Origin of the sequence: Erythrobacter sp. NFXS35, from assembly GCF_040148725.1 — a bacterium.
GTDB lineage: Bacteria > Pseudomonadota > Alphaproteobacteria > Sphingomonadales > Sphingomonadaceae > Erythrobacter.
Genome location: NZ_JAGDEB010000004.1, coordinates 1 through 93,935, shown reverse-complemented (window position 1 = coordinate 93,935; position 93,935 = coordinate 1). Strand labels below are relative to the sequence as shown.

At 62.5% G+C, this 93,935-nt stretch carries 90 protein-coding genes; 43 read left to right on the top strand and 47 right to left on the bottom strand.

Translation table 11 applies throughout. The annotated features are described in order from the left end of the window. Positions 1-524: 524 nt before the first annotated feature. From J3454_RS15550 to J3454_RS15540, 3 genes are all read right to left on the bottom strand, one after another. On the bottom strand, positions 525-1,562 hold the full coding sequence (locus tag J3454_RS15550; protein WP_349514692.1) for an IS110 family RNA-guided transposase: 1,038 nt from the start codon (positions 1,560-1,562) through the stop codon (positions 525-527). A gap of 195 nt (positions 1,563-1,757) precedes the next feature. Then, entirely contained in the window at positions 1,758-2,147 is a 390-nt protein-coding gene (locus tag J3454_RS15545; protein WP_349514691.1) for a type II toxin-antitoxin system VapC family toxin, read from the bottom strand. Next, a complete protein-coding gene (locus tag J3454_RS15540; RefSeq protein ID WP_349514690.1) occupies positions 2,140-2,388 on the bottom strand; it encodes an AbrB/MazE/SpoVT family DNA-binding domain-containing protein in 249 nt (82 codons plus the stop codon). The genes J3454_RS15545 and J3454_RS15540 overlap by 8 nt, the downstream gene beginning before the upstream one ends. Before the next feature lie 232 nt (positions 2,389-2,620). Here J3454_RS15540 and J3454_RS15535 point away from each other — a divergent pair, with 232 nt between their 5' ends. Next, entirely contained in the window at positions 2,621-3,007 is a 387-nt protein-coding gene (locus J3454_RS15535; protein ID WP_349514689.1) for a recombinase family protein, read from the top strand. On the opposite strand, the gene J3454_RS15530 is transcribed toward J3454_RS15535, so the two are convergent. Together J3454_RS15530 and J3454_RS15525 are read right to left on the bottom strand one after the other, a co-directional pair. Further along, positions 2,957-4,083 (bottom strand): IS3 family transposase gene (locus J3454_RS15530; protein ID WP_502878617.1). Its coding sequence is split into 2 segments (ribosomal slippage): positions 2,957-3,843 and positions 3,843-4,083, totalling 1,128 coding nucleotides; the frame shifts between segments, so codons are not numbered across the junction. The genes J3454_RS15535 and J3454_RS15530 overlap by 51 nt on opposite strands. A gap of 32 nt (positions 4,084-4,115) precedes the next feature. Next, positions 4,116-4,298, bottom strand: coding sequence for a hypothetical protein (locus tag J3454_RS15525; RefSeq protein WP_349514687.1), 183 nt, complete (start codon positions 4,296-4,298; stop codon positions 4,116-4,118). A 299-nt stretch (positions 4,299-4,597) separates the two neighbouring features. Between J3454_RS15525 and J3454_RS15520 the strand changes: the two genes are divergently transcribed. Beyond that, on the top strand, positions 4,598-5,764 hold the full coding sequence (locus J3454_RS15520; protein WP_349514686.1) for an L-lactate dehydrogenase: 1,167 nt from the start codon (positions 4,598-4,600) through the stop codon (positions 5,762-5,764). 117 nt (positions 5,765-5,881) lie between these two features. On the opposite strand, the gene J3454_RS15515 is transcribed toward J3454_RS15520, so the two are convergent. After that, entirely contained in the window at positions 5,882-7,117 is a 1,236-nt protein-coding gene (locus J3454_RS15515) for an MFS transporter (RefSeq protein WP_349514685.1), read from the bottom strand. 189 nt (positions 7,118-7,306) lie between these two features. On the opposite strand from J3454_RS15515, the gene J3454_RS15510 reads away from it, so the two are divergent. The 4 genes from J3454_RS15510 (at position 7,307) to J3454_RS15495 (ending at position 11,368) form a co-directional block, all read left to right on the top strand. Beyond that, positions 7,307-8,053 (top strand): SDR family oxidoreductase, encoded by a 747-nt coding sequence (locus J3454_RS15510; protein ID WP_349514684.1) that lies wholly within the window; start codon positions 7,307-7,309, stop codon positions 8,051-8,053. A gap of 62 nt (positions 8,054-8,115) precedes the next feature. Further along, positions 8,116-8,820 carry a GntR family transcriptional regulator gene (locus J3454_RS15505; RefSeq protein ID WP_349514683.1) on the top strand — a complete coding sequence of 235 codons (705 nt, stop codon included), beginning with the start codon at positions 8,116-8,118 and terminating at the stop codon, positions 8,818-8,820. Between the two features lie 86 nt (positions 8,821-8,906). After that, positions 8,907-9,842, top strand: a complete 936-nt coding sequence (kce, locus tag J3454_RS15500; RefSeq protein ID WP_349514682.1) for a 3,5-dioxohexanoate:acetyl-CoA acetone transferase — start codon at positions 8,907-8,909, stop codon at positions 9,840-9,842. 83 nt (positions 9,843-9,925) lie between these two features. Then, entirely contained in the window at positions 9,926-11,368 is a 1,443-nt protein-coding gene (locus tag J3454_RS15495; RefSeq protein WP_349514681.1) for an APC family permease, read from the top strand. Here J3454_RS15495 and J3454_RS15490 read toward each other — a convergent pair. After that, positions 11,355-14,513, bottom strand: coding sequence for an amidohydrolase family protein (locus J3454_RS15490; protein ID WP_349514680.1), 3,159 nt, complete (start codon positions 14,511-14,513; stop codon positions 11,355-11,357). The two genes, J3454_RS15495 and J3454_RS15490, sit on opposite strands and share 14 nt — an antisense overlap. Between J3454_RS15490 and J3454_RS15485 the strand changes: the two genes are divergently transcribed. After that, complete coding sequence (locus tag J3454_RS15485) at positions 14,496-14,804, top strand: hypothetical protein (protein ID WP_349514679.1); 309 nt, start codon at positions 14,496-14,498, stop codon at positions 14,802-14,804. The two genes, J3454_RS15490 and J3454_RS15485, sit on opposite strands and share 18 nt — an antisense overlap. Here the strand turns inward: J3454_RS15485 and J3454_RS15480 are convergent. Continuing rightward, complete coding sequence (locus tag J3454_RS15480) at positions 14,784-17,084, bottom strand: penicillin acylase family protein (RefSeq protein ID WP_349514678.1); 2,301 nt, start codon at positions 17,082-17,084, stop codon at positions 14,784-14,786. The two genes, J3454_RS15485 and J3454_RS15480, sit on opposite strands and share 21 nt — an antisense overlap. A 206-nt stretch (positions 17,085-17,290) precedes the next feature. On the opposite strand from J3454_RS15480, the gene J3454_RS15475 reads away from it, so the two are divergent. The 3 genes from J3454_RS15475 (at position 17,291) to J3454_RS15465 (ending at position 22,709) form a co-directional block, all read left to right on the top strand. Further along, a complete protein-coding gene (locus J3454_RS15475; protein WP_349514677.1) occupies positions 17,291-19,666 on the top strand; it encodes a TonB-dependent receptor in 2,376 nt (791 codons plus the stop codon). Between the two features lie 536 nt (positions 19,667-20,202). Further along, positions 20,203-21,471 carry an amidohydrolase family protein gene (locus tag J3454_RS15470; protein ID WP_349514676.1) on the top strand — a complete coding sequence of 423 codons (1,269 nt, stop codon included), beginning with the start codon at positions 20,203-20,205 and terminating at the stop codon, positions 21,469-21,471. Positions 21,472-21,476: 5 nt separating this feature from the next. Next, the gene (locus J3454_RS15465) at positions 21,477-22,709 is read left to right on the top strand and encodes an amidohydrolase family protein (RefSeq protein ID WP_349514675.1); all 1,233 of its coding nucleotides are present in this window, start codon (positions 21,477-21,479) and stop codon (positions 22,707-22,709) included. 714 nt (positions 22,710-23,423) lie between these two features. Here J3454_RS15465 and J3454_RS15460 read toward each other — a convergent pair. From J3454_RS15460 to J3454_RS15390, 15 genes are all read right to left on the bottom strand, one after another. Continuing rightward, entirely contained in the window at positions 23,424-24,077 is a 654-nt protein-coding gene (locus tag J3454_RS15460) for a recombinase family protein (protein WP_349514674.1), read from the bottom strand. Between the two features lie 405 nt (positions 24,078-24,482). Then, complete coding sequence (locus tag J3454_RS15455) at positions 24,483-24,668, bottom strand: hypothetical protein (RefSeq protein WP_349514694.1); 186 nt, start codon at positions 24,666-24,668, stop codon at positions 24,483-24,485. Positions 24,669-24,670: 2 nt separating this feature from the next. After that, positions 24,671-25,807, bottom strand: coding sequence for a Fic family protein (locus J3454_RS15450; RefSeq protein ID WP_349514673.1), 1,137 nt, complete (start codon positions 25,805-25,807; stop codon positions 24,671-24,673). A gap of 191 nt (positions 25,808-25,998) precedes the next feature. After that, complete coding sequence (locus J3454_RS15445) at positions 25,999-26,193, bottom strand: recombinase family protein (RefSeq protein WP_502878616.1); 195 nt, start codon at positions 26,191-26,193, stop codon at positions 25,999-26,001. A gap of 384 nt (positions 26,194-26,577) precedes the next feature. After that, positions 26,578-27,141 carry a DNA N-6-adenine-methyltransferase gene (locus J3454_RS15440; RefSeq protein ID WP_349514672.1) on the bottom strand — a complete coding sequence of 188 codons (564 nt, stop codon included), beginning with the start codon at positions 27,139-27,141 and terminating at the stop codon, positions 26,578-26,580. After that, positions 27,138-27,614, bottom strand: coding sequence for a hypothetical protein (locus J3454_RS15435; protein ID WP_349514671.1), 477 nt, complete (start codon positions 27,612-27,614; stop codon positions 27,138-27,140). The genes J3454_RS15440 and J3454_RS15435 overlap by 4 nt, the downstream gene beginning before the upstream one ends. A gap of 204 nt (positions 27,615-27,818) precedes the next feature. Next, a complete protein-coding gene (locus J3454_RS15430; RefSeq protein WP_349514670.1) occupies positions 27,819-28,616 on the bottom strand; it encodes a hypothetical protein in 798 nt (265 codons plus the stop codon). Next, positions 28,606-29,367, bottom strand: coding sequence for a hypothetical protein (locus J3454_RS15425; protein ID WP_349514669.1), 762 nt, complete (start codon positions 29,365-29,367; stop codon positions 28,606-28,608). The genes J3454_RS15430 and J3454_RS15425 overlap by 11 nt, the downstream gene beginning before the upstream one ends. 222 nt (positions 29,368-29,589) lie before the next feature. Next, positions 29,590-30,468 (bottom strand): hypothetical protein, encoded by an 879-nt coding sequence (locus J3454_RS15420; RefSeq protein ID WP_349514668.1) that lies wholly within the window; start codon positions 30,466-30,468, stop codon positions 29,590-29,592. A gap of 84 nt (positions 30,469-30,552) precedes the next feature. Next, positions 30,553-31,605, bottom strand: coding sequence for a 3'-5' exonuclease (locus J3454_RS15415; RefSeq protein WP_349514667.1), 1,053 nt, complete (start codon positions 31,603-31,605; stop codon positions 30,553-30,555). 202 nt (positions 31,606-31,807) lie between these two features. Next, a complete protein-coding gene (locus tag J3454_RS15410) occupies positions 31,808-32,572 on the bottom strand; it encodes a hypothetical protein (RefSeq protein WP_349514666.1) in 765 nt (254 codons plus the stop codon). 139 nt (positions 32,573-32,711) lie between these two features. Continuing rightward, positions 32,712-35,372 carry a relaxase/mobilization nuclease domain-containing protein gene (locus J3454_RS15405; protein ID WP_349514665.1) on the bottom strand — a complete coding sequence of 887 codons (2,661 nt, stop codon included), beginning with the start codon at positions 35,370-35,372 and terminating at the stop codon, positions 32,712-32,714. Beyond that, positions 35,369-35,809 carry a hypothetical protein gene (locus J3454_RS15400; RefSeq protein ID WP_349514664.1) on the bottom strand — a complete coding sequence of 147 codons (441 nt, stop codon included), beginning with the start codon at positions 35,807-35,809 and terminating at the stop codon, positions 35,369-35,371. The genes J3454_RS15405 and J3454_RS15400 overlap by 4 nt, the downstream gene beginning before the upstream one ends. A 135-nt stretch (positions 35,810-35,944) precedes the next feature. Continuing rightward, on the bottom strand, positions 35,945-36,964 hold the full coding sequence (locus J3454_RS15395; RefSeq protein ID WP_349514663.1) for a sensor histidine kinase: 1,020 nt from the start codon (positions 36,962-36,964) through the stop codon (positions 35,945-35,947). Between the two features lie 326 nt (positions 36,965-37,290). Further along, positions 37,291-38,124, bottom strand: a complete 834-nt coding sequence (locus tag J3454_RS15390; protein ID WP_349514662.1) for a hypothetical protein — start codon at positions 38,122-38,124, stop codon at positions 37,291-37,293. A gap of 250 nt (positions 38,125-38,374) precedes the next feature. On the opposite strand from J3454_RS15390, the gene J3454_RS15385 reads away from it, so the two are divergent. Then, the gene (locus J3454_RS15385) at positions 38,375-38,920 is read left to right on the top strand and encodes a hypothetical protein (protein ID WP_349514661.1); all 546 of its coding nucleotides are present in this window, start codon (positions 38,375-38,377) and stop codon (positions 38,918-38,920) included. Here the strand turns inward: J3454_RS15385 and J3454_RS15380 are convergent. Beyond that, positions 38,907-39,371 carry a cysteine peptidase family C39 domain-containing protein gene (locus tag J3454_RS15380; protein ID WP_349514660.1) on the bottom strand — a complete coding sequence of 155 codons (465 nt, stop codon included), beginning with the start codon at positions 39,369-39,371 and terminating at the stop codon, positions 38,907-38,909. The genes J3454_RS15385 and J3454_RS15380 overlap by 14 nt on opposite strands. 216 nt (positions 39,372-39,587) lie before the next feature. Between J3454_RS15380 and J3454_RS15375 the strand changes: the two genes are divergently transcribed. Next, positions 39,588-40,196 (top strand): helix-turn-helix transcriptional regulator, encoded by a 609-nt coding sequence (locus J3454_RS15375; RefSeq protein ID WP_349514659.1) that lies wholly within the window; start codon positions 39,588-39,590, stop codon positions 40,194-40,196. 471 nt (positions 40,197-40,667) lie between these two features. Here the strand turns inward: J3454_RS15375 and J3454_RS15370 are convergent, their stop codons facing one another. Next, positions 40,668-42,011 carry an APC family permease gene (locus tag J3454_RS15370; RefSeq protein WP_349514658.1) on the bottom strand — a complete coding sequence of 448 codons (1,344 nt, stop codon included), beginning with the start codon at positions 42,009-42,011 and terminating at the stop codon, positions 40,668-40,670. A gap of 329 nt (positions 42,012-42,340) precedes the next feature. On the opposite strand from J3454_RS15370, the gene J3454_RS15365 reads away from it, so the two are divergent. Continuing rightward, positions 42,341-42,511: a hypothetical protein gene (locus J3454_RS15365; protein ID WP_349514657.1), complete on the top strand. Its 171-nt coding sequence runs from the start codon at positions 42,341-42,343 to the stop codon at positions 42,509-42,511. 297 nt (positions 42,512-42,808) lie between these two features. Here J3454_RS15365 and J3454_RS15360 read toward each other — a convergent pair whose 3' ends face one another. Beyond that, a complete protein-coding gene (locus J3454_RS15360; protein ID WP_349514656.1) occupies positions 42,809-42,976 on the bottom strand; it encodes a hypothetical protein in 168 nt (55 codons plus the stop codon). 67 nt (positions 42,977-43,043) lie between these two features. On the opposite strand from J3454_RS15360, the gene J3454_RS15355 reads away from it, so the two are divergent. The 9 genes from J3454_RS15355 (at position 43,044) to J3454_RS15315 (ending at position 55,054) form a co-directional block, all read left to right on the top strand. Beyond that, complete coding sequence (locus J3454_RS15355; RefSeq protein ID WP_349514655.1) at positions 43,044-45,425, top strand: xanthine dehydrogenase family protein molybdopterin-binding subunit; 2,382 nt, start codon at positions 43,044-43,046, stop codon at positions 45,423-45,425. A 15-nt stretch (positions 45,426-45,440) separates the two neighbouring features. Next, entirely contained in the window at positions 45,441-45,896 is a 456-nt protein-coding gene (locus J3454_RS15350) for a (2Fe-2S)-binding protein (protein ID WP_349514654.1), read from the top strand. A 196-nt stretch (positions 45,897-46,092) separates the two neighbouring features. Further along, positions 46,093-46,605, top strand: a complete 513-nt coding sequence (locus J3454_RS15345) for a transposase (protein WP_349514653.1) — start codon at positions 46,093-46,095, stop codon at positions 46,603-46,605. A 586-nt stretch (positions 46,606-47,191) separates the two neighbouring features. Beyond that, a complete protein-coding gene (locus tag J3454_RS15340) occupies positions 47,192-48,079 on the top strand; it encodes an efflux RND transporter periplasmic adaptor subunit (RefSeq protein WP_349514652.1) in 888 nt (295 codons plus the stop codon). Continuing rightward, on the top strand, positions 48,076-51,162 hold the full coding sequence (locus tag J3454_RS15335; RefSeq protein WP_349514651.1) for an efflux RND transporter permease subunit: 3,087 nt from the start codon (positions 48,076-48,078) through the stop codon (positions 51,160-51,162). Before J3454_RS15340 ends, J3454_RS15335 begins: the two co-directional genes overlap by 4 nt. Further along, on the top strand, positions 51,159-52,580 hold the full coding sequence (locus J3454_RS15330) for an efflux transporter outer membrane subunit (protein ID WP_349514650.1): 1,422 nt from the start codon (positions 51,159-51,161) through the stop codon (positions 52,578-52,580). Before J3454_RS15335 ends, J3454_RS15330 begins: the two co-directional genes overlap by 4 nt. A 20-nt stretch (positions 52,581-52,600) precedes the next feature. Then, complete coding sequence (locus J3454_RS15325; RefSeq protein WP_349514649.1) at positions 52,601-53,419, top strand: MipA/OmpV family protein; 819 nt, start codon at positions 52,601-52,603, stop codon at positions 53,417-53,419. A 34-nt stretch (positions 53,420-53,453) separates the two neighbouring features. Then, positions 53,454-54,236, top strand: coding sequence for an SDR family NAD(P)-dependent oxidoreductase (locus J3454_RS15320; protein WP_349514648.1), 783 nt, complete (start codon positions 53,454-53,456; stop codon positions 54,234-54,236). After that, positions 54,233-55,054: a hypothetical protein gene (locus J3454_RS15315; RefSeq protein WP_349514647.1), complete on the top strand. Its 822-nt coding sequence runs from the start codon at positions 54,233-54,235 to the stop codon at positions 55,052-55,054. Before J3454_RS15320 ends, J3454_RS15315 begins: the two co-directional genes overlap by 4 nt. A gap of 141 nt (positions 55,055-55,195) precedes the next feature. On the opposite strand, the gene J3454_RS15310 is transcribed toward J3454_RS15315, so the two are convergent. Then, positions 55,196-55,717 (bottom strand): hypothetical protein, encoded by a 522-nt coding sequence (locus tag J3454_RS15310; protein ID WP_349514646.1) that lies wholly within the window; start codon positions 55,715-55,717, stop codon positions 55,196-55,198. A 113-nt stretch (positions 55,718-55,830) separates the two neighbouring features. On the opposite strand from J3454_RS15310, the gene J3454_RS15305 reads away from it, so the two are divergent. Further along, positions 55,831-57,447 (top strand): alpha-amylase family glycosyl hydrolase, encoded by a 1,617-nt coding sequence (locus J3454_RS15305; RefSeq protein WP_349514645.1) that lies wholly within the window; start codon positions 55,831-55,833, stop codon positions 57,445-57,447. After that, positions 57,444-59,135, top strand: coding sequence for an alpha-amylase family protein (locus J3454_RS15300; protein ID WP_349514644.1), 1,692 nt, complete (start codon positions 57,444-57,446; stop codon positions 59,133-59,135). Before J3454_RS15305 ends, J3454_RS15300 begins: the two co-directional genes overlap by 4 nt. Positions 59,136-59,145: 10 nt before the next feature. Here the strand turns inward: J3454_RS15300 and J3454_RS15295 are convergent, their stop codons facing one another. Further along, a complete protein-coding gene (locus J3454_RS15295) occupies positions 59,146-59,961 on the bottom strand; it encodes a glucose 1-dehydrogenase (RefSeq protein WP_349514643.1) in 816 nt (271 codons plus the stop codon). Beyond that, positions 59,954-60,331 carry a sensory rhodopsin transducer gene (locus tag J3454_RS15290; protein ID WP_349514642.1) on the bottom strand — a complete coding sequence of 126 codons (378 nt, stop codon included), beginning with the start codon at positions 60,329-60,331 and terminating at the stop codon, positions 59,954-59,956. The genes J3454_RS15295 and J3454_RS15290 overlap by 8 nt, the downstream gene beginning before the upstream one ends. A 99-nt stretch (positions 60,332-60,430) precedes the next feature. Here J3454_RS15290 and J3454_RS15285 point away from each other — a divergent pair, with 99 nt between their 5' ends. Together J3454_RS15285 and J3454_RS15280 are read left to right on the top strand one after the other, a co-directional pair. Next, the gene (locus tag J3454_RS15285) at positions 60,431-62,926 is read left to right on the top strand and encodes an NAD-dependent epimerase/dehydratase family protein (protein WP_349514641.1); all 2,496 of its coding nucleotides are present in this window, start codon (positions 60,431-60,433) and stop codon (positions 62,924-62,926) included. A gap of 6 nt (positions 62,927-62,932) precedes the next feature. Next, a complete protein-coding gene (locus J3454_RS15280) occupies positions 62,933-63,967 on the top strand; it encodes a sodium:calcium antiporter (protein ID WP_349514640.1) in 1,035 nt (344 codons plus the stop codon). A gap of 19 nt (positions 63,968-63,986) precedes the next feature. Here the strand turns inward: J3454_RS15280 and J3454_RS15275 are convergent, their stop codons facing one another. The 5 genes from J3454_RS15275 to J3454_RS15255 all read right to left on the bottom strand — a co-directional run bounded on the left by J3454_RS15275 (position 63,987) and on the right by J3454_RS15255 (position 67,864). Continuing rightward, the gene (locus J3454_RS15275; protein WP_349514639.1) at positions 63,987-64,592 is read right to left on the bottom strand and encodes a hypothetical protein; all 606 of its coding nucleotides are present in this window, start codon (positions 64,590-64,592) and stop codon (positions 63,987-63,989) included. A gap of 5 nt (positions 64,593-64,597) precedes the next feature. Beyond that, complete coding sequence (locus J3454_RS15270; protein ID WP_349514638.1) at positions 64,598-65,953, bottom strand: sensor histidine kinase; 1,356 nt, start codon at positions 65,951-65,953, stop codon at positions 64,598-64,600. Beyond that, positions 65,950-66,630: a response regulator transcription factor gene (locus J3454_RS15265; RefSeq protein WP_349514637.1), complete on the bottom strand. Its 681-nt coding sequence runs from the start codon at positions 66,628-66,630 to the stop codon at positions 65,950-65,952. Before J3454_RS15265 ends, J3454_RS15270 begins: the two co-directional genes overlap by 4 nt. A 116-nt stretch (positions 66,631-66,746) precedes the next feature. Then, on the bottom strand, positions 66,747-67,637 hold the full coding sequence (locus J3454_RS15260) for an SH3 domain-containing protein (RefSeq protein WP_349514636.1): 891 nt from the start codon (positions 67,635-67,637) through the stop codon (positions 66,747-66,749). 104 nt (positions 67,638-67,741) lie between these two features. Further along, positions 67,742-67,864, bottom strand: a complete 123-nt coding sequence (locus J3454_RS15255) for a hypothetical protein (protein WP_349514635.1) — start codon at positions 67,862-67,864, stop codon at positions 67,742-67,744. Between the two features lie 208 nt (positions 67,865-68,072). Here J3454_RS15255 and J3454_RS15250 point away from each other — a divergent pair, with 208 nt between their 5' ends. After that, positions 68,073-68,483 (top strand): hypothetical protein, encoded by a 411-nt coding sequence (locus tag J3454_RS15250; RefSeq protein ID WP_349514634.1) that lies wholly within the window; start codon positions 68,073-68,075, stop codon positions 68,481-68,483. Here J3454_RS15250 and J3454_RS15245 read toward each other — a convergent pair. The 3 genes from J3454_RS15245 to J3454_RS15235 form a co-directional block, all read right to left on the bottom strand. Further along, on the bottom strand, positions 68,456-69,019 hold the full coding sequence (locus J3454_RS15245; protein WP_349514633.1) for a Smr/MutS family protein: 564 nt from the start codon (positions 69,017-69,019) through the stop codon (positions 68,456-68,458). The genes J3454_RS15250 and J3454_RS15245 overlap by 28 nt on opposite strands. After that, complete coding sequence (gene mltA, locus J3454_RS15240) at positions 69,016-70,230, bottom strand: murein transglycosylase A (protein ID WP_349514632.1); 1,215 nt, start codon at positions 70,228-70,230, stop codon at positions 69,016-69,018. Before mltA ends, J3454_RS15245 begins: the two co-directional genes overlap by 4 nt. A 66-nt stretch (positions 70,231-70,296) precedes the next feature. After that, positions 70,297-70,926, bottom strand: coding sequence for a Tim44/TimA family putative adaptor protein (locus J3454_RS15235; protein WP_502878618.1), 630 nt, complete (start codon positions 70,924-70,926; stop codon positions 70,297-70,299). A 281-nt stretch (positions 70,927-71,207) separates the two neighbouring features. Here J3454_RS15235 and secB point away from each other — a divergent pair, with 281 nt between their 5' ends. From secB to J3454_RS15215, 4 genes are all read left to right on the top strand, one after another. Beyond that, positions 71,208-71,759 (top strand): protein-export chaperone SecB, encoded by a 552-nt coding sequence (secB, locus tag J3454_RS15230; protein WP_349514631.1) that lies wholly within the window; start codon positions 71,208-71,210, stop codon positions 71,757-71,759. Between the two features lie 28 nt (positions 71,760-71,787). Beyond that, the gene (gene murJ / locus J3454_RS15225) at positions 71,788-73,368 is read left to right on the top strand and encodes a murein biosynthesis integral membrane protein MurJ (RefSeq protein ID WP_349514630.1); all 1,581 of its coding nucleotides are present in this window, start codon (positions 71,788-71,790) and stop codon (positions 73,366-73,368) included. A 4-nt stretch (positions 73,369-73,372) separates the two neighbouring features. Beyond that, positions 73,373-74,428 (top strand): tryptophan--tRNA ligase, encoded by a 1,056-nt coding sequence (trpS, locus tag J3454_RS15220; protein ID WP_349514629.1) that lies wholly within the window; start codon positions 73,373-73,375, stop codon positions 74,426-74,428. Between the two features lie 132 nt (positions 74,429-74,560). Beyond that, positions 74,561-75,241: a DUF4136 domain-containing protein gene (locus J3454_RS15215; RefSeq protein ID WP_349514628.1), complete on the top strand. Its 681-nt coding sequence runs from the start codon at positions 74,561-74,563 to the stop codon at positions 75,239-75,241. A gap of 91 nt (positions 75,242-75,332) precedes the next feature. On the opposite strand, the gene dut is transcribed toward J3454_RS15215, so the two are convergent. From dut to J3454_RS15195, 4 genes are all read right to left on the bottom strand, one after another. Next, a complete protein-coding gene (gene dut / locus J3454_RS15210) occupies positions 75,333-75,791 on the bottom strand; it encodes a dUTP diphosphatase (RefSeq protein ID WP_349514627.1) in 459 nt (152 codons plus the stop codon). After that, positions 75,788-77,455: a bifunctional phosphopantothenoylcysteine decarboxylase/phosphopantothenate synthase gene (locus J3454_RS15205; protein WP_349514626.1), complete on the bottom strand. Its 1,668-nt coding sequence runs from the start codon at positions 77,453-77,455 to the stop codon at positions 75,788-75,790. Before J3454_RS15205 ends, dut begins: the two co-directional genes overlap by 4 nt. Before the next feature lie 193 nt (positions 77,456-77,648). Next, complete coding sequence (ubiB, locus tag J3454_RS15200) at positions 77,649-79,205, bottom strand: 2-polyprenylphenol 6-hydroxylase (protein WP_349514625.1); 1,557 nt, start codon at positions 79,203-79,205, stop codon at positions 77,649-77,651. Between the two features lie 4 nt (positions 79,206-79,209). Continuing rightward, positions 79,210-79,965 (bottom strand): class I SAM-dependent methyltransferase, encoded by a 756-nt coding sequence (locus J3454_RS15195; RefSeq protein ID WP_349514624.1) that lies wholly within the window; start codon positions 79,963-79,965, stop codon positions 79,210-79,212. Positions 79,966-80,022: 57 nt separating this feature from the next. Between J3454_RS15195 and mutM the strand changes: the two genes are divergently transcribed. The 7 genes from mutM (at position 80,023) to J3454_RS15160 (ending at position 85,821) form a co-directional block, all read left to right on the top strand. Continuing rightward, positions 80,023-80,838 carry a bifunctional DNA-formamidopyrimidine glycosylase/DNA-(apurinic or apyrimidinic site) lyase gene (mutM, locus tag J3454_RS15190; protein WP_349514623.1) on the top strand — a complete coding sequence of 272 codons (816 nt, stop codon included), beginning with the start codon at positions 80,023-80,025 and terminating at the stop codon, positions 80,836-80,838. 152 nt (positions 80,839-80,990) lie between these two features. Then, positions 80,991-81,251: a 30S ribosomal protein S20 gene (gene rpsT / locus J3454_RS15185; protein WP_349514622.1), complete on the top strand. Its 261-nt coding sequence runs from the start codon at positions 80,991-80,993 to the stop codon at positions 81,249-81,251. Between the two features lie 513 nt (positions 81,252-81,764). Next, positions 81,765-83,168: a chromosomal replication initiator protein DnaA gene (gene dnaA, locus J3454_RS15180; protein ID WP_349514621.1), complete on the top strand. Its 1,404-nt coding sequence runs from the start codon at positions 81,765-81,767 to the stop codon at positions 83,166-83,168. Positions 83,169-83,370: 202 nt separating this feature from the next. Next, positions 83,371-83,799, top strand: coding sequence for a DUF983 domain-containing protein (locus J3454_RS15175; RefSeq protein ID WP_349514620.1), 429 nt, complete (start codon positions 83,371-83,373; stop codon positions 83,797-83,799). Further along, a complete protein-coding gene (locus J3454_RS15170; protein ID WP_349514619.1) occupies positions 83,796-84,572 on the top strand; it encodes a HesA/MoeB/ThiF family protein in 777 nt (258 codons plus the stop codon). Before J3454_RS15175 ends, J3454_RS15170 begins: the two co-directional genes overlap by 4 nt. Positions 84,573-84,683: 111 nt before the next feature. After that, positions 84,684-84,965: a hypothetical protein gene (locus tag J3454_RS15165; RefSeq protein ID WP_349514618.1), complete on the top strand. Its 282-nt coding sequence runs from the start codon at positions 84,684-84,686 to the stop codon at positions 84,963-84,965. 199 nt (positions 84,966-85,164) lie between these two features. Continuing rightward, complete coding sequence (locus J3454_RS15160) at positions 85,165-85,821, top strand: hypothetical protein (protein WP_349514617.1); 657 nt, start codon at positions 85,165-85,167, stop codon at positions 85,819-85,821. A gap of 13 nt (positions 85,822-85,834) precedes the next feature. Here the strand turns inward: J3454_RS15160 and J3454_RS15155 are convergent, their stop codons facing one another. Further along, entirely contained in the window at positions 85,835-86,539 is a 705-nt protein-coding gene (locus J3454_RS15155; protein WP_349514616.1) for an NAD-dependent deacylase, read from the bottom strand. Positions 86,540-86,573: 34 nt separating this feature from the next. Between J3454_RS15155 and dapB the strand changes: the two genes are divergently transcribed. The 4 genes from dapB (at position 86,574) to J3454_RS15135 (ending at position 89,016) form a co-directional block, all read left to right on the top strand. Next, complete coding sequence (gene dapB / locus J3454_RS15150) at positions 86,574-87,308, top strand: 4-hydroxy-tetrahydrodipicolinate reductase (protein WP_349514615.1); 735 nt, start codon at positions 86,574-86,576, stop codon at positions 87,306-87,308. A gap of 10 nt (positions 87,309-87,318) precedes the next feature. After that, positions 87,319-87,981 carry an endonuclease III gene (nth, locus tag J3454_RS15145; RefSeq protein ID WP_349514614.1) on the top strand — a complete coding sequence of 221 codons (663 nt, stop codon included), beginning with the start codon at positions 87,319-87,321 and terminating at the stop codon, positions 87,979-87,981. A 49-nt stretch (positions 87,982-88,030) separates the two neighbouring features. Beyond that, on the top strand, positions 88,031-88,438 hold the full coding sequence (locus tag J3454_RS15140) for a hypothetical protein (protein WP_349514613.1): 408 nt from the start codon (positions 88,031-88,033) through the stop codon (positions 88,436-88,438). 146 nt (positions 88,439-88,584) lie between these two features. Continuing rightward, positions 88,585-89,016, top strand: a complete 432-nt coding sequence (locus tag J3454_RS15135) for a hypothetical protein (protein ID WP_349514612.1) — start codon at positions 88,585-88,587, stop codon at positions 89,014-89,016. Positions 89,017-89,029: 13 nt separating this feature from the next. Here the strand turns inward: J3454_RS15135 and J3454_RS15130 are convergent, their stop codons facing one another. The 4 genes from J3454_RS15130 to J3454_RS15115 are packed head-to-tail and all read right to left on the bottom strand — an operon-like array spanning position 89,030 to position 93,016. Next, on the bottom strand, positions 89,030-90,265 hold the full coding sequence (locus J3454_RS15130; protein WP_349514611.1) for a dicarboxylate/amino acid:cation symporter: 1,236 nt from the start codon (positions 90,263-90,265) through the stop codon (positions 89,030-89,032). 1 nt (position 90,266) lies between these two features. Continuing rightward, positions 90,267-91,415: a succinyl-diaminopimelate desuccinylase gene (dapE, locus tag J3454_RS15125; RefSeq protein ID WP_349514610.1), complete on the bottom strand. Its 1,149-nt coding sequence runs from the start codon at positions 91,413-91,415 to the stop codon at positions 90,267-90,269. A gap of 57 nt (positions 91,416-91,472) precedes the next feature. Further along, positions 91,473-92,357, bottom strand: a complete 885-nt coding sequence (locus J3454_RS15120) for a S1/P1 nuclease (protein WP_349514609.1) — start codon at positions 92,355-92,357, stop codon at positions 91,473-91,475. Continuing rightward, positions 92,354-93,016: a glutathione S-transferase family protein gene (locus J3454_RS15115; protein ID WP_349514608.1), complete on the bottom strand. Its 663-nt coding sequence runs from the start codon at positions 93,014-93,016 to the stop codon at positions 92,354-92,356. The genes J3454_RS15120 and J3454_RS15115 overlap by 4 nt, the downstream gene beginning before the upstream one ends. A gap of 260 nt (positions 93,017-93,276) precedes the next feature. Here J3454_RS15115 and J3454_RS15110 point away from each other — a divergent pair, with 260 nt between their 5' ends. Next, positions 93,277-93,696 carry a VOC family protein gene (locus tag J3454_RS15110; protein WP_349514607.1) on the top strand — a complete coding sequence of 140 codons (420 nt, stop codon included), beginning with the start codon at positions 93,277-93,279 and terminating at the stop codon, positions 93,694-93,696. A 37-nt stretch (positions 93,697-93,733) separates the two neighbouring features. On the opposite strand, the gene J3454_RS15105 is transcribed toward J3454_RS15110, so the two are convergent. Continuing rightward, positions 93,734-93,935, bottom strand: a 202-nt coding sequence (locus J3454_RS15105; protein WP_349514606.1) for a hypothetical protein, incomplete at its 5' end; no start/stop codon positions are given.

The following is a 93,935-nucleotide window of genomic DNA, read 5'->3' as shown; positions in this document are numbered from 1 at the left end:
GTGTGTCTTCTCCAGCGACACGTCCAGGCCAGCAAAGTAATCCATGATCTGCCTCCTCTTCTACGCCAGAGCTGAATATATCAGTCTCCATCGAAGAGCCGCCAGACCATTACCCCATGTTGAAAAAGTCGGAGGGCGAAATGTTCGTGCGCGAGGGTGCGGGAATATTATGCAATTTCCATCGCCTTTGAATCAACTATGCTCACGCAAAGTATTCAAAGTTCGATTGTTTCGCGACGTTCTGAGGCGCCGCGTTTTTCAACACAATCCATCTGTGGACGCCCCGAAAGATGCAAGAGTAAAATCGGGTATTGGCGGTAGTCGGATGCTGCCATCTGTCCGGCCTGTTAGCGCGGCGCTGTGCCGCTGGCCCGTATGGGAGTTCGCGAACCGGATCCACATCACCCACTCGTGCTCTGAGGTACTGTGGAAAGGTCTGGTTTTCCGGCTCCGTCTCGCCGACTGTGGTGCCATACCCTCCTTCGGTCTCTTACCTCTACCGACGACCTCTGGTCCGCCTCAGCTTACGCTGCTGCCGCGACCGGAGCCCTGTAATCCTCACCCTTCGTCAGGACCGCCCAGATGATCCGGGCGGTCTTGTTCGCCAGCGCGACCGTGACCAGCATGCGCGGCTTTCTGGCCAGCATCTGCTCGAGCCATGAGCCGCGCGGGGCGCCGCGCTTGCTGGCCTGCCGAACGACGGCACTGCTGCCGATGATCAGCAGCCGTCGCAGCGTGCGCTCGCCCATCTTCGAGATCGAGCCGAACCTCTCCTTGCCACCGGTCGAGTGCTGCCGCGGCGTAAGCCCGAGCCATGCTGCAAAGTCGCGCCCCCTCGCAAAGCCCTCCGCCGGTGGTGCCAGGGCGAGCAGCGCGGTTGCCGCGATCGGCCCGATGCCGGGGATGGTCATCAGCCGCCGGGCAGCCTCATCTTCCCGTGCGCGCCTTGCGATCTCCTTGTCGAGCAGCTTGATCTGCTCGTTCAGCTGCTCGAGCTGACCGGTCATCACCAGGAACATCGATCGCGCTGCTTCAGGCAAGGATCCCCCGATCTCCTCGTCTTCCTCGAGCAGGCTCGCCAGCACGCTGATGTGCGAGGGCCCCTTGGGCGCTACCCACCCGAACTCGGTCAGATGACCGCGGATCGCGTTGATGAGCTGGGTGCGCTGGCGCACCAGCAGATCGCGCGTGCGGAACACCATCCCGGCAGCCTGCTGCACTTCGGTCTTGATCGCCGCATAGCGCATGCTCGGGCGCTGGGCTGCCTCGCAGATCGCCTCGGCATCGACCGCATCGTTCTTGTTCCGCTTCACGAACGGCTTCACGTAAGCCGGCGGGATCAACTTCACCTCATGCCCCAGCGAGGCGATCTCGCGGGCCCAGTGATGCGCCCCGCCGCAGGCCTCGAGCGCGACGACACACCGCGGCTGCGCTGCAAAGAACTCCAGCAGCTTCGCGCGGGTCAGCCGCCGGCTGAACACCATCTGCCCGCGCGCATCCGCGCCGTGCGCATGAAAAACAGTCTTCGCAATATCCAACCCGATCGTGCTAACCTCTGCCATGGACGCCTCCTTCTAGTGGTGCAAAACACCTCCACTATGGCACATAGATGCCGTCGGGGGGCGTCCACCCCATCACCCACATTCGGTCATGAGCGCGGTTGCTGCGCGATCCCGAAAGCTCCATGGCAGCTTCTGGGAGAACCAGACGTTAATTCTGGCGGGCGCGAACGACCGGGTGTGGGTCAACAGCGGAACTTAGCGAAGAACTTCGACGGCGGTATCAAGCTCGAGTTTACCCCATGCCCGATCGGTGGTCACTGCAACTGCATTGCAGGACTCAGCTGCGCTAAGGCACGCTCGATCCCCCAACGACAACCCGATGCTTCGCGTTGCCGTACGCAACAGTCCGGCACGCACTGCCTGACTCTGATCGAACGCGAGCACGTCGAAATTGAGCTCTTCAAGACTGGAAGTGATGACCTCATAGGGCACGCCGCCTTCTTGGAGTTTGGCAACAACCTCAGAAAGGTTCACGGCGCTGATCTGGCTGGCAGCAAGCCGCTCTCGGATCTGATCGCCGCCGTCCTCCCCGAGCATCATCGCGAGCACGGCCGAAGCATCCAGCATGTAGCGCTTATCACTCATTTTCGGCGGCAGTCCGGCGCTCAGCTATCAATTCGTCGGATAAGCTGCGACTTGGGTCGACATACTTGCGCAACTTTGCCTGAACGCGGGTCACAGCATCGCGATAGGGCCGCACGTGGATTTCTCCATCGACCACTTCGAGCAAGACTGTATCGCCATCGGACAGAGAAAGCGCACGCCGGATCTCCACCGGCAATTGCAGCCTTCCCCCTGAAACAAGTTTTCCCCGCTGTACGTTCATGAGGCACTTTCTGTATAGCTCGCTGACAAATACACTCTTCCAGACCCTGTATCAAGCGCTAGCCTATACATCAGAAATGAGAGAGGCTCGTGCGACCGCTGCGGATCGCTCACCGGACACTTTTACGGGACCAGAGGTCAGACCCCCCTGCCCTCCGCAAATCCGGCTTGCGGCCTCTCTCATTAAGGTGGTACACTTTATTTTCTCACACAGGGGCCTTATCCGTTACAAAATGACCGACACTCTCATCGGATATGCCCGCTGCTCGACCGACAAGCAGGATCTCACCGCCCAGCGCCGCGCGCTGATCGAGCTCGGCGTGCCCGAAGACCGCATCTACACCGACCACGGCCTGACCGGCCGCAACCGCGACCGCCCCGGCCTCGCCCAGGCTCTGGCTGCGGTCCGCGCCGGCGAGACTCTGGTGGTGCCCAAGCTGGATCGCCTTGCCCGGTCGGTGCCGGACGCGCGTGCGATCGCCGACGATCTGGAGAAGCGAGGCGTAAGTCTAGCGCTCGGCAAGCAGGTCTATGGACTTGTAACGGTTTTGTGCCGGTCGCCTATCTCACTATGCCACCTTGGCTTCGAATGCGAGCGGGCTGATGCCGCCCAGATATGAATGGCGCCTGCGGGTGTTGTAGAACCCGTTGATGTATTGGAAGATGGCAGCTTCAGCCTGACGCCTGGTTGGCCATTTCTGCCGCCAGATCAGTTCTGCCTTCAGGGATTTGAAGAACGTCTCGACCGCGGAGTTGTCATAGCAATTGCCTTTGCCGCTCATTGATGGACGCAGGCCATGGGCCTGCAGCTTCTTCTGATAGTCGTAGGAGCAATATTGGCTGCCGCGATCCGAGTGGAAAAGGCAGTCTGGCGGTGGATTACGCAGCCGCACCGCCATATCGAGTGCACGGATCGCCAGATCCTTCTTCATTCTGTCGCTGACGGCCCAGCCCACCACCCGGCGGCTATGCAGATCAAGGATGACAGCCAGGTAGAGCCAGCCTTCCAACGTCCAGATATAGGTGATGTCGCCGGCCCACTTCTGGTTGGGCGCAGCGGCAACAAAATCCCCGTCGAGCCAGTTGGCCGCGACACCCAGACGGTGGTTGCTGTCGGTGGTGACCTTGTGTCTGCGGGTGCGGACCGGCTTTATCCCGTTGATCTTCATCAGCCGTCCGACCCGGCGCTCGCCGACAGCGAGGCCTGCCTCTTTGAGTTCCATTGTCATGCGAGGACGACCATAGCTGCCCAGGCTCAGGCTATACTGCTCCCGGATATGGGCCAGCACTGCCATGTCCGTGCGGGAACGCTGGCTGACTGGTCGCGTGCGCCACGAGCGATAACCACGCGTGCTGACCTGCATCACACGGCAGAGCATCTCGACCGGCCAGACGTGACGCCAGCTCTCCACGAATGCAAACCTCACGGCCGCTGGCTCGCGAAGAACTGCGTGGCCTTTTTTAGGATGTCCCTCTCCTCCTTGAGCACGCGGTTCTCAAGGCGAAGCCGTTCGTTCTCGCGGGCCAGATCTGCCTGCGGCGCTGACGCCAGATCAGTTGGCCGATACTGTGCCAGCCATTTACCCAGCGTCGATTTACCAATGCCCAAATCCTGGGCCACACGCTCACGCGATAGCCCACTGGTCAGCGCAATCCGCACCGCCTCCTGCTTGAACTCTTCGGAATGCTTCATCATCTCGTCGGTCTCCTGTTGCGAGCTCTAAACGCTCAGGTGACCGGCGCAAAACCGTTACAAGTCCACTTGGCGCCGTCGCTATAGCCGAGCCCGCGGGTCAAGAGCGGCCGGAAACGTTCAAACTCTACCGTGCCTGACAAAGCCTCAAGCGGATCTCCGTCCTTGCTCAGCCGCTCCAGGTGCTCCGCCAGCGAAAACAGGCTGCGTGGGTGCATCAAAACTCTCCGTCCAATGCACCGAGTGAATCACAGGACGTGCCTCAAAGCGAGGGGTTTTTGCGGGTGTCCATCTACTCAAGAGTTGGAGCCTCCGGCAATCCCGGGGCGGTTCATCGTGCTGGACGGCCTGCCCCCAAGCAAACCGTATCAAGGCAACAAAAACGCTCGCATCTCCTAGTGTTTGTATGCACTGTGCCTACAGATGGCAGGGGGTGCCGTGAGGGCGCCCGAAGCAATTTTTCACCACGGCCAACAAGGGGCGTGCGAGGGCGTAAGGGACCGACGGGGGCGACAAGATGACTAAACCACTGGCTCTCGTTGACGCCAGCCACGACGATTTCCGAAGACGCGCAGAGCGCCGCCTACCCCGCGTGCTGTTCGACTACATAGATGGCGGCGCGGGTACAGAAAGAACACTCACTCGCAATACCGAAGACTGGCAAGATTTGCTTTTGCACCAGAGAGTGTTGGTCGACGCATCTGGGCTAGATTGCTCGATCGAGTTGTTCGGCGAAAAGCTCGCCATGCCGCTCGCATTGGCCCCCATTGGCATGGGCGGCATCGTCGCGCGCCGGGGGGAGATACAGGCAAAGCGGGCGGCTGATGCTGCAGATGTTCCATTTTGCCTTTCGACTGTCAGCATATGCTCGATCGAGGAAATCTCTGCTGTTCCAGGCAGGTCATCATGGTTCCAACTTTACATGCTCAAGGACCGAGGGATCGTGGCGGAGCTTCTCGAACGAGCCTGGGAGCAAGGCGTGCGCACCCTTGTATTCACCGTTGATCTTGCCATGACCGGCACACGTTTTCGTGATATCCGTAACGGAATGTCCGGCGGACTGAAACTGTGGGGAAGATTGCGGTCAGGAGCTTTCGATTATGCGCTGCACCCAGGCTGGTTGTGGGATGTCGGGCTCAACGGCGGGCCGCACACCTTCGGCAACATCGCCCGATATGTCTCCGGACCGCGCAATCCGCTCGATTTCGTTTCCTGGCTTGGCCAACAGTTCGACAACTCGGTGACATGGAAGGACATTGAATGGCTGCGCAACGCATGGAAGGGCAATCTTGTCCTCAAGGGTATCCTTGACGAAAGGGATGCGCAATTGGCTGTAGGAATAGGTGCCGACGGGATCATTGTCTCAAACCATGGCGGCCGCCAACTCGACGGCGCAGCCTCCACGGCAAGAAAACTGCCGCACATTGCAGATCATGTAGGGAGCAAAACCATCGTCCTGGTCGATGGTGGAATCCGAACAGGCCAAGACCTGTTCTGCGCCCTTGCGCTCGGCGCCAAGGCTGTGTTGGTTGGTCGACCTTGGGCCATGGCACTGGCCGCGGCGGGAGAACGCGGCGTTGACCGGATGCTTTCGTCCATGAAACAGGACTTGCGGACAACAATGGCCCTTACCGGAATTTCCAAGGTCGACGACATAGGTCGTAGTTCTCTGCTAGTGGATTGATATACTTTATCCTCCTTGTTGCGGCTCGCCTCGAGCCGAAAAAGTAACGCCGGCCGATCTCGGCAGCTGGAAGACGTCGAGACCTGCGAGATTGTTGAACGGTAGGGCAAAAATCGATTAGTGCTGCTTGAGTAGGAATAATGCACACACGAGCGCCAGAATTGCCGTCGGGATAATCCCGAGCAGCACTGCATTCGGGCCGTATCCCGCTGCAAGTATGGCTGTCGCGGCTGCGGGTCCGGCAACCGATCCCATGCGGCCGATCGACACCGCGCTGCCCACTCCCAATCCGCGAATACGGACCTCATAAATGTCGGCCGCGAGCCCATAGAGGAGGAATTGTGCCCCCAGCACGAAAACTCCGATCAAGCCACCGGCGATGAACACGGGAAGAGGCGCATTGCCAATCAACGCAAGGCCACCTGTAGACACGATCAGGCCGATGTATGTGAAGAGATACGTACGAAAGGCCCCCAGACGATGGAGAACAAAAGCAAGCAGAGCAGCGCCCAACGCCCCGAAAAAATTGAAGCACAGAGCAACGATGATCGCCTGCTTCTTGTCAAAGCCGCGTTCGATCAAAAGCGTGGGTAGCCAGTTCAAAACCAGGTAGATAATGCCCAGCGTTAGGCAAAATCCCAGCCATAGCAGTATGGTCTTGGTCCGATAATCCTCCTGGAACAGAGATGCGAAACCGGGGTTGGTAAGCGCAGTTTGGCTATCGGCGACCACTGGCGAATCTCCGCGCAAAAAAACCTGCATCAAGAGCGCAACCGCGAGAGGCATTATCCCCCCGACAATAAAAACTTCACGCCATCCGTGCAGTGCGCCGCTGGCGATCAAAGCACTGATCAGGGCACCGCCCATCGGCATACCGGCAGACATGATTATCACCCTGCGCGAACGGGTACGCGCTGGCCCACTTTCCGCAGCCAGCGCGATGAGGTTCGGCAAGGCGCCGCCAAGCCCAAGGCCAACTAGAAATCGCCAACCGAGAAATGTCTCAATACTGTTCGCCATCGCGTTGCACAGGCAAAACAGCCCAAAACTGGCCACCGACAAAACGAGCACAGGCTTTCGCCCCCATCGATCTGCTGCCCAGCCGCCAAGCATGGCTCCAATAAAGAGTCCAAGGGTATTCAGCGTAAAAGCGTAACCGGTTTGGGCAATCGACATATCCAGTTCTTTGGAAAAGAACGGGGCGGTTACGCTCGCTGCTTGAAGGTCAAATCCCTCGATTACCGCACCGACAGCGCATAGTAGCAAAGGCAACTTTGGTGCCGCTGCACTATCCTCAATCTTTGCTGCAATGCCCATGTTCGCCCGGGCTTCCAAATGCTGTTGCAAATCCATGAGTGGTGGGGCTCCTTCCATTGCTTGCACGGTGTTGGAGCCTACTTGGCCGCGTGCACCTGCAGAATCCAAGCTTGCGTCAGTTCTGATCTTTGATCAATAGAATACCTGAGCGACAGGCCGGACAATCGGCCAGGCCAGTTCAAGGATCCTACAGAGAAGCCTTTCCGGCGCGTTGGAGCATAACAGATGCAGGTACTAGTAACGGCGGGAGCCTCGGGCATTGGTCGCGCAATTGCAGAAAGATTTGCAGATTCGGGCGCAACGGTCCGCATCTGCGATGTGTCAGCGCAGGCCATCGCCCTGCTCGGCCGCGAACGGCCGGACATTGCAGCGACCCAGGCCGATGTCGCAGACCAAGACCAAGTCTCGGCTTTGTTCGAAGCAGTTGGGCCAAGCCTCGATGTGCTGGTCAACAATGCCGGAATCGGAGGCCCTCGCGGACCCGTCGAAGCAATCGACGACGCTGAATGGGAACGCACCATGGCAGTAAACGTCACCGGGGCGATGCGAGTCACCCGCCACGCCGTCCGCCTCATGAAAGCCGCGGGCAGCGGCGCGATAGTAAATATTTCGACCGCATCGGTGCGTACCGGGCTCCCTCAAAGAACAGCTTATGTGACGTCGAAGCAGGCGCTGATGGGCCTTACCGCAAACCTGGCCCGCGAACTTGGTCCCGACAACATCCGCTGCAACGCCATTTTGCCGGGGCTGATTGACAACCCGCGCGGCCGAAGTCTGGTTGAACAAGCCGCAGCAAGCCAAGGGCGCAGCGTGGCGGAAGTGGAGGCAGAGATGCTTCGCTTCATATCGATGCGCTGCTGGATCAACCCGACCGAAGTCGGCGACCTCGCCGTGTTCCTGGCATCGGACGCCGCGCGGCACATTACTGGCCAGTTCATCGCTGTTTGCGGTGGCGCCGAATGGGAGGGTTGAGCGCAACCCATGGACAGAGCCCTCAGGCTCAGCCTAAAAGCCGGGCAAAGTGGAGTCTGTGGATGACGATTGGTGCGCGCAAGAATCGGCTGACCCCGGTTCATCGCAACACGTTGAAAGAACAAAGTTATTCTGAACTGCGCCGTGCGCTGATCATGGGCCGATTCGAGCCTGGCGAGAATGTCACGGTCAAGCTGCTCGCGGAGCAACTCGGCTCGGGCATCATGCCGGTGCGCGAGGCGGTGCAGCGACTGGTCGCGGAAGGCGCGCTCGTTAACCTTCCCAGCGGCCGCGTATGCGTCCCCTCGTTGACGCGGGCGGAATTCGACGACATCGTAGAGATCCGGCTCCTGCTGGAGCCACATTGCTGCGGCAAGGCAGCCGCCGTGATGACCAGCGAAAGCCTCGCCGAAATTGCCAAGGCTCAAACCCGGCTGCGAAAAGCGAGCGCTGGTGAAAAATCCGAGGCAGTGTTGTGGGCGAACCATGAGTTCCACTTCACCATTTACCGACTTGGCAGCTCACCGCAGATGCTTGCGCAAATCGAGTCGGTATGGCTCTGCTTCGGCCCGATGATGCCCTACAGTCAGACGGACAGCGCCGGGGCGCCCGAGTATATCGAGGCCGAACTCAAGACCCAGGATGAACTGGTTGCAGCACTGGCCGCGCGAGACGCCGTGCGTTCAGCCCGGCTGATGTCGGAAATAATCGCGGGCACGGCCGATTGGTATCACAAGTCCTACCCGTTCGAGGAGGATGGCGGGTAATTTTGATCAAACATATTCGATCAATTTGTTGACTGCAGCCACTGTTTGAGTCACCCTTGTGCTTGTCCAGGTACAGGGAAATTAACATGCGCAAATCTCGCAAGACGATCATTACGTGCGCCGTTACCGGTTCGATCCACACCCCATCGATGTCCCCCCATCTGCCGATAACGCCGGATGACATTGCCTCGCAGTCGATCGCGGCTGTCGAAGCAGGCGCAGCGATCGTCCACTTGCACGCGCGCGACCCCCACGACGGGCGGCCAACTCCCGACCCAAAAGTGTTCGCTGAGTTTCTTCCTCGTATCAAGCAAGCCACCGACGCAGTACTGAACCTGACGACCGGCGGCGCCCCGGGCTTCACAATGGATGATCGACTCGCGGCGCCAGTCCAATTCCAGCCCGAGTTGACGTCGCTCAACATGGGTTCGATCAACTTCGGCGTGTTCGGTCTCGCGGCTCGTGACCAGCCGTGGAAGCATGCATGGGAACAGCCTTTTCTGGAAGGATCACATGCCGGTGCCCAGTCGAACACCTTTGCTCAGATAGAACGGGTGATCCGCGAGCTGCACGAAGGCTGCGGCACGCGGTTCGAATTCGAGTGCTATGATGTCGGCCACCTCTACACGCTCGCCCATTATGCTGACAAAGGCCTGCTGAAGCCGCCTTACTTTGTGCAGTGCATTTTCGGAATACTCGGCGGAATTGGCGCTGATATCGATCACCTGACGCATATGCGCAACACCGCAGACCGCCTGTTCGGAGATGATTACTACCTGTCCTGCTTCGCCACCGGTCGCCAGCAAATGCATTTCGTGACGACCTGTGCGTCAATGGGTGGCAACGTGCGCGTTGGTCTGGAAGACAGCCTCTATATCGGTCGGGGCGAACTGGCGACGAGCAACGCGCAGCAGGTCACCAAGATCAGATCAATCATCGAAACGCTGGGACTGGAGATCGCCAGCCCGGCAGAAGCACGCGAAATGCTGGCGTTGAAGGGCAGAGATAGCGTCGCCTTTTAGAAAACCTCACTTGAACCAGAACAGCCCCAAGTGGCGGCGAATGCAGAGGTGGAGAATGGGCGATTACGCGGCAGGTATTCGGGATGCATAATGCTCCGCGGCTCACGGGAAGCATCGGGCGCTTTCAGCTTTTCGCGCTCGGTTTTGGCTCGATCATCGGCTCGGCTTGGGTTGTGATCCTCAATCGCTGGCTGTTCGAAGCCGGCCCGTTTGGCGCTGTGCTTGGCTTTCTTGCCGGCGGCATCGCAGTTGTCGCGATAGGGTCCTGCTACGCCGAACTGACTGCGCGGGTCCCCAGGACCGGCGGCGACTTCACCTTCGCGCTTGCAGCTTTTGGTCCGAAACTGGCTTTTTTCGTTGGCTGGTTCGTTGCCTTGGGGTGGATATCGGTAACCGTATTCGAAGGCCTGGCTGTCGCCTGGGTCATCGAATTACTGTTCCCCGGCCTTCCCGACGTCGTACTTTATACAGTGCTCGACACCGCAGTGACGCGCAACCAATTGGCTATCGGTACAGCAGGCGCGGCCATGATTGCATGGGTCAATTACCGCGGCGGAACCTCATCGGCGCGGTTCCAGGGAGTGCTTACCTACGGTTTCCTGTTAATTGCGCTGGCACTGATCCTGTCGATGATGGTTTTCGGTGAGACCGCCCTGCTGCTCCCAGCCTTTCCGTCCATGCCCAGTGGTGCGCCTTGGTGGCAGGGCAGCCTTGCCATTTTCGCAAGCTGCGCATTCCTCCTCAACGGCTTTCAATCGATCGCACAGGCGGTCGAGGAACGCGCCAGCGGTGTTTCGCTGCGAACCGTCGCGCGCGTAATGATCGTATCGATCGCAGCGGCTGCGCTGTTCTATTGCCTGGCGGTCACAGCCGCATCAATGATGGAGCCATGGTCCGAACTGGCGACCGCGGACCTGGCGATGGTGCAGGCTGTGCGCGGCCTGCCAATGGGCGATACATTGGTGCGTATCCTGCTGCTGGTCCTGCTCGCCTCCTTGCTGAAAACGTGGAACGGCATCTTCTTTGTGGGCACGCGCATTCTTTTCGGGCTGGCGTCACGCGGTTTCCTGAGCCCGGCACTCACGCAACTGCACCCGCGCTTCGGCTCTCCGTACCGGATCATTTTGTTCATCGCCGCCATCAATATAACCGGCCTGTTGCTCGGTCGAGGCGCGGTGGGTCTGCTTGTCGATACCAGTGCGACCGCCGGCGTGATGAGCTTCGTCCTGTGCTGCGCAGCGGTGTTCGCACTGCGCCGCAAGCAGACCGCCGTGCCCGAATATGTCGTGCCCGGCGGCTATCTTGTCATTGGTTTCGCCCTGCTTGCGGCGGTAGCGATGGCCGCTTCAGCGTTGATCACCCCGCTTTTGCGCAGTGGTTTTCCGGTCGAGTATTTGATTCTGGGCAGTTGGGCCGTAATCGGCACGGTCACGCTCGTGCTCAGGCGTAACCTGTACCAGCGCACCGAAGCATCCGCAGCACCCGCCCCTGCGACAGGTGCTGCGGCCCCGCTCAGCGGGGCGTGACCGACTCCAAGGTGGCGGTCTCCAGCAGATCGCCTGCTTGCATCACATAGCGTATGCTCAGCGTATTTTGCACGTCTTCGAGCGGATCGGCATCAAGCACCAGGATATCGGCGATCTTCCCGACCGCCAGCGAGCCGAGTTCACGGTCCAGACCGATGAATTGCGCCGGGTGAAGGGTTGCTAGCCGCAGTGCCTCGATCGGAGTCATCGCTTCCGCGTAGCTCCAGATTTCCCAATGCGTGCCGAGACCAGGCTGCTCGCCATGCTCGCCCACGGTGCCGGTCCCGCCTGCGCGGACGATGTCGGCGAGACCTTCCGCAACTATCGGAAACGAGAATTCCCGTTTGGGCATGTGCGGCCGGAGCTGACTGTCCGCTTCCAGCCGCTGTGGATCAGCAAAGCGCTGGTGACGCGCGTCGCCGGCAAAATCGAAGCGCGTTCGCCAGTATTCCTTGGCCCCGTTGACGTGGCCTGCAACGCCCACGGTCGGGGAGTAATTAATCCCGGCCTTGCCGAAAAAGGTGCTTGCGTCGCCTGCAAGGGGGAGATCAAAAACGTTGTGTTCCCAACCTGTCTGGCCGTCGAGCGCCAAGCCCACATTCGCCAGAAGCGGCCCGCCTTCGCCAGTAAGGGTGACGGGCACTTCACGCGACGCCTGCGCCAGCCATTGCTGTTGCTCCCGCCGTGCCACACGGTAGTTCTTGATCGCGATGGCGCCAAAGTCCGTGCGGCGGCGCACCTCGAACCGGGCATCGTCGAGCGAATCAAGTTCGTTCCGGTCGCCGAACGTGGTTCCCTGTCCGATCACGATATCGGCGGTTGTGAAGATCCGCGGGCCGCGAACCATACCGCCTTCCACCGCCTGCGCCCAAGGAAAGGCCCACGATGCCGCAGTCGCCGGATCTACAATTGTCGTCACCCCGAATGCGAGATCCAGTGTGAATTCCGGCCGCTCCCACAGCACCTCGGGAAGCATCGGCAGGCGACCGAAGTGATGGGCGTGAACATCAATGAAACCTGGCAGGAGATATTTGCCGGCGACGTCCATCACCATGTCACCGGGTTCTTCTTGGCAGTCCCCCATGCAAGCGATCCTTGCGCCGGTTACCCGCAGGTCACCGGTCACAGGCAGAGAGCCCGGTTGCATAGTGATGAGCGTTCCGCCCTTGAACAGCACCGGTCGCTCTCCACTCTTGCGCGGGATGCGCAAGGTGATGGGAAGCACGCCGAGTTCGCTTTTGTCGGTGTCGTAACTCAGCAGCCTGTCGCTCGACACGAAGTCGATCACTGAATTGTTGCGCCAGCGGGGATACTCGCCGCCCTGTCCGGCACTAATTTCGGTAACGCCTTCCCGCGGCAGATTGGGATCAGCATCGAACACCGTCTGGGCCGAGAAGAGAGGCGCGCGGAGATCGGCAACGTAGGTCTTGCCCGCCGATGACCACACCACGCGTTGCCCGTCAGGCGACACAACCGGATAGTTCCAGGTCCGCTCAACGCCGACACGCGGTGCGAAGTTCAGGAGGGTGGTGGCGGTGCCATCAGGCGCGACTGAAATAACGCTGCTCACCGCCTCGATTGCGGACTGCGGCGGGAACGGATCCATTAGCCCTTGCAATCCCGCGGGATTGCGCTGTTCCTCGATCAGCACTGAACCATTTTCAGCGAAATAGGCGGGGCGCAGGCTGGAGATGTCGGCGATGAATTTTTCGGCCTGTGTCACAAGATCAGTAGAAATTACCGTCCACTTATCGAACAGGCTCCAAGCTTTCCGAGCGTCATAGCCCCGCGCATCCGGCTCGGGAAGGGCGCGCCTGACGGTTAGCAGGCGTTGCCCGTCACTGGACCACGCTGGATAGGCAAAGGTGCCGGGTGCGGTCGAGACCGCTACCGGGCGCCCACCGGAAGCGGGCATTCGCCATATTTGCCCGCCGTCCTGTGCTGACCATGTGACGAAAGCGATCTGACTGCCATCAGGCGAGAAGGTCGGCATCATCTGCTGCCCTTCGATGCCGCTCGCCATACCGTCTTCCAGCAGCGGTCGCACCTCGCCGTCGGTCGTGGTCATGACCCAGACACTGCCGAAAGCCTCGAATGCTGTGCGGTCACCGGTAGGCGATACTGTTGGCCACTGCAGGTATTTGGCAGCCACCGCTCTATCGTCAATCGTCCGGTTCCCGCGCGCCTGTTCAGACCCGACCCGCCTGACATGCGCGCTGAAGGGGATCGCCGTCTCGCGTCCGGAAGCAACGTCGATCCGGTGGATCTGTCCACGATAATTGGCAAACAGGGACTTTCCATCCGCCGACCATGAAAAGCCCGGATAGGCGCGGTAGGAATATTGCGCGTTCATTCGCGTTGCATCCTTGGCGGCCTCCGGGATCAACCGACGTTCCACGCCCGTTTCGAGGTTGCGCAAGAACAGGCTTGTGCGCGGGCCGAAGGTGTGGCCGCGATATTCGAACGTTTCGCCAGGCACTTCGCGCGCGAAAGCCAGCAGGCGTCCATCAGGTGAGGGCACGGGCGAGAGCGAGGGCGGCAAGGCACCGCCAGCAACCTCGGCATAGCCGGTAGCATCCAGCGTGGCCTGAAATTCGGGCGTAAGGCCGGTAAACTCGGTCCCATCGAGATTAAAAGTCCGGCCGGACGAAAACTCGTAGCGGAGCACCCGCCAGCCTGCGTTGAGCAGACCTTTACCCAAGTTGGTCGAGAAGGAAACGTTAAAGTACAGTGATGTACCGTCCGGCGAGAAAGCCGGCATTGTGTAGTGATCAGCCCTGCCAGCGAGGAGCTGAACCGGCGGCGATCCATCGAGAAACAGGCGCCACAATGTTTCGTTCTGGCGATGCCATGAACGGCCCGGCGTTTTGTAGGTGCGTACCGCGACCACGCTTTTGCCATCCGGCGCCCACACCGGCTCAGTAAAGCGCGTCTCCTTGTCCAGCAGCAGCGCTCGCGGCTTAGACCCATCGGCATTCATCACCCACACATTGTTTTGCCCGGACCGATCCGAAATGAACGCGATGTGTCGGCTATCGGGCGAATAGCGTGGGTGAAAGTTCAGTGCGACGCCCGATCCCTGCGTCATCGATTCCGCTTGGCCGCCTTCGACCGGAAGACGCCAGACGTGGCCGAGCAGGTCCATCACCAGCCAGCGGCCATCCGGAGAGGCATCGACGGAAACGTTGGTCGCCTCGGTCGTGGTGAATTCGATAAGGCGTGTCTCGCCTTTTGGCGTCATGAATTCGGTGCTGGCGCCCTCGCCCTGTTCTTCCAGATCGATTGGTGCGCGCAGGGCGGAAACATCCGCCACGCCAAAATCGTTGGCTCTGGCCGCGCCGGTCAGGCCTCCCAGCATGACCAGCGGAAGCGAAGCAGCCTGTACCGCGAAGCGCCATTTCTTCTTCATGATCGTTTACCTCGTGGTTTGCAGTGATAGCCGGGACTCGATGCTGGTGGACAGTTCGTCCCAATCGAACGGCACCGGCTTCAACGTCTGCATGGCGACCAATTCTTCGCTCTGGTCGTGCGCGTGCGGAGAAGCAGGATCATCGCTGATGCCGGGGTTCACGTATGTGTAGGAGCGGATGCCAGTCGGCGAGAGGAAATGGAGCTGCATGCGGCTTGACCCGGCATAAACGAATCGCTGCCAATCCGCGTTGGCTGCAGTAAAATCCGCAGCCAGCAGTGTAATGCCGCATGCAGTCGCATTGGCCCGGCAGTCAGGCGGGTAGCGCGGATCTTGGGGTGAAAACGGATCGGTCGCCCCGCCCGACATCGGCGCTGAACCCGCGCCGGTGGCGATCCGGAACTCCTCGCCATACCGCCGGGCAAAGCCGTTCGGCGCCTCGGCGAGGCGGGCGGCGGCCACGGTCAGCGCGGTTTGTGCCTTGCTAGCAAGTTGACTTGATAACCCGCCGCCGTCCAGAGCGGCGCGCAATTCCTCGACATCCGAAAGGACCAGTTCTTCGCGCAAGGCCTCGCGCCAGTAGATATATTTGAGCGCCGCCGTGGAACCCTTTTCCATCCGCCCGTCGAAGCTGAGCAGATCGCTGGTAAATGGGTCACTCGATGATACGGCCACGCGGCGCACGATCCGCAGCCATGCATCGGTACCAACCAATGCGGTGTCAAAGGCAAGCGCCCTTGCGTCAGCTTCTGAAAAGTTTGATTTCTGACCGATGGCCTCAAGGAACCTCATCGACCTGTTATTGCTCATACCGGCCGCAATGATGCCGTCGGCAAAATAATACTCCGGAAGCCCGGCTACTTCCGGATGCGGTTTTTCATCCATGAAGCGGGGATCGACATTGTTGTTTTGGAGATACCCCAACGTCGGCGATTTGATTGTCAGCATATCTTCGGCGCTATGCAGCCCACTCCAACGGAAGGCCGATGAATTGCCGGGAACCGGGCGGGTCCAGTCAAGCGCAGGATCGGAGCGCACGGGCGTCAGTCCGTTCCGCGCATACAGAATGTCGCCCTTGCTATCGGCAGCCAGCAGGTTTTGTGGGAAAAAGCCCCCGTCCCCCAGCGCAACGCGGAAATCATCGACCGTTTCTGCCTTCGCCAGCCGGTTGGCGATGTTGTGAAAGTCCGCCAGACGTTCGAGATACGGCGTACTGACGGCGTAAAGCACGCCATCCTTTTCGCCGACAATGGGGGACATGATCCCGTTGACCTCGGCATAGCGGAAGCGGAACTTGCGCGCAGCTTGGCCCAGCACGCTGATTTCGACCTCTTTGTTGATGATCGGTCGCGGCTCGCCATCGAACAGGTAGCTGTCTGCGTTTTCTTCTTCGACTGTGATCGCGTAGCAATCGGCCACGTCAGGTGATCCGGTGGTGACCGCCCAAGCCAGCTTTGCGTTGCGCCCGACGATCGGGAGCGGACCGTGCAGCAGGCCAGCATAGTTCAGGTCTCCCGCCTGGAGCCGAACCTCGTATGATGCCCGCCCATCCATGGGCCCGTGCGGGTCCGACAGCAGGATCGCGCCGCCGGTCGATGTCCGGGTCGGCATCAGGGCCCATTCGTTGGAGAAACCCTGCTCGTTCACGTCGGGCGGCTGAGCCGGACTAAAGAACTCCGCGCCTCCACGGCCGCAATCGCCAAGGCCGATGCCGCCTTGGTAGCCAAGCCACAGGTCGATCTGCGCCGAAGCGATAACATCGGCGAGGTCGATGTCCCGGGGACGCCAAGCAGGAACCGCCTCCGGATGGGCGGAAATATAGGCATCCACCCCGCGCAGCAGGGCCACGTAATTGGCCCGGACTTGTGGATCGAGCTTATCGATGAAGGCTGACGCTCGGCCTTTCAGGTCCCAAAGGCGCGCTTGGAAATCCAGTTCCACCAGCTTTTCCTGCATCGGTGCATCGGAGGGGAAGACCTGAGCGAGGAAAGCAGGAATAGAACCGGCTGGGATGGTGCTGGCAAGTTCCCCGCGGCCCCAAAGGATGCGGACAAAAAATCGCTCCGGTTGGTCCTGCAGCATTGCGTACCCGAGGCCGAAATAGCCATCAGCCTCGTCGGTGGCAAATATGCTTGGGACACCCCAGCGATCACGCACAATCTCAACCATTCCCTCGGAGATCGCCGGGCGCGCGTGCGGAGCCTCATCCGCCTTGCTCTGCGCTGCAGCAGAACCGCTTGCCGCCAGCCAGGACAACGCGAGAGCGGCCCCCTGGAGCGTTTTTCGGAACTGTTTCGAAAGTCTCATCTCGATTTCTCCAGCTGGCATTTCATCCAAGTCACGTCACTGACGTGAAATTTGCCAAAAATATACCTTAACCCACTGAATTACAGTGTTTGGCTATGAACCCGATGATCAGCGGAGCCAGCGTTCAAGCACGTAATCGAACCCTCTTGATGTTTGATCAAAGATCGTACATCAATAAGTCTGGTTTAATCGGGGGGAGGCTCCGCATGCAAGTCAAAAAACTTAAGATCGTCCGCAGCGTAATGCTGGCAACAGCGTCCGGTTTGGCGATGCCGGTGCTTCCTGCAGGTGCCGCCGCTCAGACGCAGCAGCAGTCGATGCCGCAGGCGAACACTGAGGTCACACCACAAAGCACTGACGACGGTGCGGCGAAAGAAATCATCGTGACTGCGCGCAAACGATCGGAAAGCCTTTCCGACGTGCCGATCTCGATTACAGCGCTCGACAATCGCGAACTGGTTCGTCAGGGCTCGCGCTCGATTGCCGATATTGGAAGGACGACTCCCGGGCTGGTGGTTGTGCCTTCGCCATTCGGGTCTGGCGGGACCCCCCTTATCCGCGGCGTTTCGTCGTTTGCGGGCGCGGCTACAGTCGGCATCTATCTTGATGATGTGCCACTGCAGTTCCGCCCCACGCCGTTCGCCGCCAATCCCGACCCGTTCTTGTTCGACATCGACCAGGTTGAGGTTCTGCGCGGGCCGCAAGGAACCCTCTATGGCGCAAGCTCGATGGGTGGAACGATCCGCTATGTCAGCAGGGGGCCGAGCTTTACTGAATTCACCGGCCAGGGCCGCGCCGAAGTCGCCTCGGTCGACGGCGGAGACATGAACTATGAAATCGCCGGCGCCATCGGCGGGCCGATTGTGGAAGACGTACTCGCCTTCAGGGTGTCGGCAGCCTACCGCCGCGAGGGCGGTTTCATCGAGCGCCGCAGTCGCACCACAAATCAAATCATCGAAGAGAACATCGACGATTCCGAAGTCTTCTCGGTGAACGCTACTCTTGCCTGGCGCCCCACCGAAAACCTCGAGATCAAGCCATCGCTGCTTTATCAGAGAGTCGAGACTGACGATTTTCCGCTTTTCATGCCTGCACTGCTAGGCCTCAGCCAGTTCAACACCTCGGAACAGCCGGCGACGGATTATTTCTACGTCCCGAGCCTAACGGTGAACTACGATTTCGGGTCCGCCAGCCTGACCTCGATTACGTCCTTTATGAAGAAACGCTCTGAAGGGCTCACCGATTACTCGACCTTGCAAGCCAACTTCATCATCGGGGCGGATTTCCTGCCCGGTTTCGAGGACCTTCCTTCAACAAGCCGCGCCACGCTCGACCAGAAGCACGTGACGCAGGAAATCCGTCTTGCGTCGACCTCCGATGGCCCCCTCTCCTGGATTGTCGGTGCCTTTTATCGCCGCACTGATGACACGTTCAATCAATTCGTCCGGGACGAAGCGATCGACCTGCTCTTCATCGAGCTTACCGGGGTGGATACAGAAACCCTGCTGGGCATACCGGTTCTTCCGAATCAAGGCGTGTTCCAGGGCGCAACGCGCACCATCGACGAACAATACGCTGCCTTCGGTGATCTCACCTATGCCATCACGCCGCAACTCAAGGCCAGCGTTGGCGTTCGTATCTCGCGCTCCAGCGTCGATTTCGACCGAACCACACAGGGACCGCTGAACGGCGGCGTCCAGACCATCCAAGGCACACAGTCAGACACACCAATCACTCCGAAATTCGGGCTGAGCTACCAATTCGACGACGGTCCGCTGCTTTATGCAACAGCAGAGCGTGGCTTCCGTCCTGGCGACGTCAATGCCCCCGTTCCAGCCGACAGGTGCGCGGCCGACCTCGCGGCTTTCGGCGGAATTGTTCCGGAGAATTTCGATTCCGACGCGTTGTGGAGCTACGAAGTCGGCGCCAAGGCCGATCTGTTTCAGCGCAAGCTGGCGGTGAACTTAGCCGTCTACCAGCTTGATTGGACTGACATACAACAGGAAATCGCCCTGCCCAATTGCGGCTTCGCATTCGTCGACAACCTCGGCACTGCCCGCAGTCGCGGGTTCGAATTCGAAATGCAGGCAAGGCCGTTTGAGTGGCTGACGCTGGGCGCACGAATTGGCTATGTTGACGCCCAACTCACATCGGACATCCTTGCCCCGCCTAATGCCGATACCGGCGAACAAGGGGTAATCTCGATTTCAGGCGACCCGCTGGTCGGCATTCCCGACTGGACAGCCGCACTTAATGGAGAAATTTCTTATCCGGTATCGGATAGATTGGAGTTCTACCTGCGCGGCGATTACCAGTACATCGGTTCTTCGGTACGGACGCAACCACCTGGGCGCCTCGGTCACAATCCGCTGGTGTTCATGGCCGACAGCTACGACCGTTCCTCGCTGCGTGCCGGATTGACGACAGATACCGGGCTGGATCTGGCCTTGTTCGTGGATAACCTGACAAACAATCAACCGGTGCTCCTGTCGACCAACGGGCTGTCCCCCATCACCGGAACACTCCGCCAGTCGACCTTGCGCCCGCGCACGATCGGCTTGCAGGTATCCCGACAGTTCTAGACGTTTGGCTCCAGCATGCGATGGAGCGGTTTCGACATCGTTATCGCTTAACGCATGACCAACGAGGATGGAGCGATCGTGCTCATAAATGGCTCGGCCTATGCCGCCTGTTCCGGTTTCGTAGTGGCAGCTTTGGCGTCCCGCATCGATGCCTAGGCGACATGGTCGATCCATTCGCCGTCTCCGGTACAGGAGGGTGAAGCGTGTGCCCGACCCTCGATCGCGGGTTCAGCGCTTCACGCAAATGTGCGGCTAGATCACTCGTAGCCAATCCGCAGACGACGGCAAACTGAAACACCTAGCTTACGTCCTTGGCGCTGCGGCGGCTTGACCTGAGCATGGCCTTTTCCGCAGCACGCTTCACCTCGCTGCGGTGAGGTCGCTTCAGAAAAGAGCCAAACGCTGTCAAGCACATAACATTCAACTGATCGTCTAGGAGACACTGAGTTTTGAGGCTAGAACACAACGAACATGGGGAGGTGCGCTTCGTGATCCATTCGAAGTCGGGATGCCGAATGCTTCAAGGCCTTGCGGCAATGTCCACTGCCGCTTTGGCACTGGCAGGCGGCCCGCTCGCCGCGCAGGATCGCACGATTGCCTTCACCGGCGCGCGGATCCTCACCATGGCAGGCGAGACGATCAACAACGGCACGCTGGTGATCCGAGATGGCCGAATCGTCGCGGTCGGCAGCAATGTCGCGGTTCCCGCCGATGCCGAGCGGCGGGCGATGGAAGGGCGGATCATCATGCCCGGCATCGTCGATACCCATTCGCATATCGGTCAGGTCGCAGGTGCGGACGGTTCCGGCCCGATCCAGCCCGAGGTACGGGCGCTGGATTCGGTCGATCCGCTCTCCTCGACCATCGCCAAGGCCCGCGCCGGCGGCGTGACGACCGCCAATGTCATGCCCGGTTCGGGCCACCTCATGAGCGGCCAGACCTATTACATGAAGCTGCGCGACGGAAAGACGGTCGAAGACATCGCCTTCGAATGGAAGGACGGCGGAGCCCTGGGCGGCATGAAGATGGCCAACGGCACGAACCCGATGGGCGGCAGCGGCTTCCCCGGCACGCGTGCGAAGTCGGCTTCCCTGGTGCGCGAGAACTTCGTTGCGGCCAAGGCCTATTGCGACGGCGACCGCAAGCAGCGCGATCTCGCCAAGGAAGCTTTGTGCGAGGTGCTTTCGGGCGATCGGCTGGTCCACTTTCATACCCACCGCGCCGACGACATCATGACGGTGCTCCGGCTGAAGCGCGAATTCGGCTTCGACGTGCTGATCCAGCACGGCACCGAGACATGGAAGGTGGCCGAGGAACTCGCCGAGGCGAATATCCCGGTGTCGAACATCACGCTCGACGCGCCTGGGGGCAAGCTCGAGACAGCGGATCTCAAGATGGACAATGCCGCGATCCTCGAACGCGCGGGCGTGCTGGTTTCGATCCATTCGGACGACCCGATCGTGGATTCGCGCATGATGCTGCGCGAGGCGGCGCTGGCGGTGCGCGGGGGAATGAGCCACGATGGTGCCCTGCGGGCACTGACGATCAACGGGGCGAAGCAGATGCGGCTGGATGCCCGCGTCGGCTCGCTTGAGGTCGGCAAGGATGCCGACTTCATCGTGCTCAATGGCGATCCGCTCTCGACTTATACCAATGTGCTCGAAACCTGGGTTGAAGGCGAAAAACTGTTCGACCGGAGCCGCCCGGAAGATCTGCTCATGGCGACCGGCGGCTATGGCGCGGGCAGCCCGATGGAGGCCTCGCACCACCACTGGGAAATTGCCGAGGCGGAGGGCGAACACTGATGCGCATGACCGGATATTGGCTCGTCGCCGCGAGCGCGCTTGCGCTGGCCCCGGCTGCCCACGCACAGGATATCGCCGTCAAGGGCGAGGAGATTCACACCATGGCCGGCCCGGTGATCCGGGATGGCGTGGTGGTGATCGACGACGGCAGGATTGTTGCGGTCGGTCCGGCGACGACCACCCCGATCCCGGAAGGCTTCACTGTAGTCGAAGCCAAGGTCGTCACTCCCGGACTGGTGGACGCCCGCACCGTGGTCGGCCTCGCAGGCTATCTCAACCAGCCGCACGATCAGGATCAGCTCGACGAGAGCGCACCGCTTCAGCCGCAGCTGCGCGCGATCGATGCCTATAATCCGCAGGAAGCGCTGGTGGCATGGCTGCGCGGCTTCGGCGTCACCACCATTCACACCGGCCACGGGCCGGGCGCGCTGATATCCGGCCAGACCATGATCGCGAAGACAGTCGGCAACACCGCCGATGCGGCGGTGATCGTGGAACAGGCGATGGTTGCAGCCAATCTCGGCCCTTCGGCTCTGGCCGAAAGCGGCAAGGCTCCCGGCACCCGCGCCAAGCAGATGGCGATGCTGCGGCAGGCGCTGATCAGCGCCAAACAGAGTGATGCGGCGAAGCCCGCCAGCGGCAAGAAAGACGGCGATAAGACCGACGCCGACACGCCGCCCGGCCTCGAAACGAAGGTGATGCGCGACGTGCTGGCGGGCAAGCTGCCGCTGCTGGTCACCGCCCTCCGCGCGCAGGACATCATGAGCGCGCTGCGGCTGAAGCAGGAATTCGGTATCGATCTGGTGCTCGATGGCGCGGCGGAAGCTTATCTGCTGACCGACGCGATCAAGGCGGCCGGGGTGAAGGTGATCCTCCACCCGCCGATGATGCGGCAATATGGCGAGTTCGAAAACGCCAGCTTCACCACCGGAGCGGTGCTGCGGCAGGCGGGCATCCCGTTCGCCTATCAGTCCAGCTACGAAAGCTACGTCCCCAAGACCCGCGTGGTGTTGTTCGAAGCGGCCGTTGCCGCCGCCAACGGGCTGAGCTGGAACGATGCGCTTGCCAGCGTGACAATCGACGCTGCCCGTATCATCGGGGTCGGGGACCGGGTCGGCTCGCTTGAAATCGGCAAGGACGGTGACGTTGCCCTGTTTGACGGCGATCCGTTCGAATACACCTCCCACGCGGTCGGTGTGGTGATCGATGGCAAGATCTTGAGCGCGGCGCCCCAGTAATTCGCCATTTCGAGAAATGGGGGCTATTCGGGGCGGGCCCCGTGGGCCGGTCCCGTTCGCGTCCCCGACGGAACTCGCTTCGGCTTGCATAGGGCGTGCCTTCGCAAGCCGTAAGAAGCGCCAGATGGGCTAACGTCTCTGGCCTATTAAGCCCTGTGAAATGGCTTTGCCGGGCGGTAAGCTTTGGCACCCACCCGCCAATGCGCCGAGCCGTCGCATTGGAAATGCAGCGTCACGTCATCGATCAACGCCACCGGCACATTGCTCAATCACCTTCCCAGGCTGCCCAGGTCGGACGGCGGGCGCCGATGGAAAGGCGTTACCACAATTGCCTCAGCCTCCTTTGCGGAAGCCACGCTGAAAGTGCGTTCGCGCGACCCGGTGGCCAAAGCCCTTGTCGCCCAGCTATCAGCCTAGGGTGGGGCTCCGGCTAGTCCGGCGCTACCGATCTTGCCCGGGCGCGCGACATCCAGAGTTACCCCTTCCGCAAAGCCGACATTCGCCCTCCCATCCACGTGCCGCCATAAAATGCCCTGAAGGCGCTCCCTTAATGCCGACATGTGGCTTCCGGCGCAGTTGAAGCCGCTGTGCGGCTTCGATCAGATAACCTCTAAGCGTCGGCTCTTGGCAAGACCGGACGCTCAGCACCGCACTTGATAATGACCGTTAAGTCCCACTCCCGGTTATGCAGCCCCATCGGAAGGCCACGCTTCGCTACGACGATTTCCCCTGCCCCTCCCCCTTCATCTCCAGCACGCGCTTGGCATCGGCACGAAGCTCGCCGTTCGGGCCGACGTAGCGATATGCAGTCGCCTTGGAGATGCCGATGTCGGCGGCGAAATCGACCACGAATTTCTCACGTTTGCTCATGGCCTTCTGAAGCAGGCGGATCTTCCTTGGGGTCATCTCGGATGGCCTGCCGCAGTGTTTGCCTCTGGCCTTCGCCGCGGCGATGCCGGCCCGAGTGCGCTCGATAATCAGCTCGCGCTCGAATTCAGCAAGGGCGGCGAAAATCCCGAACATGAGCCGCCCGCTGGCTGTGGTAGTGTCGATCATCGATCCTTCGCCGGTGAGGACTTTCAGACCGATCCCGCGAGCGGTCAACTCGCCGACTGTGTTGACCAGATGGCGAAGGCTGCGGCCGAGCCGGTCGAGTTTCCAGATCACCAGCGTGTCTCCGGGGGCCAAAACGGCGAGGCATGCATCCAGCCCCGGCCTGCTATCGCGAGCACCCGAGATGCTGTCCTGATAGATCCGCTTGGGATCAACGCCTGCGGCAATGAGCGCATCGCGCTGCAGGTCATGGACTTGCCTGCCATCGGCTTTCGATACGCGGGTGTATCCGATCATGGAAACGTTTTCGGCCATAGGAGCCCTCCTTCCTGAGCCAGTCTGGCTCTCTGGTGCCAATGGACCGCAGGAACGTGCCGGGCATCAAGCCTCGCCAATGCAGAAGCGGCACAAGTGCCTGATTGGATGGGAGAACTGGATAGGACGTCTCGCGTCTCAGGCCCTCGCTGTTGGAAGCACCATTATAGCGCGCGTACGTCGCGCTGGCAGCGGCGCCTGATTTCGCGTGGGGGCGATTGGCATTGCAGCGCCACGTTGGCTTCATCGTGTTAGGATAATCATTGATCCTTTAACACGTTGCCGGTCTCATGTTAGCGTCTGCCCAAAGCGACGGTGGGCACGCCCACATCTGCTTTTCCCGCGATGTACAACGCCTCTGCATTGTCTGAAATTTGGGTACAGATTTCGGGCACAGACCGACTCTCATCCGGGCTGAAGGCGCAGATCCTTGACCGAGGCCGAGGGCGACTTGATCAGCAGGTATTGCTCGCCGCGCTTGTTATAGGCGCGCTCCTGCATGGGTCGCATGCCAAGTTCATTGGCATTGGTCGAAGCGCCGCTGCGGGCGGTCTGGAACGATACGGCGGGGACGGGGCGAGCAGAGGTCATCGCTACCTTCTGAACAATGAAATATATTCGTCAAACGCAAACAGGCGGTTGCGCCGTTGGCCAGTCAGTTCAACCAGAACCCCGTAGCTGACGAGATCGTTGATCAGCGCCGCCGCCGTGTTTGTCGAGCTTCCCGTAATGGCTGTGACCGACTTCACATCGAGGATCGGGCGCGCATACAGATTGCGCATGATTGCATGAGCGTTGTCCTGACGGCGCGCGCTGAACCGCGGCAAGACCTCGCGCTCGATCCGCTCCTTCAAGGCCAGGATAGCTCGAAACACCCCGGCCGAAGCCCGCGCCGTTTCCTCAACCCCAAAGAGAAAGAAAATGAGCCATTCGCGCATATGGTTGCCCTGCCGCACCGCCATCAGATGATCGACATAAGCGGTTTTGTTGCGCTCGAAATAGTCAGACAGGTAAAGCGCAGGCTGGTGAAGCAATCCCTCGCTCGCAAGGTAGAGCGAGATCATCAGCCGCCCCAGGCGACCATTCCCATCAAGAAACGGGTGGATCGTTTCGAACTGGTAGTGGGCGATGGCAATCTTGATAAGCGGCGGCACCACAATCGTGCTGTCCTGGAGGAACTTCTCCATATCGCTCATCAGATCGGGCACATGGTCGTGATGCGGAGGCACAAAGACCGCGTTCTTGAGACTGACCCCGATCCAGTTCTGGCTCACCCGGAACTCCCCGGGCATCTTTTGTTCGCCTCTCACCCCCTGCATCAGGATGGCGTGGGTTTCACGCAGCAGCCGATTGCAGAGCGGCAGTTCGGGCAGGCGATTGATCGAATGATTGATTGCCTGAATGTAGTTCTGCACCTCGCCCCAGTCGTCGCGCTCTTCGGGATTGAGATCGTCGGCGCTTTTGAACGCATCTTCGATATTCGTCTGCGTGCCCTCGATGCGGCTTGATTGTGTCGCTTCCTTGGCGACATGCATCCGGATGAAGAAGGCAATATCGGGGATAAGCTGCGAGAAAGCGTTGAGTTCACCCAGCGCACGGTCTGCCTGCCCAAGCAGTTGCAGCAGTTCGGGATCGGCAATGACCCAAGGATGATGGATCGGCTGCGGCAGGAAGGCGCGATATTCATACCGCTCCTCTGGTTCGCCCGCACGATAGTCCGCCAGATTCATAGTTCAGAAACTGCCCCTGATTTTGCGATATGAATTCGCTTATGTCAGGATCGCGCCACAGCGCAAGAGTTATGTCAGTTTGACGGGGCTTTTTGATATAACGAGTTCGCTAATGTGAGAAAGTCGGGATCAAAATCCGCACTGGGTGTTCTCACGCCGCTTTCCCCCCTGTGGCCTTTGCGCCGGTCATCCTAATGTAGAGATCGAACAGCTTTCCAAGCGTTCAGCCCCCGTCTGCAATTCCGGGCACCCGAGATGCTGTCCTGATAAATCCGCTTGGGATCAACGCCTGCGGCGATGAGCGCATCGAACTGCAGATCATGGACCTGCCTGCCATCGGCTTTCGATACGCGGGTGTATCCACTCATGGAGCCGTTTTCGGCCATTTGAGCCCTCCTTCCTGAGCCAGCTTGGCTCTCTGGTGCCAATGGGGCGCAGGAATGTGCCGGGCATCAAGCCTCGCCCATGCCGCAGGAGCGCAAGTAGCTGATTGCATTAAACAACTGGACTGGACGTCTCACGTCTCAGAACCCTCCGCTTATGAGGCGCCAGCAACGACCGTGGCTGGCGAGACAACGCGCTTGCGGCCTGAGAACCCAGGCCCAGAAACCGCAGGCCGTATCGGCAGTGTCGTGCGTCTTCCGCAACCGATGGCCCTTTGCACGCGCCGCTGAAGTCACGGCTGGCTCGACCAAAGTGTCGGATGATTTACCGACCCTGAAACGCGACCTGTGGGCGGACCAAGGTGCCTGGTCCGCATAGCGGACACATCAAGGCGCAAGAGCCAGCCACGATCCCGCAATCAATTCAGCGAAAGTCTCACGCTGAAACTGGCTCGTGCCGTATGCAATCATCATCGATGCCTGCGGTGACGGTTCACTGGTGCCATCGGGTTTCACGTACTTAAGGCGTCCCTTGAACAAGAAAACCCATGCACCGCCCCCCAGGGCATCATGCAAGGCCGCTGCGTCGTTTTTCGCGTTGCTGAGACAGAGCAGGGTGTCGATCTTGCCTTTGTCCCATTCGGCATTGACCTTGGCGAGCCATTGGGACGCGCGGCTGTAAGGCGGATTGACGAAGACAAGGCGCCCCTCCCATTCTTCGTTCAGGCCGTCTCCGCCAGTCTCCTTTCTGATCTGATTGTCGGCCTGCATGGGGCTACGGGAATGCGCGCAGGGATCAAGGTCGACCTTGCCGAACGCGGAGTGGATCGCTTGGACGATTGCCGGAGGCGTGAAGCGACAATCCTTGTCTTGCGCATCTTTCGCCAGCGGACTTGAACGGCGGCGGTAACCCGGCGCCAAGACCGTCAGGACGATCAGCAGGTCCTTCACATCGCCCTTCCCTGTCTCGAGGTTGGCAACGCGTTCGGTCGATAGACCCGTTCGGGCGGCCAGCTTCTCGACGGTCCATTTCTTGGCCTCACGGGTTTGCGCAGCTGCGCGCCGGATACATGCAGCGGCAAGAGTGTGATATCCGGCCGCTGACGCAGGACCAGTTCGGCATCGCTGGGGAAGATGTCGCCGCTCGTATGTGCTCTGAACAGCCGCTCCACCGGGGAGACTGTGTGCCAGACCAACAGTTCGCTGCCCTGAGGCAAACGCTTGGCCAGACCGTCGATGATCTCGGCGCGTGTCTGGGTCGGATCGAAGAAAGCGTGGTGAAGCGCGAAGCGCGCCTCCGCTTCGCCCGAGCGGGTCACCGAAAACAATGCAAGCGAACTGATCAGAGAGCGTGGTCGGTGCTCGGGCCGGGTGCGGATGATCACGACCGCGGACAAGATATTCGGATGGACGAGTTGGGACATGAGTCAGCCTGGTGGTTGGAAGGGCAAAGAGGGCGGGACGGCAGAACGCGAAATAGGCGGCGCTCGGAGGAGCGCCGCCTGCTTGCGAAAGCACGTGCAGGGGACCGACAGGATGCTAGCCAGATCCCCGTTTCAGGTGATGGTGAGGACTGAGCAAAGCAGGATTGGGCTGCTTTCGTGGAGAATGCGCAGCCGCGAAGCCCGCTAGGCGCAGTCGATCTGCTCGTCCGCGAACTTCAACAGCAACAGATGCTCGCTGAGCGCCCGCGCCCCGTGTTCGGCCGCCAGCTCGCCCCAGCTCTGCCAGCGGTCGAGGCGGTGAGCGATCCAGGCGAACTGGCGATCACGTGCGTAGTCGTCGACGAACGTGAGCGTCCACAGCACGCGCGTCAGCGGGGTGGTGTTGCCCAGTTCGCTGCCGATCAGTTTGATTGCGGGCCTGCCCGCTATCGGCTCGCGCACAAAGCGATAGCGCAGCGCCCGGCCCATCGCCTCGAGGGCTGCCATGACCTGCTCTCGCTCAGCACGAGTTGCCCCGTAATCGAGGCCGTTCCACGGGTGCAGGGTGGGAAAGTCGAGCGGGGCAAGGTCGGCTACGTCCCTTCTGCGCGTTGCGGCCAGCATTCGCATGATTGCCCGGGCCTCGACCGTGACTTCGCGGCGTTCCGTGAGATCCTGCGCCTCCAGCCAAGCAAGGTAATGCCACGACTCGCGCCAGACCTCGAAGAAGAATTCGTGGACTGTCTCTTCCCGGCTCACTCGGCGGTTGCTTGCGGCGTGAAGCACGGCCAGCAGCTGCTCACAAGCAAGGTCGATGTTCAAGCCGGAGCCCATGGAGAGCCGACCTTGCCAGAGATAGTGGCGCAGGCTCTCCCACACCCCGCCGTTCTCATCGACAAATCCCTTAGCGTCAGGGTCCTTGCGGAGCCAATAGCCCCACGGCAAGTCGACGAGGCGCGCATTCGCGTAGCCGCGCGGGTCCGGTATCCACTTAGACATCATCGCGACCTCCCTTGCGCAGCCTGAGTGCCTTCGAATGGTTCCCCAGCACGAGGGGAACGCCGCTATCGGCAGCGCCTTCAGTTCCGACGGGCGGGTTGGCCTGAAGTGCCTTCAGCTGGCGCGCGAGGCTTACCGTCTGATCGGCCACATAGGCGATGTCGCGATATTCGCGGGGGCCATCCTCGCGGTCCTCATCGTTGAGCGCATACCCCTCGGGAAGGAAGTCACTGGCCTTGTTGCAGTTGAACCCAAACCACCAAGCGGCATGGCCGCCGTCGACATCGATGTCGGCAATGCCGGGAGTCGCTATCACCCTCCCGCGAACAGCATTGTCACCTGGGTGACAGATGCGGACACTCGGCGGATCATCCTCGCGGCAGATCGCTGCATAGTCGATACCGCGGTGCACCTTGATCACGACGCTGGTTGGGATCGCGTCACGCTCGAAACGCCACAGCGGGTGGTCGGGCTTCACGGCCACAAAGCCCGCCAACGTGCCGTCCGGCTGTCGCAAGATCAGGCACGGATAGGAAGTCTGGGCGTCGATCCATGCAACCCGGTCGGGCTCGCGTTCCCAAGGCCCTTCGCCATAGGGACGGCGCTCGGGAATCCGCAGGATTTCGTCGGCAGTGATTTCATGATTGCCAAGGACGAGGCGCTGGGGAACCGTGGGCGGACCGGAACGGCGATCGCTTGGCACTACGCTGCGGACGCTCGCACGGCCGCTAGCGGATTTCTTGGATTTTGGCATTTCGTGTTTCCTTTGCATACAAAAAAGCCGCAGCGTCCGGACTGGACCTGCGGCGGAAAAACTCCCCTGCGGGAGCGGTGGTTGGCGCGTGATCTGATGCGGACGGGGAGCCTCACGCAAAGCTCCCCGTTCTGGCTGACGATGGGGTCAGGTCATTTTGGTCTCCTCACGGTATTGAACCTGAGCCAGATTATGGACGCGGCGGGCGTTGATCATTCCCGATCAAGCAGCGCGGAACACGGCGCCACGCAATCGCGAGCTTGCGACCTGCGCCCGCGCCCATGGTGCAAAGACCAGGCTCACAAACTTGCTGCGCGGCAGAACCGCTGCGGCAGCGTCTGCGATCACGCCGAGGGTGCGCTGCGGGTGACAGGCGATCTCGCCGTGGGAGGCAAGATGCCGCAGCGCGATCGCCGCCGCGGTCAGCACATCGGCCAAGACCTGTTCGCGCACAGCCGGCCATGCTTCAGCCTCGACCAGCTTGCCGATGCTTTTCGCGGGCGATGGCTTAGACGGGATCGCGGTCGCCGCTGCATACTCGGGCAGGTGCACGGGCTTGGCCTGCACGGCCACTGCGCGGCACAGATCGAGCCGGGTCCGGGCGTGGGGCGACAGATCGCGCAGCTGATGCGGAAGCATGAGACCAAATTCGGCAGCGCAGCGGCGCAAGACCGCCAAGTCCTTCGCTTCCGCTCCCCAGCTCACGAAGGTCGCCCCGGGGAAGCGCTCAAGCGCGCCGAAGACCTGCGTAACGATCGCGCATTCATCCGCCTCGTCGGCTGCGACAACCTTCAGTTCTTCGATGACCGGCACGTCCGTTGCCGGATCGAAGCGCAGCGCCAGCCATGATGCGGCAGCGATGCGGTGGAATGGCCAGCGCACGCTCTGCTCTGCGCCCTCCCCCTCGGCAACGCGGTAGCCGTCGTGGCGCGACCGGTCGTATTGAAATTCGAGGTCGGCGATGATCAGATAGCGGGACGCTGGAAGGGCAGCGTTGTTGTCCTGAATCCGCGCAGCAAAGGCGCGCGCCTCACGCTCGAGGATGGCGGCAAGATTATCGTGAGCTTCGCAGGTGATGTTGGCATTGTCAGTGGTGTTCATTTTTTATGTTCCTTGAAACGCAGCAGGCCCGCCAATGGCGGGCCTGCTGAGGATGGTGGTGATGATGAGATTGTAGGGTTGTAATCAGCGATGCCGCTCATGCGCAGTGATGGGAACAAGCCGCGGGGCCGGCAGGTCATTGCGGTTGAACCACAGCTGCTCGGCTTCGACGTCTTCTGACGCTATCTCGCACCACCAGACCTTGCGCAGTAACTCCGCGTCCCAGCGGTAGCCGCGTGCGCGCAGCAGGTCCTTCCGGGCGAAGGGCGCGCCCGCCGCTTCAACCCTGACGGTCGCTCGGTCGCTGGCTGCAAGCAGGCGCTGAAGATGCGTGCGTTCGGTCCCGGTGCTGGCACCGCCCTCATCGCTGTTATCGCTATCTGGTTCTGTGCGCGATTGCTGCAGCAACCAGAACAGCGCCCAGACATCAGCCGGTGCACGGTGCGCGCGTGCGAACCAACCATGTTGCTGCAGCAGAAACGGTTGGCTGCGGCCCTCGAGCCCGAGCGGCTGCCACGAAATTTCATGGCACGAACAGGCCCATGGCTTCTCCCAGAGGTCGGGCCAGCGCTGCAAGATCCATTCGAGGTCGAAGCGAGCATTATGGGCGACGATCAGATCCGCCCGGTCAAGCAAGCGTCCGACCGCTTCATCGTCGATTGTCTTGCCAGCAAGATCGGCGTCGGTGAGGCCGGTCAACTGGGCGATTTTTCCATCAAGCGGGTGCCCCGGATCCTGCATCCAGCTGAAGATCGGAAAATGGCCCAAGAGGTTGCCATCATCGTCCACCCACAGCAGCTTAATCGCCAGCTCGATGATGCTTCCGGCTGCTGCATCGAGCGAGGTGGTTTCAACATCGAGCAATGCAATGCACCGCCCTTCCGGCGGCGCGCCGCTGGCCGGCATCGACGCATATGGCGGCGGTAGTGAACGCAGCACGCGGTAGTCGGGATATTCCGAGAGCCGATCGGCCAGCACTTCGCTGACCGGATCGAGATGAGTATGCTGTATAGTCATGGTATGGTTTCTCCAATTACGGGTTGGCGAAACCGGCGCGGCGAAGGCGGAGCCGTTCTGGCTCTTCTTTCCTTCACTTTTTTCCCTTCTCCTGCCGGTTTCACCCCGGCAGATTCTCAATTTCCCTTCTTCTGTTTCTGAGCTTCCTTAGCCTGGCCGCGCGCCGGTCGGCTGCGCCAGTCAGGCATCTTCGCCCGCGGTGCGCTTTTCCATCGCTGGCGGCAAAAAAAAGAGCTGCTATCCCGCCTCTTCGTCCGCGGTCCGGTGATGGCGCTTGGTAGCCATGATGATCGTGTCGATTGGATCGAACGAGGGATACCTCTCAATCTTCAATTTTCCCGCCGACGCTGGATGTCTGCTCCCAGGCGTGACCCGGGAGCAGGTCTTCAGCGTGGGGCCTAAGGAAAGCGCCGCTCGGCGATGAAGTGGGATTTTTTCTAGGTCGTCCACGCCCTCTGCGCACCGGAGGGGGAGTTTGGGCGTCTGGCTCGGTTTGCTTCTGCATGACACCAGCGGACGGCGCCGGGCCATGGTTAGCGCCAAGATCGGACCCAAAGCCGAGGTTGGCTAACAACCGATCGTTGACTTTTCTCACCTCATCGAGCGCCGCCTGCGCCTTGCCGAATGCGCTTTGCGCCTGAGCGAGTTCGGCTGCGAGCCGGGCATTCTCGTCGACCATGCTTACACGGGCACTTTCCGCGTCTTCGAACTTGCGACGAAGCTCATGGTATCGTGCCTCAAGGTCATCGTAACGTTCAGACCACTTGCCGGCGTCCTGTTCATGCGCTTCGGCATCCTCGGCGCGGTACTTGCCAACCAGACCTCTTGCGAGCCGACGGAAATTCTCGAACGTTACGTCGAGGACGGCATCCATTTCTGGCGGCGCCTTGGTCACGAATGGCACGCCTTCCGCAGTCCGGCGCTCTTTCCAGTTTGCTACCGCTTCCCCCAAGGCACCGTTGGCCTTTGACATTCCGAGGCGGACGGCCACTTTGTTGGGTATGACCTTGTCGATGTCATAGCCATGCTCTTTAAGGAGCTGATCGGCAGCTGCATCAATGTCAGCTTGGGTCGTTTTGTCAGGCATGCGATTATTTCCTTCCATGTTGTGAGCGAAAAAAGCGACGTTCGCATTTTTCGCTTCATTCGCATTTGTCGTTGGCTTTAATGGGCAGGCACTCAAGGCGATTTGCCCTAGTCGCCAAAACTTTCTGGATATCAGTCTCCTACCTCCGATTTCGTCCACTCTGCGGACCAAAATTCCTTTCATAGGCGCGGGTCCGTTTGTCCCATTCTCGATCGGGTTCACCCGGTGCGCGATAGACGTGTCCGCGGTAGGTCTCGGCGAAACGCCCCTTGGTGCGGCGCAAAGCTTCGGCGTCGTCATACCCCATCGTTTCGAACAGCTCGTGCCGATAGGACCAGGACACATCGGCGGCTGTTGGCGGGGCGGCGCTGTTCCGATCACGTGCGTCTTTCGTGACTGCATCTCCATGCCGAACGGATGCGGCGAAAAATTCTTCGGCCATCGCGCCAATGAGCTGCGCATCGCCGCGAGTACGAGCAGCCCTCCACGCCCGCACATCTGGGCGCTCGTCGAGGTCAAAGGCAAAGCGGTCAGGCCGCAGATGGGAGACCGCAAGCAGCCGGTGAAAGCTGGGATCACCCTTCTGCCCTTCCCAGAATGCCTCGGCCCACTTGTCGCCCTTTTGGGTGGCGGCCAGGTTCCCATTGTTCATCGTGACCCGCCCGCTCAGAAGAGCGGCGGCAATCCAACGGCGTTGCTCGACCTGCACAGCCTCGATCGCATCGAGGCGTGATTGTATGCCGGGCAAGATGATGTGGCGCTCGTGCCCTTTAAAGGCGCTGAGCAAGGCCGGATCGTCGAGAAACCGGGCGCCGTCGACGTTGAAACGGGACCGGGCCAAGTGGAGCCCATTGCGATCAATGCGGTCGAGCGTTTGCAGCGCTTTGCCGGCAATGTTTTTCGGCGGATTGGGAAAGCAACCGGCATCCGAATCCGCTTCGTTCCACCTGCGGAAATCCCGGACTGTCGCCTTGCTGAATGAAGCTGCGCTCCGGTCCCGGCGATCACGGTCATGGCGGACTGATGACCGCAGCCGCTTCAATGTGGTTCTGTTATTGCGCCAGCGCCGAGCGCGCGCGACGATACCATTGTCCGGATCGCGTTTGATCTGGGTGCGGTATATCGCCACCGTATCTTCGAGGCGTTGCGGGAGAACCTCGATATCGAGTTCGGCTGCAATGCGGGCAAGAGCTTCGCGTACCTTCCGGCGCGCAGCGATACGGATCTCTCGGAACCTGGCCGCAGCTAGCAGCATGACCTGAATGCGGGCCTGCCGCCGGGCTGACAGCAGCTGGATTGTCCGTTCGCGTTCGACAATGGCGAGCTTGCCGTCGAGATAATACCGGGTTTCATGCTGGCCGGGCTTAACGTCGTAATCATCGGATATCTGCTCTCGCTGACGCCGCAGCAGATCTGTCGCGCCGTGGCCCTGTGCCGGCTCGCCCCACAAGATCGCTGATATCTCGGTCGTTGGCAGCGCAAGAGTTTTCTGCCCCTTGGCTGCCGTGACCTTTGACGGCGTGACGACATGACGCCGTGCAGATTTGACTGCATCCAGTTCGCGGCTGTGGGATGCCTTACGCGTTGCGCGCGCCTCGTTGGCGGACGCCCCCTTTTCGGTGTTCAGCTTCGACCGATAGGTCTGTTTGTAGTCGGTCGTCAGTTGCGCGGTCAGCGCCTTGAATTCGGCAAGCTCTTCCTTGCGGTTCGACTGATCGATCGCGTCGGCCTGATCCGGTGCATTGAAGCGCGGCATGACAAGGGGACGCACCACGAGGCCCGGCGCTGGAGGGAGATAAGTATCTTTGAGCCGGTCTGACAGCTTGCCAAGCGCAGCATTGGCGTAGGCATCGCCGGCAGCGCAGCGGATACCTACACAAGACGTCCAGTCGCCGCCATTTGTGACCGCCTCGAGCAAGCCTGTATTTCCGACCTTCACATAACGAAAGCCAATAGAGGCAAGATCCTCGTGGACCTGCGGCCAGGCACTTGCTGTCTGCAGCCGCGGCTTGGCCAAGATCTGTGCCGCTCGCTCGAGCGGCCAAGGGTCACCCGGCTGATGCCCCTCGGGCGCGTCGTTCTCCCCGATGATCTTATCATGCGCATGCTGCATGGCGCGCATGCCTTTGCCGTCGAGGACCAGTTTGCCCTCGGGATCGGCAACCTTGGTGTGGGTGAGCAGGTGGTAGACGCCGCTCGCATCGGCGACATAGCGACGATTGGGTTCGGGCTGGAGCCCGAGACGATGCTCGCAGATCGCGGCCGCAATCTGGGCTTTCTCCTTCCACCAGCCTTCGCCGAACTTGATATCCTGGCCAGATTCCGGGATGGCTGAAACGATGAGCCCGTGGCCATGATCGTTATTAGTGTCCCCATGATCGGCCCAAAGCTGGGGACATTGCTCAACGCCCATGACCTCGGCGAACGTGGTACGGATCTCTTCGCCTTGCTCGGCGGTGATTTTGTCTCCCTCACGGTGGCTGATAGTTACGTGCCAGAATTGCTTTAGTCCGGCCGCGCCTGCGGCAGCCGAAAGCTCGTTGATCTGCTCGTCCGGAGCAGCGGCGTTGAGATTATAGGCGTAGCGTCCCGCAATCCGTTCGGGCGACCCGCGATCGGCCGCAACGTAATTGCCGATTGGCCTGACTTGGCTTTGAAGAGCGGCGAGATGGACTTCAGGATCGATGCCATAAATGTAACACCCGGAAGACAGCGCCGTGGAGAACGCAAGGGACTGTTTCGCACCACCGCCGACGACATTCTCGACCCGGGATTCGTATTGCCAGATTTTGATGATCATGGCTGGGGTTTCCCGGATTTGACCGGACGAACGACCCTGACCGCGGTCTCACGCTCAGTAAGGAGGCGAGTGACCTCCCGGCCCTGTCCAGACAATTCGCGGCACAGCTGAACCCCTTCGGAGACCAGCCGCTGAAACTCCGGGTCGACGTCATATTTTTTGTCGAACCCACTCTCGATCAGCGCAATCAAGCGCGCCGTATCCCACGCCTTAAGCAACTCGGCGAACCGCTTCATCCGGGCAGCCGAGCCGTTCAACTTGGCGCTGACATCGAACAAGGGATCATGATATCTGTCGCTAAGCAAAATCCGCTCACGACAGAACTCAGCCAACGGTTTACTCCCGGCTTTCTGCTCTAATTCACCGTATTGTTCAGACGTGAAATTTACAGCTACGCGTGAACGTTTACGAGAATCTTTGCGCTTCTTAGAAGTCATGTTGACCTCCAACGAACGCGTAAGCTTGACCTATAATAACCACGCCATCACGAAGCGTAAGCGACACGATGGCGCCAAGTGTGGGATACCCACACTCATCCTGTATATTTATTAGGCCCCCTTTCCTTGATGTTCTCATGGGAGGGGAATTCCCACTTGTTTAAAGATATATTCGACAACTCTTCCATGCTCGTTTGACCGACGAAATATTTCGCGGATGGCTGCTGGATTCTTCGACAGTTTCGCCGCGGTCGAGCGCACCCGGTCTGCAGATTGATCTTTCACTGCTCTGAAGAACGCGTTGGCATCGTAAGCACCCTCTACGTAAGCTCCGTAGGGAACCTTTGGATAGTTCAACTCGATGCCATTAGATGTCGAAGGATCCGCACCTCCTGAGCCGGGATCGCTCGGACATGGGTGGGCCGGCGGATCGGGCATTCTGGAAAGACTAGTTTCAGTTTTTTGACCGCTACCGCCGGGCGCGGTTGTTTGGTCGGACAGCCTGTCCGATGCTTCGACTTCCGGTGCCGCGGCTACAGCCCGCGCGGACGGCGAAGGATACGCCTTTGCTTGCGAACCTGAATCTGCGCTCGATGATCTGGGCTCGCCGTGATCCTGCGATGAGGTTACGTTTGCGGACGAGGCTTTGGCAGCCTTTGCTTGTGCACCGGCGACTATACGTTGGCGCCACGCCGCCTCCAGCTCAGCCGTCCAGATCAGTTCCTTGCTGGGACCGGTGTGACTCCAGGAGACGACGGCCGAACGTTTATCCTCCTGCAGAACCCATTTCCGCGGCTTGATCCAGGCGACCCATCGGCGCAGGCGCTTGCGTTGATCCTCTATCAGTTCACAGATCTTGGCAACGTCAGCGACGACGCGCCCCGGCTTGAAATCTCCGCCAGTACGCCAAGCCCTGCGCACCAGAATGATGGCGAAGAGAATTGCGCCAGCAGAAATGCCATGCAGCGGCGGCTCGTTCGGATCCCACTGGCCAAGGCCGAACTTGTCGCGCGCAACCCGCTCTCTGCTGGCGGCTTTCTCGGCCTCGGTCCGTTTGCGCCGCTGCTTGCGGGGCGCCTTGGGCAAGGAATCTTGTTTTTGATCGGATGGGCTCAAGCTCCCATCAGTCAACATGGCCTCAGAAATCTTCATCATAGGTTCTCCAGAGCGTTCTCTGAATAGCCTTATAGTATGAGATCCCGGCAGCAGGTAGGCCGAACTACTTTTTATTTAAATAAAACTCAGGCTCCATCTTGGATAGCAAACTAAGAGGCCTACCTTTAACGTATTGCTGAGTCTTTAATATGGTAATAGCTTATCTATGATCAATTTTAAGCCTCAGCCTATATGCGTGACGCATATAGGCCTATCGATCCGGCAGTTCGGATTTGCACCATCCACATTCGCGATTTTGCGCCTGTAGTTGCACCAGAGATGCGCCATTGGTGCAGGAGGATGCACCGTAAAAGTGCGGCATATCGTCAGCTCTTCCCAAGCGCTTCCGGGCCGCAGCGGCCATCTGAGGCATCTACCGCATACACCAGACGTTGTGGACCCAGAAACGGGCGAGTGTTCCGGTCCGCCTCGAGCATATCGTCAAACGCCAGACCCCCTTGCTCAGAACGCCACAAGGATACCCAGTCAAACAGACGGTATCTCGACGGAGCAGCCTTATCCTTGATTCTGGATTCGCGGCGCAGGCATTCAACTCCCAGAGCATCTAGACCGCCTGCCAGAGCATCGGCACTGGGCAGCTGATTCCAGTTTTCGTGCGCCCACTTATCAGAAAGGTTTATTTCCAGAGCCTTGCGGCTTCTGATGACCTGCTGACCATTCCGCTGATTACATCCGTAGCGCTGCTGCCTCACCACATTGCGAACCTGAAGTACCAGTGGGTTTACCCGAATGAGCCAGTTCATCGAGGCCGACGGGAGGCCGACAACATCCATCAGCCGCTTGCCTCTCAATGCCGTCCTCAAACTATCAGGCAACTCAAGGTCGAATAGAACAAGCTTGGACAGACCACTTGGGGTTTCACGAAATAGCATGTCCTGAAATTGAATTTCCAGAATAGCACGATCAGAATTTGCGCGACGAGCAAGGGTTACTTCTAATGCAGGCACGGTGTCCGCATCCAAATAATAATGAATGATCTTCGATGACCCCGGTGCAAAGTGAATCACCCTTTGATCCTCGCCAGTTATCCATCCGGAATGCTGAACGATCTCCCGCAGGACCCCAAGCCCTGAAAGATAGTTGGCACACGACTTGCTTATCATGGCAGAGCCAATTACCTTTTCACCGAAGAACGACATCACAGCAATGCACCTTTTCATTTAATATTTGTCCGATACAGTTTTTTGATAGACAATCAATTTAGAAATTGTAATTTGGTAACGATTAAATGACATTGATCCGATGCTAGAGTGAAAGCCTAAGTTACATTATACCTCTTTATCTTGCAGTTTCTGTATAGGGTAATCCAGAGGAAGAGCTGGCAGATTTTTGAAGTGATGTTGATAGTCTTTATTGTTAACTCGGTCGATGGAACGGTGGCGATAGAAAATGAAAATGGAAACCGATGGCCTAGTTGTTGAGCATCCGATGCGAAGGCGCCTGCGCGTCTTGCTTGCAGTAGCCATGTTGACAGAGGTGCGGCCTCGAGAAGGCGAATGCTCTGATAATGATGATCAGCTAATGTTTGCCGTAGCGCCGTCCGAAGAATGGGGAACGTTGGGGAACATCTTCGGTATGGCGCGGGAATGGGCCGTCAGTGCGGTGGTAGTGGCTTTCGGTGAGGGCGATCTGCCTGCAGAAATCCTCCTATCCGAGCATGGCACCGTCGGCGGACAGGTCTGGCCGCAATGCAGACTCTGGTCACCTCACGATGGAAGGCTCGCTTGCATCAGACCAGAAAGCGAGAACCTTGCGTTCGTTCAAGACGGGAGAAGGCTCCATCGCTTGATGGATCCCCCCGTTGGCGACCTCAACCCCGGGTTTCAAAGCGCTAATCAGCGCCTGATTGACGTGGCCAGACAAGTACCTGACGAGTTGATCAGCGACTACGTACGCGATCAAAAATTTGGATGGCCGGTAATCACCCGTCGGTAGTGTTGTAGTGAATGCCTGGCTCGCGGCCTTTTGGAACTCTCGTCATCAACAGCAGTTCGAACTTGCCCCCGGTGCATTCGGCAACGTCGGCCTCGCTCCAGATTTCGGGGCGCTGGCCATCGGCGGGCAGAACCATGTGCCAAAATCCGCTCTCGCCGCTGTCATCGATCTTGAGCAGGATTGCCGTGTCGCCCCCGTTGAATCGCACGAGCGCCGGCAGGGGCAGTTTGGCAAGGTCGCCAAGCGATGCCTGCTTGCGTCGCGCGATCAGGCCGAGTTTTTTGGCGATAGGGATCAGATCGTCGAAGTGATAGGGCCTGTCGCCCTGACCGCGATCGTGATGGATCTGCTGCGGATCGGCCGGCACGCCCAGAACCTGGGCGAGCAAGGCGAAGCTCGCCAACGCCGTATCGGAAGGCCCCGCCGCCATTTCGTCGTTCGAATTTGACATGAAGTTCTACGTCCCCGCCCGGCTCGTAAGATACAAGCGTCTTTAAGCAACTGGAATCGCGACAATTCACACCACAGTTATGAAGTCGGAGGTCTATCGCTAGGATCGACCGTTCGTCGACGAGAACGGAATGCTGCGCTGAGGGGCAAGGGGCAGACAGGCTTCGCCGCTTCGCCACTCGATCAACTCAATGCTGCCGGCGAGAACTTGCAGCGATTGCTGATCCTGAAGGCCTCATTGCACGCGAAGTGCATGGAGATCGCAAGTTGGCAAGACATGGTCGATCGGCTCCTCACCCCGGTAATCGTGCTCAATGCCGGAGCGGGGATCGTCGCCGCCAACCTCGCCGTACAGGACATCTTCAGTGTAGGCCGAGGCCTTTCCAGGCGCGGCGGCCAATTGACAGCGATGCTGCCGAAAAAGCGGGCTGAACTGGAGACTGCTTGCAGTGCGGCACTGAATGCCCCGATAGATCAAGTTACCACTTTGTCGCTCAGATGCGGCGAGGTGGTGCGGCATTTCACGATTTTGTGTGCGCCCAATCCCGGCGGCGGGCGCCGCCTCGTCCTGCTGGGCGACCAACCGCAAATGCTTGGCTTCAATGTTAATGCGATGTTGCGGCGCCGCTATCGCCTGTCACCGGCCGAGGCCGATCTCATGGTCCATCTGGCGAACGGGTTGTCGACCAGAGACATTGCCGAGCGCCGCCGTGTAACGGTCGATACTTTGCGCACGCAGTACCGTGCCGCCATGTCAAAGATGGACTGCCGCTCGCTAACCGAGGCTATCATAGCGGTCCGCAGAATTCCGATGTTGGCCGAATAAGGTTGCCGGAATGTGGAAAACCTCAGGTTCGATCTTGCGATGAGAAGCGGGGTACAGAAAGGGGTATAATATCAAGATAGGTCGTATTTTGTTTCGCATTTCTAATTACATAATCATTTAGGTCGAATCCCTCCGTCTCCGCCACCTGCCTCGCAAGGCCTTGATCTAGCAGAAAAGCCTAGAAAGACGGCCACTTGCGGGGCCAGGGTTGCCCGAATGTCTGCTACAAACTCTCGCCGCGCACCGACGATGCAACGGGTTGCAAAATACCTTTACCCGCCCGGGGACAGCTAAGGCTTCCGGCGCGGTATCCCCAAGTATGTCCGCGGCGCTTTCGTCTGTCGGGAAGAGGAATTCCTCACCCTTGGAGACATCCCAACGGCTCGTGCAAAGGTTTTGGGATCGTGCAGTATGGACGAGAACGACTGTTCGGGGTGGAAATCCGCTATATCCAATCGCCAGCACAAGAGCTCAGGAGGCAATCGCCGTTTGCACCCTCCTCTGTCGCTCAAGATGCAGTCCGACAGGAATGCAGATCGCGATGAGGCTCAGCATGACAATTCCACTGAATGGATCGGCAATTACGAAACCGACGACGAGCGCGGTCGAGAAAATGAGAGCGAGCGCGGGAAGCACCGGATGGCCCCACGCCCGGAATGGACGGCGAAGGTCTGGTTGCCGGAGGCGCAAAGCGAAATAGGAAAGGTTGTAGAGGCAAGCGGCGAACAGCGTCAGAGCCCCCATCAGCCGGAACACAAAGACATAGCCGCCTGAAAAGATAAGCGGGATCGCAATGATCGTGCCCACCGCCAGCGCGACGGTGGGAGTGCCGCCGCGATTGACCTTGAGCGCGGATCTGAGAAAAAGTCCGTCCACAGCCAGTCCATAAAGTATGCGCGGTGTGGACATGATGCAGCCATTGAGTGTGACAAGGGCCATCAATGTCGCGAGCAGTGCAACAAAAACGCTGCCCGATTGACCGAAAACCTGATCGATGACCGGTGCCATCGGCAATTCCGATGCGCGCAAAGCATCAAGATCAAGTGCGCGCAGCAGGCTGTAATTCACTGCAAGATAGATCAAGATCACAGCAACTGCGGACTGAAACAACGAGCGCGGAATATTGCGCCCGGGATTTTTGTCCTCTGCGGCGAAATAGATGCTGGTGTACCATCCATCATAGACTGCAACGACGAACTGGAGGCCGGCGATAATCCCAAGTATTCCGATGGCCTCGGGCTCGAAAGCAGCAGGCTCGGCAGCGGTTAGGCTCTGCGCGGGTATTGCCAGTGCAACCACCACAACGGCCAGCAACAGCGCAAGCTTGATAGCTGTCCCGGCGATCTGGAGCACCCTGCCTTCCTCAACCCCAGCCCAGTTGAGTGCGGTGACAGTCAACAGGATCGCCAGCGCAGTGAGCGGCATATTAGCGTCCACCCAGGGAATGAAAGTGCCCATGAAATCCGCCGCAGCAATCGCGATTGCCGCGTTGACCGCGACGAAAGCAATCCACATTGTCCATCCAACGAGCAGCCCCATCGAATCGCCAAGACCTTCGCGAACGGGCACGTAATGACCCCCGGCCTTCGGGATGGCAGAGGAAATTTCCGAAGCCACATTGCATGAAAGCAGGACATAGATGCCGCCTGCCACCCATAGCAGAAGGATGACGGCCGGATCGGGCACCATGTTGGCAATTTCACCCGGAGCACGCATGATCCCGGTACCGACCACCGTCCCCACACACACTGCGATCGCAAACGGCAGGCCAAGGCGCTTTTGCAGCTTCGTGTCTGGTGATGGGGGCTGTGTCATGCAGGCTCCTGCAAAAATGGGCGGGTATGCCGACAGATCGCGTGGCGGTTAGCGGCCGAGCGGAGGCATGAGTCGCAGCGCGCCTAAGGGGGGTCAAGCGATACGACCGTCAAAAGAACGTCAATTCTGCCCTGCGGTAGTCACCGGGCCAACATATTCGGTCTGATGAGCACGTGGGCGGAGCCCAGCGCAAATTGACGCTTTTTTGACGGTCCGCCCGGTTGACCTCGCATCGTCCTGGCCGTCATTTGTTCTTCAATAACAGTTCGGGTACCAAATTGACCGCCGATCGCGGTTTTCACCTCACACTGTGAAAGGACACAACCGCGATGTCTGACAATTTAAACAGCCAAAAACCCAACGTGCTCCGGGACACGAGCCTAGTGCTGGTCGGACTTACTGCATTGCTAGCTATCCCAACTGTCGGGCTTTATGTCTTCGACGAGGTCGTGGATTTCATTATTGGCATGATGCCTGTCGTGGAACTGCCCGGAAGCTAGCTTGCTCGTCTGCGGTCACATGATCAGTAAGCGACGGCTGACTGAACGGTCCTTTACCGCCGTCAAGTTTTTGTTCCATGCGGCGACGGAGCCGTCTGCACCGACTTTCAAACAGCCAAATCGTTTAAGGGGGCGGTTTCAGAATGGCGACCCTTGGGAACAGAACCCGCAGTGGCCGCTCTTCACGGCCTGATTAGGACAGTGTCGGCTGCCGACCCCGAGCCGGTCGTTCATGCCCGGTGGTGGGGTTGAAAAGCGATTGGCGGCTTTGGCGAGTTCAGGCCGTTCGCCAACAATTTATTCTCCCGCCCCTCGCTTCAGGTCTTTGCGATAGGCATCCACCGACAAGTCCCAACCGAGTAATTCGCCGGCAAGGTCGTTCATCGATGCCGAGCCACCCGGGGCAAAGATCATGGTGCGATATTTGACCAGGTGGTGCGTTATTTGACCAAGTACAGTTGCCATCTTGCTTTGCGTCGATCAACGTTATTTGGCCGGACGCCGTCACGATCTGGCTAAAGGGGGAAAGCCAGTGTTAATTCGCGATCTCGGAATCATTCCTGCGCCAAAGGCCGCCGAAACGGGCGATCAGCCAAGCCCCTATGTTAATCTCAGCCGCCGCGCCTTTGTCGGCGGTGCGGGGCTGTTCGTGCTCGGCGTGGCGCTGGTGGGATGTTCGACCTATGTCGAGCCCGCGATTGACGCTGATGCCTTCGACCTGCCGGATGCCGGCCCCAGCCCGCTGACTGGGGTCAAGGGCGGCGATGCGACCCCTGCCCTGTGGATCGCGATCGACAAGGATGGCGCGGTCAGGATCACCTGCCACCGTTCGGAAATGGGCCAGCAGGTCTGGACCTCGATGGCGCAGATCGTGGCTGATGAACTCGAGGCCGATTGGGACAAGGTCACGATCGTCCAGGCCGAAGGGCACGAACGCTATGGCGACCAGAACACCGATGGTTCACGCTCGGTCCGCTTCAATTTCCACCGGCTGCGGGTCGCAGGCGCAGCGATGCGGCAGATGCTGGTGGCGGCGGCCGCGCTCTACTGGAAACTGCCGGAAGACCAATGCACGGCCAAGGGCGGTCTGGTCAGCAACACCCAGAACGATGAGTCGCTGTCCTATGGCAATCTGGCTGAACTCGCCGGCCGGCTCGCAATTCCGGCAGAAGCCGACATCACGCTCAAGACCCCCAAGGAATGGCGCTACATCAATGCCGAGATCCCCTCGCTGACGGTGCCGCGCATCGTCAAGGGCGAAGGCACGTTCGGGATCGACGTGATGCGGCCGGGCATGGTCTATGCGGTGGTCGCCCGTCCGCCGCAGCTGTTCGGCCGGACCGGGAGTGTCGACGACACAAAGACGCTCGCGGTTGCCGGGGTGCTGACCACCATCCGCCTACCCGATGCAAGGCCGCCGGCGCTGTTTCAGCCGTTGGGGGGCGTGGCTGTGGTGGCACGTGACACCTGGGCCGCGATCGAGGGGCGGCGCGCACTGGAAATCGCGTGGGCTGATGGCCCTAATGCGGGTTACGACTCCGAAACCTACGCCAAGCAAATGCAGGCCACTTCACGGCGCAGCGGCAAGGTGCGGCGTTCGCGCGGCAATGTCGGCGCGGCGCTCGCTGCGGCGGACAAGCGGGTCGTGGCCGAGTATTACGCCCCGCACCTCAATCAATCGCCAATGGAGCCGCCCAGCGCGACCGCCGAATGGGACGGCGAGCGGCTCGAATGCTGGGCCTGCGTGCAGGACCCGCAATCCACGCGCGACACCCTCGCCGAGGCGCTGGGGATCGACAAGGAACTGATCAAGGTCACGCCGACTTGGCTGGGCGGCGCCTTCGGGCGCAAATCCAAGCCCGATTTCGTGATCGAAGCCGCACTGATCGCCCGCGAAGTCGGCAAGCCGGTCAAGGTCACGTGGACGCGCGAGGACGACATCCGCCATGGGTATTATCACTCGGTCAGCGCGCAGTATTGCGAGGCTGGGCTCGACAAGGACGGCACCTGCACCGCGTGGTTGCATCGCACCGTATTCCCCCCGATCAGCTCGACCTTCGATGATTCAGTGGCCGAGCCGAGCGACGGCGAATTGGGCATGGGCGCGAGTGATGTGCCCTTTGCCACTCCTAACCTCAGGGTCGAGTCCGGCGATGCCAAGGGCCATCTGCGGATCGGCTGGCTGCGCTCGGTCGCCAATATCTACCACGCCTTTGCGGTGCAGAGCTTTGCTGCCGAACTCGCCCATGCCGCAGGCCGCGACCAGAAGGACTATCTGCTCGAATTGATTGGCCCGCCGCGCATGATCGATCCCGAGACCGAAGGCGCCAAATATGGCAATTATGGCGCGGAGTTGACGGAATATCCGATTGATACCAGCCGGTTGCGGCGGGTGGCGGAGAAAGCGGCGGAAATGGCCGATTGGGGCCGTAGACTGCCGGACGGTCGGGGACTGGGGATAGCAGTTCACCGCTCGTTCCTCAGCTATATCGCCACCGTGGTCGAAGTGGCGGTCGGCAAGGATGGTGCAATCAGCATTCCGGGTGTCTGGCTGGCAGTGGATGCGGGCACCGTGATCAACCCGCGCCATGTGCGCGCACAGATGGAAGGCGGCACCATCTACGGGCTGTCGAATGCGCTCTACGGCGCAATCACTGCGAAAAACGGCGCGGTCGTGCAGGACAATTTCCCAAGCTGGCGGCTGATGCGGATGGAAGAGGCACCGCGAGAGTTCGAGGTCGCCATCATTCCCTCCGACGCGCCGCCCGGCGGGGTCGGTGAACCGGCAACACCGCCCGCCGCCCCAGCACTCGCCAATGCGATTTTCGCTGCGTCCGGTCACCGCCTGCGCACGCTGCCCTTTATCGGGCCGGACGGCAGCAAGCTAAAGCTGCCCTCGCAAAAGACAGTCTAGGACAAGGATGCAAGCATGGCCATTAACCTCAAGATCAACGGCAAGTCGGAAACCGTCGACGCTGCTCCGGGAACGCCGCTATTGTGGGTCCTGCGCGATCACCTCGCCATGACCGGCACGAAATTCGGCTGCGGCGTCGCCCAGTGCGGGGCCTGCACCGTCCATATTGACGGCCAACCGGCCCGCGCCTGCATCACGCCGCATGATTCGCTCGAAGACGCTGAGATCACCACGATCGAAGGCGTCGAAGGCAGCGCGGCCGATGCCATTCGCAAGGCGTGGGTGGCCAATGACGTGCCTCAGTGCGGCTATTGCCAATCGGGCCAGATAATGGCGGCAACCGCTCTGCTGCGGGACAACCCGACACCGGATGACGCGGCTATCGACGAAGCAATGAGCGGCAATCTGTGCCGCTGTGCCACCTACATGAGCATCCGCCGCGCGATAAAGCAGGCCGCGTCCATCGCCTGATCGCCGCAGCGAGCGACCGGCTCCCCCGAAGCTGCCATTCCTTTTCGGGATCGCGCAACGACCGTGTCTGCTGGTGCGCCAGCGCACTCAGATCATCAATGCGATCCGCTGGCACCTAACAGAATTTGGATGAGTAGCGCCCAAGGGGCCCTCGTACGCGTCGGTGCTGGCAAGCCTGCTCGAGGCAGCACGGGCGATGTTCCTGGTGATGACGGGGCAGCTCAAGCAACTGAACGAACAGGTCGCGTTGCTCGACAGGACGATCGCCCGGCGTGCCTGCGAGGTTGAAGCAGCCCGGCGGTTGATGACGACCCCCGGCATTGGGCCGATCACCGCGACCGCGCTGTTGGCGCTGGCCCCACCGGTAGAAGGCATTGCGAGGGGCCGCGATTTTGCAGTCTGGCTCGGGCTTATGCCAAGGCGACATTCGAGCGGCGGCATGGAGTGGTTCGGGGCGATCTCGCGGATGGCCGAGCGCACGCTGCGAAGATTGTTGATTATCGGCAGCAGTGCCGTCGTGTTGCACGCCAGCAAGGCGCGGTGCTCCGCGCGGCTTATGGCTCGAGCAGATGCTGGCCAGAAAGCCGCGCATGCTGGTCACGTTCGCGTTGGCGAACAAGACCGCCCCGATCACCTGGGCGTTTCTGACGAAGGGCGGGCATTTCAACAAAGATTACAGGACTCCGGTCGCGGCAGCAGCCTAAGCTGAGGCGGAGCAGAGGTCGTCGGTAGAGGCATCGGTAGAGGCAAGAGACCAGAGGAGGGTATGGCACCACAGTCGGCGAGACGGGACCGGATAACCAGTGCTTTCCACAGTGCCTCAAGGGGGCAGCTAAGGGTCGATTTCGCAATGTCGGCTGCTGGAGTCAAAACCAGCAAAGCTGCAGGGCAGGTTTCAGGCCCGCGCTTTGCCCCTGCTCGTGACCGTTGGTGGGTGGTTTCCGACACGTGAGGTCTTGCAACTGACAGGCCCTCGCAGCCGGGAATTGCAGCCAGTCCGAGCACTCAACCCAGCAGCAGCTAGACCGTGATGACGCGGTGCCACCGAATGCTGCTTGACATCGCGCCGTTATCTATCAATGATCAGCTATCACCGATAGACGAAGGTCCGCCCGACGATGACTGCTTGCCAACTACCCCCGAGATGGCTGGCACTCGTCGGGATAGGTTTCGGGGTCGTCAGCTGCGGGGATGGTCCTAACCCCGCTGACGACCCCGACATTGCTGTCGAGATTGCGGCGAGTGTCCAATCTGCCGATTTTTCCGGTAGCGGATTATTCCTCAGGGGGACGGGCATGGTAGCCCGCACCCGCGAGGCGGCGCTTGCGTTCAGGGTCGGCGGGGTCATCAATCGGCTTACAGTGGACGCAGGCGACCGGGTTGCTGCGGGGCAGATGATCGCCGCGCTCGATGCGCAGGACGTGGCATCGCGCCTTGCCACGGCTTCGGCTGACCTTGCCCGGGCAAAGCAGGATCTGGAGCGGGTCGCGGGGCTTGCCGATGCGGGCGCGATCAGCCAGCAGCAGGCCGATAATCTCGCCACCCGCGTCGCCTCGGCGCAGGCTGCCTATGATGCTGCCCGGTTCGACAGCCGGTCCGCGCGTCTCGCGGCTCCGTTTGCGGGCGTTGTGCTGGCGCGGCAGGCCCAGCGCGGCGAATTCGTGCAGCCTGGTCAGGCGATTGTTACCCTGGCCGACAGCACCAGCCCTCTGGTCTTGAAACTTCCCGTCGCCGACCGCGATGCCGCCCGGATTAGGTTGGGCAACACCGCACGCATCGCCGCCCCCAATGGCGAGGTGACGGGCAGGGTCACCCGCATCGGGCAGCTTTCGGCTTCGCAAAGCGGTACCATCGAGGTCGAGGTCACCCTGCCCCCGAAAAGCGGATTGACCAGTGGCATGACCGCAAAGGCTACACTTGAGACAGCGCCACGGCGCGGAGAGCAGGCAAGCGCCAGAATTCCCGCCGAAGCGATCCTCGAAGCCAAGGGCAAGCGTGCATTCGTGATGCGCTATGACCCGGCCAAGGGCATCGCGGTCCGCACGGCCATAGGCTTTGCCGGGTTTGACGGTGATGATGCGCTCGTTACCGGTCTGCCGCCGCAAGCCCAGGTCATCACCGGCGGGGCGGGCTATATCGCCGATGGCCAGACAGTCTCCGTCACCCGGCAGCCCGCCCGGTGAGATCGAGCCCGGTCCGCTTTTTCGTCGACCAGTGGCAGTTCACGCTGCTGATGTTTGCACTGGCCGCCGCCATCGGCCTTGCCGCCTTTGCCACCATTCCGCGATCCGAAGACCCGCAGTTCCCGATCCCCATCGTCGTCGTCACCGCGGTTTTGCCGGGCACCACGCCGCTCGACATGGAGCAGCAGGTCGCCCGCCCGATCGAGGACGCGATGAACGGGCTCGACAGCCTGAAGAAGCTCTCTTCCACCAACACCGATGGCGTTTCGGTCATCAAGGTCGAGTTCGGTTGGGACGCTGACCCCGAAGCCAAATATGACGAGGTGGTTCGCGAGATCAACGCGCTGCGCCCGACCTTGCCGCAGGGCATCACGCGGCTCGATGTCGACCGCCAGCGCACCTCCGAAGTGGCGGTGGTCCAGATCGCGCTGGTCAGCGACATCCTGCCGATGCGGCGTCTGGAGAAGGTGGCGGACGACTTGCGCGATCAGCTCAACGGCGTGCCCGGCATCCGCGAGGCCAAATACTGGGGCGCGCCGCCGACGGAAGTGCGCGTGGCCTTCGATCCGGGCAAGCTGGCGCGGCTGCAGATCAGCCCTACGGCGCTCTCGGATGCGCTGCGCAGCGCCGGGGCCGAAGCGCCCATCGGCGCAGGCCATGCCGGGGCGCGGCGGTTCAACCTTAAGGCGGGCGGTGCTTTCAAGACGCTGCAAGCGGTTGAGGATGTGGTCGTTGCCAGCCCGCAGGGCCGCAATGTGCGGATCGGCAATCTTGCCGAGGTGACATGGGAACAGGACGAGCCGCAGCACATCACCCGCTTCAACGGTCGCCGCGCCGTGTTCGTGACCGCCACCGCCAAAGACGGCGAGGACGTGACCCGCATCAATGGCGAGGTCAGCGGCCTGCTCGACACCTTCGAACGCACCTTGCCCGCCAGCGTCAGCGTCGCGCGCGGGTTCGATCAAGCGGAGAATATCAACGCACGGCTTGGGCGGCTCTACCGCGATTTTGCCATCGCGCTGACGCTGGTGCTGATCACTCTGATTCCGCTCGGCATCAGAGCCGGGATGATTGTTGCCATTTCCATTCCGCTGTCGCTGCTGGTCGGGCTGGCCGGGCTGCAATATTTCGGGTTTACGCTCAACCAGCTGTCGATTTCCGGGCTGATCCTGTCGCTCGGCCTGCTGGTCGATGATGCGATCGTCGTGACGGAGAACATTGCCCGCCACCTACGCGCTGGGGCCGACCGCGTCACGGCCGCCATCGCCGGGACCAACCAGGTTGCGCTTGCCGTGGCAGGCAGCACGGCCTGTCTGATGTTCTCCTTCCTGCCGCTGCTGGCACTGCCCGAATCATCGGGGGCCTATGTCAAATCGCTTCCCGTCGCGGTGCTTGCGACAGTGGGCGCATCCTTCTTCGTCGCGCTGACGATCATCCCGTTCCTCGCGAGCCGCTTGTTGCCCCGCAGCGAGCCGATGGAGGGCAACCGCGTGCTCAGGGCAATCAACGGCGGCATTCAGCGGTTCTACGCGCCTGTCCTGCACCGCAGTCTGGAGCGGCCCTGGAAGGCGCTCGGCCTGCTGTTTGCGCTGTGCCTGCTGGCGGTGCCGATGGTCGCGGCGATCGGCTCGAGCCTGTTTCCCCCGGCAGAGACCCCGCAGTTCCTGATCCGCATTCAGTCGTCCGACGGCGCATCGCTCAAGACCACCGACCGCGCCCTGCGGTTCGTCGAGACCACGCTGGCCGACGTGCCCGAAGTCGATTGGGTGGCCTCCAATCTCGGTCGCGGCAATCCGACGATCTTCTACAATCAGCCGCAGCGTGAGACCAATCCAGCCTTCGCCGAAGCCTATGTGTCCTTGCGCGAATGGGTGCCGGGCGAAAGCGACGCCTTGCTCGACAGGCTGCGGGATCGCTTTGCGACCTTTGGTGCGGCGCAGATTTCGGTCATCGCCTTCGAAAACGGCCCGCAGATCGACGCGCCGATTGCGATCCGCGTTTCGGGCAGCGACCTTGCCACGCTGAAACCGCTCTCCGCCGCGGTCGAAGCGCAGCTGCGCGCCACCCCCGGCACGCGTGACATCATCAACCCCCTGCGGGTGGACCGGACCGATTACAACCTCGGGCTCGACGAAGCGCGCGCGGCCAGCCTCGGCGTTCCCGCCGGCATGGCCCGCCGCACGGCGCGCTTGGCCCTGAGCGGCGAGGATGCCGCGCGCTTCCGCGATGGTGATGGCGACGATTACCCGGTGCGTGTCCGCCTGCCGCTCGGTCCGCAGCAGCGGCACGAGCTTGAGGATCTGGCGCGGATCGAGGTGCCGTCTGCCAGCGGTGCATCCGTGCCCCTCGCCGCGATTGCCAGCCCGTTTCTGGAATCGAGCCCGGCGCGGATCGACCGCTATGATCGCCTGCGCTCGGTCACAGTGACCTCGCAGATCAAGACCGGCGCTTTGACGTCGGCGGTCACGCAGGACGCGCTCGAAAGGATCAACGGCCAGATCGACCTGCCCTCGGGCTACCGCATCGCACTGGGCGGCCAGGCGGAGGCGCAATCGGCGGGTTTTGCCGGGCTTGGCGTGGCGATCCTGATTACCGTGTTCGGGCTGATCGGCGTGCTGGTGCTCGAATTCCGCAAGTTCCGCACCGCGCTGGTGGTGGCGGGGATCATCCCCTTCGGCCTGCTCGGCGCGGTCGCCGCACTATTCGTGACAGGCAATTCGCTGTCCTTCACCGCCGCAATCGGGATGGTCGCCTTGCTGGGGATCGAGATCAAGAATTCGATCCTGCTGGTCGATTTCGCCGAGCAATTGCGCCGGGATGGCATGCCCCTGCGCGAAGCGATCGAGCGATCGGGCGAGGTGCGGTTTCTGCCGGTGCTGCTGACCTCGGTGACGGCAATCGGGGGGCTGCTGCCGCTGGCCGTTGAGAACAGTGGGCTTTACTCCCCGCTCGCCATCGCGATCATCGGCGGACTTATCACCTCCACCCTGCTGTCGCGCGTGGCGACGCCGGTGATGTATTGGCTGGTGTCGCGCGGCGAGGACACCGCGCCCGTGGTGTCGCAAAAGGAAGCTGCGGCATGAGGCGCGGCGGTGTGACCGTGTGTGCGGCCGCGCTGCTATCGGCCTGCGCGACGCCTGCGCCTTACGTGGCTCCCACTGCGCCGGTGGCCGCCACTTTCCGGGCAGCCTCTACCGAAGGCGCAATCCGCACGGCGAAAGACGAAGCACCATGGTGGACAGGCTTTGCTGACCCGGTGCTTGATCGCTGGATAGCGCTGGCGATGGCGGGCAATCTCGATCTGGAACAGGCCGCAGCGCGCGTGCAGCAAGCGCGCGCCTCGGTCAGCTTCAGCCGCGCGGCCCGCCAGCCGACAGGCGAGATCACCGCGCAAGCGACCGGAACGCGGCAATCGCTCGAAGGCCCGCTCGGCAACATCATCTCCGCCTTTCCCGGCTTTGACCGCGACATCGCACAGTTCGACGCTGGTATCGGTGCTTCGTGGGAACTCGATCTGTTCGGCGGCCTTGCGCGCGGGCAGAGCGCGGCGCTTGGCGAATTGCTCGCCAGCGAGGCGGGCAGGCGGGCCGCGCAGCAGATGGTCGCTGCCGAAGTTGCCGATGCCTATGTCGAGCTGCGCGCCGCCCAGCATCGCCTGCAGATCTTCACCGTGCGGGAAGCGACGGATGCCAGCCTGCGCGATCTGACAAAGATGCGCATTGGCGCAGGCATTGCCGCCCGCCGCGAGCTTGATCTGGCCGAAGCCCGGCTGCTTGAAACCCGCACGGCGCTGCCGGGGCTACGGTTGGCGGCGGAGATCCAGATGAACCGGATGGCGATCCTCGCTGGTCTGCCCCCGCAAGGCGAGCGCGCCGATCTGGAGACCATCGCCCCGCTTCCGGCCAGCGTCGAACTGGCGTTGGGCCTGCCCTCCGATCTGCTGCGCCATCGCCCCGACATCGTCGCGGCCGAAATGCAGCTGATGGCGGCCAATGCGCGGGTTGGCGCGGCGATGACCGAATACTACCCCAAGTTCAGCCTTGGCGCCCTGCTCGGGCTTCAGTCGATTAGCCTCGGCGCGCTGGCCGGCCCGGATGCGCTGACAGCGACAGGCGTGCTCGGCCTGCGCTGGAGGTTGTTTGATTTCAAGCGGATCGATGCCGAGATTGCCGCTGCACGGGGCCGCGAGGCCGAAGCGCTGGCGCTCTACCGTCTCGCCGTTCTGCGTGCATCCGAGGATGTCGAGAACGCTGCGGCCGCGCATCGCGAAGGCGGCTTGCAGCTGACTGATACAGCACGAACCATTGAAGCGCTGAGCCGCTCGCTAGCAGCACAGCGCGCGGCTTATGCAGCCGGCACAATTGCTCTCGTCGACGTGCTCGAAGCCCAGCGCCAGCTTACCGCGGCGCAGGACAGCCACATTCAAACCACCGCCAATCTCAGTCGGGCAACGATCCAGCTTGCCCGGTCGATCGGCGCATCAGCCGGACCCGATCCCTAGAGTAGAAGGACCCCACTGCCATGAGAACCGAAGCCCTGACAGCCGCGCTTTGCGGCGCGATATCTTGCGCCCTGATTCCCGCGTCCGTAGCCGCGCAGGATGCGCCTGCATCAGAGCAACCGGCACAAGGTGATAACGTGTTCATCGGATTGGGCGTTGCAGCCGTGCCGCGCTTTGAGGGCGGCGATAGCTACAGGCCGGTTCCCTTGCCGGTTGTGCGCGCCAATCGGCAGTATCGCTATATTTCGGTGGAAGGCCCGGTCACCCGCGGCAATATCGTCAATTCGCCCGATGTCGAATTCGGCCCGCTGGTGAACATTGTCCTGAACCGCAGCGGCAATCTTGGCAGCGATGCAGTGGAGCAACTCGAGAGCGTACAGGTCGCTGCCGAGGCGGGCGCTTTCGTGGCCCGAGCGTGGCAAGTTTCGAAGACGGGCCGTATTCGGCTCAGCGTTGAAGCCTCCCATGATTTTACCGGCGTCCACGATGGCTGGCAGGCGAAAGCCCTGGTCGGTTACGCCGCAAGGCTGTCACCGCGGTTCGATCTTGGCGCGACGGCGACAGTGGGATTTGCCGATACAGGCTACGCCGAGACCTATTTTGCCGTCACCCCGGAAGGTGCCGCAGCCAGCGGGCTGGCGCAATACGAGCTCGGCAGTGGGATCAAGGATGTCGGGCTGGGGGTAACGGCCCGCTACAGCCTGTCCCGGCGCGTGTCGCTTGTCGCCATCGGAAGTTACCGCCGCCTTCTGGGCGAGTTCGCCGATAGTCCGATCGTTGCCGTGGAAGGCAGTCCCAACCAGCTCTTCGGCGGGCTGGCGCTTGGCTACGCCTTCTGACCAGCACGCAGGCCTTAACCTGGAGGAATACGAAATGAACAGTTTGAGCAAACCTGCGCGCTGGGCAGTGATTACTGGCGCATCCGACGGGATCGGTCGGGCTTTTGCGGTAGAGTTGGCGGCGCGCAACTGGGGCTGCGTGCTGGTCGCGCGCCGGGGCGATATGCTGGAGGCGCTGGCGGACGAGCTCGGCGCGAATCGTTGCCTCATCCTGCCGCTTGACCTTGCCGATCCGGGCGCGACCGATCTTCTGGCCCATGCGACCGCCGATCTGCCGGTCGAATTGCTGGTGGCAGCGGCGGGCTTCGGGACATCCGGGCCGCTCGCTGGTGCCGCACGGGAAGACGAACTCACCATGATCGATGTCAATTGCCGGGCTGTCACTGCGCAGGTGCACCTGTTCGCGGGGCGCATGGCGGCGCAAGGGCGCGGCGGGATCATCCTGTTCAGCTCGCTGGTGGCGTTTCAGGGGGTGCCGCGCAGTGCCAATTATGCGGCGACCAAGGCCTACATCCAGACCCTTGCCGAAGGGCTGCGGCCCGAGCTGAAGCCTTACGGCGTCAACGTGCTGAGCGTTGCGCCAGGGCCGATTGCCAGCGGCTTTGCCGCCCGCGCCGGGCTGACAATGGGGATGAGCCAGACGCCCGATGTAGTGGCGAAGGCGGCGCTTGCGGCGCTGGGCAAGACCACCACAGTCAAGCCGGGCTGGCTGGCGAAGCTGCTGATCACCTCGCTCGGGTTCCTGCCGCGCTGGGGTCGCACGCTGGTGGTCGGGCAAATCATGGCGGGGATGACCAAGGGCAAGGCCGGCGCGTGAGTGCTAGCGTCCCGATGCTCGCCCGCCTGCCTGATGCCGAAAGCCTGTGGTGGGTGGCGGCTGTCGGCTTCCTCGCCGCTTTCGCCGTGCTGTGGGCCATGTCGCTGATCGACCCGCGGCTGCTCGACGGCGCTAGCCGCTGGGCCAAGCCGCTCAAGTTCAGCATCGCCACGGCGCTGCACTTCGGCACGTTGGCGCTCGTGGTGCATTACCTGTCAGCCGAATGGCAGGCGAGCCGTGCGCTGCTGCTGCTTGCCACCTTGTCGATTGCGGCGGCGCTTGGCGAGGTCGGCTATATCGCTATGAAGGCCGGGCAGCTCGAGGCATCGCATTTCAATGTCTCTACCCCGTTTCACGCAGCTATGTTCTCGCTGATGGCGCTGGGCGCGGTGGCGATTATTGCGGCGTCTGGAGGGGTTGGGCTGGCCGCCCTGATTGATGGCGAGGCAAGGCTGGTGCCGGCGGTGCGACTGGCGGTGGGGATCGGATTGATTGCCGGCACGGCGCTGACGCTCGTCACTGCTTTCAGGCTGGGAGGGAACATGAGCCACCATGTCGGCACCGAACTGCCGGGCGCGGCGCGGATGCCGCTGACTGGATGGTCGCTGAGCGTGGGCGATCTTCGCCCGGCGCATTTCTTCGCCACGCACATGATGCAGGCGGTGCCGCTGGCGGGCGTGCTGGCCACGCGAGTGCTACCAAGCGCGGCAGCGATCCTCGCTGTGCTGGTGTTCGCCCTGCTGTGGAGCGCGCTGGTGTGGATCAGCTTTCAGGACGCGCTGGCGGGACGGCCTATCACCGCGCTGATTGCGCGCTAGAGACGAGCGACGAGGCTTCCCAGGTGGTGTGCGATCAACTGCTCCCGGTCCACCCACGGGAACCCCGGGCGGGCAATCAGCAGCGACACCAGGCCGTGCAGCGATGCCCACATGCTCTGCGCCACGAGCGTGATCTCAGCCTTATCCGTCGCGGGGCCAAGATAGTCGGCCACGCAGCCGCGGTGAACATTGCTCAACGCCCATGACTTTGGCGAACGTGGTGCGGATCTCTTCGCCTTGCTCGGCGGTGATTTTCTCTCGCTCACGGTGGCTGATTGTTATGTGCCAGAATCGCTTTAGTCCGGCCGCGCCGGCCGCAGACGAAAGCTCGTTGATCTGCTCGTCCGGAGCGGCGGCGTTGAGAATATGGGCGTAGCGTCCCGCAATCCGTTCGGACGAGCCGCCATCGGTCGCAACATAGGTGCCGATCGGCCTGACTTGGCTTTGGAGAGCGGGGAGCTGGGCTTCAGGATCGATGCCGTAGATGTACCACCCGGAAGACAGCGCCGTGGAGAATGCAAGGGACTGTTTCGCACCTCCGCCGACGACACCGTCGACAAGGGCATTCGTATTGCCAGATTTTGATGATCGTGACTTGGGCTTCCGGGGCTGGACCGGGCGGACGCCCCTGACCGGCCAGCGGCAATCCGCCACCGTTGCCATGCCGCAATGAAAGCAATCTCCTGCGCCAGGGTTCGCCCAAGGCTCCCGCCGCACGCAGATTTCGTCTGGTCGCCCCATCCGGAACACAGCCGCGCAAACACCCTTGCCATGGCATGGCAACGAAGGATGGCAGCAAGCAGTGGTGGCGCGACGCGGTCATCTATCAGATTTATCCGCGCTCGCTTCAGGATAGCGACGATGATGGGGTGGGCGATCTCGGCGGCATTCGCGCGCGGCTGGGGCAGCTGGCGGCGCTCGGGATCGATGCTGTGTGGCTATCCCCGATCTTCGCCTCCCCGATGTGCGACTTCGGCTATGACATTGCGGATTACCGCGCGATCGACCCCCTGTTCGGAACGATGGAGGATTTCGATGCGCTGCTGGACGAAGCGCATGGGCACGGCCTCAAACTGCTGCTCGACTTCGTGCCCAACCACACATCCGACCAGCACAGCTGGTTCGCCGAAAGCCGCGCATCGCGGGACAATCCCAAGCGCGACTGGTACATCTGGAAAGACCCCGCGCCCGATGGCGGGCCGCCGAACAACTGGATCAGCAATTTCGGCGGCTCGGCCTGGCAGTTCGACGAGCGAACCGGTCAATATTACTACCACGCCTTCCTCGCCTCCCAGCCTGACCTCAACTGGCGCAATCCCGAACTGCGCTCCGCCATGTTCGATGTTTTGCGGTTCTGGCTCGACAAGGGCGTCGACGGCTTCCGGGTGGACGTGATCTGGCACCTCATCAAGGACGAGCAATTCCGCGACAATCCGCCCAATCCGGGCTACCGGCCTGGCCAGCCGGAGATCGAGCGCAATCTTCAGATCCATTCCGCCGATCAGCCGGGAATCCATGACCTGATCGAGGAAATGCGCGGTGTCATTGAGGAATATGACGACCGCCTCCTGATCGGCGAAATCTACCTGCCGCTGGAACGGCTGGTCGCCTATTACGGCGAAGGCGGGGAAAGCGGGGTGCACCTGCCGTTCAATTTCCAGCTTCTGCAATGCCCGTGGCGCCCGCAGCAAATTGCCGCGCTGGTCGCGGAATACGAAGCGGCCCTGCCCGATCAGGGCTGGCCCAACTGGGTACTGAGCAACCATGACAAGCCGCGCATCGCAGGCCGGGTGGGACAGCGCCAAGCCCGGATCGCCGCGATGCTGCTGCTCACCTTGCGCGGCACGCCGACGATCTATTACGGCGACGAAATCGGCCTGGCCGACGTTGCGATACCTGCAGACCGGGTGCAGGACCCCTGGGCCAAACAGGAGCCCGACGCGAGCTTCAATCGCGACCGCGCCCGCACGCCGATGCAATGGTCGGACGCTGCCCATGCGGGCTTTTCGACCGCTGAACCGTGGCTCCCGTTGTCGCAGGACTGGCGCCAGCGCAATGTCGAGGCGATGGAGCGCGAGCATACGTCCATTCTCTGCCTCTATCGCGGGCTGCTCGACCTCAGGCGGTGCGAGCCGGTTCTGCGAGCGGGCGATTATCGCGAACTCGCCGCAACCGACGCGGTGTTCGCTTATGAGCGGCGGCTGGGCGAGGATCGGTTCGCGGTGGTCCTGAACTTCAGCGATGAGGACGCCGCCTTGCCCGATCTGCCGGCCGCATATGAGGACTGCCGGATCGTTTTTTCCTCCGCAAGGGAAAGCGGCGAAAGCGCGCCTTCGCACCTTGGCGCCGGCGAAGGGATTATTATCGCATCGGCACGCCGGAGCCGCGCATGAACGAGGACCGCTGGTACAAGAATGCGGTGATCTATTCGCTTTCGCTGGACAGCTTTCTCGATTCCAATGGCGACGGCGTGGGCGATTTTGCCGGGTTGCTTGACCGGGTGGACTATCTTCAGGGGCTGGGGGTCACGGCCATCTGGCTGATGCCGTTCCACCCTTCGCCCCGGCGCGATCACGGCTATGACGTGGCAGATTATTACGGGGTCGATCAGCGCTATGGCTCGCTTGGCGATCTGGTCGAGTTTACTCAGGCCTGCCGCCAGCGCGGCATCCGGGTGCTGATGGATCTGGTGCTCAACCACACATCGTCCGATCACCCGTGGTTTCAGGCCGCCATCGCAGACCGCAACAGCCATTACCGCGATTTCTACATCTGGGCCGAGGAACGCCCCGAAGACGCCGAAAAGGGCATGATATTCCCCGGCGTGCAAGAAACGACGTGGACATGGAACGAACAGGCGCAGGCCTTCTATTTTCACAAGTTCTACGAATTCCAGCCCGATCTCAATCTCGCCAACCCCGACGTCCGGTCCGAACTGCTGAAGATCGTCGGCTTCTGGCTCGAATTGGGGATTTCGGGCTTCCGCGTCGATGCCGTACCGTTCTTGATCGCAGCCGACGGGATCAACGTGAAGGACCCGGAACCCGCCTTCGAACTGCTCCGGCACCTTCGCGATTTCGCCCAGTGGCGTAAAGGCGAGGTGGTGTTCCTGGCCGAAGCGAATATCCCGCCAGAGGACTGCACCCCCTATTTCGGCGAAGCGGGCGACCGCTTGCAGATGATGTTCAATTTCCCCGTCAATCAGGCGCTGTTCTATGCGCTCGCCAGCGGCGATGCATCGCGGCTGAAGGACAAGCTGCGGGCTTCGCGCAAGGTTCCGCCCAATGCGCAGTGGGCGCATTTCCTGCGCAATCACGACGAGCTCGATATCGGGCGTCTGCCGGATCAGCAGCGCGAGGCGGTGTTTGCAGCCTTCGGTCCGGACGAAAACATGCAGCTTTACGGCCGCGGCATCCGCCGCCGGCTCGCGCCGATGCTGGGCGGCGACCGGGCGAAGCTGGAACTGGCCTATTCGCTGCTGTTCACCATGCCGGGCACGCCGGTGATCCGCTATGGCGACGAAATCGGAATGGGCGACGACCTGTCGCTGCCCGAACGCGAGGCCGCCCGCACGCCGATGCAGTGGTCGACCGACAGAAATGCGGGCTTCACCTCCTCGCACAGTCCGGTGCGGCCGGTGATCGACGAAGGCCCCTACGGCTATCGCAAACGCAATGTGGCCATGCAGCGCGCGAGCAGCGATTCCTTCCTGCGCTGGACCGAGCGGACCTTGCGGATGCGCAAGGAATTGATCGAAATAGGGCATGGCGATTTCACGGTGCTGGATAGCCCGCAGCACATCCTCGCCATGCGCTATGCGCATAATGGCCGGGTATCGGTCTACGTCCACAATTTCCTCGACGAGCGGGTCGAATTCGCGATCAATGTCGCGGATGAGCGGGGGTGCGAGCGCGATCTCGTTTGCCTTCAGTCTAACCGACCGATTCCGTCCTCCGGAGACGGACGATACGAACTCGTGCTCGAACCGCACGGCTATCGCTGGTTCCGGATGGGCGGGCTGGAGGACATGGTGGTGGATCGCCGTCCCGCTGCCGACACGTCAGCGCCATCCGCCGATTGATGCCGGCTGCCTATCCGTTGCCGATGAAGCCGGGGTAAAGCGTCATGCCGCCATCGACATAAAGCGTCGTGCCGGTGACGTAATCGGCTTCGTCGCTGCACAGCCATGCCACCGGCTTGGCCACGTCCTCGACCTCACCGATCCGGCCATAGGGGATGAGTTCGCGCAGTTGGCTTGCGCGTTCCTCGTCGCTCCATGCCTCGCGGTTGATGTCGGTCTTGATCGCGCCGGGTGCAATTCCGACCACGCGGATCCTGTGACGGCCCAGTTCCTGCGCCAGCGTCTTCATCAGCATGTCGACGCCGCCCTTGGCCGCCGCGTAGTTCACATGGCCGGCCCACGGCACGACATCGTGAACCGAGCTCATGCACACGATCACTCCGGCGCTGCGGCGGTTCTCGTTTACGCCCTGTTCGACGAACTGCCGCGCCGCCGCCTTTGCGACCAGAAACTGCCCAGTCAGATTGACGTCGAGCACCTTGCGCCAATCCTTCGCCTCCAATTCGAGCGCCGGCGCGTCGATCTGGATGCCCGCATTCGCAACGAGGATGTCGATCCGCCCGAACCTTGCAACCGTTTCGGCGACGAGGCGGTTGGCATCATCCTCGTCGGACACATCGCCGCCCACTGCCAGCGCCTCCGCGCCGCCACGTGCAACCTCGCGGGCCAGCGCCTCTGCCGGGCCTTCCTCGCTGTGCCAGTTGATCACGACATGCGCGCCGCGCCCCGCCAGTTCGCGGGTGATCGCCGCGCCGATCCCCGAATCCCCGCCGGTGACGAGCGCGACCCGTCCAGCAAGATCTCTGGTGTTCGCTGCCTCAGCCATCGCCGAACGCCATTGTGGAGAGCAGGGCGATCTCCGATCGGCGCGAATCCAACCTGGTATGTTGAACAACCACCGGAACATCGGCTTCGATGACGCAGGCATAGTCGGTGTCGCGCGGAACCGGTTCCGGATCGGCAAGATCGTTGAAGCGGAGGTGGAGCGTGCGTCTGGCCCCGACTTTCGCGTGATACGGGCCGGCCGGTTCGCGGTCGGCAAAATAGATGGTCAGCGTCAGCGCCGCGTCGCGATCGCCGGCGTTGAGAATGCAGGCGGTTTCGTGACTTTCGAGCGCCCGATCATCCGGATCGACGCTGCCCGAAGGGATATAGCCTTCCGCGATCGCCCAGCGGTGTTTTCCGATTTGCGTCATGTCAGGTGAGCGAAAAACGGGCCGGAATGTTCCACCCGCCAAGAAACACTTCGCCCGCTGAGCGATTGTCCCAGCCAGCCAGAAAAAGGAGCAAGCCAATTGGCCCAGACCGATAAAGCGACGCAAGACGACACTAGGCCGCTGATTCTGATCACCGGAGCAAGCGGTAATATCGGCCAATCGCTGACCAAGGCTTTTCGTCGCGATTACAGAATTATAGGACTGGATCGAAGCGCCGGGGATGATGACGACCCGCCGATCATCCCGATCGATATCACGTCCCCGCAATCGCTCCGACTGGCGATGGAAGACGTCGGCGAACAGTATGGCCGCCGCATTGCTGCGGTCTTCCACCTGGTCGCCTTCTTCGATTTTTCCGGCGAGCCGAGCCCGCTTTATGACGAAGTGAATGTCGAAGGCACGCGCAACCTTCTCGGTGCGCTCGACGGGTTCGAGGTCGAACGCTTCGTTTACGCCAGCACCATGCTGGTCCACGAACCGCAAGACCCGGGCGAGCGCATCGACGAGGCCACGCCGCTTGATCCCCAATGGGAATATCCCAAGTCCAAGAAGAAGGTCGAGGACCTGATCCGGTCCGAGGCGAGGATGCCCTACGCGATCCTGCGACTGGCCGGGGTCTACGACAGCGAACGCTCGGTGCCGACGCTTTCCAACCAAATCGCCCGCATCTACGAACGCAACCTGCAGTCGCACCTTTATTCCGGGCCGCTCAACGCCGGGCAATCGATGCTGCACCGCGACGACATGGTTGCGGCGATGCGTGCGGCGCTCGACCGGCGCACGACCTTGCCGCCGCACACTGAAATCCTGATCGGGGAGCCGTTCGCGCTCGGCTATGACAGTCTGCAGGACCGGATCGGCGAACTGATTCACGGCGCCGAAGACTGGGCGACGTTCAAGGTGCCGCAGACGGTCGCCAAGGCCGGTGCGGCGGTCCAGAACGCCGCCGAACCGCTGGTGCCCGATGCCATCGATCAGGGCGAAAAGCCGTTCATCAAGCCGTTCATGATCGCGATGAGCGACGATCATTACGCGCTCGACGTGAAGCGGGCGGAGGAATGGCTCGGCTGGCGTCCGCGCCACCGGCTTCAAGACGAGCTTCCGGCGATGGTCGCCAACCTGAAGCGCGACCCGAACGCATGGTACGCACGCAACGGCGTAACGCCGCCGCACTGGCTCAACGACGCGACCGAGGAGCAGGCCGACGATCCCGAGGCGGTCCGCGCAAAGATCGAGGCCGAGCGGATCGCGCAGCACCGTGCCACGCGCTGGACCCACTTCGTCAATATTGCGCTCGCCTTCTGGCTCATCACTCAGCCGCCGCTGATCGGGATCGACAATGCGTTTTACGCATGGAGCGAAGTCGCGGCCGGGGTCGCGCTGCTGGTAACCGCAACCGCCTCGCTCAGTTGGCGGCTGGGTTTTGCGCGCTGGCTTTCGGCGGGCATCGGCATGGTGGTGATGGCGCTGCCGGTCCTGTTCGTGACGCCCAATGCCGCTGCCTATCTGTCCGACACGCTGGTGGGCGGGCTGATCTTCGGCTTCGCCATCGCCGCCAAGCCCGAAGTCGGCCCGGCGCTGCTCGCCCGCCGCCGCGCGCCCGAAGTCCCGCCGGGCTGGAGCTTCAATCCATCGTCATGGACCCAGCGCCTGCCGATCATCGCGCTGGCAATCGTCGGCCTGCTGTTCTCGCGCTTTCTCGCGGCCTATCAGATGGGGCACGTCGAGGGGGTGTGGGAGCCGTTTTTCGCCGGCAGCCCCAATGATCCGCAGAACGGCACCGAGGAGATCATCACCTCCAGCGTGTCGGAAGCGTGGCCAGTGCCCGACGCTGCGCTGGGCGCCTATACCTACCTGCTCGAAATTCTCACCGGCATCGTCGGCAGCCGTGCGCGCTGGCGCACCATGCCCTGGCTGGTGCTGCTGTTCGGGCTGATGATCGTGCCGTTGGGGATCGTGTCGATCACCTTCATCATTATCCAGCCGATCGTGATCGGGACATGGAGCACGCTGGCACTGATCGGCGCGGCCGCCATGCTGATCCAGATTCCCTATTCGGTCGACGAACTCGCGGCCAGCCTCAGCTTCCTGCGGCGGCGGGTCAAGGCTGGGCGCAGCTTCCTCAGGGTGCTGTTGTTCGGCGATACCGACGAAGGCGACCGCCTAAGCCCTGCCGAACACGAATTCGAGCGCAAGCCGTCGGTCGTACTCAAGGACATGTGGACCGGAGGGGTGAACCTGCCGTGGAGCGGATGGCTGGCGGGTATCATCGGCCTGTCCTTCCTGTTCACGCGGATCACGCTCGATGCCGAAGGAACGCTGGCCAATGCCGATCATCTGCTCGGCTCGCTCGTCATAACCGTGCTAGCCGTCGCGGCGGCAGAGGTGTGCCGGGCCGCACGTTTCGCGCTGATCCCGCTCGGTCTGGCGATTGCGGTGGTGCCGTTCATTTATGGCGGCAGCCTTGCCCATATTCTGGTCAGCGCGGCGGGCGGGCTGGCAATCGCCGCGCTCAGCTTCCCGCGCGGCGGGATTACCGAGCGTTACGGATCGCTGGAACGGATCATCCGCTAGCCCCCGATGCCGAATTTCGCCGCCCTGTCGCTTCCGGTGCTGGCTGTGCTGTTTGCAGCCGGGGCGGGACTGGTGTGGTACGCGGGGACAAGGCTCGCGGCCTATGCCGACGAAGTCTCGCAGCGCACGGGAATCGGCCAGGCGGTGATCGGCGTGCTGCTGTTGGGGGCGGTCACCTCGCTGCCGGAAATCTCCACCACCACAGTGGCGACGCTTTCCGGCAATCCGGCGATGGCGATCAACAACATGCTGGGCGGGATCGCGCTGCAGGTTGTGGCGATTGCGCTTGCGGATCTGTTCGTGGGCCAAAAGGCGCTGACGAGCATGGTGCCGAGCACGCGGACGATGCTGAACGCATTGGTCAGCATTGTCCTTCTGGTGCTTGCGGCGATCGGAGTGATGATCGGAGACTGGACGCTTCCCGGCGGGATCGGATTCTTCCCGCTGCTCATCGGCGTGGTGTTCGTTTTGTGCCTGCGCCAGACGAGCCGGGAAGGCGCGATCGGCGGCTGGGTGCCGGCCGACGAGGCCGAGGTCGCGGGTGACGAGATCGAATCGATGGCGATGTCGAGCGCGCGGCTTGCCGGTCTCGCAACGTTGATGGGAACCATCATTCTCGGCGGCGGAACGCTGGTGACACTCGCTGCGGAAGGGATTGCCGAAAGCACTGGTGCCAGCACCGGCCTGATCGGCCTGACGCTGCTCGCGGCGGCGACATCGCTGCCCGAACTCAGCACTGCCATCGCGGCGGTTCGCCTGCGGCGCGCCGAGCTGGCGATCGGCGACATTCTTGGCGGCAATATGTTCGACGTGGTGCTGATCCTGCTGATCGACGTTCTCGACGACGGCGAGCCCGTGCTGCGGCAGGTGGAAGCCTCTTCGTTGACGGCGGCGCTCTTGGCGATCCTTCTGACGACCCTGATCCTGATCGGCCTGGTCGAACGGCGCGATCAATATGCCTTCCGGATGGGGTATGACAGTATCGCGGTGCTGCTGGTCTATTCTGCCGGGATCGCCGCTATTCTGACCGGCTTTCCCTAACCCGGCCGCGTCGCGCGGCTCAATCGAAAACGATGTAGAATTCGGACTGCACCGGCCCGATATTCACGATCTCGATCCGGTGTCGCTGCGTGTAAAGCGGCACCCAGCGACACATGATCGGATCATCGCTGGCAAGACAGACCTGCCGTTCGGCCTGGTCGTGTACCACCAGCCGCGGCACCGGGCCGCGCGAGACCCGCAACACGATCTGCGCGCTGCGCCCGCCGAGGAACGTCTGGTTGAGCTCAGTCGAAGCACCCGGCCGTAGCGTGGCGGAGCGAAAGGCCGGCCCCAATGCACGACCCCGCATCGGCGAAGTGCCGACGGGAACGCTGGCGCGCCAGCGCTCCATCGCAGCGGCATCGCCATCGGTCTGCGGAATCGCGCCCAGCTGGTCGAGCCGCAGCATCGCCTGTGCCAATGCGGCGGTGTCCTGCGCACGCTCGGCAATCGCCGCCATCATCAGCGCTTCGGCGACGCGATCGGCTTTGCCGGGTGCGCTGACCGGTGCGCCAGCGGCGGCCGCTGGCATGGAGGCGCCGGTTACCGCAGCCTGCTCCGGGGCTGCGCACCCGCCCGCCAGCACCATCGCCGCCCCCGCGATCCCCATGCAAAGTTGCCGCATCCCGATCATGCCGCCGCCGCGATGCGAAACACCGCGCCCCCCAGCCCGCCGGCCGCAGGCTCCTCCAGCGTCAGCGCCAGTCCGTGCCGCTCGGCAATCGCGTGGGCCAGCGCAAGGCCCAGCCCGCTGCCGGAGACTTCCTCACTCTTGTTGCGCCCGCGATAGAACCGTTCGAAAATCCGCTCACGATCGCGCGGGTCGATGCCCGGTCCGTCATCGGCCACCATCAGCACCGGGCCGGGGTCGAGTGTGACGGCGATACGCCCGCCGGACGGGACATATTTGAGAGCGTTGTCGAGCATGTTCGTCACCAATCTGCGCAATTGCCGTTCGTCACCTGCGATTGCGACATCGGGCGCAACGTTCCAGCGCAATTCCAGACCGCTTTCTTCCGCGCTGCCCGAATACAAGTCGCAGATTCCTGTCACCAGCGCGCTCAGATCGACCGGCGCAAGCCCGCTGCGGTCGCCGCGATGGGCCTTGCTCGCAGCAATATCGAGCAGCGATTCCAGCGTCTGGACGATCCGCCGGATTTCTGCGCGCGCCTCCACCAGTCGCCGAGCGATCTCGGCTGCGGGCTGCTCGGCCAGCGCCTTTACGAGCCGATTGTCGAGATGCGACAGCGGCGTGCGGATTTCATGCGCGAGCTGTTCGGAGGTGTCCTTGTAGGCCGCCAGCAGATCGTTCATCCGCGCCAGTGCAGCGGCGCTGTGCGCTGCCAGCTCGTCAATCTCGTCGCCCGCGCTGCTGCGCCGCGCGGCCACAAGGCCCGAACCGTCCTGCGGCTCGCGGAAGGCGAGGTTGATCCGCTCGATCCGGCGCTGCAGCCCGAGCGCGGCAAACCGTCCGAGCAGCGCCACCAGCGCGACGAACACCGCCCCGCCCACAGCAAAGGCCATGGTGAGGCTGGATAGCAACGGCGCCCGGATGGCGATGCTGCGCGCGACCACCAGCCTGAGGTCGGGGCCGAGCTGCACAGCGCGGGCAAAACCCTGCGAATTCTTGCCGATCGCGATCACTCCGCTTTCCGAAACCCTCGGATCGAGCGCGGGCCAGCGCGCAAGATCGCCAGCGATCACCATACCGCGATCATCGGCCAGCAGGTAATGCGATGCGCTGCCTTCGACGGGGGTCAGCGCGATCCGATCGGCAATGCGCGCTTCCAGTTCGGCCTGCCCGCCGGTGGCGTAGATATCGGCTAGTCCCGCAAGATCGACGTCGACCTCGGCCTGCGCCGCTTCCTGCAGGCTCGTGCTCACCGTCTGGTAGGTCAGCCACCACAGACCGGCCAGCAGCACCAGCGACAGCAGGATCGCACCCGCCACCAGCCGTGAGAATATCGAACGCCGCGCCTCGATCACGGCATGCCGTCGAGCAGGCGATAGCCCGATCCCAAAATGGTTTCGAGCGCGGGGCGCGCGAACCCGTCCTCAAGCTTGCGCCGCAGCCGCCCGATATTGACGTCGACGACATTTGTCTGCGGGTCGAAATCCATCTTCCACACCTGCCGCAGCAGCATTTCACGGGTCACCACCTCGCCCGCGTTTTCCATGAAATAGCGGAACAGCTCGAATTCCTTGGGGCTGAGCGCAAGGTGGCGATTGTCGCGGAACGCGGTGCGCGCCTTCACGTGGCATTCGAACGCGCCGTAAAGGATCACGGCGCTGTGTTCGCGCCCGGTGGCGCGGCGGTGCAGGGCTTTGAGGCGGGCGACCAGTTCGGCAGGCTCGAACGGCTTGGCGAGGTAATCGTCGGCGCCGGTATCCAGCCCGTCGGCGCGGTCGCTGCTGCGGCCCAGCGCGGACAGGATCAGGATCGGGGTGCCGATGCCGCCTTCGCGCAGCCGCCGGGTGATGGTCAGCCCGTCGATATCGCCGAGCATCCGGTCGAGGATGATAACGTCGAAATTCTCCATCCCCGCCCGCAGCAGCGCGGCGCTGCCATTATCCTCCCACACCAGCACATCGCCGGACTGCGAGAGGATATCGCCCACTGCCGCTGCCGATCGCGGATCGTCCTCGACATAGAGGATTCTCATGGGCGCTGTTTCCATCCTTCGCGTGTTCACGAAACCGCCGCGCCTCCCCTGTCCACGGCTTGCTGCCACCGCTCGCGCATCCGCGCAAGCGATGGCTGCCAGTCGGGCGGTGCCGGTCAGTTCAGGCTTTCGATCGAAACCCAGCCAACGGTGCCGAAATTGTCCTTCGCCTCGACGAACAGACCTTCGCGCTTGCCGGTCGGGGTCAGCGTGGTGCCGACCCTGAGATTGCGGAGCACCTTGGCCTTTGCCGAGGGCGCTTCGAGCATCGCGGTGGCCGCAGCGACGGTCGCCAGATCAGAAGCGGCTGCAGCGCCGCCGCCTCTCGGGACCGATGCGATAGCGGCCTTCTTGGCGACAAGTTCGTTGAAGGCGAGCACGAACGCTTCGACCAGCATTTTGCCATCCTTGCTTTCGCCGTAACCTGCCGCCGCAGCGCCCGCAGTCCACGCACCAGCGCTACCGAAGCTTAGGGTGCTTTTCTTGACCACGCCCTGTCCGGTGGCAATCGCCTGCCCGCTGGCTGGGCTCAGCAACTTGATCCCGGCAGCGAGGCGCTTTTTCTTTCCTCCCAGACCGCCGAACATGCCGAGCACGGCGCCGGCTCCGGGAACGCTGCTGAGGAGCGAGCCTGCCGCGCCAGAACTCACCAGCCCCTGCATCGCCGCCGACTTGGCCATTTCGATCGACTGGTCGACCTCCTCGCTGTCGCCTGCGACCACGTTCATGAGAAAATCGGCCGCTTTTCCGCTGGCCGGGCTGTGCGGCGTGAAGCAGCCGGATTCGACCGCCAACGAATTAACCAGTTCGCGCGGGCTGCCGAGGCCGAACTCGGACCAGCCCTGCGTGTCCCCTTCGACCACCGCGATCGAGCCGAGGCTTTCGCTGCAGGTGGTCAGCTTGACCTCGGCATCCTTCGCCTGCACCGGCACCGCGATCACCGCCGCCGACGCCAGCATTGCGGCAGCAAGGCGGCGGGCCGGCGCGCGCAAAAACGTCTTCGTCATGGTCATTCTCCCCTTTGCATTCGATGCCGTCACCTTGCCGCACGCTGCAGGGGCCAGCCACACACATGCCCTGTCATGCACATGACAACTGCTGTTAGGCGGACTCAGCGCTGGTCGGTGCGGGCACCGGGGAAGGTGATCAGCACGCCGCCCGGCACCGGACTGCCCTGCGGCGAGGCAATGCCCGTCCCGCCCCAGCGGTTCGTGTCGATGCCTGCAACAGGCACTCCGGTGGGAGCGACCGAGACGACAGCGCCGCCATTGGACCGCGCGTAGGAATTGCTCCCCGTCAGGACCTCCCCGGCTGAGGATCAGAATTCGAAACGCGCGGCGATCGCGACGGTCCAGCGCTCGAAATCGAGCAGAGCAATGTTGCGCCAATTGCGCGCATAGGTGGCAGTGGGCTGAAAAAAGAGACGATCGGTCACCGCCAGTTTGAGCCCCGCCGAAAAGGTCGAGCCGTTCGTCCTTGCGCCTGATCAGGAACAACGGATCGGGGGTGTTGTGGCGGCGCAGATCAGAGGCGATACAGCCGATAATCGCGGCGCGTCTCGCCACCGGCAGTTCGGCGCCGACATTGGCCGCTGCGAAATCGAACGACAGGTGATCGTCCGGCGCCTGCCGCGTCTCCGGAGTGCCGCCATTGATGTTCGCGGCGAAGACCTTGCCGACGAACCCGACGCCTGCCGAAAATCGGTCGGCATCGCGCAGCGGATCGCCGTTGAAGTCGAGCCGGTTCCAGCGCCGACACCGTCACCGAACCGGCAGGGCCCACTGACAAACGATGTCAGCGCTGTGACAATGGCCGTTAGGCGTGGTCAGCCCCGCCGCTTGAGGATCAGGTAGAGCGCACCCTCGCCGCCGTGGCGGATATGCGCCTTGCGCACCGCGCCAATGGTTCCGGCGTGGCGGCTCGCAGCAAGCCAGTCGAGCAGCTTGGCACGGATTGCACCGCGCCGCTCCATCCGGTCGGCCGGATCGACCGGGCGTTCGCGCCCTGCAATTACCAGCACCACACGCGCATCCATCGCCCGCGCCTGATCCAGCCCGGCCATGATCCGGTCATAAGCGGTATCAAGCGTGTGGCCGTGCAGGTCGAGTGTGAGGTCCGGCACGATCCGCCCGCCCTTCATCCGCCGGTCCCAATGCGAATCGAGATCACTGGCGAGCGGCGCCCGCGGCGGCGGCGGCGGCGGCGCAGGGATTCGGGCCGGCGGCCGCGCTGGTGCGGGTCGTACCGGGGACGAGGCTGGCGCAGGCGGTGTCTTGGGTGCAGGCTTGGGGGCCACCGGCGCCTTGCGCCCCGGCAGCGGCGTGACACTGCCAGCCAGGTGGGCCCAAGCCGTCTGCTCGCCGGCAGTCAGCCCGCGCGGCGGTTTCATGGCGTGCCTGCGCCAAGCCGTGCGGCGGTAGCGCGGGGGATCAGCACGAACGCCCGCCCACGCGCGCTCATGCCGCCTGCGATCCGGCGCGCGTCTTCGCCCGCGCCCCAGAACGTGTCGAACCGGTTGGCGCCCTTGATCGCGCCGCCGGTGTCCTGCGCGATCCACAATCCGCCCGCCTCGGCCCGGTCCATGTCAAGCCATACCGGCGCGCCAAGCGGCACGAAGGCGGGATCGGCCGCGACCGAGCTTTCGCGCCGCACCGGGATGCCGAGCGCGCCCAGCGGCCCGTCGCCGCGCAATTCCGAAAAAAAGATCCAGCTTTTGTTGAGCCGCATCAGATCGCGGCCTTCTGCCGGGTTTTCGCGGATATAGGCCATGATACCCTGCATCGATCCGGCATATTTGCCCGGCCCTTCGCCCAGCAGCCCGCGTTCCCGCATCACCCCGCCGATGCCGACATATTCGCGCCCGTTCTGACCGGCGTAACCGATGCGGATCACTTCGCCTTCGGGCGTGACCAGACGGCCCGATCCCTGAATCTGCAGGAAGAAGAATTCGACCGGATCGGCGGCCCAGGCGATTACCGGAGCCTTGCCGTCAAGCGCGCCGTCCTCGATTGCCGCGCGGTCGTGATAGAGCACGAAGCGGCCCTGTTCGTCATACCGCCCCAGCGGCGGGCGACCGGTACGCTCTGCCAGCGGGGCTTCATCCGGCCAGGCGCGCACCAGATCGGTGGGCATGGCGTAGACGGGTACTTTAAAGCCGGTTCGGCGGGTGCGGCTTCCGGCGATCTGGGGTTCGAAATAGCCGGTGGCGAAGGCGCGCCCGTCGCCGACCTGCACCGCGGCGAATTCCTGCGCGAAGAACGCCCGCGCGCCCGCCTGCGGCCAGCTACGCGCCGCATCGCACGCGCCGCGCCAGTCCGCCGGGCGGGTGAGGCCGCTGGCGTCTTGGCGGGTCAGCAATCTGGGGCAGGATTCAATGAAGCTCGCCAGCGCACCGGCGGCATCGCTGTCTTGCACCGGCAAGGCGGAGAAGGCCGGTCCCGCCATAAGGCCAGCAAGCAGCGCATTGGCGGCTACTGGTGCAATCGGCGTGGTTACTGCGGGCGGTACGGCAACTGTCGGCGGGGGCGTGGCGCCTTCCGGGATCAGCCGACCGCAGGCAGACAGCAGAGCCAGGAGAAAGAGCGCAAGGCTCGCGCGCATCGATCTCTCCCTATGGCCGCGCCGCTCGCCTCCCATGCGAACATGGCGGCGGGGACGAGCGCGAAATCAGCCCTCGTCGGTTTCGTCGAGCACCCAGTTCGGATCGCGCGCTGCGGTGTTGCGCGAGAAAGTCCAGACATCGCGGCTCTCGATTGCATCGTCGAGCGAACCGCCGATGACATTGCCGTCCTTGTCGCGAGTCACAGCGGCAATATCGGCGATGAACAATACCGAGATGCGCGCCATACGCCCATCGAGCGAGGCCGAATGGATGCGGGTTTCCTCGATCCGGATCAGCGCGTTCTCGAGCGATTCGCCTGCCGCTTCTCGCGCATCGATCGCCGAGACGAAGCCTTCGTAGACGTCATCGTCGCACAATTCGCGCAGGGTTTCGCGATCGGCATTCCAGAACGCTTCGAGCACCATGCGGTAGGCACTACGCGCACCATCGAGGAACTGGGCGAGGTTGAAGCCGCTATCGGCCGCAGCAATCTCGCGGATGCCGCGTTCGACCGCCGGCATCACGCCTTCGAGTTCAATCGGGCGAGCGGGCGCCGCGGGCGAGGCCGCCGCCGGGCGAACCATGCCGACGGGTTTGTCATCCGAATCGAAGCGCTGCGGCACTGATTCCTCCTCCTGCTCCGCCCGGCGACCGAGCACCGAATAGAGCCGCAGGCCCAGAAAGGCGGCGACCATGGCGAGGAGAACAATTTCAAGCACTACACATATCCGATCTGCGGGCGGGTGACTGCAGGCCGCAGGGCCAAACGTACACCCAAGGAAGGTTACCCTGCCTTAAATAGGCACTCATTACAATTCGCCAACGACCGATAGGTTGCAGCACAGGCCGAATCTTTGTCCCACAGGCGCAGTTGCGGGGTCGCGCTGTGCCTGCTAGGCGCGCGCCGTAGCGTTGGGACAGCCGCTTCGATGCATCCAGCGCAATTCGTATTACCCAGATTGAAAGACCGAAACCCATGGCGGATGAAGAAGGCGTGCTGACCGATCTCGACAACTCTGGTGCCGGCGCTGGCGACGGCAAGCCGAATGGCGCCGACACGCAGCCTGCAATTGGCCTGATCACCCAATATGTGAAGGATCTGTCGGTTGAAAACCCGAATGCGCCCGACGTGTACCAGTGGACCGATGCGCCGCAGATCGACGTGCAGTTCAATATTGCTGCGGAAAGCATGAGCAGCGACGTGCACGAGGTCACGCTCAAGATGACGCTGACCGCAAGCGCGCAGAACGGCAAGGCGTACATCGTCGATCTGGCCTATGGCGGCCTGGTGGGCATGCGCAACGTGCCCGAGGAACAGGCCCACGCCTTCCTTTATGCCGAAGCACCCCGCCTGCTGTTCCCCTTCGCCCGCCGGGTGGTGGCGGATGCGGTGCGCGATGCCGGGTTCCCGCCGCTGATGCTCGATCCGATCGACTTCAACGGGCTTTACGTCCAGCGGCTTCAGGCGCGCCGGACCGAGGAAGCCCAAGGCGGCGATCCAATCGCGCCGGTGACAGGCAACTCCTGATCCGCGCAGGCGGCGGGCGCATCCACACATGAGCCTGCTCAGAAACGTCGGCACCATCGGCGGATTGACGCTGGTCAGCCGCATCGCCGGAATGGTGCGCGAGATGATTTTCTCGCGCGTCCTCGGCGCCAATGCGGTGACCGATGCCTGGTTTCAGGCCTTCATCATCCCCAACGTGTTCCGCCGCCTGTTTGCCGAGGGCGCATTTTCGGCCGCCTTCGTGCCGATGTTTTCCAAGCGACTGCACGGCAGCGATGATCCCGAAGCAGGGCTGGAAGAAGCACGCAGCTTCAGCGCCGATGTGCTGAGCGTGTTCCTGCCGGTGTTGATCGCACTGGTCGCCGTGTTCGAAATCGCCATGCCGGGCGTGATCTGGCTATTGTCGGAAAAGCAGGTCGACCCGCAGGTTTTCCCGCTTAGTGTCGATTTCGCCCGGATCATGTTCCCCTACATCATCCTTGTCAGCCTGGTGACGCTGTTCACCGGCATGCTCAACAGCGTGTCGCGCTTCGCACCGGGCGCAAGCTTTCCGATCATCCTCAATATCGTGCTGATCGCGGCATTGCTGACGGGAGAATGGTTTGCCGGAACCATGGGGGCTAGCGTCGCGCAGATCGCCTATGGCATAGCCTGGGCAGTGACGGGCGCAGGGGTGATGCAGCTGGCGTGGCTGTATTACTGGGTGCGCGTCGAAGGCTTCCGCCCGAAACTGCTGTGGCCGCGCATCACGCCCGAGGTGAAGCGGCTGTCGATCATCGCCCTGCCCGCAGCGATTGGCGGCGGCGCGTATCAGATCAATACGCTGGTTCAGCTCTACTTCCTCAACCAGCTGAGCGACGGTTCGGTCAGCTACATGAATTACGCCGACCGGCTCAATCAACTGCCGCTGGGGATCATCGGAATCGCGTTGTCGACCGCGATCCTGCCGACGCTGTCGAAATTCGTGGGCAGCGCCAACAAGGATGGCGCGGACCGCATTCAATCCGACGCAATCGAACTGGCGATGCTGCTCACCATTCCGGCCGCCGTGGCGCTGGCGATTTGCGCCGAAGCCTTCGTAACGATGATGTTTGCAGGCGGGCGCTTCGATTTGGCCGATGCGGCGGTGACGGGCGACGTGTTGGCCGCGCTGGTGCTGGGCCTGCCCGCCTATGTGCTGGTGAAGGTGCTGGTGCCCAATTTCTACGCCCGCGCCGATACAAGGACCCCAGTGGTCGCCGCGTTCATTTCGCTGGGCGTATTCATCGCGTTCAATTACGTGTTCCTCGATCGCTACGGCGTGGTCGGGGTCGCGATTGCCAGTGTCGTCGGGGCGTGGATCAACGTCGGCTTCCTGTTGATCGTGCTGGCGCTGCGCGGCCATTACACCATCCCCGGTGTTCTGCTGTTCCGCATTACGCGGCAGGCGCTTGCCGCTGCGGCGATGGGGGCTGCCTTGTTCTATGCGCAGGGCCTGCTAACCGGATGGTTCGCCGCCGGTCTGCTGGCGCGGCTGGCTGCCTTGCTGGTGCTGGTCGGAGCGGCGGCGATCGTCTATTTCGGGATTGCCTTTGCGGTTGGCGCGATCGACCGTCAGCGCATCGCCGCCCTTATGAAGAAAGCACAATAGAACCATGCGTGTCGTTTCCGGAATCCAGCCCACCGGCAATCTTCACCTCGGCAATTATCTCGGAGCGATCCGCAATTGGGTGCGGATGCAGGATACGCTGGAAGCGCACGACCGCGCTCAAATAGCCGAAAGCGGTAGCGCACAAAAAAGCGAGACCCTCTTTTTCCTCGCCGATCTGCACGCGCTGTCGCAGCCGCATGATCCCGCCGCCTTGCGTGCTGCGACGCTGGAAATGACCGCCGCGCTGGTCGCCTGCGGGATCGATCCCGATCGCTCGGTGCTGTTCAACCAGGCGCAGGTGCCGCTGCATGCCGAGCTGCAATGGCTGCTCAACGGCACCGCGCGGATGGGCTGGCTGAACCGTATGACCCAGTTCAAGGACAAGAGCGGCAAGAACCGCGAAAGCGCCAGCGTCGCGCTGTTCACCTATCCCGTGCTGCAAGCCGCCGACGTGCTGCTGTATCAGGCGACCCACGTGCCGGTGGGCGAAGACCAGAAGCAGCATCTGGAGCTTGCCCGCGACATTGCGCAGAAATTCAACAATGATTTCTGTTGCGAAGACGCACCCGTCTTCACCCTGCCCGAACCGATCATTCCGGGCGAGGCGGCGCGGATCATGTCCTTGCGTGACGGCAGCGCCAAGATGAGCAAATCCGATCCGAGCGAGATGAGCCGCATCAACCTCGTCGACGATGCCGATACCATCATGCAGAAGATCAAGAAGGCCAAAACCGATCCCGAGCCGCTGCCGAGCGATGTCGCGGGGCTGGCCGGGCGGCCCGAGGCGGCCAATCTGGTCGGTATCTACGGGGCGTTGACGGGGGCCGAACCTGCCGCGGTGCTGGCCGATTTCGGCGGCAAGGGTTTCGGCGCGTTCAAGCCCGCGCTGGGCGAAGTGATGATCGAAACGCTCGGCCCGATCCGGGATCGCTTCGTCACGCTGAAGCAGGACCGCGAGGCGCTCGACGCAATCCTTGCGCGCGGTGCTTCCAAGGCGCGCGAACGCGGTGCGCCCACGCTGAGTGCAGCCTATCAGGCGCTCGGGTTGGTGCGGCACTAAGCCTCCTCGGCTTGCGGTGAACCGAGGCCCGTCCACGGCGAACATTCAATTACCGTTCATGCCTGCGCGCTATGATCGTGCGCACAAGCCCCGGTGTCCGGTTTGCACTGGCGGCAGACCAAGGGTTGTGTCATGTACAAGTCGATGTTCCAGTTTAAATCTCTTGCCCGGATCGGGCTTCCTGTCCTTCTCGTCGCAGGCCTTGGCGCTTGTGCGACCCCGTTCAAGGCGGATGTCTCGCGCTTCGCAGTGCCGTTGCCTGCACCGCAGGGACAGACCTTCGCGGTGGTGGCGGAAGACCCGAAGCTTGCAGGCGGGCTCGAATTCGCGACCTATGCCAACGTGGTTGCATCGGAAATGCAGGAACTGGGCTATGCTCAGGCGGCCTCGCCCGAAAGCGCCGACCTGCTTGTTCGTTTCGACTATCAGGTGGATAACGGTCGCGAGCGGGTGCGCACCGATTTCAACGGCGCAGGTTTTGCCGGACCCGCCTTCGGCCCATGGGGCCCATGGGGCGGCTGGCGTGGCGGCTTCGGAGGCTGGGGCGTCGGCTTCAACGATCCGTTCTTCGGCGGCCCCAATGTCCGCAGCTACACCATCTACACCAGCGGCATCGATCTGAAGATCGATCGCGCGGTGGATGGTCAGCGCCTGTTCGAAGGCAAGGCCGAAGCGGTCTCGCGCTCCAACCGCCTGCCGCGTCTGGTGCCCAACCTGGTTGACGCAATTTTTACCGATTTTCCGGGCAATTCGGGCGAGACTCTGCGGATTACCATCCGTGATGACGAAAAGACCGTGCGCCAGGCCGATTGATGGTGTAGGCGAAACGCAACAGACCCTTGGACGGGAAAAAGAAGGCGGCGCCAGGGGATCGGCGTCGCCTTTTTTGTTGCCCGGCGCAGATCTACAGTTTGGCGTGCCCGCCGGTCGAGCCGAAGCCGCCCTCGCCCCGATCGGTCGTGTCCAGTTCAGCGACTTCGTCCCACACCGCCTGCACGACCGGGGCAAGCACCAGCTGCGCCACCCGGTCGCCGCGCTGAACCGCGAAAGGTTCGGTGCCGAGATTGATTAGGATCACCTTCAATTCGCCGCGGTAATCCGAATCGATCGTGCCGGGGGTGTTGGGCACGGTGATGCCGTGCTTGAGCGCCAAACCAGAGCGCGGACGCACCTGAATTTCGTAGCCTTGGGGAATCGCCAGTGCGAGGCCAGTGGCGACCGCGTGGCGTGCGCCCGGCGCAATCGTCACCTCCTCTGCGCTGACCACATCCATTCCGGCTGCGCCCGCTGTGGCATAGGCGGGCAGCGCCAGGCCTGCACCATGCGGCAGCCGCTTGATCTCGACGTTCACAGCTGAATTCACTCTGCCGCCTCGACATTCAGCGTCGCCGCGATCCGTTCGGCCAAGGCCATCGCCACCGCGCTCTTGGGCATTTCGTCGAGCGTTTCGATCCCGTCGGCACTGCAGATATGAACCCGGTTCATGTCGCCGCCCATCACGTCGCCCGAAACGTCGTTCGCCACGATCCAGTCGCAGCCCTTGCGCTTGCGCTTCTGCTTGGCGTTGTCGATCACATTGTCGGTTTCGGCGGCAAAGCCGATCACCAGTTCGGGCCGCTTGCCGCCGGCCGAGACATTCGCGAGGATATCCGGGTTTTCCGTCAGCATCAGCGCAGGCGGAGCCGAACCGCGCTTCTTGATCTTTTCGCCGCGATATTCCTTGGGCCGCCAATCGGCCACCGCTGCCACCATCACCGCGACATGGGCGGGCAGCGCATGCTTGACGGCCTTGGCCATGTCCTCGGCGCTTTCGACATCGATGCGTGTCACGCCAGCAGGCGTACGGAGCGCAACAGGCCCCGACACCAGCGTGACCTTGGCACCCAGCGCAGCCGCCGCAGCGGCAATCGCAAAGCCCTGCTTCCCGCTCGACCGGTTGGCGATGTAGCGCACCGGATCGATCGCTTCCCAGGTCGGCCCGGCAGTGACGAGCACATGGCGACCGGACAGCGGACGATGCCCGGCGGACAGGCCGAAATCGGCGCCTTCGGGAACATCGCCCAGTATGGTTTCGACTTCCTCAGGCACCTCGGGTGCCAGCACTTCGGGCGCGCTCTTGCGAGGGTCGACCTTGTGATTGATCGCTTCGGCATCCACCGGCGGGGCGGCATTGGCTTTACCCTTGGTCGCCAGCAAAGGCCCGCCAAGATCGGGCGCGAAGTCGGGTGCGGGCTCATCGGGCGGCGGCAGATCACCGTCTTCAGGCTCGGGCAGGTCCTGATACTCGGCCTCGATGTCCTCGTGGGTGCGCTTGGCGGTCGACCGCGGGATGATCCGTGAAAGCAACCCGCCAAGGCCGCCGCCGCCGGCAGGCGCGTTGCCGCTTGCATCGTCATCGTCGTCCTCGGGCTCGAGCGCTTCGACCTCGATCGCCTGCCGTTCGTTGGCGGGGATCCGTGCGAGTTCGGCCGCTGGCACTTCAAGCCCGAGCTGCTCGGCAATCGCGCGCCAGATCGCATCTGGCTCGGGCAGGCGGCCATAGCCGAATTCGCCGCATGCCATCGGACCTTCGTCGGGGTGCAGTACCGTCACGCCCGCTGCATCGAGCACATCGATATTGCGCTGGGTCGCCTCGTGCTCCCACATCCGTACATTCATCGCCGGCACTGCCAGCACAGGCTTGTCGGTAGCGAGAATCAGCGTGGTGGCCAGATCATCAGCAATCCCGTTCGCCATTTTGGCAATGAGATCGGCAGTCGCGGGGCAGACCACCACCAGATCCGCTTCACGCGAAAGCTGGATGTGCCCCATCTCGGCTTCGTTCTTGAGATCGAACAGGTTGGTGTAGACCTGATTCTCGCTCAACGCGGCGAGCGCCATCGGGGTGACGAATTGCTGCCCACCCTTGGTGACGACGCAGGTCACATCGCCGCCGCCCTTGCGGATCAGGCGCACCAGTTCGCACGCCTTGTAGGCCGCGATGCCGCCGCCCACGACCAGAAGGATGCGCGGGAACCTGCCCGTCATCGCCTGCCTCCGCCGTGCATGCCGATCAGTGTCATCTGTTCGAACAACTCCCATGCCGGGATCGGAAATACCGCCGGCAATCCATCCTAGACGCGCTCCGTCCCTGCGCCAAGCAGCGCGGGTGTAGTCCTGGCGCGCAGATTGGGCGCGCCGTGGTTAAGATTGCGCTTACATCGGCGCAACCGCTTTTGCCTTATCCGATCCATCCTGCGGCCATCGCACCCAGAATCGCGCCCGCGCCCGCAAGCCCTGCAACCAAATAGCCAAGCCAGCCGCGCCCCTCGCGCCTGTCGGTGATCAGCGCGATCGGAGCCAGCGGCGGGGCTTCGGGTGCGCCGCCCTTGGGCGGGAATTTCTCCTCCAGCCGCCGGATCAGGCCGGGCAGGCGCAAAAGCGTCTCGGTATCCTGTTTGATCCGCTCGGCAAGCGCGGCTTCAGGGCCGAGTTCGTCGCGAATCCACTCACGCACATAAGGCGCGGCGGTGTCCCACATGTTGATATCGGGATTGAGCTGCGTGGCGATGCCTTCAACCATCACCATCGTCTTCTGCAGCAGCAGCAGGTGCGGCTGGGTCTGCATGTCGAAATCGCGGGTAATCGCGAACAGCCCGTCGAGCATTTGGCCGACGCTGAGTTCCTTCACCGGCTTGCCGCGCATCGGCTCGCCTACCGCACGCAGGGCCGTGGCGAATTCGCCGACCGAGTGGTAGCTGGGGACATATTGCGCCTCGAAGTGAATCTCGGCGACGCGCTGGTAATTGCCGGTGGTCAGCCCGTAGAGAATCTCCGCCAGCCATTGCCGCGCCCGCCGGTCGATCCGGCCCATGATGCCGAAATCGATCGCGACGATGGTGCCGTCATCCTCCACGAACAGGTTGCCCTGATGCATGTCGGCATGAAAGAAACCGGCGCTGATTGCCTGAGTCAGGAAACTGATCACCAGCTTTTCCGACAGCGCGGGCAGATCATGACCGCGTGCGCGCAATTCCTCCAGCCGCGAAATTTTGACCCCGTCGATCCATTCGATCGTGAGCACCCGCCCATTGGTGCGGTCCCAGTCGATTGCCGGGATGCGGTAGCCGGGCACGCCCGCCATCTGTTCGGCAAGCTCGCTGGCCGAGGCAGCCTCGCGCCGCAGATCGAGTTCGGAATTGGTCCAGCGCTTGAAATTCGCAATGGTCAGACGCGGGCGCAGGCGCGTGGCCTCACTCCCCATCGCCTCGACATGGGCGGCGGCCCATTCGTAGGTCTGGATGTCGCGCGCGAACTTTTCGCGGATGCCGGGGCGCAGCACCTTGATCGCAACCTTGCGGCCATCGATGGTGACACCCTTGTGCACCTGCGCGATCGAGGCCGCGCCGACGGGATCGGGGTCGATCTCGGCGAACAGCTTTTCGATCGGCTGGCCGAAGCTGCCTTCGATCGCAGCCTTGATCTCGGCAAAGGGCACCGGCGGCAGGCTGTCCTGCAGGCTGAGGAGGTTGTCCGCCGCCTCGTCGCCCACCAGATCGGGCCGCGTGGCGAGGCTCTGCCCCAGCTTGATCGCCGCAGGGCCGATCGCGCGGAAGGCCGCCGCATATTCGCGCGGGCCGTTCTTCCCCGTCAGGGTCGCCAGCCGCGCCAGCTTGACCAGGCGGCGCAGCGTCGCAGGAGCGTTGGGATCATTCTCGATCCCAACCAGAGCGCGCCTGCGGGCAAGCGTCACGCCCCAGCGTGCAAGGCGGAGCAGGTGGACGGGAGAACTTGCCACGCGGCTAAATCTTCCACCCCGAATGTATCGCCACCAGCCCACCCATGATCGGTTCGACCCGGGTATTGGCGAAGCCCGCGCTGCGGATCGTCTGCTCGAACGCCGGCATGGGCGGGAACTTGCGGATCGATTCGGCGAGGTAGCGATAAGAATCCGCATCGCCTGCAATCATCTGCCCCATGCGCGGCAGCAGGTGTTCGGAATAGACATCATATGCCTCTCTCAGCCCCGACCATTCGACGGTCGAGAACTCAAGGCAGAAGAACCGGCCGCCGGGCTTCAGCACGCGGTGCGCCTCGGCCAGCGCGCGGTCGATATGGGTGACGTTGCGGATGCCAAAGGCGATGGTGTAGGCATCGAAGGTGTTCGCCGGAAAGCTGACCGTTTCGGCATTCTGGCAGGTGAAGACGAGCGTACCGTCTTCCTCGCCAAGCCCGCGCTCCAGCGCGCGTTCCGCGCCCACGTCCAGCATATCCTGATTGATGTCAGCCACAGTGATATGCGCGCCGCGCTCCGCCAGGCGGAAGGCGATGTCGCCGGTGCCGCCCGCCATATCGAGGATCTGTTCGCCCGCCTGCGGCTTGACCCGCTTGACGAAGCGATCCTTCCACAGCCGGTGCATCCCACCCGACATCGCGTCGTTCATGATGTCGTATTTGCGGGCGACGCTGGAGAAGACTTCGCCCACCTTGCGGGTTTTTTCCTGGGGAGTGACCTGGGTGTAACCGAAGGAGACGGTTTCGTCGGTAGTTTCGCTCATGCCGGGTTCCCTAGAGACAATTGCTGCCGAGGCAAAGGGTGATACAGGCGTAATATCATGCCTGAATTACCTGAAGTCGAAACAACCGTCCGTGGCCTTGCAAAGTTCCTCGAAGGCGAGCGAATCACGCGCGTTCAGCTAAACCGCGCCAACCTGCGCCGCCCCTTCCCCGCCGATCTGGTGCAGGTGATGACCGGCGCGCAGGTGACGGGGCTTTCGCGGCGGGCGAAATATGGCCTGATCCATCTTGATCGGGACGCGACCATGATCTTCCATCTCGGCATGAGCGGGCGCTGGCGGATCGATCCCGAGAGCCCTGACACCCATGATCACCTGCTGCTGGAGACGGCGGCGCACCGCTTCGCGCTGTGCGATCCCCGCCGGTTCGGCTCGGTCGATCTGATGGGCACGGACGCGCTCGATACATGGCCGCAATTCGCTGCGCTCGGCCCTGAACCGCTGGGGCCGGGTTTGACAGCGGCACATCTGAGAGCCGCGCTCCGGGGCAAGGTGCAATCGATCAAGCTGTGCCTGCTCGACCAGCGGATCGTGGCTGGCTTGGGCAATATCTATGTGTGCGAGGCGTTGTGGCGCGCGGGTATCCGTCCGACCAAATCGGCGGGCAAGGTCACGGGTCCGCAACTGGCGCGGCTGGTGCCCGCGATTGTCGCCGTGCTCGAAGCATCGATCCGGGACGGCGGCTCGACCTTGCGCGACTATGCCCGACCCGACGGGGAACTGGGCTATTTCGCCAGTTCGTTCGATGTCTACGGGCGCGAGGGTGAGGAATGCCGCCGCAAGGATGGCGGCATTATCCGCCGCATCGCGCAGGGCGGGCGCAGCACGTGGTATTGCCCGGTGTGTCAGAAGTAAGGGAGAATCGTTGACCTTGCGCGCGCTTCGCACTATGCGCGCTGCTTTCCGGTGGCCGGGCCATGCGCTCGCTCGCCCGTTTTCGACTAACCCGATGCAATTTCCCGGTCGCGTCCCAGCGGCCCGAACCAAACGCGAGACAGACACGAATTATGGCCAACACGCCGCAAGCCAAGAAGCGCATCCGCCGCAACACCGCCCGTGCCGAGATCAACGGTGCGCGCATCAGCCGCATCCGCAGCTTCATCAAGCGGGTCGAATCGGCCTGTGAAGCGGGTGACAAGGAAGCGGCCGCCGAGGCGCTGAAGGCGGCCCAGCCCGAAATGGCTCGCGGCGTTGCGCGCGGCGTGCTGCACAAGAACACCGTGGCCCGTAAGCTCTCGCGTCTGACGCGCCGAGTCGCCACGCTCTGATTCGTTTTTGACGCGACCCGCAGGCGTCTGGATAGGCGTATTTACGGGTTGCCATGGGTAGGAAATCGGCAAGAGGCCGCGCTCACACAGCGCGGCCTTTTTCGTTTGTGACAATTGCGGCAGACGCAATGCTGACAAATGTCAGGATTCTCCACGATTCGCGGGCCTGAAACCGTGTTTTCCTATATAAACCAACGACATGAACGCACGTCTGCGGGGTAGCGCCGAGTCAACAGGAATATTTCACTTTTTTTAAAACTGCGCGCTTGCGCAAATGTGCAGAGCGCCCTTAACTCACGGCTCACCCGGGGCGGGACAGCCCAGGTTCAAACAGACTGGTCGAATGGGGACCCTTCGAGGCACGCGTTTCGAAGGGGGCGCTGTTGTGACTTGTGGGGCAATAAGAATGCGGCTGCGAACTACGGTCACGCAGCGCCAGAGCGGATTGGGGAATAGCTTGTGCACAGGATCGACAAGGCGCGGAACACGCGCCGCCCTGCGGATGATGATCTGATGGAAGATTCCGAAGCGGTAAACCTTGCCGCGGACTGGGCCGACATCAGCCAGGGGCTACGCAAGGACCTCGGCCATCAGCTGCACAGCCAGTGGATCAAGCCGATCCAGCTTGGCAGCCTCAACCGCGATACCGGCTCGCTCGATCTCTACCTCCCCACCGAGTTCTCGGCCAACTGGGTGCGCGACCGGTTCCATGACCGGCTGCAACTGGCGTGGAAGATTGCCCGCAACGAAGTGCGGTTGGTCAACATCATGGTGCACCCGGGCCGCCGCCAATTGCCCGATCTCCGGCTCGACGATGGACGCCGCCCCGCCAATGATGGTGCGAGCACGATCGCGGTCGCGGCGGGGACCTTGTCGGATTCGGGCTTCACTTCATCGGTCGGGCTCGATCCGTCACTGACTTTCGCCGCGTTTGTAACGGGCGAGGCCAACGTCCTCGCCTGTAACGCCGCGCAGCGCATGGCCGCGCTGGAACAGCCGCAATTCTCGCCGCTCTACCTCAAGGCGGCGACCGGACAAGGCAAGACCCACCTGCTGCACGCAATCGGCCACTCTTATCTGCAGGCGCACCCGCGAGCACGCATCTTCTACTGTTCGGCCGAACGCTTCATGGTCGAATTCGTGCAGGCGCTGAAATCCAGCCAGACCATCGAATTCAAGGCGCGGCTGCGCAGTTTCGATCTGCTGCTGGTGGACGATATCCAGTTCATCATCGGCAAGGCGAGCGCGCAGGAAGAACTGCTCTACACCATCGATGCGCTGCTGGCGGAAGGCAAGCGGCTGGTGTTCGCCGCCGACCGCGCACCGCAGGCGCTGGACGGGGTCGAACCGCGCCTGCTCAGCCGGTTGTCGATGGGGCTGGTGGCCGATATCCAGCCCGCTGACATCGAATTGCGCAAGAAGATCCTGGTGTCCAAGCTGGTGCGCTTTGCCCCGCTGGATGTGCCGGCCGATGTCGTCGAATTCCTCGCTCGCACCATCATCCGCAATATCCGCGAGCTGGTCGGCGGGCTGAACAAGCTGATCGCCTATGCTCAGCTGACCGGGCAGGAGGTGTCGCTGCAACTCGCCGAGGAACAGCTGACCGACATCCTCTCGGCCAACCGCCGCCGGATCACGATCGATGAGATCCAGCGCACGGTCTGCCATTTCTACCGCATCGATCGCGCGGAAATGAGCAGCAAGCGGCGCGCCCGCGCCGTGGTGCGTCCGCGGCAGGTGGCGATGTATCTGTCCAAGGTGCTGACCCCGCGATCCTACCCCGAAATCGGGCGCAAGTTCGGCGGGCGCGATCACTCCACAGTGATCCACGCGGTGCGCCTGATCGAAGACCTGCGCACCCGCGATGCCGACATGGACGGCGATGTGCGCAGCCTGCTGCGCCAGCTGGAGAGCTAAGGGCGCATTCCCACCCCTCCCCGATACCCGCCCCGGCCATTGAGCCGAGGGCAGGCGGGAGGGGAGCGAGGCCAACCGAGCCGCAGGCGAAATTGGTCGCACCGGGGTGGGCCTCCGCTGCACACAAGAATTCACCACACTTTCGACAGGCTGATCCACAGGCCTGTCGACAGGCGGCGCACAGGTTGTAAACAGCCTGTCCATGCACGCTCCACCACTTTCTCCCGACCAGATCGACTTGCCTTCCGGGTGGATTCCCGCGCTGGTGCGAGGCGCGAAGGGACGGTGCCCGCGGTGCGGCGCGGCGGCACTGTTCCGCCAATGGCTGAAGCCGGTGGATGCCTGCCCGCATTGCCTATGCGACTGGTCGGTGCAGCAGGCCGACGACTTTCCCGCCTATATCGGCATCTTCGTGGTCGGCCACCTTCTCGCGCCGGTCGTGATTGCGATGATCGGCACCTTCGGGATGTCCGCCTGGGCCACGCTGGCGATCATTCTGCCGCTGGCGGTGGTCTTGCTGCTGATCATGCTCCAGCCGACCAAGGGCGCAGTGATCGGCTTCCTTTGGTGGCACGGCATCGGCGCGTTCCGGCAGGAACGGCGGGCAGCCTCGCCCGAGAACCAGCCGTGAGCCTGCCTCCTCCGCTGTCACCGGCGCGGCTCGATCGCTTCGCCCGCCACATCGTGCTGCCCGAAATCGGCGGCGCGGGGCAGGTGAAACTGGCGGCGAGCCATGTCGCGATCATCGGTCTGGGCGGGATCGGCTCCCCGGCGCTGCAATACCTCGCGGCAAGCGGAATCGGCAGGCTGACTCTGGTCGATGACGACGTGGTCGATACCTCGAACCTGCAGCGCCAGACCATCTTCACCACCCGCGATATCGGCTACGGCAAGGCGGTGTCCGCGCGGCGCTGGCTCGCCAATTTCGACGATACGCTAAGCGTGGACGTATCCGATACGCGGATCACGCCCGACAACGCGGCGGGCCTGATTGCAGGCGCGGATCTGGTGCTCGACGGCACCGACAATTTCGCCACCCGCCTCGCCGTATCGGATGCCTGCGTGGCGGCGGGGATCCCCCTGCTCTCGGCCGCGGTGGGCCGGTTTCAGGGACAGGTCGCGGCCTTTGCCGGGCACGTGCGGGGGCAGCCATGCTATCGCTGCTTCGTCGGCGATGCCTTCGATGCCGAGGATTGCGATACCTGCGCCGACGACGGGATGCTGGGCGCGATGGCCGGGTGGGCGGGCAGCCTCGCCGCCCTGCAAGCGATAAAGGTGCTGCTGTCGGGGGTGAGCGGATTGGGCGATCCGGGCTGGGGGCGGCTGCACATCCTCGACGGGCTGGCGCCGGGAATGCGCACCATCCGCATAGTCGAAGATTCGACCTGCAAGACCTGCGCATAACGGCTCGTCCCGTCGCGGAGCCGCCACGGCGCGGCACGTAATCCGTTGCCGAGCGGAACATTCCCGCGCCTGCCGGGCTGATTAAGCACCTAGCAAAAGGAGGCTTGATCGATGAATTTCAATTTCGAATGGGATATCGTCATGACCCTCGCGCTGTTCACGATCGGAACTGTGCTGGTGTACGGCGTGGTTTCGTTGCTGCGCACCAAGAAAGCGCAGGATCACCACGATGACGCGGCGGTGGCGAAGCGCGAACGCCAGCAACTCGCGGAGGGAAAGCGCGACGTGCGCCCGACCACGCCGCACGAGGAGATGAAGGACAAATCCGGACGCAGCTGGAGCGAGGAACGCGGAGCGAACCCCCCGGCGCCCACGAAACTACCGCCGGACTAAGCACTTCGCCCAACCTGGTCCGAGCCGGCAGACTCGCCAAACCGCGGTCCGACGCAAGGTCGCACATCTGCCGCAGCGGTCACCGGCACCAATCCCCCTGCGGGATTGCTTGTGCTGGCGACGTGACAGCCCGATTTTCCCGCAGTTCGCGATATGGTACCCATGGCCCGGGCGCTGTTGAGGGAGCCATGACGGGGATATGCAAACACTCGAATCGCGAATCGCCTCGCTTGAACGCAGCAACCGACTTCTCGCGCGTGGTGCGGCAGCGCTTGTTTTGGGCATGGTCGGCGTGGCGTTGTGGAGCGCGTCGCCCGCCCAATCCGAAACCCGCACGGCCGGCGCAGACGTCTTAAGGGTAAGGATGCTGGAAATCGTCGATGCACAAGGTACGGTTCGCGTGCGCGTAGGAAGCAATCTTCCTGATGCTGTCATCGATGGCAAGACAATCGGTCGCGGCAATGAGAGCGTTGCCGGTATCATGCTTTATGACGGCACCGGACAGGAACGTGGCGGATATGTCACCTTCGAACCGTCAGGAAATATCGGTCTCACCCTCGATAGCCGAAAGGGGCAGGTGGCGCTGTTTGCCGCCGGTCCTGACGAAGGTGCAACGCTGCGGCTCTGGAACGGCGAGGAGGCGATCGAGTTGCGGGCGGACTCGGACGGTTCACGGCTGACATCGGTTGCGGGCGGCACGGTGACACTGCAATTGCCCGCCATCGCAAAGGTCGGCGAACCAGCCTGCAATGCTTACCGCGAAGCGCGAGCCGACGGGTACCCCGCAGAGGAAATCGCGGAAGCCTGCAGCGCCCGGTTCCCGGTAGAATTATGCCGGCAATGTCTCGCGGAATGAACAACGCGGCGCATCAGCGAGGTCGGAGCATCTCCTCGACCCATGCCGGTACCAGCGTGCCCGCTGGTCCCAGCCGCGATTCATGGAACAGGCGCGAACCTTCGCTGGGTTCGAGATTGAGTTCGAGCGTGCGCGCACCGCTCGCCCGGGCTTCCTGAACGAACCCTGCCGCGGGATAGACCGCCCCGCTCGTGCCGATGCTGACGAACAGGTCGCAGGCCTCCAGCGCGGCATAAATCCGCCCCATCTGATACGGCATCTCACCGAACCACACGATATCCGGACGCAGAGTCGGCGCGCGGCACACCGGGCATGGGGGGCGCTGCTGCATGGCCGCGTCCCAGCGCGAGCGGATTTCGCATGATGTGCATAAGGCGCTTTTGAGTTCCCCATGCATGTGCAGCACCCGCGCGGCGCCCCCGCGTTCGTGCAGATCGTCGACATTCTGCGTCACCAGCAGCACTTCGCCTCGAAACTCATGCTCCAGCCGCGCCAGCGCGGTGTGCGCCGGGTTGGGCTCGGCGCGCGCCAGCGCCGCGCGCCGCATATCGTAGAACCCCAGCACCAGATCGGGGTTGCTCGCAAAGCCTTCGGGTGTGGCCACGTCCTCGATTCGGTGCTGTTCCCACAGGCCGCCTGCAGCGCGAAAGGTGTCGATCCCGCTCTCTGCGGAAATGCCTGCGCCTGTCAGGATGACGATGCGTTTAATCTCTGCCATGACGCCATCAAACATGATCGGTGGAGGCGAGGCAATGACGCAGGTGCAATTCGGGGTCATCGGGTACAAGGGCCGCATGGGGCAGGCGCTGGAAGCGGCGATTGTCGAGGCCGGTCATGCCATGTGCATCGGCGTGGATGCGGGCGGGAACATCGGCCCGCTGGCGGGCCAGTGCGATGTGCTGGTCGATTTTTCCGCGCCCGAGGCGCTCAGCGCCAATCTCGGCGCGGCGCGGGTGGCGGGCATTCCGATCGTGGTCGGCACGACCGGCCTCGGCGAGGCGGAGTTCGTGCTGCTGGCCGATGCGGCGAAGGCCGTGCCGGTGCTGCAATCGGGCAATTTCTCGCTCGGCGTCACGCTGATGGCGCATCTGGTGCGAGAAGCCGCGGCACGGCTCGGCCCCGACTGGGATATCGAGGTGCTGGAGATGCATCACCGGCAAAAGGTCGATGCGCCGTCGGGCACTGCCAAACTGCTGGGCAAAGCGGCGGCGGAGGCGCGCCGGATCGATCTTGCCAGCAATATGGAGAGCGGGCGCCACGGGATGACCGGCGCGCGCCGGGAGGGCACAATCGGCTTTGCTACCCTGCGCGGCGGGACCGTGGCAGGCGAACACAGCGTGATTTTCGCAGGGCCGGAAGAACGCCTGACCCTGTCGCACTCAGCCGAAAACCGCATGATCTTCGCGCGCGGCGCCGTGAAGGCAGCGGCGTGGCTGACGGGTAAGCCTGCGGGGCGGTACACCATGAACGATATGCTGGGGCTGTGACGCGGCCGGCATGACCAAGGACCAGATCTTCGAATTCTTCCGCCGTCTGGCCGAGGATAATCCTTCGCCCCAGACCGAGCTGGAATATGGCAATGCCTATCAGCTGCTGGTCGCCGTGACGCTATCCGCGCAGGCGACCGACGTGGGCGTGAACAAGGCGACCCGCGCGCTATTCGCGCGAGTGCAGACCCCGCAACAGATGGTCGATCTTGGCGAGGAAGGCCTGAAGGCGCACATCAAGACCATCGGCCTGTTCAATTCCAAGGCCAAGAACGTGATCGCGCTCAGCCGCATTCTAGTGGACGAACATGGCGGCGAGGTTCCTGACACTCGCGACGCGCTTACCCGCCTGCCCGGCGTCGGGCGCAAGACCGCCAATGTCGTGCTCAATTGCTGGTTCGGGCAGGAAACCTTCGCGGTCGACACCCACATCTTCCGACTCGGCAACCGCACCGGCATGGCCAAAGGCAAAACCCCGGAGCAGGTCGAAGCCAAGCTCGAAAAGCGCGTTCCCCAGCCGTTCCGCCGCGATTCGCACCACTGGATGATCCTGCACGGCCGCTATGTCTGCAAGGCGCGCACCCCGGAATGCTGGCGCTGCTCGGTCGTTGATCTATGCAGCTATCGCAAGAAGGTGTTACACGATCCGCGTGGGGGCAAACACAGCGACTGACGCTGGCCGGTGGGCACAGCGTTTCGCCGACGGAAGGATGCCCGAGCCCATGCGAACACCACTTTCCCTGATCGCTCTGACCCTGCTGGCCGCAGGCTGTGCGCCGGTCGAGCGCGATCCCGATGCCGATCCGGCCGCCGGCGCCCCTGCGGTAAAGGTGCTGGGCGAGGCACAGTCCTGCATCAACCGCAACCAGATCCGCCAGACCCGGGTACAAACCGATCAGGTGATCGATTTCGAGATGCGCGGCGGCGATATCTATCGCAACGTCCTGCCCAATCGCTGCCCCGGCTTGGCGATTGAAAGGGCCTTCACCTACAACACCAGTATCGACCAGTTGTGCAGCCCTGAGATCATTTACGTGCTGCAGAACATCGGCGGCGTGCCGCAGCGCGGCGCGGGATGCGGGCTGGGCCAGTTCATGCCGGTCGAATATGTGAACAATGGCCAGGGCTGAGCCGCACAAGACCTCGCTTCGTTCATCGCGCATTAAGCAAATTCCTGTTTATCTTCATGCCGTTGCGTGATCGGGCGCGTTCCCGAGAAGGCGCGGGCAAGGAGGGTCGCATGCGACGCGGATCATGGGTGTTAAGAGCGGGTGCGTTGCTGGCTGTGGGGGCAAGTGTCGTCACGGCCAACGCGGCTGCCGGAAAGTGGGCGAATTCGCCGACCCCTCTCACAACCCTGCTGATGCAGCATGACGCGCCCGTCGATTTTATGGTCTCCGGCGAGCCGAAAGCTTGCATCGGTACCAGCAACGCGTCCTATCTCGTCATCAACGACCGACAGGTCCTGTTCGAGCGTCAGGGCAAGGTCTTCCTCAACGATCTTGCCAAGCGCTGCCCCGGTCTGCGCCGCGAGCGTGAAGAAGGTGTTCCCGGCATCAGTGCCGTCAACACGACGATCTGCGCTGGTCAAGCGATCAGGCTGAACTACGATCGCGGTTCGGGACCAGCTCTTTGCCTGCTCGGCGAATTTGTCCCTGTCCAAATCGCGGCCACCGGCAGCGCGGACGCCGCGCCGCAAACCGAGTAGATCTCAAACTTGCCTACACATCATCCGCACTGACCAGTTCGGCAGTGTCGAGTTCGCCCGTCAGGCTCGCGACGGTAACGGCCACAGCCGCATCGCCGGTGATGTTGGTGGTGGTGCGCATCATATCCATGATCCGGTCAACGCCTGCGACGAAGGCGATGGTTTCCAGCGGCACGTTCACCGCGCTGAACACCAGCGCCATCATGATCAGGCCCGCTCCGGGAATGCCCGCCGCGCCAACCGCGCCCAGCGTGCCGAGCAGCGCGATCATGCCGTAATCGCCCCAGCTGAGGTCCACGCCGAAGATCTGCGCGCCGAACAGCGTGGCAAGGCCGAGATACATCGCGGTGCCGTTCATGTTCACCGTCGCGCCGAGGCTGATGACGAAGCTGGCGACCGATTTCGACACGCCGAGGTTGCGCTCGGCACAGCGCAAGGTGACCGGCAGCGTCGCGTTGGAGCTGGCGGTGGAATAGCTGACCGCAATCGCATCGATCATGCCGCGGAAGAACCCGATCAGCGGCACCTTGGCGATAAACTTGATCATCGCGCCGTAGATCAGCGCGATAATCAGGAAGCAGCCGAAATAGTTGAGGAACACCAGCTTGCCGAGCGCTGCGAGCGCATCGAAGCCGAGCGTCCCTGCCACCCAAGCCATCAGCGCAAAGACGCCGAACGGAGTCAGCTCCATCACGATCATCGTGACTTTCTGCATCACCACAGAGCCGCTTTCGAAGATCTTGAGCGCAGGCTCACCGTCTTCCTTGGCCATCAGGATGCCGATCCCGATCAGCAGCGAGAACACGATCAGCGGCAGCACGTTGACGTCCGCCATCACCTGCACCGGGCTTTGTGGGATCATTTCGAGCAGCATTTCGCGCCAGCTCGTCTCGGTCGGTTCGGGCGCCGCTCCTAGGGTCAGCGCGGAGGTATCCACGCCCAGTCCGGGCGCAACCAATGTGCCCAGCGTCAGGCCGAGCCACACCGAGATTTGCCCAGTCACCACGAACAGCAACATCGCCCGCCAGCCGACAGAGCCGAGCTTGCGCAGATCGCCGATACTGGCGACGCCCGCGACCAGACTGAAGAAGATCAGCGGCACCACCAGCATCTTGATGAAGGCGACGAACACATCGCCGATGATCTTGATGCTCTCCGCCCCCGGCCCCCACAGCCGCCCGACTATGATGCCGAGGATCAGCGCCGCGATGACGCGTTGCCACAGGGGGATGCGCAGCCAGGTGCTCAAATCACTGTCCTTCCTTCAGCGCCAGCGCGGCGCGCGCGATGCGGGTATAGATGCGGGCCAGCACGGCGAGATCGGGGATCGCCACCGCCTCGTCACGCTTGTGCATGGTCGCGTTGCACAGGCCGAATTCGATCACCGGGCAGACGGAGCGCAGAAACCGCGCATCCGACGTGCCGCCGCTGGTGGAGAGTTCGGGGGTAATGCCGGTCTCGGCCTCGACCGCAGCCGAAACCATCGCGGAAAACGCGCCCGGCTCGGTCAGGAACGGCTCGCCCGAAATCACCGGGCGCGCGTGCCCGCCATGCTGTTCGGCAATCGCCATGACGCGCTCGGACAGGCTTGTCCCGGTGTGCAGATCGTTGAAGCGGATCGAAATACGCGCCTGCCCCTGCGCCGGGATCACGTTGTGCGCGCGGTTGGGGGCGGTGATTTCGGTGATTTCGAGATTGGACGGCTGGAACCACGCCGTACCGGTATCGAGTGTGAGTGCGTCCAGCTCGCCGAGGATCGCCACCAGTTTCGGCAGCGGATTATCGGCGAGGTGGGGATAGGCCACGTGGCCCTGCGTGCCGTCAGCCGTGATGAAGATGTTGACCGAGCCCCGCCGCCCGATCTTGACCATGTCGCCAAGGCGGTTGACCGAAGTAGGCTCGCCGACAAGGCACAGATCGGGCGCGTGCCCCTCGGCAGCCATGTAGTCGATCAGCGCGCGGGTGCCGTGCAGCGCCGGGCCTTCCTCGTCACCGGTGATGATGAAGCTGATCGTGCCCGCTTCGGCAGGCACCTCGGCAACGGCGGCGACCATCGCGGCAATCGCGCCCTTCATGTCCACCGCGCCGCGCCCGTGCAGCAGTTCGCCGCGCACTTGCGGCACGAACGGATCGCTGCCCCAACCCTCGCCCGGCGGGACGACATCGAGGTGGCCGGCGAACGCGAAGTGCCTTGATCCCGGCGGGCCGGTGCGAATGGCAAACAGGTTTTCGACCGGTGCTTCGTCGCTGCCCTCTGCTCCCTCGCCGTGCGTGAAGCGGTGCACCACGAACCCGAGCGGGCCAAGCATCGCTTCCAATTCATCGAACACTCCGCCGGTTGCAGGCGTCACGGACGGCGCGGCAATCAGGCGCTTGGCAAGGTCGAGCGGATCGGTCATTCGTGCAACGGGGTAGCAGCGTGCCGCCACAGTGCAAGCCGCGCCGGAGCGCTTTGTCTAGTCACCACGCTGCCGCTCCTCGACCACCAGCGGCCCCGGCGCAAATGCGCTTTCCAGCAGATCGGCAATGCGGATGCCGGCCTGCTGCACGCGCCGCTTGGCGATCGGCACGCCTGCGACGATGTCTTCCTGGCTGAGCGCGGTTTCCTTGGGCAGCGGCGCAGCGCACACATTATCGGTGTCAAAGGCGGTCGGGTAAACGAAACCGCGTGCGATCTCCCAGCTTTCGCGGCCCCAGTCATCGGGCGTGCCGCCGCCGAGGTCTGCGCGCTCGGCAGGCGCATAGCGCCTCACCACCGGGTCAGCCGGATCGCTGATTGCGCGTTCGGCCAGCGCGCCGTCCCAGATGCTGTGCAGGTTCAGCCCCGGCTTGATCCCGTAGGCGGCCTCGCGGTCGTTCCCGCCGCGGTCTTCGTTGTCGCCCGAATGCAGCGGCATGTGCACATCGCCTGCAAAATGCACCATGAAGGCCAGCGCTTCCAGCCGGATCGCGGCAGGCAGGCTTTCATCGGCGAGAATGCGGTGCGCCCGCGTGATCTGCGCGGTGACGCAATTGCCGCCGGAACAATTCGCACGCGGATTGAAAGCCTCGCAGATCGGCGCCGTGCGGTAATGCCACGCGGCGGTATAGCCCCAGCGCCATCCTTCGCGCCGCACGCAATCGGGCCACACGCTCGCATCCTCGATGCTTTTCAGCGGACATTCGGGCGTGCCGAGCGCCTGTTCGGAACGCAGCAGCCGCGCGATCTTGGCGCGGGCTTCAGGCGAGATATTGGCCTCGGCGATTTCGGCGGTCTTGCGGTGGGCGTAGAAGCCCCACGCCTGCACGGGCGCGGGCAGCATCACGATCAGCGCCAGCAGCGCGGCGATGGCGGCTCTCATGCGATTTGCTCGTATTGTTCGATCACCCATTGTTCGTCCTCGGCCGCGCTGGTCCATTCGCGCATCCATTCATGTTCCATAATCGCCTGCATATAGGCCTGCGCGAAGCCCGGAACGCCGATGCCGTAGGTGGCGAAGCGGGTCACCACCGGAGCATAGAATATGTCGGCCGCGCCGAAGGTTCCGAACAGATAGGGGCCGGCATTGCCGTACCGCGCGCGGGCTTCGGCCCACAGGGTCAGGATCCGCACGATATCGTGCCGGGTCTGGTCCGACACCTCTGCCAGATCGACCCGGCGGCGGATGTTCATCGGCATTTCCTTGCGCAAGGAGAGATAGCCCGAATGCATTTCCGCCACCATCGCGCGGGCCATCGCGCGGGCGGCCTCGTCACGCGGCCAGAACCGTTCGCGCCCGACCTTGTCGGCGAGGTATTCCAGAATCGCCAGGCTATCCCACACCACCGCGTTGCCATCCCACAGGATCGGCACCTTGCCGCTGGACGGCTGCACTTCGCCCATGTCGTGCTTCAGCCGGTCCCATTCCTCGCCCATGATGGGCACGGTCAGTTCCTCGAATTGGAGGCCCGATTGCTTCGCCGCGAGCCAGCCGCGCAAGGACCAGCTTGAATAGTTCTTGTTACCGATGATCAGTTTCATTGCATGCCCGCTCCACCTTGCCTGGCGATCCGGCCCTAACCGTTCATCCCGGCGCTGTCGACGCTGAACGGGGAGACACATGAGACACTGTCCAGAAGGCGAAACCGGCCCCCTGCGAAGTCGCTGGAGCGCGGTGTCGAATTCTTCCCGAGTCATCGGGCGGGCGGTGTGCGGCGACATGGCGGCAGCGGGGCTGGCAGATCGCGAACGGGTAGGAAAACCGTTTTCACTGGGCCGCCGCACACGCTATGAACGCAAGGATGACCCTGCCCCCGTTCCACCTCGCCTTTCCCGTCGATGATCTTGCCGCCGCGCGCGCATTCTACGGCGAGGCGATGGGCTGCGCCGAGGGGCGTTCATCGGCCGAGTGGATCGATTTCGATTTCCACGGCCACCAGATCGTCGCCCACCTCGCACCGGGGCAGGCGGGCGACCGGGCGAATACCCATGTCGACGGCCACGGCGTGCCGGTGCCGCATTTCGGGTTGGTGCTGTCGATGGACAAGTGGCAAGCGCTGTCAGAACGCCTGCGCGCAGCCGGCACCGCCTTCGTGATCGAGCCGACCATCCGCTTCAAGGGCCAGCCGGGCGAGCAGGCCACGATGTTCCTGCGCGACCCGTCAGGCAATGCGCTGGAGTTCAAGGCATTCGCCGATATGGGGCAGCTGTTCGCAAGCTGAGGTTTGCGCACGATTGCAGGCGAGCAGTTGCAGTGCGTCAGGTCGTTTTTTGGGCTGAAGAATCAGCGTCGGCTTTGAACCCCGCCGGAGCAAAAAGCTGCCGTTCAGCAAACGACCCCTTTGCGGCCGCTCGCAGTATGGGCGCAAGCGTGCCGCATTGGTTGTATTTGCCCCCTAATTGCGGCAACGTAAGTCCCGAGAAAAGGGTGCGAGATTGATGAAAGTTCTGGTCATCGGAG

Excerpts from the sequence above, each read along its gene's own strand:
- J3454_RS15550 (WP_349514692.1), bottom strand. The coding sequence starts at position 1,562 with ATGGCAGAGGTTAGCACGATCGGGTTGGATATTGCGAAGACTGTTTTT.
- J3454_RS15545 (WP_349514691.1), bottom strand. The coding sequence starts at position 2,147 with ATGAGTGATAAGCGCTACATGCTGGATGCTTCGGCCGTGCTCGCGATG.
- J3454_RS15540 (WP_349514690.1), bottom strand. The coding sequence starts at position 2,388 with ATGAACGTACAGCGGGGAAAACTTGTTTCAGGGGGAAGGCTGCAATTG.
- J3454_RS15535 (WP_349514689.1), top strand. The coding sequence starts at position 2,621 with ATGACCGACACTCTCATCGGATATGCCCGCTGCTCGACCGACAAGCAG.
- J3454_RS15525 (WP_349514687.1), bottom strand. The coding sequence starts at position 4,298 with ATGCACCCACGCAGCCTGTTTTCGCTGGCGGAGCACCTGGAGCGGCTG.
- J3454_RS15520 (WP_349514686.1), top strand. The coding sequence starts at position 4,598 with ATGACTAAACCACTGGCTCTCGTTGACGCCAGCCACGACGATTTCCGA.
- J3454_RS15515 (WP_349514685.1), bottom strand. The coding sequence starts at position 7,117 with ATGGATTTGCAACAGCATTTGGAAGCCCGGGCGAACATGGGCATTGCA.
- J3454_RS15510 (WP_349514684.1), top strand. The coding sequence starts at position 7,307 with ATGCAGGTACTAGTAACGGCGGGAGCCTCGGGCATTGGTCGCGCAATT.
- J3454_RS15505 (WP_349514683.1), top strand. The coding sequence starts at position 8,116 with ATGACGATTGGTGCGCGCAAGAATCGGCTGACCCCGGTTCATCGCAAC.
- kce (WP_349514682.1), top strand. The coding sequence starts at position 8,907 with ATGCGCAAATCTCGCAAGACGATCATTACGTGCGCCGTTACCGGTTCG.
- J3454_RS15495 (WP_349514681.1), top strand. The coding sequence starts at position 9,926 with ATGCATAATGCTCCGCGGCTCACGGGAAGCATCGGGCGCTTTCAGCTT.
- J3454_RS15490 (WP_349514680.1), bottom strand. The coding sequence starts at position 14,513 with ATGGACCTGCTCGGCCACGTCTGGCGTCTTCCGGTCGAAGGCGGCCAA.
- J3454_RS15480 (WP_349514678.1), bottom strand. The coding sequence starts at position 17,084 with ATGAGACTTTCGAAACAGTTCCGAAAAACGCTCCAGGGGGCCGCTCTC.
- J3454_RS15475 (WP_349514677.1), top strand. The coding sequence starts at position 17,291 with ATGCAAGTCAAAAAACTTAAGATCGTCCGCAGCGTAATGCTGGCAACA.
- J3454_RS15470 (WP_349514676.1), top strand. The coding sequence starts at position 20,203 with ATGTCCACTGCCGCTTTGGCACTGGCAGGCGGCCCGCTCGCCGCGCAG.
- J3454_RS15465 (WP_349514675.1), top strand. The coding sequence starts at position 21,477 with ATGACCGGATATTGGCTCGTCGCCGCGAGCGCGCTTGCGCTGGCCCCG.
- J3454_RS15460 (WP_349514674.1), bottom strand. The coding sequence starts at position 24,077 with ATGGCCGAAAACGTTTCCATGATCGGATACACCCGCGTATCGAAAGCC.
- J3454_RS15455 (WP_349514694.1), bottom strand. The coding sequence starts at position 24,668 with ATGACCTCTGCTCGCCCCGTCCCCGCCGTATCGTTCCAGACCGCCCGC.
- J3454_RS15450 (WP_349514673.1), bottom strand. The coding sequence starts at position 25,807 with ATGAATCTGGCGGACTATCGTGCGGGCGAACCAGAGGAGCGGTATGAA.
- J3454_RS15445 (WP_502878616.1), bottom strand. The coding sequence starts at position 26,193 with ATGGCCGAAAACGGCTCCATGAGTGGATACACCCGCGTATCGAAAGCC.
- J3454_RS15435 (WP_349514671.1), bottom strand. The coding sequence starts at position 27,614 with ATGTCCCAACTCGTCCATCCGAATATCTTGTCCGCGGTCGTGATCATC.
- J3454_RS15430 (WP_349514670.1), bottom strand. The coding sequence starts at position 28,616 with ATGATGTCTAAGTGGATACCGGACCCGCGCGGCTACGCGAATGCGCGC.
- J3454_RS15425 (WP_349514669.1), bottom strand. The coding sequence starts at position 29,367 with ATGCCAAAATCCAAGAAATCCGCTAGCGGCCGTGCGAGCGTCCGCAGC.
- J3454_RS15420 (WP_349514668.1), bottom strand. The coding sequence starts at position 30,468 with ATGAACACCACTGACAATGCCAACATCACCTGCGAAGCTCACGATAAT.
- J3454_RS15410 (WP_349514666.1), bottom strand. The coding sequence starts at position 32,572 with ATGCCTGACAAAACGACCCAAGCTGACATTGATGCAGCTGCCGATCAG.
- J3454_RS15405 (WP_349514665.1), bottom strand. The coding sequence starts at position 35,372 with ATGATCATCAAAATCTGGCAATACGAATCCCGGGTCGAGAATGTCGTC.
- J3454_RS15400 (WP_349514664.1), bottom strand. The coding sequence starts at position 35,809 with ATGACTTCTAAGAAGCGCAAAGATTCTCGTAAACGTTCACGCGTAGCT.
- J3454_RS15395 (WP_349514663.1), bottom strand. The coding sequence starts at position 36,964 with ATGATGAAGATTTCTGAGGCCATGTTGACTGATGGGAGCTTGAGCCCA.
- J3454_RS15390 (WP_349514662.1), bottom strand. The coding sequence starts at position 38,124 with ATGTCGTTCTTCGGTGAAAAGGTAATTGGCTCTGCCATGATAAGCAAG.
- J3454_RS15385 (WP_349514661.1), top strand. The coding sequence starts at position 38,375 with ATGAAAATGGAAACCGATGGCCTAGTTGTTGAGCATCCGATGCGAAGG.
- J3454_RS15380 (WP_349514660.1), bottom strand. The coding sequence starts at position 39,371 with ATGTCAAATTCGAACGACGAAATGGCGGCGGGGCCTTCCGATACGGCG.
- J3454_RS15370 (WP_349514658.1), bottom strand. The coding sequence starts at position 42,011 with ATGACACAGCCCCCATCACCAGACACGAAGCTGCAAAAGCGCCTTGGC.
- J3454_RS15365 (WP_349514657.1), top strand. The coding sequence starts at position 42,341 with ATGTCTGACAATTTAAACAGCCAAAAACCCAACGTGCTCCGGGACACG.
- J3454_RS15360 (WP_349514656.1), bottom strand. The coding sequence starts at position 42,976 with ATGGCAACTGTACTTGGTCAAATAACGCACCACCTGGTCAAATATCGC.
- J3454_RS15350 (WP_349514654.1), top strand. The coding sequence starts at position 45,441 with ATGGCCATTAACCTCAAGATCAACGGCAAGTCGGAAACCGTCGACGCT.
- J3454_RS15345 (WP_349514653.1), top strand. The coding sequence starts at position 46,093 with ATGTTCCTGGTGATGACGGGGCAGCTCAAGCAACTGAACGAACAGGTC.
- J3454_RS15340 (WP_349514652.1), top strand. The coding sequence starts at position 47,192 with ATGGTAGCCCGCACCCGCGAGGCGGCGCTTGCGTTCAGGGTCGGCGGG.
- J3454_RS15330 (WP_349514650.1), top strand. The coding sequence starts at position 51,159 with ATGAGGCGCGGCGGTGTGACCGTGTGTGCGGCCGCGCTGCTATCGGCC.
- J3454_RS15325 (WP_349514649.1), top strand. The coding sequence starts at position 52,601 with ATGAGAACCGAAGCCCTGACAGCCGCGCTTTGCGGCGCGATATCTTGC.
- J3454_RS15320 (WP_349514648.1), top strand. The coding sequence starts at position 53,454 with ATGAACAGTTTGAGCAAACCTGCGCGCTGGGCAGTGATTACTGGCGCA.
- J3454_RS15310 (WP_349514646.1), bottom strand. The coding sequence starts at position 55,717 with ATGGCAACGGTGGCGGATTGCCGCTGGCCGGTCAGGGGCGTCCGCCCG.
- J3454_RS15305 (WP_349514645.1), top strand. The coding sequence starts at position 55,831 with ATGGCAACGAAGGATGGCAGCAAGCAGTGGTGGCGCGACGCGGTCATC.
- J3454_RS15300 (WP_349514644.1), top strand. The coding sequence starts at position 57,444 with ATGAACGAGGACCGCTGGTACAAGAATGCGGTGATCTATTCGCTTTCG.
- J3454_RS15295 (WP_349514643.1), bottom strand. The coding sequence starts at position 59,961 with ATGGCTGAGGCAGCGAACACCAGAGATCTTGCTGGACGGGTCGCGCTC.
- J3454_RS15290 (WP_349514642.1), bottom strand. The coding sequence starts at position 60,331 with ATGACGCAAATCGGAAAACACCGCTGGGCGATCGCGGAAGGCTATATC.
- J3454_RS15280 (WP_349514640.1), top strand. The coding sequence starts at position 62,933 with ATGCCGAATTTCGCCGCCCTGTCGCTTCCGGTGCTGGCTGTGCTGTTT.
- J3454_RS15275 (WP_349514639.1), bottom strand. The coding sequence starts at position 64,592 with ATGCGGCAACTTTGCATGGGGATCGCGGGGGCGGCGATGGTGCTGGCG.
- J3454_RS15265 (WP_349514637.1), bottom strand. The coding sequence starts at position 66,630 with ATGAGAATCCTCTATGTCGAGGACGATCCGCGATCGGCAGCGGCAGTG.
- J3454_RS15260 (WP_349514636.1), bottom strand. The coding sequence starts at position 67,637 with ATGACGAAGACGTTTTTGCGCGCGCCGGCCCGCCGCCTTGCTGCCGCA.
- J3454_RS15245 (WP_349514633.1), bottom strand. The coding sequence starts at position 69,019 with ATGAAACCGCCGCGCGGGCTGACTGCCGGCGAGCAGACGGCTTGGGCC.
- mltA (WP_349514632.1), bottom strand. The coding sequence starts at position 70,230 with ATGCGCGCGAGCCTTGCGCTCTTTCTCCTGGCTCTGCTGTCTGCCTGC.
- J3454_RS15235 (WP_502878618.1), bottom strand. The coding sequence starts at position 70,926 with ATGGTCGCCGCCTTTCTGGGCCTGCGGCTCTATTCGGTGCTCGGTCGC.
- secB (WP_349514631.1), top strand. The coding sequence starts at position 71,208 with ATGGCGGATGAAGAAGGCGTGCTGACCGATCTCGACAACTCTGGTGCC.
- murJ (WP_349514630.1), top strand. The coding sequence starts at position 71,788 with ATGAGCCTGCTCAGAAACGTCGGCACCATCGGCGGATTGACGCTGGTC.
- trpS (WP_349514629.1), top strand. The coding sequence starts at position 73,373 with ATGCGTGTCGTTTCCGGAATCCAGCCCACCGGCAATCTTCACCTCGGC.
- J3454_RS15215 (WP_349514628.1), top strand. The coding sequence starts at position 74,561 with ATGTACAAGTCGATGTTCCAGTTTAAATCTCTTGCCCGGATCGGGCTT.
- J3454_RS15205 (WP_349514626.1), bottom strand. The coding sequence starts at position 77,455 with ATGACGGGCAGGTTCCCGCGCATCCTTCTGGTCGTGGGCGGCGGCATC.
- J3454_RS15195 (WP_349514624.1), bottom strand. The coding sequence starts at position 79,965 with ATGAGCGAAACTACCGACGAAACCGTCTCCTTCGGTTACACCCAGGTC.
- mutM (WP_349514623.1), top strand. The coding sequence starts at position 80,023 with ATGCCTGAATTACCTGAAGTCGAAACAACCGTCCGTGGCCTTGCAAAG.
- rpsT (WP_349514622.1), top strand. The coding sequence starts at position 80,991 with ATGGCCAACACGCCGCAAGCCAAGAAGCGCATCCGCCGCAACACCGCC.
- dnaA (WP_349514621.1), top strand. The coding sequence starts at position 81,765 with ATGGAAGATTCCGAAGCGGTAAACCTTGCCGCGGACTGGGCCGACATC.
- J3454_RS15175 (WP_349514620.1), top strand. The coding sequence starts at position 83,371 with ATGCACGCTCCACCACTTTCTCCCGACCAGATCGACTTGCCTTCCGGG.
- J3454_RS15165 (WP_349514618.1), top strand. The coding sequence starts at position 84,684 with ATGAATTTCAATTTCGAATGGGATATCGTCATGACCCTCGCGCTGTTC.
- J3454_RS15160 (WP_349514617.1), top strand. The coding sequence starts at position 85,165 with ATGCAAACACTCGAATCGCGAATCGCCTCGCTTGAACGCAGCAACCGA.
- J3454_RS15155 (WP_349514616.1), bottom strand. The coding sequence starts at position 86,539 with ATGGCAGAGATTAAACGCATCGTCATCCTGACAGGCGCAGGCATTTCC.
- dapB (WP_349514615.1), top strand. The coding sequence starts at position 86,574 with ATGACGCAGGTGCAATTCGGGGTCATCGGGTACAAGGGCCGCATGGGG.
- nth (WP_349514614.1), top strand. The coding sequence starts at position 87,319 with ATGACCAAGGACCAGATCTTCGAATTCTTCCGCCGTCTGGCCGAGGAT.
- J3454_RS15140 (WP_349514613.1), top strand. The coding sequence starts at position 88,031 with ATGCGAACACCACTTTCCCTGATCGCTCTGACCCTGCTGGCCGCAGGC.
- dapE (WP_349514610.1), bottom strand. The coding sequence starts at position 91,415 with ATGACCGATCCGCTCGACCTTGCCAAGCGCCTGATTGCCGCGCCGTCC.
- J3454_RS15120 (WP_349514609.1), bottom strand. The coding sequence starts at position 92,357 with ATGAGAGCCGCCATCGCCGCGCTGCTGGCGCTGATCGTGATGCTGCCC.
- J3454_RS15115 (WP_349514608.1), bottom strand. The coding sequence starts at position 93,016 with ATGAAACTGATCATCGGTAACAAGAACTATTCAAGCTGGTCCTTGCGC.
- J3454_RS15110 (WP_349514607.1), top strand. The coding sequence starts at position 93,277 with ATGACCCTGCCCCCGTTCCACCTCGCCTTTCCCGTCGATGATCTTGCC.